This is a genomic window from Tenacibaculum xiamenense, assembly GCF_964513065.1.
GTDB lineage: Bacteria > Bacteroidota > Bacteroidia > Flavobacteriales > Flavobacteriaceae > Polaribacter > Polaribacter xiamenense.
The window spans coordinates 5,442-120,784 of record NZ_CAZEQU010000018.1 but is presented as its reverse complement, the minus strand read 5'-3'; the positions used below and the strand labels follow the sequence as shown (position 1 = coordinate 120,784).

At 33.0% G+C, this 115,343-nt stretch carries 47 protein-coding genes and 1 tRNA gene (2 of these 48 cut by a window edge); 17 read left to right on the top strand and 31 right to left on the bottom strand.

Going from position 1 to position 115,343, the window contains the following annotated elements:
- The 3 genes in view from ACKTTV_RS09100 to ACKTTV_RS09090 are tightly spaced (at most 2 nt apart) and all read right to left on the bottom strand, a layout consistent with a single transcriptional unit that may run on beyond the window.
- A protein-coding gene (locus ACKTTV_RS09100) for a CHAT domain-containing protein (RefSeq protein ID WP_408030526.1) crosses the window boundary here: on the bottom strand, positions 1 to 2,228 show its 5' portion. Its footprint begins 760 nt before the window's first position; only the first 2,228 of its 2,988 coding nucleotides appear in the window; its start codon is at positions 2,226 to 2,228; the stop codon falls past the left edge of the window.
- Between the two features lie 2 nt (positions 2,229 to 2,230).
- A complete protein-coding gene (locus ACKTTV_RS09095; protein ID WP_408030525.1) occupies positions 2,231 to 2,944 on the bottom strand; it encodes a hypothetical protein in 714 nt (237 codons plus the stop codon).
- Between the two features lies 1 nt (position 2,945).
- Positions 2,946 to 3,506 (bottom strand): RNA polymerase sigma factor, encoded by a 561-nt coding sequence (locus ACKTTV_RS09090; protein WP_408030524.1) that lies wholly within the window; start codon positions 3,504 to 3,506, stop codon positions 2,946 to 2,948.
- A 133-nt stretch (positions 3,507 to 3,639) separates the two neighbouring features.
- Between ACKTTV_RS09090 and ACKTTV_RS09085 the strand changes: the two genes are divergently transcribed.
- A complete protein-coding gene (locus tag ACKTTV_RS09085) occupies positions 3,640 to 5,262 on the top strand; it encodes a vitamin K epoxide reductase family protein (RefSeq protein ID WP_408030523.1) in 1,623 nt (540 codons plus the stop codon).
- A 541-nt stretch (positions 5,263 to 5,803) separates the two neighbouring features.
- Positions 5,804 to 6,019 (top strand): hypothetical protein, encoded by a 216-nt coding sequence (locus ACKTTV_RS09080; RefSeq protein WP_408030522.1) that lies wholly within the window; start codon positions 5,804 to 5,806, stop codon positions 6,017 to 6,019.
- A 1,057-nt stretch (positions 6,020 to 7,076) separates the two neighbouring features.
- On the opposite strand, the gene ACKTTV_RS09075 is transcribed toward ACKTTV_RS09080, so the two are convergent.
- From ACKTTV_RS09075 to aroC, 7 genes are all read right to left on the bottom strand, one after another.
- On the bottom strand, positions 7,077 to 9,686 hold the full coding sequence (locus ACKTTV_RS09075; protein WP_408030521.1) for a glycosyl hydrolase family 18 protein: 2,610 nt from the start codon (positions 9,684 to 9,686) through the stop codon (positions 7,077 to 7,079).
- 377 nt (positions 9,687 to 10,063) lie between these two features.
- Positions 10,064 to 12,820, bottom strand: coding sequence for a glycoside hydrolase family 19 protein (locus ACKTTV_RS09070; RefSeq protein WP_408030520.1), 2,757 nt, complete (start codon positions 12,818 to 12,820; stop codon positions 10,064 to 10,066).
- 299 nt (positions 12,821 to 13,119) lie between these two features.
- Positions 13,120 to 17,298, bottom strand: coding sequence for a fibronectin type III domain-containing protein (locus ACKTTV_RS09065; protein ID WP_408030519.1), 4,179 nt, complete (start codon positions 17,296 to 17,298; stop codon positions 13,120 to 13,122).
- 938 nt (positions 17,299 to 18,236) lie between these two features.
- A complete protein-coding gene (locus ACKTTV_RS09060; protein ID WP_408030518.1) occupies positions 18,237 to 22,415 on the bottom strand; it encodes a fibronectin type III domain-containing protein in 4,179 nt (1,392 codons plus the stop codon).
- A gap of 62 nt (positions 22,416 to 22,477) precedes the next feature.
- Positions 22,478 to 26,686, bottom strand: coding sequence for a fibronectin type III domain-containing protein (locus ACKTTV_RS09055; protein ID WP_408030517.1), 4,209 nt, complete (start codon positions 26,684 to 26,686; stop codon positions 22,478 to 22,480).
- A 776-nt stretch (positions 26,687 to 27,462) separates the two neighbouring features.
- Positions 27,463 to 28,527 (bottom strand): PA0069 family radical SAM protein, encoded by a 1,065-nt coding sequence (locus ACKTTV_RS09050; protein ID WP_408030516.1) that lies wholly within the window; start codon positions 28,525 to 28,527, stop codon positions 27,463 to 27,465.
- Between the two features lie 184 nt (positions 28,528 to 28,711).
- On the bottom strand, positions 28,712 to 29,773 hold the full coding sequence (aroC, locus tag ACKTTV_RS09045; RefSeq protein WP_408030515.1) for a chorismate synthase: 1,062 nt from the start codon (positions 29,771 to 29,773) through the stop codon (positions 28,712 to 28,714).
- Positions 29,774 to 30,111: 338 nt separating this feature from the next.
- Between aroC and ACKTTV_RS09040 the strand changes: the two genes are divergently transcribed.
- Positions 30,112 to 30,196, top strand: a tRNA-Ser gene (locus ACKTTV_RS09040).
- Positions 30,197 to 30,981: 785 nt separating this feature from the next.
- On the opposite strand, the gene ettA is transcribed toward ACKTTV_RS09040, so the two are convergent.
- The 13 genes from ettA to ACKTTV_RS08975 form a co-directional block, all read right to left on the bottom strand.
- Positions 30,982 to 32,673, bottom strand: coding sequence for an energy-dependent translational throttle protein EttA (gene ettA / locus ACKTTV_RS09035; RefSeq protein ID WP_408030514.1), 1,692 nt, complete (start codon positions 32,671 to 32,673; stop codon positions 30,982 to 30,984).
- Positions 32,674 to 32,710: 37 nt separating this feature from the next.
- Entirely contained in the window at positions 32,711 to 32,887 is a 177-nt protein-coding gene (locus ACKTTV_RS09030) for a CAL67264 family membrane protein (protein WP_408030536.1), read from the bottom strand.
- Positions 32,888 to 33,037: 150 nt separating this feature from the next.
- Positions 33,038 to 35,647 (bottom strand): response regulator, encoded by a 2,610-nt coding sequence (locus tag ACKTTV_RS09025; protein WP_408030513.1) that lies wholly within the window; start codon positions 35,645 to 35,647, stop codon positions 33,038 to 33,040.
- 452 nt (positions 35,648 to 36,099) lie between these two features.
- Positions 36,100 to 38,703 carry a hybrid sensor histidine kinase/response regulator transcription factor gene (locus ACKTTV_RS09020; protein WP_408030512.1) on the bottom strand — a complete coding sequence of 868 codons (2,604 nt, stop codon included), beginning with the start codon at positions 38,701 to 38,703 and terminating at the stop codon, positions 36,100 to 36,102.
- 99 nt (positions 38,704 to 38,802) lie between these two features.
- Entirely contained in the window at positions 38,803 to 41,355 is a 2,553-nt protein-coding gene (locus tag ACKTTV_RS09015; RefSeq protein WP_408030511.1) for a hybrid sensor histidine kinase/response regulator transcription factor, read from the bottom strand.
- 210 nt (positions 41,356 to 41,565) lie between these two features.
- The gene (locus ACKTTV_RS09010; RefSeq protein ID WP_408030510.1) at positions 41,566 to 44,133 is read right to left on the bottom strand and encodes a hybrid sensor histidine kinase/response regulator transcription factor; all 2,568 of its coding nucleotides are present in this window, start codon (positions 44,131 to 44,133) and stop codon (positions 41,566 to 41,568) included.
- Between the two features lie 160 nt (positions 44,134 to 44,293).
- The gene (locus tag ACKTTV_RS09005) at positions 44,294 to 46,903 is read right to left on the bottom strand and encodes a hybrid sensor histidine kinase/response regulator transcription factor (RefSeq protein WP_408030509.1); all 2,610 of its coding nucleotides are present in this window, start codon (positions 46,901 to 46,903) and stop codon (positions 44,294 to 44,296) included.
- Between the two features lie 354 nt (positions 46,904 to 47,257).
- Positions 47,258 to 49,285: an oxidoreductase gene (locus ACKTTV_RS09000; RefSeq protein ID WP_408030508.1), complete on the bottom strand. Its 2,028-nt coding sequence runs from the start codon at positions 49,283 to 49,285 to the stop codon at positions 47,258 to 47,260.
- Positions 49,286 to 49,414: 129 nt separating this feature from the next.
- Complete coding sequence (locus tag ACKTTV_RS08995) at positions 49,415 to 49,987, bottom strand: phosphatase PAP2 family protein (protein ID WP_408030507.1); 573 nt, start codon at positions 49,985 to 49,987, stop codon at positions 49,415 to 49,417.
- A 1-nt stretch (position 49,988) separates the two neighbouring features.
- Complete coding sequence (locus ACKTTV_RS08990; RefSeq protein ID WP_408030506.1) at positions 49,989 to 51,029, bottom strand: peptidylprolyl isomerase; 1,041 nt, start codon at positions 51,027 to 51,029, stop codon at positions 49,989 to 49,991.
- A gap of 65 nt (positions 51,030 to 51,094) precedes the next feature.
- Positions 51,095 to 51,820 (bottom strand): FKBP-type peptidyl-prolyl cis-trans isomerase, encoded by a 726-nt coding sequence (locus ACKTTV_RS08985; RefSeq protein WP_408030505.1) that lies wholly within the window; start codon positions 51,818 to 51,820, stop codon positions 51,095 to 51,097.
- The gene (gene gldI, locus ACKTTV_RS08980) at positions 51,813 to 52,358 is read right to left on the bottom strand and encodes a gliding motility-associated peptidyl-prolyl isomerase GldI (RefSeq protein WP_408030504.1); all 546 of its coding nucleotides are present in this window, start codon (positions 52,356 to 52,358) and stop codon (positions 51,813 to 51,815) included. The genes ACKTTV_RS08985 and gldI overlap by 8 nt, the downstream gene beginning before the upstream one ends.
- On the bottom strand, positions 52,348 to 53,376 hold the full coding sequence (locus ACKTTV_RS08975) for a DHH family phosphoesterase (protein WP_408030503.1): 1,029 nt from the start codon (positions 53,374 to 53,376) through the stop codon (positions 52,348 to 52,350). Before ACKTTV_RS08975 ends, gldI begins: the two co-directional genes overlap by 11 nt.
- Positions 53,377 to 53,455: 79 nt before the next feature.
- On the opposite strand from ACKTTV_RS08975, the gene ACKTTV_RS08970 reads away from it, so the two are divergent.
- Together ACKTTV_RS08970 and ACKTTV_RS08965 are read left to right on the top strand one after the other, a co-directional pair.
- Positions 53,456 to 54,466: an alkaline phosphatase D family protein gene (locus ACKTTV_RS08970; RefSeq protein ID WP_408030502.1), complete on the top strand. Its 1,011-nt coding sequence runs from the start codon at positions 53,456 to 53,458 to the stop codon at positions 54,464 to 54,466.
- 65 nt (positions 54,467 to 54,531) lie between these two features.
- Positions 54,532 to 54,951, top strand: a complete 420-nt coding sequence (locus ACKTTV_RS08965) for a nucleoside-diphosphate kinase (RefSeq protein WP_408030501.1) — start codon at positions 54,532 to 54,534, stop codon at positions 54,949 to 54,951.
- 71 nt (positions 54,952 to 55,022) lie between these two features.
- Here the strand turns inward: ACKTTV_RS08965 and ACKTTV_RS08960 are convergent, their stop codons facing one another.
- Together ACKTTV_RS08960 and recF are read right to left on the bottom strand one after the other, a co-directional pair.
- Entirely contained in the window at positions 55,023 to 55,319 is a 297-nt protein-coding gene (locus ACKTTV_RS08960) for a DUF721 domain-containing protein (protein WP_408030500.1), read from the bottom strand.
- An 8-nt stretch (positions 55,320 to 55,327) separates the two neighbouring features.
- On the bottom strand, positions 55,328 to 56,407 hold the full coding sequence (gene recF / locus ACKTTV_RS08955) for a DNA replication/repair protein RecF (protein WP_408030499.1): 1,080 nt from the start codon (positions 56,405 to 56,407) through the stop codon (positions 55,328 to 55,330).
- A gap of 112 nt (positions 56,408 to 56,519) precedes the next feature.
- Here recF and ACKTTV_RS08950 point away from each other — a divergent pair, with 112 nt between their 5' ends.
- The 12 genes from ACKTTV_RS08950 (at position 56,520) to ACKTTV_RS08895 (ending at position 66,822) form a co-directional block, all read left to right on the top strand.
- Entirely contained in the window at positions 56,520 to 57,302 is a 783-nt protein-coding gene (locus ACKTTV_RS08950; RefSeq protein WP_408030498.1) for a tetratricopeptide repeat protein, read from the top strand.
- 25 nt (positions 57,303 to 57,327) lie between these two features.
- On the top strand, positions 57,328 to 57,834 hold the full coding sequence (gene ribH, locus ACKTTV_RS08945; RefSeq protein WP_408030497.1) for a 6,7-dimethyl-8-ribityllumazine synthase: 507 nt from the start codon (positions 57,328 to 57,330) through the stop codon (positions 57,832 to 57,834).
- Positions 57,835 to 58,021: 187 nt separating this feature from the next.
- Positions 58,022 to 58,306, top strand: a complete 285-nt coding sequence (locus ACKTTV_RS08940) for a riboflavin synthase subunit beta (RefSeq protein ID WP_408030496.1) — start codon at positions 58,022 to 58,024, stop codon at positions 58,304 to 58,306.
- Positions 58,307 to 58,309: 3 nt separating this feature from the next.
- The gene (gene mutL, locus ACKTTV_RS08935) at positions 58,310 to 60,265 is read left to right on the top strand and encodes a DNA mismatch repair endonuclease MutL (RefSeq protein WP_408030495.1); all 1,956 of its coding nucleotides are present in this window, start codon (positions 58,310 to 58,312) and stop codon (positions 60,263 to 60,265) included.
- A 69-nt stretch (positions 60,266 to 60,334) separates the two neighbouring features.
- Positions 60,335 to 61,057: a rhomboid family intramembrane serine protease gene (locus tag ACKTTV_RS08930; RefSeq protein ID WP_408030494.1), complete on the top strand. Its 723-nt coding sequence runs from the start codon at positions 60,335 to 60,337 to the stop codon at positions 61,055 to 61,057.
- Positions 61,058 to 61,072: 15 nt separating this feature from the next.
- Positions 61,073 to 61,942, top strand: a complete 870-nt coding sequence (locus ACKTTV_RS08925; protein ID WP_408030493.1) for a rhomboid family intramembrane serine protease — start codon at positions 61,073 to 61,075, stop codon at positions 61,940 to 61,942.
- Positions 61,943 to 62,005: 63 nt separating this feature from the next.
- A complete protein-coding gene (locus ACKTTV_RS08920; RefSeq protein ID WP_408030492.1) occupies positions 62,006 to 63,019 on the top strand; it encodes an endonuclease/exonuclease/phosphatase family protein in 1,014 nt (337 codons plus the stop codon).
- A gap of 108 nt (positions 63,020 to 63,127) precedes the next feature.
- On the top strand, positions 63,128 to 64,267 hold the full coding sequence (locus ACKTTV_RS08915; protein ID WP_408030491.1) for a geranylgeranyl reductase family protein: 1,140 nt from the start codon (positions 63,128 to 63,130) through the stop codon (positions 64,265 to 64,267).
- A gap of 101 nt (positions 64,268 to 64,368) precedes the next feature.
- The gene (locus ACKTTV_RS08910) at positions 64,369 to 65,208 is read left to right on the top strand and encodes an alpha/beta hydrolase (protein ID WP_408030490.1); all 840 of its coding nucleotides are present in this window, start codon (positions 64,369 to 64,371) and stop codon (positions 65,206 to 65,208) included.
- 8 nt (positions 65,209 to 65,216) lie between these two features.
- On the top strand, positions 65,217 to 65,705 hold the full coding sequence (locus ACKTTV_RS08905) for a YdeI/OmpD-associated family protein (protein WP_408030489.1): 489 nt from the start codon (positions 65,217 to 65,219) through the stop codon (positions 65,703 to 65,705).
- 183 nt (positions 65,706 to 65,888) lie between these two features.
- Positions 65,889 to 66,581, top strand: coding sequence for a nitroreductase family protein (locus tag ACKTTV_RS08900; protein ID WP_408030488.1), 693 nt, complete (start codon positions 65,889 to 65,891; stop codon positions 66,579 to 66,581).
- Positions 66,582 to 66,675: 94 nt separating this feature from the next.
- Positions 66,676 to 66,822 (top strand): hypothetical protein, encoded by a 147-nt coding sequence (locus ACKTTV_RS08895; RefSeq protein WP_408030487.1) that lies wholly within the window; start codon positions 66,676 to 66,678, stop codon positions 66,820 to 66,822.
- A gap of 36 nt (positions 66,823 to 66,858) precedes the next feature.
- Here ACKTTV_RS08895 and ACKTTV_RS08890 read toward each other — a convergent pair whose 3' ends face one another.
- From ACKTTV_RS08890 to ACKTTV_RS08865, 6 genes are all read right to left on the bottom strand, one after another.
- Positions 66,859 to 67,791 (bottom strand): cupin-like domain-containing protein, encoded by a 933-nt coding sequence (locus tag ACKTTV_RS08890; RefSeq protein ID WP_408030486.1) that lies wholly within the window; start codon positions 67,789 to 67,791, stop codon positions 66,859 to 66,861.
- A gap of 72 nt (positions 67,792 to 67,863) precedes the next feature.
- The gene (locus tag ACKTTV_RS08885) at positions 67,864 to 84,660 is read right to left on the bottom strand and encodes an amino acid adenylation domain-containing protein (RefSeq protein ID WP_408030485.1); all 16,797 of its coding nucleotides are present in this window, start codon (positions 84,658 to 84,660) and stop codon (positions 67,864 to 67,866) included.
- Between the two features lie 10 nt (positions 84,661 to 84,670).
- A complete protein-coding gene (locus tag ACKTTV_RS08880; RefSeq protein ID WP_408030484.1) occupies positions 84,671 to 100,930 on the bottom strand; it encodes a non-ribosomal peptide synthase/polyketide synthase in 16,260 nt (5,419 codons plus the stop codon).
- A 38-nt stretch (positions 100,931 to 100,968) separates the two neighbouring features.
- On the bottom strand, positions 100,969 to 114,030 hold the full coding sequence (locus tag ACKTTV_RS08875) for an amino acid adenylation domain-containing protein (protein ID WP_408030483.1): 13,062 nt from the start codon (positions 114,028 to 114,030) through the stop codon (positions 100,969 to 100,971).
- 16 nt (positions 114,031 to 114,046) lie between these two features.
- A complete protein-coding gene (locus tag ACKTTV_RS08870) occupies positions 114,047 to 115,324 on the bottom strand; it encodes an AMP-binding protein (protein ID WP_408030482.1) in 1,278 nt (425 codons plus the stop codon).
- 14 nt (positions 115,325 to 115,338) lie between these two features.
- Positions 115,339 to 115,343: the end of an amino acid adenylation domain-containing protein gene (locus ACKTTV_RS08865; RefSeq protein WP_456243522.1), read on the bottom strand. Its footprint extends 5,431 nt past the window's final position; the window shows 5 of its 5,436 coding nt (coding positions 5,432-5,436); the start codon falls outside the window, past its right edge; it ends in the stop codon at positions 115,339 to 115,341.

Here is a 115,343-nt window from a genome sequence, read left to right as displayed (position 1 = left end):
TTATTAAAAGTTAGACTAATTGCGTTTGAGTAACTTACTGCATACTTAAATAATAAATAAGGTAGTTTCTCCTTTTCAACAACTTTTTCCGTTAACAATAAATCAAAAGGCACATTCCACAATAATTCATCAGGTACTATTATCAATTTATCACCAATAAAACGATGTTCAACTGGCTTAATAAGCTCCGTATAAAGCTCGTAGCTCTTCTCCCTAAAAACACCTCTATTTTTGTTTTTGATTGCAATATCTAAATCCTTTAAGAGATTCTCATTTAATAATCCCAATTTTTTTAAATGTAATTCTGATTTTGTCAGTATAAAGGCATATAATGATTTTTTTGATGAGAAAAAGTTTAGAATGGTAAGGTCATTATCCATATTTTCTTGTATCTGAGAAATTTTGATTTCCTTTAGTTTTTCTAACTCTGGAATACTTTCTTCAATTTGCTTTTCTAAAGCTTCCTTTTTTCTGACTAAACTTAGTATCTCTCCTTCTAATTTATATATTCCTAACGTGTCTTTACCTGTACTATTGGCCTCTTTTACAATAGTAGAAGAAAGTTTTGTTATCTCCCTATCTATTGATTTCTCTAAGTCAACTATTTTTGAGTTTGACTTGGAAGACGTCCTAACCCTACTCTCTAAAACAAACTCTTTTAAGATATTTGCTTTGCTTTTTTCCGATAAATAAAAAGCCTTTTCCAAAAAAACATTCTCTTTCTTTATCTCGTACAACAACAAATTAGTTTCAATACCACCTTCATAAATTCCTTTAACTGTTTCTGAAAAAGCAATTTTATCTTCAAAATTTCTTCTTTTAGAATAATCGATTAGTAAAGATGCTCTTTGATACAAGCTCGCACTTTCTTGGAGATAACTCTGATCTTCTGTTTCTTCATAAATTTTTAGACTTATGTCTCCCTTAATTTTTAAAGATTCTAAGATGAGATCGTCACTTATTTGTTTAGAACTATTGTAATTAATTGCATCTGTAATATTGGATAAAGCTTTGTTATAATTTCCTAACTGAATATACACTTTCGATATTATATTCAGTGCTCCTATACTATGTCTATTATAATAACCGAACTCCTTTACTCTATACTCTAATGTTTTTTCCGAATGATTTAAAGCTTGATGGTAATCTTTAATATTAAAATACGCATCAGCAAGATATTCGTGCTGATAAGATATCCTTACAGAATTTTTATATGGACTATTTTCATAAATATTTAGTGCTTTTTGTAAATATTGTATCCCTTTTTCTTTTCCATAAATTTGACCTAATTGACTGTATGGGAAAGCCAAATTTTCATGATTCTCTCCTAAAAACTTTATACCTATGTTGAGGGTTTTATGAGTATGGTATAATGCCTTTTCTTTAACACCTTGTTTTCTATATATAGTACCTATATTGTAATGGATCATTGCTTGATTAATGTTAGAATCTTCATCATGATACTTTACATTTACAACTAAAGCCTTCTTGTAGTAATTTAAACTCTTATTTAATTCTTCCTTCATAGAAAAAAGAACACCTAACATATTGTATGCAGAAGAAAAGTACAAATTATCTCCTTCAAAAACTTCACTTGCTATACTAATAACCTTTTCAACATATTCTATAGCTTCAGAAAATTTTCCTTGATCATAATAAACGGTACTTATAGCCGAATGAATATCTGCTACTAAAACATTATACTCAGGAGTTTTTTCTACCTGTATTTCTAGCCCTTTATTTAAGTAATCTAAGGCTTTCTCATAATCCGTTTTTTCTACTAAAACATTACCGATGTTATACAGTGAAATTGCTTGACCTAATTTATCTTTAGGTTCAATTCTTTCTCTTATAATTAATGCTGTTTCGTGTAATTTCAGAGCTCTTTCAAAATCTCTTTTTATAAAATGTACTAAAGCTATATTATCATAGGCCTTCGCCTTCTCATGCTCTTCACACTTTGAATTTAACGCTTTATTTGCGAAGCTTTCTGCCTTATCTAACTGATAAGTTAAACGATACGCTTTGGATAACTCATTATAAATAGCAGCTTCACAAATGGAGTTATTCTCTTGAGAGTTTTCCAAGGCTTTTTCTAAATTAACAATAGCATCTTTTATGTTTCCATAAAAAAGCTCATGTTTCCCCAATTCAAAATCACTTTTTTGCGAATAAATTGCGCAACAGGTTAAAAAAAAGACAAGACGGAGTATAGTAATAATACGCATAGTTATTCTTTTATTTCGATATTAGAAGTTGAAATGTGCAAAAATCTTTCAGCAGATTTAATATCAGATTTTTCAAGGTATATCAAACCTTTGTACCATTTAGCAATATGAACCGACGTTAATTGAAGGGTATCAAGAGTCTTTAATGCAATATCTTCCTTATGAAGCCTATAAAATGTTAATGCCTTCAATAATAAAATATCATTATATTTTTTTGATGTTGATTCATAAGGTGTTAATAAATTCAACGCCCTATTGAAGTCTTTTTTCTTATACAAATCTAACGCTCGATTTAAATCTAATTCAGTTTGGTCAGCCCCTGTTCCTCTTAAAATAAAATCTAGCCCCACATTTTTGCTCCATGCTTGTTGCACCAAACTATCATAATCTGGTTGACTTAAAAAAAGATAATTATTCAATCCTATCAAAACCAACAATGAAGCGGCTATCCCAAAAAACCAATAAAGTTTCCTTACAGATTTGTTTTTCTCTACATCATTTAAAATCTCTTTCCATTGCATTTTTCTATTATTTTCTTCTGAATTCAAATTTATGCTATCAACTAGCTTTAGACTTTTAGCGTAGGAATCAACTTTATTGGCAAAAGATAAATCTTCTTTCAATCTTTCTTCAAAAACACTATTTTCTTTTTCTGTAAATTCTAAGTTGAAGTAAGCCTCAATGTATTCAAAATCATTATCTCCATTCGTATTCATATTATTGTTTTAAATTTGATAAAGCCCTATAAACTTCTTTGATAAGTCTTTTTTTACAATTATACTTGGCTTGAATAAGTGCCTGATAAGTTTCAAACCCCAATGATTCAAAGCAATTTACTAGCTTCGTTGAGTTATCTACACTCAACATCATTAACTCCTTACATTTACTAGATATCGTATCAAGCCCCTTTTTTAAGGCTTCTTTTTTTATCTCATTACCCTCTTCATCACGCTGGTGATCTCCTTTTATTTCAGTATCTGAAAAAGATTCTTTTAAAACAACGGTATTCCAATGTTGTCGTTTTCTCATTAACCAAAGGTTTTTGCACATTCTAAAAATGTATCCTTCAGGATTTTCTGGCAATTTATTATCGTTAACCACAAAGCGTTCCCAAAACTTTTGCATTGCCTCAATAAAAATAGTTTCAGCTTCAGTTTTCGAATTGACAAAAGTAAATAGCTGCTTCTTAAGCTTGCTAAATGTTTCTTTAAAAAAACTATTGAACCCCCTTTCATCACCACTTTTAGACTTTTCTATTATATGTTCTAATTCATGCATTAAATGATGTATTGAACTAGCTAAAATAAAAAAATCAAAAAAAACTTGTTATGTTTTTTTCATACTTGGATCATTCATTATGAATAATGATTAGAACACTGAAACATAACAAACTAATAATCAAATATGTCATATGAAAGATTCATTAGGTTTTTTAACGCGAAAATTATTAGAGTTAAATGAGATATCCATTGACTTTAAAGAACTTGAGTTTCAAATACAAAGTCACCCTTCTTACCCAAGTTTATATTCTATAACTGGCGTGTTAGACCACTTTAATATTAAAAATTTAGCACTTGAAGTTCCATCTAATCAAGATGTTTTAAATCAACTTCCAAATGCATTTATAGCACATGTAAAAAAAGAGGATCACAAATTGTTTGTACTTGTAAAAAAATTAAAGCATTCTATAAAAATCATATATGACTCTAACAATAATGAAAATATTTCTAACGAACGATTCCTTGATTTGTTTACTGGAATTATAATAACAATTGAAAGTCAAGAAGCAGGTAAAATAGTCAAATTATCGTCTAAAAAATATAAGACCAACTTATTAGCTATTATAGCTATAATAGTATTAGGATCTGCTTTGATTGTTACTACAAAAGAAAGCACTAATAACATATTATTTGTTGTACTTTCTGCAATAGGAGTTTATCTATCATATAACATTGTTTTGCAAGAACAAGGGACCCCCGCCTTACTTGGTAATACTTTATGTAATAATGATGATAAGTATAAAAACTGTAATGCCGTTTTAGCTTCAAAAGGTTCTAGGATAACAAAGAATTTAAAGCTAAGTGACCTTAGTGTTATATTTTATCTTGGAATGTTAGTTACATCATTTTTGCTTTTGATTTTCGGCTACTCCTTAAGCATTCCGAAGTTAATTAGTTTCATGGCATTAACAGTTACTATATACTCTATTTATTACCAAAAATTCATCGTAAAACAATGGTGTACCTTATGCTTAATTATTGTTTCTTTAATTTGGGTGCAAGCCTGTACAGCACTTATTAATTTTACTTTTTCTATATCTCTAAAACCAATCTTAATAACCGCTTTAACATTTATAGTAGCCCAAACCCTTTGGATTTCTTTTTCTCAATTTATGAAAGAAAACAATACACTGAAGTCAGTCAAATTGGAATATTATAAGTTTAAACGAAATTTTGATTTATTCAATAATCAACTTCAAAACTCCTCACCTTTAGACACAGTAATCAACTCAACACAAGAAATCTATTTTGGGAATCCTAATTCTCAACTCAATATAACTATAATTACAAATCCATTATGTGGACATTGCAAAGGAAGTCATAATCTTATGAATATTTTGTTAAAACATCACGAAAAGGATCTCTGCATAACGTTAAGATTTAATGTAAATCTGGATTACCCTGAAAGTTATGATGTTAAAATTTCAGCGAAGTTATTAGAACTTTATAACACTAATAATAAGGAAGAATGCTTACATGCTCTGAATGCCATTTACGGAACAACCGATCCGAAAGAATGGTTAAACAAATGGGGTACTATTACTAACAAAGAATCATCTACTGAAATACTAAAAACACAACGCAACTGGTGTAAAACCAATGGCATAAACTTTACCCCCGCTATTTTAATCAATGGAAGATCATATCCTAAAAACTATAAAAGAGAAGAGCTTACGCATTTCATAGATGACCTAATTGAATACGCAAAACAAAACACTTATGCCCCATTAACTGTTGCTAAGAAAGGCTATTAATGTATTCTCTCGCGAAGAATAGACAGAAATTTTGGCTGTCTTTAAATATCCAAATGACGTTAATTTTTAAAAGTTTTATTATGATAACATTTATCAAATCTAGATTATCAAAACAACAATGAGGTTAAAACACCTCATACGTTGCTAGAGCTTAACATTATAAAATATAAGGAAGTATGCATAAGCATTATAAATGCAATTTATGGTAAAACTAAACCAAAAGGATGGTTCAAAATTTGGGAAATATTGCTAATAAAGAATTATCTCTAGAAATACTTAGGGAAAAGCTTAACTATTGTGAAAACAACAGTACCAATTTTACACCTGTTATTTTAATTAATAACAACTTATCTTATAAATGCTATCAAAAAGAACTCCCTAAGTATTCTATTGATGACCTAATTAAACCAATAAAACACGGCGTATTTACACACTTAATACTGCCTCACATTACTATTACAAAATTCTTTCGCGAAGAATAGACAGAAACTTTGGCTGTCTTTAAACAACCCAAAACATAAATTAATTTTAAAATTTTATTATGAAAAATTTATTAAAACTAGGAACTGCTTTAAACAAAACAAGACAAAAAGAAATTCACGGTGGTGTGCATCTTATACATGTTGGTGACGATGGCGCAGGTTGTTATATGGAACATATGGACAGATGTCCTGACGGCTCTACTTGTGACCCGTTTAGTTCAGATTGGACCACTTGCAATGGCTCTGGATGCGGCCATTGGTTTAAAGTTTGTTAATTAGAATTACTGAATTTTAATTAAGTCCGATAAGGCTATCTTTAAGATAGTCTTATCTTTTACTTTCTTATTGACTACTCCAAAATCAATAAGTTTATCTTCAAAAATTCTTCATTAGAATTCTAAAATTCACTTATCTATAAAAACAACTTATCCTAAAACTCTATTCGGATCATCAGATCAAAAAGGTAGAGTCAAGTCCCCTTATAATGCACTATCTATTTGAGTAATTCCGAACAAGGGAAACTATTCTTAAAACGAACTATCAAATACTTCTCGATACTAAATTATACTTCATTTTATTTCGTATAATTTCACTCGAAGTAACACTCAAATGTCATTTCGAAGGAATGATAATAACTAAGAAATCCAGATGATACAAGGACTTCATTTAATATTTCTTTCATTTTGTCTTGATACAAAACGAAACAAAAAATCAAGTCCAACCTAGGAAATTACTCCGTATCGTTCTCTCTCGATACTATACCAGTTAGGATATGAGATTACGTTAAAAGAAAATGATTATTTTTTTCTTTATACAAATTATAAAAATTAAGCATAGCCTCAGCTATGGTTCATTTTTCTAATGAAGAAGAAAGGGAAAAAGAGCGTTTTATTACGATAATTTCATGTTCTAAATGGTATTAAATACTTGATGCTTCGCATCGCAATTCCGCTTCTTCGTTCTCTATTTCTTGGTTTGGACGTTCTTGATCATTATGGTCATTTCGAAGGAATGGTAATGACTGAGAAATCTGAATTACACCCGAAATTGCTAAAGATTTCTCCCTTAGGATCGAAATGACTTCATAATTTTAAAATCACTTTTCAATATTAAATTTCATTGGAAGTGACAAACATGGTATAACTTAACTTGATTCAAAAACATAAAAAGGCGGTAACTCTATGTTTACCGCCTTTATCGTTTTAATAAGGTATTTGTATTATAGCTTCAAGTACTTTTTATAGTAACCGTGTTAAGAGAAATTCTACCATCTCTTTTTTAACTATTCTTATATTCAAGAAATAGTATTATTGTACTCGAAGCGTTTATCTATTATTTAGAAATCACCATTTTTTGAGTGATTACTTCATTGTTTAAGAAGATTTTATATACATAAATTCCGTTTCTTAAATCTGAAATGTTTTGTCTAATAACTTCTTTACCATTTAAAGCTCTTGGGTTCATAATTGTTTTAACCAATTGCCCTGATAAATTATATAATTCAATTTTTCCAGTAACTTCTTCTTCAGTATTGATTTGAATGTTTACAAAGTCTTTTACTAAAGTTTGTGGCTTCACTTCATTTACCGCAGATCTTCCTGGAGTTTGTGGGCAATCTGAATCGAAACTCCAATCTCCCGAACTACTTGGAGTACTTCCTTGTGTCCACCAGTTAGCTGCATAAATTTTCTCCATATAATACGCTTTATCTCCGCTATTATAAACTCTATCAGATCTCCACTCTTCTACTCCACAGAAGGTAACAACACCTCCACATGGTCTGATGTATTGCCAAACACCACTTTTACCTGGCTCTTCTCCAGCAGATGCATACCACTTGTTTTTATACACATCTCCATTATGAGATACTTCTGTTCCAGCTTGCGCGTACGTTTTAGCTTCCCATGCAGGAATGTTATCACATCCTCCACCTGTAGATTTTTCTTTTAATGTAAATGTAACTGTTTTAGTTGACGAAGCTCCTTCATCATCAGTTGCTACTATTGTAAATGAATAGTTTCCAAATGCTGAAGGTGTCCAAGTAGCTGCATATACTCCAGCTGGATTGGTAAACGCAGGTATTGTAATACCTTGAATAGTAAATGTAACACCTTGTACTGCCGAATTATCAGTAACCGCCGCCTCTAACTGAACTTCAGTTAATGTAGTTTGTTCAATAATACTTCCATCTAGTGGTTTAACATTAGAAATTACTGGAGCTGGATTTGTTGTATTTTTCTGCTTTACAGTAATTCTAATTGTTTTTGTAGTGGTAGCATTTTTATCGTCTGTTGCTTCAGCTGTTAACGCATACTCCCCAAAACTTGCAGGTGTAAAACTCGCTGTATAATCGTTTCCATTTTTGGCAGCTGTAATTACATTTGCTCCTTCTTTAAAGCTGAATGCATTTACGGTTCCGTCACTATCAGTAGCTGTTGCTTTTAAGGCAACTGCTCCTAAAACATCTTGTTCAATTACAAGATTATCTGTTGGAGTTTTCCAAGTAACTACAGGTGCTTTGTTTATTGGTGTATTATTTCCTGCCGCTTCATTAATTGCTTTTAAAATACTTGAAGAAGAGTTGTAATCAACATCTTGGGTAAGCTCCCAAATAATAACCCCTTGGTGTCCGTAGTTTTTAGTATATTTTATTTTCTCACCCGCTTGTTTTGGTGTATCGAAATAAATATTTTTATTATTCAAAGCTACATGCCCGTTCAATTTTTTAGGATCTTTTTGATCGTAACTAGTTGCTGCATTTGGAAATTCAGCAATAATGTCTCTATAAGGAACAAACTTAGCTCCATTTCCACCTCCTGGTTTCTTTTGAGAGAAGTCATATCCATACATTGGAACCCCAATAGCTAATTTAGCTTTCTTTACTCCAAATCCTCCATCATGATTCCAAGTTGCTGGAGCAATTCCTAACCAATACTCTAATGCATCTTGAGCAGAATATATTGGGTTATCAGCGTTTTGTTTTGGATATGTATTTAACGGTAACTTGTGTAAAGAAGAATGCGGCCCAATTGGTGATTTATCCCATGAACCAGTAAAATCGTAAGTCATTAATCCAATCCAATCCATATACTGCGCTACGTCTGCATCATAGTTATTTCCATACCAAGATGTTCCGAAAACCGCCGCCGTAATTAATTTATTCGGCATTTTTTGTCTAAGCTTTTTACTTAGGTTTGTCATACCAATTGCTGCTGGGTGAGGTCCTTGATCTCTATCTCCCCACTTACTTCCTCTAATTCTTCCTCCTTGATCAGAAGTTCCTGCAATTGCTTTGTCAGCCCACCAGCACTCTAAATCTAAATCAATACCATCTAACTGACGAGCGTTGATATAGTTTACTAATAAATTAGCTATTTCTTCTAATTTTTGATCGTTGTTATAGTACTTAGTCATTAACCATAAAAACGCATAATCTGTTGCACCTCCAAGTGCTACTGATACTTTTACATTCTTAGCTTTTGCTTTTTCAAGAACTTTACAATCCGTTAATACTGAATCTACTTTTCTTAACTGAAAATCGTCGAAAGCAATAGACCCGAAATCAGCACTATTATAGTCACTATTGTTTCGCTTAAACATTAAAAACGAAACATTGATATTCGTTACTACCTCAGGATTAAAATTGTTTTTGATATCATAATCAGGAATCCATGTTGGTAAATACCCAATAATACGTTGTGGTCCTGGATAATCTGGTCCTAAACCACCATCTCCACAAGCTCCATCATTTTGCCAAGAAGCATCGCCTGGAGCTGCTGTAGTATACCACTTTGCAGTGTAGTTAATTCCGTTTAGAGAAGCTTTCTCTCCCTGACGGTAGGTCTTTCCTGGTTCGTGTGCTGGGTAGCAAGTAGGAAATTGGTATTGAGCATACATAAATGAGCTCAAAAATAAAACTAGTAAGAATACTATTTTTTTCATAATTAAAAATTTAGAAGGGTTGTATTATTTTTTTTACTCGCATCACTTTTTAGAAGTTATGACCTTAAGAAATCTCTTAAAACGAGGTGCTCTTTCCCAATTTGATAGTACCATAGCTGCTATGGATACCACCAAAGAAGCACCAGCTTGAGCTGATTACTTAAAAAATTATGTCGCAGTTCTAATGTGCAATGCAATGAATACCAATTAAACCTTAAAACGATGCTTATAAATTGTCTCCTTTTAGATTGATTACTGTTGAAATTGATTCGACAACCAACACTATCTTTCTATTTTACAGTAAAATCAACACTAAACATACTTTAGTTTATTTCAAAGGATTTCAAGATTTAATTGGCAACATAAAACAACTTTGTTTAGTTTTTGATAATCTTTTTAGTTTGAACGTTTCCATTAATTTGGACACTATAGATGTAAATACCCTTTCGTAAATTTGAAAGATTACGGGTATACACCTGAGTTCCTTTTTTAACATTCGAGTTTAACAGTGTTTGTAGTAAATTACCTGAAGTATCTCGTAACTCTACTTTCACTTTTGTATCCGATGGTGATTCGATAGTTAAATGGATGTCGTCAGAAACTACTGTTGGATAAATGTTTGCTCTGGCAGAAGCCGTTGATTCTAAACATTCTGAAACGTATTTCCATTCGTTACTATTGTTTGGAGTGCTTCCTTTTGTCCACCATTTAGCACTGTATATTTTTTTGCTATAATACACTTTATCACCTGTATTATAAACCTTTGTAGCTATCCATTCAGGGTAACCACAATGTAACGTTGTACCACCACAAGGCTCAATATATTCCCAAACATTGCTAGATCCTGGAACATCACTACTTGAGGCATACCATTTATTTTTATAGATAACTCCGTTGTATTTCACTTTGGTACCTGAAGCCGCATAAATTTTAGCTTCCCATGCTGGAATACCATCACACAACCCTCCAGATACTTTTTCTTTTACAGTAAATGAAACTGTTTTAGTTGAAGAAGCTCCTTCATCGTCCGTTGCTACTATTTTAAACGAATAGTTTCCAAATACTGAAGGTGTCCAGGTAGCTGTATACAATCCGGTAGCACTACCAGAAGCTGTTACTGCAGCGTTGTCAATTGAGAACGCAACACTTTGGACTGCCGAATTATCAGTAATCAACGCTTTTAGCTCAATAGCTGTCAACGCAGTTTGCTCTATAATTGCTCCATTATTTGGAGTTATTTGAGAAATTGTAGGAGGAACATTTGTTGCTATTTCCTTTACAGTAAAGCTTACCTCTTTTCGAGTTACTTTTCCATCATTATCTTGTGCTACTGCCTCTAAGGTATACGCTCCAAAAGTAGGTGGTGTAAATTCAGCCGTGTATACATTCCCTGATTTTGTTGCTGCTATGCTTGTGCCATTGTAAGCGTAAGAAAAAGAGGTTACCGTACCATCGCTGTCTGTTGCATTGGCAGTTAAAGTAATTGGAGATAATACTTGGGTTTCAAAAACCTGTCCTTGTGTTGGTGCTTGCCAGTTTACCACTGGAGGTGTTCCTGTAACAACACCACAATCTTTGATTTTTTCCCAAACACCTGCTACTCCAGGAGTTGCTCCAACTCCAGCATACCATCTATTTCTATAAACAGCATTGTTATAGGTTACATAGTTATTCGGTTTATCGTAAATTCTTGTTGACCTCCACGCTGGAATTTCAGAACAATCTAAATTTACTCCATCCCAAATAACAACTTTAATTGTATTGGAAGCTGTAAGTCCATTTTCAAAGGTAGCATTGGCCACTAAATTTACTGCTCCATAGGTTTCTGGAGTCCATGAAAAAGCTGTTCCTGAAAACGTTTTAGTACCGATAGTAGTAGTTAGTGTTTTTAGTACCGAATTCTTTTGATCGACACTTATACTAACTCCTACAGGAGAAAATGTAGCTTGCTCTATTAATTGATCGTTAATAGGAGCTACAAAAGTGATTGCTGGCTTCTGTGCACAAGGTTCAGCAGTTAAATCTGAAGAATCTCCTCCATACTTAGCCATGTCTTTACAACCACAATCAGACAAATCGTTTACACCATCCATATCGGTACCAATATTATAAATACCTGTATATCTTTGGTAATATCCAATTCTACTTAATACTTGAGGTTTTTCCGTTCCTTGTCCACACTCAACTCCACCGTTGATAATGTTAACTGTCATCCCTAATCCAGGAACTCTATTTTTAGTTTGATCTAACTCATTCGGAGTCCAATTTCTAACCATTACATTATGAGCAGAAGGCTTCGGGTATTGAGGTGTCATCCAAAACCAAATAGCTGTTTGAAATGCTAAAGCAGCATCTTGAATTACTAAATCAGGATTGTCTAACAAAACTTGTTTATCTCCAAAGATAAATTCACTCGCTGGTCCGTAGTTGTAATTATAAGATAGCTGTATTGGTCCTCTACCCTTATAAGATTTACCAGGAGTTGGAGGGTAATTTGTATCAGGGTAAGCATAAGAAGCATTGGTAGGTTCTTCTCTGAAGTGAAGTCCCCAAGAATATTTTCCTCCAGGAGCGGTAGCCCAACCACCTGTAGTTTCATGAGAAATATTGGCAAAAAAAGCAACAAGTTCTCTTGTTCTTGTTTCTACATCACCTTCATTTAAAAAAGATCCATAATCAACTTCTTCTGTAATAATTTCTTTGTCCGCATTTCTTGGAGCGTCAAAATCTATATCAGTTCGAATAACGCTAGTTGCGCCCGTTACTTTATCTACTCTTGTAATTTTGTATGCGTTTGTCCCACATCTTCTATCGAAGATAACTTTAATTTTATCCATTCTATTAATGGCTTCAAGAAATGATTCATAGGTATAAAAATCATCTTTAGGATCCAAAACCCAAACACCTCCACCAGTATCTTTAGCACCAAATCTGTATGGAAATAGTGTATTCCATTGTTGTTTGGAAACTAAAGGATGTGTTTGAGTGGTTTGTTCGTAGTTTTTTAATTCAATTATGTCACTTTTAGAGTTGACATTCGATTTCTTAGTCACGAAATCGATGGAGTTTGCGTTCATGGTAAAAACTGAGAAAAGAAATACCATTATGAACCGCACATGAATTGTTCGTTTCATTTTTGAAATTTTAGAGGGTTTTTAGTTGTTTGTCAGATAGTTAACTTTAATTTACCACACTATAATTTAGAGAAAACTAGCTTAACAAGTTTCAAATTCTAATTACTTTGAAGGTTTGACAAACTTTTTAGATCAATGGCACAAAAAACGCCCTAAAATGCACCTTAGTTGAAGTAAGAAACTTAATTCCTTGGACTTGACCTAAATATACATTGAACTCGTTTAAGCTTTTTGAACCCTTATAAAAAAACAAAGGGTGCCTAATTAGGCACCCTTTTATTATTGACAACAATTATAACTTATTGAATTACTACTTTTTTAGTAAATGGCTTTAAGTCGTTTGCTATTTTAAGAATGTAAATTCCTTTTTTCAAAGAAGTTACATCAACTGAACCTTCACTTACAACTCCTCGCTTGATTGATACACCGCTCAAATTAAAGAGATTATAAGATGCATTTTCATAAGCGCTTGGTACTACAACTAGTTGTTGAGATTCAACTCCATTTAAAACAACATCAATTGTACCTCTAGGAGTATCTAATGTAGTTAACTCCCAAGAAGAATACATTCTTCCTAATTCATTTTCTGAAATTACTCTCCAGAATAAAAATGGGGTTGGTATGTTTTCAAACTTGTAGTTATTGCTTAATAATGGTCCAAACTCTTTAATGGTAACACCATCATAGCTTGATACATAATAATGATCGGTATTTCTTGTACCTCTCCATGCTACCTCAAATGAATCAGCAGTTATATTTGTAGCTTTTAAACCACTAGGTCTCTCTGGAAATTGTTTATGTAATGTCCAAACTATAATTGGTTGACTTAATTCAGAAGTGTTTCCTTCAAAGTCGGTAGCACTTACTTGATAGATATGCTGTGTAAATGGCTCTAATCCATCAATAACAATATTTGTACGACTCGTTTGCCCAACACTTACATTTCTTTCACCTACCTTTTCGAAAACTTCATAGTAAGAAACTCCTGTATTATCAGTTGAAGCATCCCAAACTAAATCTAAACCTGAAGATGTAATAAACTCTGCTCTTACATTAACAGGCACAGTTGGAGCCACAGTATCAGGGTCTCCTTTCACCGATAATGACGCAGATTCACTTGGTAAAGACATAACACCTTCAGTACCTACTGCAACTACAGTTACCCAATAATTTCTATATGGATCTAAACTTGTTATAGTAATTTCAGTTGTTTCTGAAGTTCCTACTTTTCTATTATTCCCCCAAAAATCTTCGAAATAATACCATGAATCTTGCACATAAACATCATAATGAGAAATGGCTACATTTCCTCTTGGTGCATCCCATCGAAGTACAACATTTGAGTAAATATCATCTACAACTACAATATTAGCTGGAGAATCTGGTTGCTTATCATTTACTCCTTCTAAAATAAATCCAACGTCATTACTTTGATCTGACTTACTATCATCAATACCAACAGCTTTAACATGCACATAGAACCAAGTTCCTGATGGTAAATTATTAACTACAAATTGTGTTTCTGTAGTTGTTCCAATTAAACCTAAATGATTATCATATATTTCATAAGCTTTTACTTCTTCTGGTCCTGTTGGTGCATTCCAGTTTAAAGTAATAGTTGTTCCTGTGTTGTTTGACGACACTAAGTTTTGAGGTGCATTTGGCATAAACGCACTTTGCGTGCTAAAGTTAGCTATAACAGATGGCTCCGATTTATTTCCTGCAAAATCAACAGCCACTACATAAAGATTGTACTCAGTAGACGCGGTTAACACTTCAATATTATAATAACTCTCAGGTCCAGGAGTTCTATCTAATAACACATCTTCTCTTCCAGTTTGGTTATAAATTTCGTAATGAGAAATTCCAGAGTTATCTGTTGAATCTCCCCAGCTTAAGTAAGCAGAAGTTTTCTTAACGTCATATGCATAAAAGTACGTTGGTGCTGTTGGCGCCTCTATATCCGCCCAAGTAAACTTAAGTACAGTACTAAACTCTGAAGATGTATTATTACAAGTACTTCTTACTTTTGCTTCGTATTCAACTCCAGCTTGAATTTCAGTAATATTAAATAGTGTTGAGCTTACTCCACTATTTTTGGTTTTCCACTCTCTATCACCTACTTTTCTATAAGCAACTTCATAGTCTTCTAATCTCTTCTCACCAGTCCAAGTAAGATAAATTCCTTTATCCGTAATTTCCGCGTTTAACGTCGTAGGAACATTAAGTGCACAAGAAGTTCTGTTTCCATCAGGAATTGGTGACTTCCAGATACCTCTACCATAAGTTCCTGCTACAATAGTATTGTCTTCAACACTTATTTCAAGGTCATAAACTGGTACATTTGGTAAACTATTGTTATACGTTGACCAAACATTACTTGCATCTTTATAGAAAACTCCATATTGAGTTCCTACATAAAGGTTATCTGAATAAGGTTGGTGCTTTAAAACACGAATGTTTGCTGGTAATTCAGAAGTCGTACTAATTAATACTGGTTGCTCTGTACTAATGCCTCCTAAAGTGCTTCTTGAGTACAATCCATTCCAAGAAATAAACCAAATTTTATTACTGTTATCTTCACTTAATTCGATGAAACTAACATACCCTCCGTTAGCATTATCATAAAATAATTGAAAACTTTTTCCTGCATCGATACTCTTATAAATATTACCTCCTTGTAATACGAAAATAATATCATCGTTATTATCATCTATAATTACCTGCCCAATAGAGCCTCCAAAATCATGCAACTTTTCGAATGATCTTGTTTCAATGTCAAACTTGTATAGTGCATTGTAACCTACATACATCTCATCTTTTGAGTTGATATCAGCAGCTACAACCCATCTACCACTTTCAGGTCCTTTAACCCAATTGGTATAATTATCAATATCTCGCTTATAGCACAAGTAATTTCCATATTGAATTAAACCATACTTTAATCCAGTATTAACAGAACCAAAAGCACATTCCATACCATCGGCACCATGCCATCTTTCCCATGCTCCATTGACAAAAAATTGCCCTCCATTATCTTGAGTACCTCCAATAATATCCGCTACATTGGTACCTTTGAAATCACCAATATTAATTTTATAATATTGTCCGATGTTTAATTGTTTTGAATGATCTTTAAAAGTATCATTCACATCATATGTGATGAATCCACCGTCGTTTCCACAAAAAAGAACACCGTCTGTATATCTTAAAAAGTGTACATCAGCATGACCATATCTAATGTGTTGGAAAGTTAACCCTCCATCAATTGATGAAAATCCCCACACTTCACCAATCGCTAATTTCTCCGGATCAACATCAGACACTCCTAATGCTAAATTATACCATGTTTGCTTTACAGACATGAAATTTCTGTTTACCTCTCTAAAGCTCTCTCCAGCATCATTTGAACGGTAAAAAATACCTCCTTTAAAACCGTTTGGACTTTGGTCTAAGTTTTTTGATACTAATACATATACATTTTCTGGAGCCGCAGGTGTTACATCAATAACCGTTCTTGGTACATATCCACTTAACCCTAAAGATTTTTTTGTAAAGTTTGATCCACCATCTACTGATTTATAAAAGCTATATCCATCATTATCGTTAGCAATAATGTAAAGAACATTAGGATCGTTCGGTTTTAATCTAAAATCTTCAATATTATTTGCAAATAACCTATTCCAAGACTTTCCTGCATCGGTTGATTTGTACAAACCTGAACTTGTTGCTACCCATAATACATCTGAGTTTCTTGGGTGAATAAAAATCTCATGTGCATCAGTATAATCTCCAATTGAAGGTGTAAATGTTGCTGAAGTATCCCAAGTTCTTCCTCCATCGGTAGATTTGAATACTCCAAGACCATTAGAAGCTGAGTGATCATCATCACCTGTTGCAATATAAATGATATTTGAATTGTTTGGATCTATAGCAATACCCGAAACTCCAATTGAAGGTAAATGATCTGTTAAAGGCTCCCAAGAGATTCCTTTATCAGTCGATTTCCATAAACCTCCAGAAGGTGCTCCTACATAGTAAGTATTTGGATTGTTAGGATCAACCATCGCAACATTAACACGACCTTGCCCTGTTTCCTCTGTCATTGGTCCTGTAGTGGTCCAGTTACTTATATTAGCTGTGTTTCCAAATTTTCTTTGCTCGCTAATTGAGTTATCCCATAATTGCTTTGCACTTGGTATTGTTCCATCTGGCAATACGATGGATTGCATATAATTTTCCCATCTTTTAAAAGGTTTGTATCCAGAACCTTTTACCGTATGATCTTTGTCCTTCCAATAATCATTGAAAGCCGCAGATATTTGATCAAGAGTTAACTTACCGCTGGCAGATCTTTGCAGTGATCTACCTCCAGATTCTTGATTGTTTAAATCTTTCATCCATGGTGCATTAGGATTGTACTGCCCCATGACATAACTACTAATTGATAGTAGTGCTACTAGTAATAGTTTTTTCATTTTGATTAATTTAAATAAATAGATACCCCTACCCCATTTCAAAATTCACTTGTATAATGGTTATGAATTTTAAAAAGGCTCAACTTTTTCCAAATAAAAAACACTTAAGAACTCTTTGTATGCTCTTAATTAGTTTCTGTTTCGATTGATCAATTACTTCTCTGCTCGATTCTTCTCAAGCTGATAGTGATTAACGGAATCTTCAATCCAGTAAAATTTAGCTATTCGTTATGATTATTTGATTTTTAATGCTCACCCCTTGTGGCATTTCATCGTGTAGTTCATATGTATAAGTAGTAAGTTGTTTGGTTATGGTTGTTTGTAATAGGTATTTCTATAAGGTGTACTTAAGTTTGTTTAAATTTATAAGTATGGTTTTTTAGAATCACATTTATATTTCCCTTAAACATAAATGCTATAGTTTTACTAAGTTTTTTGGTTACTTTTCACTTCATTTTTTTCTATTCAAATAGAATAATTTTTCTGCTAATTTTAATTTTATTTTATAGTATTTTAATGTACGTATACCTGACGTAAACTTATAATTCAAAGGTAAACATTTGGGCTAAAATTTATATTAAAATTACCTACAGAATTTGTAGGGTATTGCATTTTTATACTTTTGAAATGCACTCTTCAAAAACACTCAAGATTGTCTAATAAAATAACAGAGAAAACAAAAACTATTAATTAATTTAAGTATTCTTTTAAGGAATCGAATTCTTCTATTTTGATTCAATTTAAATAAAGTGTTAGTTTTTTGTAATTTTTATCTAAATGAAGCATAATTTTCTTCCTGTTCCTATGAAAAACTACATCCTACAAAGGAAAAACAAACCTATTTTTACTCCTTATTAAAGTCTCCATCTTTCCAAATGAAAAACAAAAAAAGGAGAGCTTTTTAAAACTCCCCTTTAAAATATTCTTCAAAAAAGAGCTTATTCAATAATCACCTTTTTTGTAAAAGGTTTCAAATCATTTGCAATTTTAAGGATATAAACTCCTTTTTTGAGAGAAGTAACATTGACAATTCCGTCTTTTACTGCACCTCTTTTCACTATAATACCATTTAAGGTAAATAAATTGTATGTAGCATTTTCATAAGCACTCGATACAATTACTGCTTGTTGAGATTCTTCACCATTTAAAACAACATTAATCATACTTTCTGGTCTATCTAACGAAGTTAGTTCCCAAGCAGAATGCATTCTTCCTAAATCATTTTCTGATATTACTTGCCAAAATAGGTATGGCGTTGTAATGTTTTCAAATCTAAATGTATTCTCTCTCAACGGACCAAATTCTCTAACGGTTACACCGTCGTAGCTTGAAACATAATAACGATCGGTATTTCTAGTTTTTCTCCATCCTACTTCAAATGAGTTTCGAGTAATATTTGATGCTACCAATCCTTGTGGTCTTTCTGGAAACTGTTTATGTTTTGTCCAAACTGTAAACGGTCTACTCAATTCGGAAGTATTCCCTTCAAAATCCGTTGCACTCACCTGATAGGTATATTGCGTAAATGGTTCTAATCGTTCAACCTTTATAGTAGCTTCTCCTACCTGTCCAATACTCCTAATTCTTCCATTTACTTTTTGGAAAACCTCGTAATAAGACACTCCAACATTATCTATTGAACGATCCCATGTTAGCTCTAAACTCGATGATTCAACATTCAATGCTTTCAAGTTCTCTGGAACACTTGGTGGTGTCTTATCTCTCTCTACTCGAACAGCTATTTCAAAGTTTTGACTAGGCACTGACATTGTTCCATCTTCACTTACAGCAATAATGCTTCCCCAGTAAACTCTTCCAGGAACTAAGTCTGTTATTGTGATTTCCGTAGTTCTTGATGTATATTCTTTTTTATTTCCACCACCAAAATCCTCAAGATAATAGCCTCCTGATAGACTTATTTTGTAATTAGAAATAGTAACATTTCCTCTTGGCTCCTTCCACTGAAGAACAACATTTGGATGTACATCATTTGCTACAACTATATCGAATGGTGGGCTTGGTTGACGATCGTTAACTCCCTCCAAAACAAAACCAATTTCATTACTTGGATCAGACTTGGTATCGTCTATTCCAATGGCTACTACATATGCATAGAAATAAAAATTACTTGGTAATTTATCTAATAAGATTTGTGTGTCAGTAGTCGTTCCAATTAGCCCGTATTGATAATCATATACTTCGTATATTTTTACTTCTTCTGTTCCTCTAGGAGCATCCCATTTTAAAGTAACTTGAGTTCCAGTATTATTTATTGCTACTAAATTTTCAGGAGCATCTGGCATAAACTTACTAAGAGTTGTAAAGTTATTAGTCTCTGAGGGTTCTGACTTATTTCCAGATGAGTCAACTGCAACTACATAAATAGTATACTCAGTAGATGGTTGTAATACTTCTGTTGTATAAAAACTTTCTATTCCTCTAGTCCTATCTAAAAGTACTGCATCATTTCCAACTTGGTTGTAAATTTCATAGTGAGAAATTCCAGAGTTATCTCTTGAATCTCCCCAACTTAAAGTAGCTGATCTTTTTTTAATATTGAAAGCTGATAGGAAGTAAGGAGCTGTTGGTGGTTCTGAATCTAACCATGTAAACTTCACTATTTCACTATACTCTGAGAAAGAAGGGCTGCAAGCACTTCTTACTTTTGCTTCGTACTCAACTCCTGCTTGAAGATTTTTATTAGAAAGGAGAGCTTTATTAACCCCTATTGGTTTTGTTATCCATTCTCTATCATTTACCTTTCTATAAGCAACTTCATAATCTTCCAATTTCTGCTCTCCTTCCCAGTTCAACAATGCTCCTTCACTTACCATTGTGGCATTTAACCTATTAGGAACACTCAATGCACATGAAACTCTGTTACCATCTGGTATTGGGGATTTCCAAACTCCTCTTCCGTACGTTCCTGCAACAATAGTTTTATCCTCAACACTAATCTCTATATCTCTTATAGGTACATTTGGCAAACCATTATCATATCGTTCCCAACGGTTATTTCCGTTTTTATAGAACAAACCATAAACAGTACCTGCATAGAAAATATTAGAATAAGGCTGGTGTTTAATCACGTTTATTTGATTTGGAAGGTCATTAGAAACTAAAGTTAACGTATTATCGGCTGTTTGCTCAGTAGAACTCGCTGCATATAATTCTACCTGTCCGCTATAGTTTCCTGTTACAAACCATATTTTATTGCTATTGTCTTGACTCAATTCTATTTTCAAAACTGATCCCTCTCTTTTAGTATAATAAGGAGAGAAAGTTTTTCCGGCATCTACACTCTTATAAATTTTCCCTTCATTGCTTAACACAAAAATTACATTATCATCGTTATCACTTACAATAACTCTCTTAATATTAACTCCAAAGCTATGTAGTTTTATAAAAGCATTGTTCTCTACATCTGCTTTATAGAGTGATTTATAAGCGACATACATTTCATCTTTCGAATTGATATCTGAAGCAACAACCCATTCAGTATTAGTTTCTTCATTCGGCTTTTCAATTACCGAATATGATTGCCCAAAATCATTGCTTATAAATAGTGTTTCACCATGTTGTTTTAGACCATACAACACTCCTTCATTTAGAGATCCGATAGCGCAATCCATTCCGTCAGAATGATGCCAATGCTTCCAAGCATTGTTTTGGAAAAACTGCCCTCCATTGTCTTGAGTTCCTCCGATTACCCTATTCGTATCTGAACTACTAAAATCAGCTATATTAATCTTATAATATTGCCCAATATTTAAGCCTTTTGAATGGTCTTTAAAAGTATCTCTTTCATCAATAGTTATAAATCCTCCATCGTTCCCACAAAACAACACTCCCTTGTTGTAACGCAAAAAGTGAACATCTGCGTGACCGTAGCTAACACTCATAAAAGTACGTCCTCCATCTTTTGAAATTTTTCCCCAAATAGCCCCAATTGCTATATTCTGAGGATTTGTATCTGAAACAGCAAGAGACCAATCATACCAATCCTGTTTAACACTCAATTCTCCTCTACTTAATTCTATAAATGAATCTCCTGAATTTTCAGATTTATACAGAACTCCACCTTTTCTATTTATACTATTCGTTTCAGTTGCTACAAGTATATATAAATTCTCAGGAGCCACTGGGGTAACATCTATCACAGATCTATTTAAATTTACACCTATAGATGATGTTTTATCAATGAAGGTTCTTCCTCCATCTGTAGATTTATGAAGCTTATTATTTGAGCTATAACCTTCAATTACATATAATACATCTGGATTATTTGGTTTCAATTTCAAATCTCTAATCCAACCTTCTAAAATAAGACTCCAGCTTTTTCCAGCATCAGTGGTTTTATACAAACCTCGAGATGTAGCATTCCATAAAATATTTGAATTATTCGGATGCATATATAATTCACCTCCTCGTCCATAGTCTCCAATATCTGGAGTATATGTTGCATTGGTAATCCAAGTTCTACCTCCATCAGTAGTTTTGAACACTCCTAATCCATACGAATCTGCATTATCATCATCTCCTGTTGAGATATAAATAATATTTGAATCATTAGGATCAATAGCAATACCCGAAACTCCTATTGCTGGTAATTTATCGGTAAGAGGCTGCCATGTTGTTCCTTTATCAACTGATTTCCACAACCCTCCAGCTGGAGCCCCCACGTAATAAACATTGGGATTGTTAGGATCTACTATAGCAACATTAATTCGACCTTGTCCAGTTCTTTCCGTCATTGGTCCTGTACTAGACCAATCACTTATGTTACCTGTTGTAGTGAACTTTTCGTGCTCCTGTACATTGGTATCAAACAAGTATTTTGCTGAAGGAATAGTTCCGTCAGGTAACAGCATGGATTTAACATTATATTCCCATCTCTTAAATGGCTTATATCCTGAGCCTTTTACCGTATGATCTTTATCTTTCCAATAATCATTAAAAGCAGCCGATATTTCCGATAAAGTAATTTTATTTGCTGATCTCTGTAAAGATCTACCTTCCTGATTATTTAAATTTTTCATCCATGGCGCATCAGGGTTGTGCTGTGCCAGAATATAATTACTAATAAATAGTAATGAAATATATAATAGTTTTTTCATTGTGACATGGTGTAAAAAGGGTGCTGTAAAACACCCTTTTACATTTATTTATAGATATAATTTTATTGAATTACCACCTTCTGAGTATGTGGCTTTAAGTCATTATCTATTTTTAAAATATAGATTCCCTTCTTTAATGAACTTACATCAACTTCGCTTTCTTTAACCACTCCCTGTTTTACAGGAATACCGTTTATGGTAAATAGATTGTACATGGAATTTTCGTAAGCACTTGATACCACTACTGCTTGCTGAGATTGATTTCCATTTAAAACAACTCTAATATTACTTTCTGGTCTATCTAATGAAGTTAACTCCCAAGAAGAATACATTCTACCTAAATCATTTTCAGCAATTACTCTCCAGAATAAATAAGGAGTTGGTATATTATTAAATGAATAATTGGTACCTATAAATGGTCCGAATTCTTTAATAGTAACACCGTCATAACTTGAAACATAATAACGGTTTGTATTTCTTGTACTTCTCCAGGTAGCTACAAATGAGTTAGCACCAATACTTCTCGCTACTAAACCGTATGGTCTTTCTGGGTACTCCTTGTGTAAAGTTACCACTGTAATAGGCTCACTTAACTCTGATTTATTTCCTTCATAATCTGTTGCGCTCACTTGATACGTATGTAATGAAAACGGCGCTAATCCTTCAATTAAAACATTAGCAATACCATTTTCTCCTACTTTAACGATATTACCTCCTATTTGTTCAAAAACTTCATAATAGGCTACACCTACATTGTCAGTCGAGTCATCCCAAACCAACTCTAAACTTGATGACGTAATGTTTTTAGCTTGCACATTGTTTGGCCTTGATGGAGGCGTCAAATCTGGATCTCCTTTTAAAAAGATCTGAAAACTTTCACTAGGTTTTGATTTGACTCCAGCTTTACTTACTGCAACTATGCTTCCCCAGTATAATTTATCTGGTTTTAAACTTGTTACCGTAATTTCAGTAGTTTCAGATGAACCTATCTTTCTATTTTCTCCGCCAAATCTTTCAAAATCAAAGCCATTTTGAACAAATACATCATAATGAGATATTTGTACATTCTCTTTTGCAATTGGTGCATTCCATTTGAAAACAACACTTGTGTAAACATCGCCTATAATTGTTGGGTTTGTAGGTGAATTTGGCTCGTATTGGTTTACTCCTTCAAATCTAAAACTAACTGCATTACTTCTTTCTGATTTAGAGTCATCGCTTCCTATTGCTTTCACATAACAATAAAACCAGAAATTCGACGGAAGTTTATCTAATACTATTTGGGTATTGGTGGTTGTTCCCAATAATTCATAATTAGAATCATAGACTTCATACCCCTTTACTACTTCTGAACCTGTTGGAGGTTCCCATTTTAAAGTAGCTCGAATTCCTGTATTCTCCGACACAACTAAGTTTTGTGGTGGATTTGGCATAAAAACGCTTTTGGTTGCAAAGCTCAGCACCTCCGATGACTCAGATCTATTTCCAGCAGTATCTAGAGCTACAATTGTAAGGTTATAATCAGTAGAACCTGTTAAGCTTTCTAATGGTAAATAACTTTCAGCACCAACAGTTTTTGTTAATAAAACCGTTTCATTACCAACTTGATTGTAAACTTCGTAATGTGAAACACCTGTATTATCAAATGAAGGCTCCCAGCTTAAAATGGCCGTAGTTTTCTTGATCTCAAACACATATAAATTAACAGGAACTGAAGGAGCTTCTGTATCTGTCCAAGTAAACTTTATAGGCACACTAAATTCTGAGAACGAATTATTGCATGTGCTTCTAACTTTTAACTCATAGGCTACTCCAGATTGAAGTGTAGTATTCTTAAAATAAAAAGTGTTTATTCCGCTGGTTTGGGTTGTCCACTCAGTTTCATTCACTGTTTTGTAAAGAATTTCGTAATCTTCTAAACTCTTCTTTCCCTCCCAAGAAATAGTAACTCCTTTTTCTTGAACTAATGCATTTACTTGACTTGGAATATGTAACGTACACGGTACTCCATTTGCATCAGGTATTGGTGATTTCCAAACACCTCTTCCGTAAGTTCCTGCAACGATAATCTTATCTTCTGCACTTATTTCTAAATCTCTAATTGGAACATTCGGTAAATTATTATTGTATAACTCCCAAGGTTTTTCACCATTTTTATAGAACAAACCATAACGTGTACCTAAAAATAAGTTATTTGTATATGGTTGATGTTTAATTACATTAATATTCTTTGGTAAATCATTTGAAACCAAAGTAACTTCACTTGCTGTTTGTCCTGCGGTATTGGCTTTATAAAGTTTCTCTTCTCCATTCCTTGTTTTGGTTGTAAACCAAATTGTATTACTTCCATCTTGACTTAACTCCATGTCTTCAATTGAATCAACATCATCATGAAAAACACTAAATGTTTTCCCTCCGTCGATACTCTTAAATAACATAGATTCATAAGATGTAACATTAGAATCAGTAGTAACTAAGGCATAAATTATATTGTCATTGTTGTCATCTATAATAAAACTTAAAATAATACCTCCAAAATCATGTAACTTCTCAAATTTACCAGATGCTATATTTGCTTTATACAAAGCATTGTACCCAACATACATCTCATCTTTACCATTTATATCGGAAGCAACAACCCATAATGTGCTTTTCTCATCGGCTGGTTTCGCTATTGACCCTCCGTAGTATTCTCCTAAATCTCTCCCATAAAATAATTTTTCACCATGCTGCATTAATCCATAAATCAGCCCCTCATTTCCAGATCCAATTGCACAATCCATTCCATCGGCACCATGCCAATTTTTCCATATTCTATTTTTGAAAATTTGTCCTCCGTTATCTTGCGTTCCTCCGATAATAACATCGGTATCAACATTATAAAGATCTGCGAAATTAACTTTATAATACTGTCCAATATTTAAACCTTTAGAATGATCTCTAAAAGTACCGTTTACATCGTGCGTAATGAACCCTCCATCGTTTCCACAGAAAAGTTCTCCTTTATTATATCCTAAAAAGTGTACGTCAGCATGGCCGTAGCGTGCACTTCTAAAAGTACGCCCTCCATCTTTTGAAATTTTCCCCCAAATAGCTCCAATTGCGATGTGCTCTGGGTTTACATCAGATACTGCCATTGCCCAATCATACCAACTCTGTCTTGTTAGCAATAAATTTCTATTTAACTCTACAAATGATTCTGCAGCATTTTCGGACTTATATAATATACCTCCTGTTTCCGAGGTTAAGACATTTGCTGAAAAAACATATAAATTCTCAGGAGCTGCTGGAGTTACATCGATCACAGTTCTCTCTAATTCGACTGGGATACCTGCTGTTTTATCTGTAAAAGTTAAGCCACCGTCAGTAGATTTTGATAATTTCACTCCATGACCAATGATCCAATTTATTACATACAACACATCTGGATTATTAGGCTTCAACCTTAAATCCTTAATATTTCCATCCAAAACTCTGGTCCAATTATTACCAGCATCCAATGTTTTATATAAACCATTAGATGTAGCACTCCATAAAATATTTGAATTATTCGGGTGCATGAATAACTCGCCTCCTATTGAGTATGGATCTATTTCTGGTGTATACTTAGCATTTGTTTTCCAAGTTTTACCTCCATCAATACTTTTAAATACACCTAATCCATATGTATCTCTGGCATCATCATCTCCTGTTGAAATGTAAATAATATTGGAGTCGTTTGGATCGACAACAATACCAGATACTCCAATTGCAGGTAAATGATCCGTTAATGGCTCCCAAGAAATTCCTTTATCTACTGATTTCCATAATCCTCCTGCAGGTGCTCCAACATAATATATATTTGGATTGTTAGGGTCAACTATAGCTACGTTTACACGTCCTTGCCCCGTAGGAGAAGTCATTGGCCCAGTTGATGTCCAATTACTAGTATTTCCAGAAGCCGCAAATTTCTGGTGTTCCGTTATATTTGTTTCGTATAAGTATTGCGCAGAAGGAATGGTACCATCAGGTAATAACATTGATTGTACGTTATATTCCCATCTTTTAAAGGGCTTATATCCTGAGCCCTTTGTAGTATGATCTTTATCTTTCCAATACTCGTTGAAAGCTCTTGAGATTTTAGCTAAAGATTGGCTATTATTTGCCCTCTGAAGAGATCTTGCTCCAGACTCTTGGCTGTTTAAATTTTTCATCCACGGCGCATCAGGATTATATTGCGCTATGATATAATTACTAAGTAGTAGTAATGATATGTATAATAGTTTTTTCATTTTGATTAAATTAAATAATAGGTGCCCTGTACCCGTTTCCAAATTCATTATCCTTTTTATGAATTTCAAACGGGCTAACTTTTTCCTAGTAAAAACCACCTAAGAACTTTTTAAGCTCTTAATAAGTTTCTGTTTTGATTGTTTAATTACCGAAATATTCAAAGTACATACCCTTCGCTTTAGAATATTCAGTTATTAAAGGAATCTTCAATCCAGTAAAATTTTGCTTTTTTTATATATGTGATTTCAATGCCATCCTTAATGACATTTCATCGTGTAGTTCATTGATTTAAGTGGTTAGTAGTTTGGTTATGGTTGTTTTCGTAATTAAGTTTTACAGGTATACTTTGGTTGTTTACTTTTATTCTAAGTATAAGTTTTGTTTGAACAACATTTATATTTCCCCTAAATACAAATGTTTTTATTTGAGTGTTTCTTATTTACTTTATTTCATTTTTTAATACTCGCATCGAATATTCTTAGTAGATTTTTTTGTGGCTAATATTTGTTTTCTTTTGTTCAAACTACGTATACCTAGCATAAAAATACTATATCAAAGATAAACATTTAGCGTAAAACTAAAGTAAAAAAACCCCACTGAAACTATAGGAAAACTCACTTTTATTCTTTTATTCTTTTTTAACAAAATAAACTTAAATATCTCTAATTAAATAACACCTAAAAAGGGAAAACTAAATAAATTTAAGTTTTAATTTAGTTTTGATTTTCCGTAGATTTCTTTTTGTAAATATGTAATGTTAAGCTATCTATAAATTTTAAAATAATTTCATCTGAGCCGAAGGATTTCTCTCAAACAAACTGAAATCAAACTCTACTTTCTTTTCATGTTTGAAGTAAAGCTTCTTTGCCAATAAAAACTGTTGTTTTATTTGCTCAGCAATTTTTCCTTCACCTCTCATTCTAACACCGTATCTTGATTCATTTAAAGTTCCTCCATGAATATCCTTAATTTGGTTAAGAACCTTATTGGATCTATCTGGGTAGGTTTTATGCAACCAATCTGTAAAGATATCTCCAATTGCTCCATTTAGCCTAACCGAAGTATATCCAATTGAATTTGCTCCGTATTCCGATGATTTCTTTGCTAGAGGCAGCAACTCGTGGCTGTTAATAGAAGGAATTATAGGGGCAATCATTACATTTACAGGAATTTCATGATGGGATAGCTTTTTTACCACTTCAAAACGCCTTTTTATTGTTGCTGTTCTGGGTTCTAAAATACTTCTAGTTTTCTCCGAAAGCGATGTTATTGAAATACTAACCTTTACTAAATTTAAAGCAGCCAGTTCCTTAAGTAAATCCAAATCCCTTAATATCAAAGCATTTTTTGTAATAATACTTACTGGGTGCTTATGCTCGAGTAAAACTTTTAACATTGCCCTGGTTATTTCCAATTTTCTCTCAATGGGCTGATAACAATCCGTATTTCCTGATAACATAATATTCTCAGGTTTCCATGTTCTACTTTGTAGTTTCTTTTTTAATAATTGAGCTGCATTTGCTTTATATAGAATTTTCTTTTCAAAATCTAATCCTGCTGAATATCCCCAATATTCATGACTGTTTCTTGCATAACAATAGATACAACCATGTTCACATCCTTGATATGGATTCATTGAATACACAAAACCGATATCGGGACTCGTAACTTTATTTAAAATTGTTTTTGGGAAAACCTCAAGATAAGATGTTGAACTTTGTTCTACTTTATCATTTTCAAGTTGACAATAGTTCAAGAATTCATCTAAGAGACTGTGTTCGTCTTTTAAAAACTTATTTTGCGTATTGGTCTGCGCTCCCCTTCCTTTAATATACTCCATATTAAAACCATTAAAAATTAGAAAATACTATGATTTTATCGAGAAAAAGTTAGATCGAACTTCTCAATACATGAATGTGTATTACCAGTATTATAATACACTTTAAAGGTACATTAAAAACTGATTAGAAAATCTTTGAATTCAAAAATTTATTCACAAAAAAAGGAGCTAATCGCTCCTTTTCTTAAATTGTTCTTGTTTTATTTAGTAGATAGAAATCTGCCAATACCAATGCTGTAAGTGCTTCTACAATAGGAACAGCTCTTGGTACCACACAAGGATCATGTCTTCCCTTTCCTTGAATTTCGGTAACATCTCCTTCAGAATTTATCGTAGGTTGATTTTGCATTATGGTTGCCACAGGTTTAAAGGCAACTCTAAAATAAACATCCATTCCGTTCGAAATACCTCCTTGTACTCCACCAGATAAGTTTGTTTTTGTAGATCCATCTGCATTAAAAATGTCATTATGCTCAGAACCTTTCATTTCCGCACCTGCAAAACCGCTACCAAATTCAAATCCTTTCACTGCGTTTATTGACAACATGGCTTTACCTAATTCAGCATGCAGTTTATGAAAAATAGGCTCTCCTAAACCAACAGGTATGTTTTGAGCAACACAAGTAATGGTTCCTCCAATGGTATTTCCTTCTTTTCGTATTTCTTTGATTCTTTCAATCATTTTCTCGGCAACCTTTTCATCAGGACATCTGACATCATTTGTTTCCGTTTTCGAAAAGTCTAATTCCGAATATGGTGTCTCAGTATAAATAGTTCCTACAGATGATGTAAAAGCATTAATACTTATATGACTAATCAATTGCTTTGCCAAGGCTCCTGCAACCACCCAGTTTGCAGTTTCTCTAGCAGAAGTTCTTCCTCCTCCTCTATGATCACGAGTACCATATTTTTTATCATAAGTATAATCGGCATGAGAAGGGCGGTACACATTAGTATTATGATTATAATCTTTACTTTTCTGATTTGTGTTTTTTATTACAAATCCTATAGATGCCCCCGTAGTAACTCCTTCAAAGATTCCCGACAAAAACTCAACTTGATCTGGTTCTTTTCGTTGTGTTACTATTTTTGATTGTCCCGGCCTCCGCCTGTCTAATTCGTTTTGTATGGCCTCTAAATTTACTTTTACTCCAGCTGGAAATCCATCAATAATACCTCCTATTGCGACTCCATGAGATTCTCCAAAAGTTGTTAGTTTAAGAATGTTTCCGAATGAATTAAACATATGATAATAATTTTCAAGCGAATGTAGAATTATTTATTAGAACTACACAATTAAATCAATACAATTATGGGGTATTTTTAAGGTATCACGCTTGTTAAATCGACTAAAACGATTGAGAAATATGCATTGCTATGTTGATTTTCGATACTTATTGATTCAATTCATATAAACAGTAAAAAAAAATAAAACTTTTTTTTCAACGGAAACTACTGAAATTAAAAAAGTTAACAATCCAATTAAAAAAGTAGCCGAAAAAACTTTCAAAAAACTTTTTTAGAATTAAAAAAAGGTTCTATATTTGCACCCGCAATCAGGGCACACAACCTGATGACACTCGAGGAGAAATGGCAGAGTGGTCGAATGCGGCGGTCTTGAAAACCGTTGACTGTAACAGGTCCGGGGGTTCGAATCCCTCTTTCTCCGCTAATCCGAAGCAATCGCTTCGGATTTTTTTTAGGGGATTAAAGAGAGAAAGCTTGTTGGAATACGACAAGCTTTTTCCATTTATATGAATCACAACTAGTTAACACTCCCTTTCTACCCAAATTCATCTCTATTCTATTTTCTCACATTATAATTTGCCTGGCTAATGGGTAATAAATCAATCATATACATACTATACAAAGAACGTTCAAACAACATGCATTAAGTTAATCATGAGTAGACCGAAAATCAACAAGAGTAGGCAAAACTTTAAAGTTAAACTATAATGAAAAAATCTTTTTTTATCAAAAGGACTAGAAAAATTCGCAGATCTTCAAGTTGACAACTTAAATAACATAAAAGGAGGTGCTGAAGATATTCCAGTAGATGTTTATTATCCAACTCCAGGAGATTGACGTCGTTGCCTGCAAGAACAAGTATGGTCGGATAGACTGGGAAAATGCGTTAATTATATTGAAGCACATGAAATAGCACATAGATTAGGGTAAACATTAGTTATAATGAAAGAAGTTATTCTTTTAGCTAAAAGAATAACTTCTTACTTAAACCATTTCACTTATGCTATTTGATGCTTTAATAATAAAGGTTGCTAGTAGATGTAATCTTAACTGTTCGTATTGTTTTATGCATAATTTGGGTGATTCGAGTTATAAACTTCAACCTAATTTTATGAGTTCAGATACTGTAGATGCAATTCTTATAAAAACTCAAAATTTATTGAGTGCGCAAAAAAAAAGAGAGGAGCGAACTCCTCTCTTTTAAATTTATCTAATTAATTTTTTATACTTGATTCGTTTTGGCATCACATCACCACCCAAACGTTTCTTTTTATTTTCTTCATACTCCGAGAAAGAACCTTCAAAGAAATACACCTGACTATCTCCTTCAAAAGCTAAGATATGAGTACATATTCTATCTAAAAACCATCTATCATGGGAAATAACCACGGCACATCCTGCAAAGTTTTCTAATCCTTCTTCAAGAGCTCTTAGTGTATTTACATCTAAATCATTCGTAGGCTCATCTAACAACAGAACGTTACCTTCTTCTTTAAGTGTCATTGCCAAATGCAATCGGTTTCTTTCTCCTCCAGATAAGGTTTCTACTTTTTTATTTTGTTCATTTCCTGAGAAATTGAAACGGCTTAAATAAGCACGAGAGTTCACCTGCTTTCCTCCCATCATTACCAAGTCTTGCCCATCTGAGAAGTTTTCCCAAATCGTTTTCTTAGGATCAATATTGGCGTGACTTTGGTCGACATAAGCGATTTTTGCAGTTTCTCCAACAGAGAAAGTACCAGCGTCAGCAGTTTCCTCGCCCATTATCATTCTAAAAATGGTTGTTTTACCAGCACCGTTAGGTCCAATGATACCAACAATTCCTGCTTGAGGCAAATTGAATTCTAAATTTTCATACAATAACTTCTCACCATATGCTTTAGACACTCCACTCGCATCAATTACATTGGTTCCTAAACGAGGTCCATTGGGTATAAAGATTTCTAATTTCTCTTCTACTTGTTTTTGGTCTTGGTTCAGAAGTTTATCGTAATTCTTTAAACGAGCTTTCGATTTTGCTTGACGTCCTTTTGCTCCCTGACGTACCCATTCCAACTCTCGTTCAAGAGTTTTTTGACGTTTTGATGCTGCTTTACTTTCTTGAGCCAATCTCTTTGATTTTTGATCTAACCAAGAAGAATAATTTCCTTTCCAAGGAATTCCTTCTCCTCTATCAAGCTCTAAGATCCAGCCTGCAACATTATCTAAGAAATAACGGTCGTGCGTTACAGCAATTACGGTTCCTTTGTATTGAGCTAAATGATGCTCTAACCAATGAACAGATTCTGCATCCAAGTGGTTGGTAGGCTCATCTAACAATAAAATCTCTGGCTCTTGTAATAATAATCGGCATAATGCCACTCTACGACGCTCTCCTCCAGACAAAACACCTATTTTTTTATCTGGTTCAGGAGTACGTAAAGCATCCATTGCTATCTCTAACTTTGTATCTAATTCCCAAGCATTTGAAGCATCAATTTGATCTTGAAGTTCAGCTTGTTTAGCCATTAACTTTTCCATTTTGTCAGGATCAGAATATACTTCCTCTAACCCGAACATATCGTTTATTTTATTGTATTCATCTAAAACAGCAACCACATCTGCAACTCCTTCTTTCACGATTTCAATAACCGTTTTATCTTCATCTAATTGTGGTTCTTGTTCAAGGTATCCTACCTTATATCCAGGAGAGAATACAACATCACCTTGGTAATTTTTTTCTACTCCAGCAATAATCTTTAATAAAGTAGATTTACCAGATCCGTTAAGACCAAGAATACCGATTTTTGCTCCATAAAAAAAGCTTAAATAAATATCCTTTAAAACTTGTTTTCCAGTGCTCTGATAGGTTTTAGAAACCTTATTCATTGAAAAGATAATCTTCTTATCGTCGCTCATTATTTTGTAATCTTTTAAAAATTAATTTCGGAATGTACTATACTCTACCTTTAAGTGCATTAAAAACCCAAGCATTTGCAAAAAAACCTAAACCGACAGCACCAAATCCATAACCAGCAATTTCGTCATACTTAAATACCGCCAAAGCGACTAGTAGAATTCCCATTAAAATCATAATTAATGTTGCCCATCCAAGAACAGTGTTTTTATTCATTGCCATAATTGATATTTTATATAAAGGATAAAGAAGGAATTATTACCTTCTTTACACAAAAGTAAAAGGCAAATATCGTAATTATTTATTCAAGAAAGCAATAAAGATTTTCAGAGTTTTGGTATTCTTTTTAGATCATAAGAAGAGATACTAACCTGCTTTAAGCAATTCACTTGGGCTTATACCGAATCTTTGCTTGAATTTTACCGAAAAATAAGAAGCACTTTTTATCCCCACAGAATATCGAACATTATTAATATCAGCCTCCTCCTTGTTCTTAATTTTCTTATAAGCTTCCTGCAATCTGACCTCAAGAATAAACTTCACTGGGGTTAGGCCTGTAAGTTTTTTAATAATTCTTTCTAGTTGTCTCTGACTAAAATTTACTTCTTCAGCAAGTAATGACACTGAAAAGCTTTCTTTATCAATATTTTCTAATACAATTTCTTGAAGTCTTTTTAGATTCTTTTCTTCAAAAGTTTCAACCTCTTTTTCTGTTTCCTTCACCTGCTTCATCCAGCTTTCCCTTTTTTCCTTATTCTCTAACAAACAGTTAATTCTTGCAATTAACTCATTCTTACTAAAAGGCTTTACAACATAATCATCAACCCCAATGTTAAATGCCTCCACCTTATTTTCTTCATACCCCAAAGCTGTTACCATTATAAATGGGATGTTTTCATTTTCAGGAAACTTTTTCATTTCCTTTCTAAATTCGATACCATTCATTTTAGGCATCATCACATCAGAAACCACAAGATCAAATTGTTTTTCTCCTAATTTTTCTAAACCTTCCTCTCCATTAAAAGCAAACTCACAGCTGTATATTGGGGATAAAATCTTCTCATAATAATCCACCATATAAGGATTATCTTCTACGATAAGAACTTTACTACCTTTATTTGATACTGTATTAGCATAAGTTGTACTTACATTCGATTTATTCTTTAATTGTTTTGAAACTACTTCTGTATCTTCAAGTAATTCCTCATCATTAACAATAGGAAACTGTACCTTAAAAGATGCACCTTCATTTGGCTTGCTTTCAACTGTTATAGTTCCTTTAAGATTATCAACAATATCTTTAACTATTGCCAAACCAATTCCAAAACCTTCTGATTTTCCTTTTTTATCTTCTTGATAAAATTTGCTAAAAATATTCTTCTGATTTTCCTCGCTAATTCCGCTTCCTTGATCAATAACTTGTATGTGGAACAAATCATCTTCTATAAATGCTATAAAAGTAACCTTGGTATTTTTTTGTGAAAATTTTATTGCATTACTTACCAAATTATTAACAAGGCTTTCCAGTTTATTTAAGTTAGTTTGTAAGGTAAAGTTTACCGGCAATTCAACACTGTAGTTCAGCTCTATATTTTTAATTTTGGCAATACTTTCGAAAGAGAAAAATAGTTGCTGTAAAAAAGGTTCTATAATTACATTCTCCAATCGGATATTTTCTTCTTTCTTATCTTCTCTTAGCAATGCTATAATATCAGAAATATTATTTATTACCTTATTGCTTTTTCTTCGTATTTCCCCAAGATATTTTCTCAATTCATCTCCAGAAATACTTTTATCGGCAGACAAATCTATATACCCTAAAATAAGAGATAATGGAGTTCTAATCTCATGAGCTATATTAATAAAAAGAGAAGCTCTAAACTTTTTAAAGTCTTGCTCATTTTCAAGCTCTAATCTTATTTTTTCCTTTTCATACTTCAGCCTTAAAAAATACCTCTGAAAAATAATAACAAGTAAAAGAAAAGTTCCTAATGACCCTATTATTAATAACTTTCTTTTATTTTCCTCTTTAACAACAACACCATCTTTTTCCTTTGTTACAAGGGTTAAATTTGTTTCTGTCATTTTCCTCAAACTGGAAATCAACGAGTCGTTATTTCGTTTGCTATATTCTAGGTATTTTTCTTTATAAGCTTCAACTTTATCTAAATCTTCTTTTTTCAGGTAATAATCAATGAAATTACTATAAACTCTCATTATTTTTTCAACATCATCGATATCTCCAAACCCTTTTTCTGCATACTTTAAGCATTCATACGCCTTATCCAAGCGATTTGTTTGGGTATATGATTTCGCAAGAGTAAGATTTATAACGTCTAAGTTTTGCTTTTTTATGGAGTCTAAAACTCTGATTTTATCAGGAGAGGTTATCGTATCGTATTGTTTTAATTTTTCAAAAAACATATCACCATACTTTACAGCTTCTTCATGTTTTCCTAGGTCATAACTATAAAAAACGGACAACTCATGAATAGGTAACAAATCATACGGATGTACATCTTTTTCCTCAGATATTTCAATAGCTTCTTTTAAAACCTTCTCTATTTCATCATATTTTTCTCTACCACGATATGAAATAGCCCTAACCTTACTAATACTTACATAATCGGACCACCTGTTATAATCACTATAATACTTTTGTAATTTATCTAGAATAACATCTCCTTTTTCAAAGTCAGAGCTCATCAAATAATACCAAACCATGAGCCTATATCTTTTTATTAACTCATGCTCATCAGTAACCAATTTAGCTTCTTTTGATAATCTGAACATTACTTTTGAAGCTCTTTCTGGCTCTAAACTAAAGAATATTATTTCTCTTAAAGAATCGTATTCCTTCTTTGATAAAGGAGCAACTCCTTTAATACCAACAAGATCGCTTTTATTGAACCCACACCCTAAAAGCGTTAATATCATTAACGCGACAACAATTCTATAAAAATATACTTTTTCCATTACTACCTTAAAGTCATCTCAACACTTTTTATAACTCTTTTCAAGTGTAATATTTACAGGTGACTTACCATCACTTCTATTCAAGTGAACAAAGTAACGAAAAAGCTATTAAAAAAAAGACACCAAAAGTCGAATTTGAGCAAGAGTTTTTTTCTGAAACAGAATTATTTGACGCATTTCAGTAAGCATGACTTTAAGTGAAGTACTACATTTGTCACAACAAATTAACAACCGAAATTAACAATCTTAATTGATCCCCCTAAGTCAATTGGCCCCATACCAGTAACCTAAACTAGGCGAAAATGGGGCTTTCTTTTAAATTTACTAGAACTACATCACTAAAACCATCATTAAATCTTTTGATTAGACCGTGCCTACTACATGTTTTAAAAAAACTTAATACTCTAAGTTTTTCTCATTTTTTTTCAAGTAAAATACCTTGTTGAGTGCTATTAACTTTCTTTTAACAGTTCACTTGGACTAATTCCAAAACGTTCTTTAAATTTTACTGAAAAATAAGAAGCACTTTTCATACCAATAGAATAGCGTACATTATTTATATCGACCTCCTCTTTATTTTTAATTTTTTTATAAGCTTCTTGAAGCCTTATTTCCAATACAAATTTAACTGGTGTTAACCCTGTAAGCTTTTTAGTAATTCTTTCTAATTGCCTTTGACTCAAGTTTACTTCTTTCGCCATTAAACTTACTGGAAAATTTTCCTTGTCAATATTATCTAAAACAATATCCTTAAGTCTTTTAAGATTTTTCTCTTCAAAGGTTTCAGTTTTATTTTCTTCTTCAGGCATATGCTTCATCCAACTTTCTCTCTTTTCTTTATTTTCTAGTAAACAACTAATTCTAGCAATTAATTCATTTTTACTAAAGGGCTTTACAATATAATCGTCAACACCAATATTAAAAGCCTCTATTTTATTTTCTTCATACCCCAAAGCTGTTACCAAAATAAATGGTATATCTTTACCTCCAACGAAATTTTTCATCTCTTTTCTAAACTCAATACCATCCATTTTAGGCATCATAACATCAGAAACAACAAGATCAAATTGATTTTCCTTTAATTTTTCCAAGCCTTCTTCTCCATTAAAAGCAAACTCTAAATTATATTGTGTAGATAATATTTTTTTATAATAATCAATCATATATGGATTATCCTCAACTATAAGAACTTTGCTCTGTTTATTCTCAGGATTGTCCGTGTATGTATAGTTTATGTCTGATTTACTTTTTAATCTTTTTGAAACGACCTCTATATCTTCATATAATTCCTTATTATTTATGATTGGAAACTTCACTTTAAATGTAGCGCCTTCATTTAGTTCACTTTCAACAATAACGGTTCCATTCAATTTGTCTGTAATATCTTTAACTATTGCCAAACCGATTCCAAAACCTTCTGATTTCCCTCTTTTATCTTCCTGATAAAATTTATTGAAAATATTTTTCTGATGCTCTCTACTTATACCGCTTCCTTCATCCTTAACATGAATATGGAAGAAATCATTTTCCATATAAGTATTGAAGCTAACTTCAGTATTTTTTGGAGAAAACTTAATTGCATTACTAACCAAATTAGATATTAAACTTTCTAACTTATTTAAGTCCGTCTGCAACTTATAATAACTTGGAATTCTCGCATTATAATTAAGTTCTATGTTTTTGATTTTAGCTACGCTTTCAAAAGAAAAAAACAACTGCTGCAAAAAAGGTTCTATGACAACATTTTCAAGCTTTAATTTCTCTTCCTTTTTATCTTCTTTTAACAGCGATATTATATCGGTAATATTCTTAATTATCTTGTTACTTTTTTTCTTGATTTCAACAAGGTACTTTTTAAACTTCATCTCATTCATAGACTGCTCCTCTAATAAATCGACATACCCCATTATTAAGGCCAAAGGAGTTCTTATTTCATGAGCTATGTTAATAAATAATGACGCCCTAAATTTTTTAAACTCTTGCTCCTTTTCCAAGTCTAAATAAATCTTTTCCTTTTCATACTTAAGACGCAAAAAATAACGTTGAAAAACTATTAAAATTAGCAATAATGCTCCTAGCCCTCCAATAACTAAAACTTTCCTTTTATTACCTTCTTCAAGCAAGGCCAAATCTTTTTCTTTTTCTGATAAATGTATGTTTGATTGCATAATCTCATTAAGATTAAAAACCAAAGTATCATTCTTTCTTTCATTATAGTTCAGGTACTTTTCTCTATAATGTTTGACGCTAACTAAATCATTCTTTTTTAAATAATAATCTACATAATAGCGATAGACTCTTGTTAATTTATCAACATCATCGTGTTTTCTAAATTCGCTTTCAGCCTTTTGTAAGTATTTAAACCCTTCAACTAAATTATTAGTATTAATATATGATTTTGCTAGCTCCAGATTCAATACATCTACATTAAACCTTTTAATAGAATCTAGTAATTTCCTTTCTTCTATAACTGTGTCATATTTTTTTATTTTATCAAAAAATATTTCTCCATATTTTATTGCCTTTGAGTAATTTTTCATGTCATAGCTATAAAATATAGATAGCTCATGAACTGGTAGGAGATCATAGAGGTAAACATTTTTTTCCTCTGCAACCTCAATTGCCTCCTTCAATAAACTTTCCATTTCTTTGTATTTTTTCTTCTTCCTGTAGAATATAGCGGCAATTTTGGAAAAACTCACATAATCAGACCATTTGTTATAATCTTTGTAATATTTGATTACTTTATCGAGTATTGAATCTCCTTTTTTGAAATTAGAAGACTTAATATAATACCATATCATTAATCTATATCTTCTCGCTTTCATATGAGGATCTTTTGTAAGAGCTACCTCTCTCTCCAACTTTAATAATACTTTAAATGCATTATCAGGCCTTTTATTAAATAAAATTTCATGCCTTAATGAGTCATACTCACTTTTTGTTAATGAAGAAACTTCTTCAACTCCTGTAAGATCATTCTTATTAAACCCACACCCCAAAAACGTCAAAATAATTAACGTAACAACAATTCTAAACCAATATACTTTTTCCATTACTTCCTTAAAGCCATCTACCCACTTTTTATAACTCTCTTTCGGAACAATATTTTAAGCTTTTTTCTTTTTTAAGCAAAAGTTCCTCTTGTATTCTATTTAACCATCTTTTAGCAACTCGCTCGGACTTATACCAAAACGTTCTTTAAATTTTACTGAAAAATAAGAAGCGCTTTTCATGCCAATTGAATAGCGGACATTATTTACATCGGCCTCCTCTTTATTTTTGATTTTTTTATAGGCCTCTTGCAACCTTATTTCCAAAACAAATTTAACTGGCGTTAATCCCGTTAGTTTTTTGGTAATTCTTTCTAACTGTCTTTGACTAAAATTCACCCTTTCTGCCAACTCTGCAACAGAAAAATCTTCACGATGAATGTTTTCTAAAATTAACTCTTGCAACTCTCTTAAATTTCTTTCTTCAAAAGTTTCAATTTCTTTTTCTACCTCATCTGAACTCTGCACCCACTCTTCTCTTTTCTGCTTATTTTCAATTAAACAGTTAATTCTTGCTATTAACTCTTTTTTACTAAATGGTTTTACAATGTAATCGTCTATACCTATATTAAACGCTTCTATTTTATTTTCTTCATAGCCTAATGCAGTTACCATTATAAAAGGAGCTCTTTTGTTTATTGATAAATTTTTCATATTCTTTCTGAACTCAATACCGTTCATTTTTGGCATCATAACATCAGATATAATAAGGTCATACTCTTTATTAGACAACTTTTCCAATCCTTCTTCTCCGTTAAAAGCAAAATCACATCGAAAAAATTTCGATAATATTTTCTCATAATAATCGATCATGTAAGGATTGTCTTCTACAATTAACAACTTACTCCCCTTATTAAATACACTTTCTGAAAGAGTTATAACTCCATTTTTTTCGTTTTTTATTTTCTTGGTAATAATTTCCCTCTCTTTATTCTCTTCTTGATTAATAACTGGAAACTCAACCTTAAAAATGGCTCCTTTACCCTCTTCACTTTCAACTGAAATATTTCCTTGCAGCGTATCAACAATATCCTTCACAATTGCTAAACCAATACCAAATCCTTCAGACTTACCTAATTTTTCTTCTTGATAAAACTTGCTAAAAATATGTTTTTGATTTTCTTTGCTTATCCCACTTCCCTCATCCTTTACATGAATATGAAAGAGATCACCTTCAAGAAATGCAGTAAATGTAATCGTAGAATTTTTCGGTGAAAATTTAATTGCATTACTAACTAAATTGGAGATTAAACTCTCAAGTTTGTTAAGGTTTGTTTTCAAAGAATAATTTGTAGGTAGCTCAACATTATAGTTAAGTTCAATACTCTTTATTTTAGCTACACTTTCAAAAGAAAAGAATAACTGTTGTAAGAAAGGTTCTATAATAACGTTTTCAAGTTTTACGTCCTCTTCTTTTTTATCCTCTTTTAACAATGATATAATATCTGAAATATTACTAATTATTTTATTACTTTTTCTCTTTATCTCAATAAGATATTTTTCCAATTCAGATTCATTGATACTCTGATCTTCTGATAAATCGATATACCCTAAAATTAAAGATAATGGCGTTCGAATTTCGTGTGCTATATTGATAAACAAGGAAGCTCTAAATTTCTTAAACTCTTGCTCTTTTTCTAGTGCTAAATGGATTCTTTCTTTTTCGTATTTAAGTTTTAAAAAGTACCTCTGAAAAATAATCACTAGCAACAAAAACGTTCCTAAAGAACCTATTATCAACATTCTTCTTTTATTTTCCTCTTTGACCACAAGCCCCTCACGTTCTTCCTTCATTAAATTGATATTATCTTCTGCAATTTTTTTATTACTAGTAATAAGAAAGTTGTTTAGTTCTGAATTATAATTCAAGTACTTTGTTTTAACATCCTTTACTTTTTCAAGCTCACCAGTTTTTAAATAATATTCTATAAAATTGGCATAAACTCTAATTATTTTTTTAACATCATTTTCCTCTACAAATTCCTTTTCAGCTAATTTCAAGTGTTTGTAAGCGTTTTCCAGGTCATTTACTTGAATATACGATTTTCCCATGGTTAAATTCAATACATCGATGGTATATCGTTTTATTGAATCGTATACTTTTTGGGTTTCTTTTGTCGAATGAAAATCTTCTAATTCATTAAAAAACAGTTTTCCATATTTTATACCTTCTTGATGTTTTCCTAAGTCATAACTATAAAATACTGACAATTCATGAAGAGGTAATAAGTCATATGGTTTTACATTTTCTCTTTCAGAAATTTCTATTGCCTCTTTTAAGACTATTTCCATTTCTGTATACTTTTTCCGACCTCTAAGAGATATACATCTTATTTTACTAAGTGTAACATATTCTGCCCATTTCTTATTCTCCTTATAATAATCTTGTATTTTGTCTAATAAGATATCCGCTTTTTCATAATCATTAACTTTCAAATAATATAGAACTAACAAATTTTGACGTTTGGCTAACTCATTAGGATTAATTACCCCATCCGTTTCTTTCAAAAGCTTATTAACCAACTCGGAGATTTTATTTGATTTCAAATTTACATTCAACATAACATTACGAAGTGAATCGTATTCCTTTTTTGTAAAAGGAATCACTTCAGCCTGATTTACTCTACTCTTCCTAAAACTGCAACTTGAATACATGAAAATTATTAAAAGGACTACTATCCTCAAAAAATACTTGGTCATTGTCATTTGATTATCAGCTTTTCACTTAAAAAACACTTTATTTTACACTAATCAACTTATTATGAGTTAATAAAAACTCAAGTAAGTATCATTTCCGATGTTAAAAAAATGGTTTCACTATAAAACAGCTTGATGTAAAATCTAAAAACCATTTCTATTAAACCGTTATTTTCTCTTCCTCAATAATTCACTAGGACTCATGCCAAAGCGCTCTTTAAATTTTACCGAAAAATAAGATGCACTTTTAAATCCTACAGAATATCTAATATTATTAACATCAATCTCTTCTTTATTCTTTATCTTTTTATAAGCTTCTTGTAATCTCACTTCAAGAATGAACTTCACAGGAGTTAAGCCCGTGAGGTTTTTAATTATTCTTTCCAATTGTCTTTGACTAAAATTTACTAATTGTGCCAAATGAGCAACAGTAAAATCTTCCTTATCTAAATTTGTAAGAATAACATTTTGAATGTTTTTCATCGTCTTCTCATCATAGGTTTCTATTTTTTCATCATTACGTTCTATATCCTTTATCCAAACTTCTCTTTGTTTTCTGTTTTCAATCAAACGATTTATTCTTACTATTAATTCATTTTTATTGAAAGGCTTAGCTATATAATCATCAATACCAAGATTATAGGCTTCCAACTTATTTTCTTCATAATCTAATGCAGTTACCATAATAAATGGTAAGTATTCGTATTCTGAGAGCTTCTTCATTTCTCTTCTCAACTCGATTCCGTCCATTTCAGGCATCATTACATCGGAGATAACCAAATCATACCTTACGTTTTTCAACTTCTCCAAAGCCTCTCTTCCATTAAAAACATAATCGCAATTGTATAGTTTTGACAATAACTTTTTATAATAATCAATCATATATGCATTGTCTTCAACTATCAAAAGCTTATTTTTCTTATTAAATAAATTATCTACAATTCTTTTTTTAGAATCGTTTTTCTGTTTTACTAAAGATTTCTTTGAAACCACAATTAATTCATTAGTTTCAAAACCATCAAGAGGGAATTCAACATTAAATACCGTTCCTTTATCCAACTTACTTTTTACACTAATTTTCCCATTAAGAACCTCCACAATATCCTTAACTATGGCTAAACCTATTCCAAAACCTTCGAATCCGCCATTGCTTTCTTCTTGATAAAATTTACTAAATATATGTTCTAAATCTTCATCTCTTATTCCCTTACCTTGATCTTCTACTTTTATGTGAAGACTATTATTTTTTACAAGTGTTATTAAACTTACTGTTGATCCTTTAGGTGAAAATTTTATTGCGTTTCCTACAAGATTATTTACTAGACTTTCTAGTTTCTTTAAATTTGTTAAAAGAGAGAAATCTTTTGGAAGTTTTGCCTTATAATTAAGCGAAATTTCTTTTATTTCTGCCATTGCTTCAAAAGAAAAAAACAATTGCTGCAAAACAGGTTCTATTAAAATGTTTTCTAACTCTATCTGTTCTTCCTTTTTATCTTCCTTCAGCAAGGAAATGATATCAGAAACATTGCTAATAACCTTATTACTTTTTTTTCTGATTTCTTTTAAATATTTTCTGAGTTCAACTTTGGAAATAGTTTTGTCTGCTGATAAATCGATATACCCTAAAATAAGTGATAATGGAGTTCTAATTTCATGTGCTATATTAATAAACAAGGATGCTCTGAATTTCTTAAACTCTTGTTCTTTAGCTAAGGCCAAATGAATGCTTTCATTTTCGTATTTAAGTTTTAAAAAAAACCTTTGAAAAATCACAATAAGTAATAGTAATGTTCCCAGTATGGCTATTATCAAAATTTTTATTTTATTTTCCTCTCCTTCTAACAACACCTTCTTTTCACTAGCAACTAATTTTAAATTTGTTTCTGAGATTTTCTGTCTAGTAGACAACAAAGAGTCATTATTACTTTGACTAAAGGCTAAATACTTGTTTTTATAATAATTAAGTTTATCTAAATCTTGTTTCTTTAAATAATAATCGATAAAATTACTATAAACCCTTGTCAACACTCCAACATTATGAAGTTCTTCAAAACTTTTCTCAGCATATTCTAAATAGGGATAAGCCTTATCCAATTTATTTAACTCTGTGTAAGACCTTCCTAAGGTTAAACTTAAAATATGAACATTTTCATCTTTAATAGAATCAAAAACTCTCCTTCTACTTTTAATGGTGTCATACATTTTGATTTTGTCAAAAAAAAGCTCTCCATATTTCACTGCTTCCTTGTGTTTACCTACATCATACGTATAAAAAACAGACAGCTCATGAATTGGTAATAAATCATAAGGATAAACCTGACTGTTTTCATTAGCAATGTCAATTGCTTCTTTTAAAACGGCTTCCATCTCTTCATTTCTTCCTCTTCCTCGATAATAAATACAAATCATCTTACTTAACATCATAAAGTCCGACCATTTGTCTTGTTCTTTATAGTACGTTTTTAGCTTTTCTATAATAGCATCTCCCTCTCTATAATCCGAAGAAATTATATAATACCAAAGCATTAATTTATAGCGCTTCAATAATTCATCGCGATCATCTAATTGCTTAGTTTCTTTTTCCAGCATGTAAAAAACCTCAAACCCCTTTTGAGGTTCTAGTCTATTAAAAATAATATTTCGTAAAGAATCATACCTGTTTTTTGTCAATGGTTGTATTTCAACTTTACTCGAGGTATTTTTTTCAAGTTTACACCCAAGAAAAGATATACACATTAACAAAATCACTATTTTATAAAGTGTTTGTATTTTTATTTGGTTAAAGCTAAACAATCACTAATAGTTTTAATTCATTTCTTTGTTGCAAAGTACAGACCTCACTAGCTCTGTATTCTTTCTTATATTATATTTAATCCTTTATTTTCTTTCCTTAATATTATTCCAATTCTTCTTTTAATAATTCGCTTGGATTTACACCAAACCGCTCTTTAAACTTTACAGAAAAATAGGAAGCACTTTTAAATCCAACGGAATACCGGACGTTATTCACGTCTTCTTCATCCTTATTTTTTATCTTTTTATAGGCTTCCTGTAATCTCACTTCTAAAATGAGTTTAACTGGAGTTAACCCAGTAAGCTTTTTAACTGTTCTTTCTAATTGTCTTTGACTTAAATTCACATGATCAGCTAAATCCGTAACAGTGAAATCATCGTAATGTATATTTTCTAAAATGATTCCTTTTATATGTTTAAGTTTCTTCTCTTTATAACTCTCAACCTCGTTCTCTTCTTCGCTTTCCTCATTATTCCATTCTTCTCTTTTCTGTTTGTTTTCTATTAAACAATTTACTCTTGCTAACAATTCATTTTTACTAAATGGTTTAACAACATAATCGTCAACACCAATATTGAAAGCATCTATCTTATTTTCCTCGTAATCTAAGGCCGTAACCATAATGAAAGGCGTATAATCATCTTTTAAAACCTCTCTCATTTCCTTCCTAAACTCTATCCCATTCATTTTTGGCATCATAAGATCAGAAATAACAAGGTTGTATTTATTGCTCTTCAACATATCAATTCCTTCAACACCATTGAATACAAAATCACATTGGTAGTTTTTTGAAAGTATTTTCTCATAATAATCCACCATATAGGGGTTATCCTCAACCACCAGTAATTTATTTTTTGATTTAAAAATATTTTTCAATGCGGGATCCACCTGTTTTATCTCTCTTTTTGATCTCTTAGAAACTCTTTTAACATCTAACATCTCAATATTTTTTTCAACAGGAAATGCTACCTTGAATGTAGCTCCTTCACCAAGCTTACTTTCTACAGATATTGTTCCTTTTAGCGTATCAACAATATCTTTAACAATGGCCAGTCCTATTCCAAATCCTTCAGATTTATCTGCTCTTTCTTCTTGATAGAATTTATTAAATATATTGTGTTGATTTTCTTCACTTATTCCACTTCCTTGATCCTTCACCTCTATATGAAGCAAGTGATCCTTTATTTTACTCCTAAAAAAAACAGTTGAATTTCGAGGCGAAAACTTAATTGCATTCCCTACTAAATTATTTATAAGGCTTTCAAGTTTATTAGGGTTTGTCATTAAACAATAATTTTCAGGTAGCAGTGCACTATAATCAAGTTCGATTTCCTTGATTTTTGCCATACCTTCAAAAGAAAAAAACAATTGCTGCAAACGAGGTTCAATAATCACTTTTTCTAATTTTACATCTTCCTCAACTTTGTCTTCCTTCAATAGAGATATAACTTCCGAAATATTATTAATTACTTTATTGCTCTTTTCTCTAATTTCTTTAAGATATTTTTTAAGCTTCTCTTTGGTTATACTTTTATCAACAGATAAATCTATATACCCAAGAATTAATGATAAAGGGGTTCTTATTTCATGAGCTATGTTAATAAATAAAGAGGCTCTAAACTGCTTAAAATCCTGTTCATTTTCTAAAGCTAATTCCACCCTTTCTTTTTCATATTTAAGCCTTAAGAAATACCTTTCATATAAAAATATTAGTAGTAATGCAGTTCCTAAAAATGCGATTACTAAAACTTTTCTATCACTTTCTACATCTTCTATCAAGTTGTTTTTTTCTTTCCTCATTAACTCTAGATTCGACTCAGAAATTCTTCTGTTAATTGTTATCAACGAATCATTTAGTTTATCGTTATATTTAAAATATTTCTCTTTATACTCCTTTATTTTTGCCGTATCTGACTTTTCAACATAGTAATCTATGTAATTACTATACACTCTCATTATTTTCTCAACATCTCCAATTTCAATGAATTTTTTTTCTAAGAATTTTAAGTTTTTTTCAGCTTTATCAAGCTGTTTTGTTTCTAAATATGACCTTGTTAAATTTAAAAGAAGAATGTTAAGGTTATGGCTTTTAATAGAATCATAAACATGTCTTTGTACTTTTATGGTGTCGTACTCCTGAAGTTTATCCAAGAAAATTTTACCATATTCTATTCCTTTCCATGGCTCTTGCATGTCATAACTATAGTAAACAGAAAGCTCATGAATAGGTAATAAATCGTAAGGAACCACTTTGTTTGCTTTTGATATTTCAATAGCCTCCTTCAAAACTTTTTCCATTTCTGGATACCTTCCCTGCCCCCTATAAGAAATTGCTCTTAGCTTGCTAATACAAACATATTGTTTCCAGTTACCGTATTTTTTATAATACTGACCAACAGTATCAAATCGTTCATTCGCTTTTCTATAATCGGAAAAAATCAAATAATAAATAGCAAGTAAGCGATTTCGTTTAGCCGTTTCATGTGTGTTTTTAGATAATTCAACTTCCTTTGTTAATCTTCGTATGGTTTCTGAAACCTGATCAGGATCTAATTTACTATATGCCAAATTATCACGAATAGAATCGAATTCACTTCTAGTCATTGTTGAAATTTCATATTCACCCGCCTCTTTTTTCGTTAAAGTGCAAGCGGTTAGTTTCAACACAACCAATACTATAATAATTTTTTTGAAATACTCGTTTCTAATCACCCGTTTAAAGTTCTGAATTCATTATCTATAACCACCATCAAAAAGTCTGAGAAGGGAAGAATATAAAAACCTCTTTATTAACGAGTAAAGAAACAAAAAAGCCTTCCAAACACTGTTTGTAAAAGCAGTTTTTATTCTATTAGTTTTTGCAAAAAAAACAATCAACTTATTTCTTGATTGTACTTTATCCGCATAACTAAATTGATTAGCTCTCGCAAATAACCAAGGTTATCAGGCTTTTGGGTAAAAAAATAGCCCACATCATCAACCTAGACTTGGCTGGATGGGGGCTTTAGCCGATATCATTTTTCAATGATAATTTTACCTATACAATATACTAATTTTATTTAACAATTACAAAACAGCAGCCAACCTACTTCCTTGATTTATAGCTTCTTTAGCATCTAACTCAGCTGCTACATGGGCTCCACCTATAACATGAACAGTAACTCCTTTTGACTTCAACGGTTCATACAATTCCTTAAATGGTACCTGTCCTGCACAAATAATTATATTATCAACAGCTAGCACCTTCGCTTCATCATTTTGCGAATAATGCAATCCTTGATCATCTATTTTGGTATATTGAACTTCCTTTATAAACTGTACATTTTTCTTCTTCAAGTTAGCTCTATGAATCCAACCAGTAGTTTTTCCTAAATTCCCTCCGAACTTACCTGTACTTCTTTTAAACATAAAAACCTCTCTTGGAGATGGATGAAACTTCGGACTCATATCTTCAATACCACTTCTCGATTTAAGTGTTTTATCAATACCCCATTCTTGCAACCAAGCATCAATATTAACGCTAGTACTTTCTCCTTCATGGGTTAAATACTCCGACACATCGAAACCAATTCCTCCTGCTCCAATAACGGCTACTCTTTTCCCTACTTTCTTTTTATGTTTAAGAACGTCTATATAGCTAAGAACTTTTTTATGATCTATCCCTTCTATTTTCGGCATTCTTGGAGAAATTCCCGTTGCCAAAATAATTTCATCAAAATCACCATTTGCCAAATCTTCAACCCCAACTTTCGTGTTCAACTTTAATTTCACCCCGTGTAATTCTATTTGCCTGTTAAAATATCGAATCGTTTCATAAAACTCTTCTTTACCAGGAATTTGCTTAGCTATGTTAAATTGACCACCAATTTCTGCTTCAGAATCAAACAATGTTACATCGTGACCTCTTTGGGCTGCAATCGTAGAGGCCGCCAAACCTGCTGGCCCCGCTCCTACAACGGCTATTCTCTTGCTATTCTCTGCTTTATAATAATTCAATTCCGTTTCATGACAAGCTCTGGGGTTGACTAAACAACTTGCAATCTTCTTTTGGAATACATGATCTAGACAAGCTTGGTTACAGGCAATACATGTATTTATTTCATCTTCTCGCTCTTCTTTGGCCTTATTTACCCATTCTGGGTCCGCCAAGAAAGGACGTGCCATGGAAATAATGTCTGCATGCCCTTCCGATAACACTTTTTCAGCTACGTCTGGCATATTAATTCTGTTAGAAGTTACCAATGGTATTGACAACTCTTTTTTCATTCTTTCTGTTACCCAAGTAAAGGCGGCTCTAGGAACAGAGGTTGCAATCGTAGGTATTCGTGATTCATGCCATCCAATACCTGTATTAATAATAGTAGCTCCTGCTTTTTCAATTTCTTTCCCCAAGTGAACTACTTCTTCCCACGAACTCCCATTATTCACCAAATCCAACATTGAAAGTCTATAAATGATGATAAAATCCTCTCCTACCGCTTCTCTTGTTTTTTTAACTAAAGCAATTGGAAGTTTTATTCTGTTTTTATATTCTCCCCCCCAATCATCAATTCTTTGATTTGTTCTTTTTACAATAAATTGATTAATTAAGTACCCTTCTGACCCCATAATCTCAACGCCATCGTAACCAGCTTCTTTTGCTAATTTTGCCGAGTTAACAAAATCTCTTATTGTTCTTTTAATTCCTGATTTTTGTAATTTAAAAGGTTTAAATGGATTTATAGGAGCTTTTATTGCTGATGGGGCAACACTTAAAGGATGGTAAGCATAACGTCCAGCATGAAGTATTTGCATACATATTTTCCCTCCTTCATCATGAACCGCTTTAGTTATCACTTTATGTTCTCTAGCATGCTTTTTAGTGCTCATTCTTGCAGAAAAAGGCCCTGTCCACCCTTGAATATTGGGTGAAATTCCACCAGTAACAATAAGCCCTACTCCTCCTCTTGCTCTTTCAGCATAATAGGCTGCTATTTTCTCAATGCCATTTTTTTCCTCTTCTAATCCTGTATGCATTGATCCCATTAGAATTCTATTTTTAATAGTAGTAAAGCCTAAATCTAATGGTTCGAAAATATGTTTGTATTTGGTCATAATCAGCTAAATTTTAAATTTACTATGCATGCATAGTAAATGCAAGATACTAATATTTTAACTATTAAAATAAAAAAGGAGCAATTTCATTTCGAAATGCTCCTTCATTTATTATTATATATAATAGATTTAAATAGTCGATTTAAAGATAGCCATGAATAGTTTTCGATAAAATTTATAGAAAATAAAGCCTACTATTATTCCCGCTATATAACCACAAGTTACATCCAGAGGATAATGAACCCCTAAATAAATCCTACTTAAACCAAAGACAAGAGGAAATATAAATATCCATTTAATGTACTTTATTCTGTTTTTAAAAAGGAGAAATACAAATACACTGAAAGCTGTTGATAATGACGCATGCCCCGACCAAAAACTAAATCCTCTTGGCTTATAAGTGAACTGTCTTAAATAACCTTGTAAACTTTCCGTATTACAAGGTCTTAATCGTTCAGTTGTATTTTTAATTAAGTTTGTAAACTGATCAGAAAACGCTACTAGCACCACAATAAACAAAAACGTAAATATTCCTTTTTTTAATCCGAATTCTTTAAAAACAAAAAAAAGTACTAAAAGAAATAATGGCGTCCAGGTAAATTGATTGGTAATAGTTAGCCAAAAACTATCAAACGACTCACTTCCCAAGCTATTTAAAAATATGAGAAGTTCTCTATCTAGCTGTAAAATTTTATCAATCAAACTACTTTCCTACTTTTAAAACTTCTACTTCAAATACTAAATCAGATTTTGGAGGTATTGGTCCCATTGCTCTGTCACCATATCCTAAATAATAAGGAATAAAAAATCTTGATTTATCTCCTTCTCTCATTGTTTTTACACCTTCTTTCCAACCAGCTATCAAACTCTGCTTATCTATAGTAAACACAAACGGTTTGTTTTCATCAATACTTGATGCTATTTTTCTACCATCAGTTAAATAAAGTGTATAATGAACGGTTGTCGGCAGTGCCGGATTTACCTTTTTCCCTTTACCTTTTTGAATAGATAAAACTTTCAATCCAGAATCTGTTGCGACGGCATTGTCAATTCCTTTTTCCTTTTGGAATCTTACCTTCGCTTCTTCTAATTTTTTTCTTCTTTCTTCTTCCTTTTGAGTAACATTTGTTAACTCAAACTGAAAAACTTCATCAGCCTTAAATTTTTTAGCCTCTTTACCTATTCGAATAATTTCTACACGATTTATAAAATCATCTTTTTGAATGGTATCAACTATATTTTGACCGATTTTAACTTGTCCAAAAACAGTGTGCTTTCCATCTAACCAAGGTGTTGCTTTGTGAGTAATAAAAAACTGACTTGAATTTGTACTTTTCCCAGAGTTAGCCATTGATAATATACCCGCTTTATCGTGCTTATATATTAATTCTCCTTTTTCATTTAAAGGAAATTCATCAGCAAATCTATACCCTGCATTACCTCTTCCTGTTCCAGTGATATCACCTCCCTGAATCATAAAATCACTAATTACCCTATGAAACTTGGTTCCATCAAAATAAGGCTTCCCCTTTAACGAATCAGTCATTTTTGGATTGTTTCCTTCTGCTAATGACACAAAGTTTGCAACAGTCATTGGCACTTCCTTCTCGTGTAATTTTATTAAAATATCACCTCGATTAGTCTGAATATCGGCATACAAACCGTTATCTAAATTAGGATACTTTGCTGTTTTACATGATGCAAAAACAATTGTTATAACGAATAATACTTTAAACAATTTCATTTTAATAGATTTAAACAAATAAGGTTAGTAAATTTACTAACCTTATTTTCTTGTTCTTTTATTTTTTATTTAAGCTCTTCTAAAAGCTCTACTTCAAAAACTAATGTTGAAAAAGGTTTTATTGGACCTCCTGCTCTTGGTGTAGCACCATAAGCTAATTCACTTGGAATGAAAAATTTGTATTTCGCTCCTGGCTTCATTAACTGAATACCTTCAGTCCACCCTTTGATTACTCTATTTAAGAAAAACTCTGATGGTGTTTTTCTTTCAACAGAACTATCAAATACAGTTCCATCAATTAAAGTTCCATGATAGTGAACTTTAACTTTAGAAGTTGCTTTTGGCTTTTCACCTTGTCCTTCTTTTAAAACAACATATTGTAATCCACTAGCTGTAGTTACAACACCATCTTTTGTTTTATTTTCTTCTAAGAACTTTTCATTTTCCTTTTTGAATTCTCCGAATTCTGCTTCTGCTTTCTTAATTTGCTCTTCTTGCAATTTCTTCATTCTTTCCTCGTTTTTCTTCTGGAAATACTTACGAAGAATAACAGGCACATCTTTTACCTCCAATAACATATTCGTAGAATCAATTCCATTTTTAAATCCTTGAATAAATAAATCTTCATTTACTTCTTCAAAGTTAGCTTTAATTTGATTCGCCATGTTTAATCCTACGGCATAACTAATGGTATCTATTTGATTATCTAAAGATTTTTTAGAGTTATATTGACCATTACTACAAGAAACTACTGAAATCCCTACAAGAGTAGCGATTAAAAATTTAGTCATTTTCATTATTGTTGATTTGTTTTATGTCTATTAACGTTACTGTACTTTTTATTGGTTGATTAATTCCTATTTTATTGCCATCACCTGAAACACCAAATGCTCTATAGGATGGAATGACAAATGTAATTGTTTCTCCCTTTTTCATCAATTTTATTCCATCTTGAAGTGCTGGAATAAAATCTTCCTTGTCTACTTTATAAGTTCTTTTCATTTTATCGTAGACAACAGAACCATTTATTTGCTTTACATCAAACTCTATTTCAACAACATCCTCTAACTTTGGTGAGATTGATTCCGTGCTATCTTTCTTTTCATAATAGTACCAATATCCACTGGCACTTTCCACATAATTATGTAAAGTATCTTTACGTATCCAAGACTCTAATCTACTTTTTTCGAGTCCATTTAATTTCTTATTCTTCTTAATTACTTCTTGATAAAAATTAGTAGTTCCATGTTTCTTAGGTTTTCTTGCTACTGGTTCAGCACAAGAAATTAAGAATAATACTGTAACTAAGAATAGTATTCTAACTTTCATAAGAGGTTAATAATTCATTTTTATAATTTGGTAATAGCGATTTAAACCTCGCAATAGTATCTTTCATGCTCAATTCACTCCTTCCTCCTGCAGCATTATCATGCCCACCTCCATTGAAGTAATTTCTAGCGAACTTATTCACAGAGAATTTTCCTTTCGACCTAAAAGAAATTTTAATAATTCCCTGCTCTTCATCTTCTATAAAGATAATACCGAAAACTATTCCTTTTAAGGATAACGCATAATTAACAACGCCTTCCGTATCGCCTTTTTCATGATTGTACTTATCCTTTTCTTCCTCTGACAAGGTAATAAAGGCTGTTTTGTATTCTGGTAGAATTTCTAAATTACTTAATGCTTGACCAAGTAATAACAATCTACTATATGTATTAGAGTCGTTTACACTACTATGGATCTTATCATTTTCAGCACCTTTATCGATTAGGTCTGCTATAATTCTATGTGTTTTACTAGTCGTAGATCGAAATCTAAAAGATCCAGTATCCGTCATTATTCCAGTATATAAACAGGTAGCTATATTCTTATCGATCATATCAACATCTCCCATCATCTCTATAAAATTATAAACCATTTGGCAAGTTGAAGACATGGTGGTATCTGAATACATATATTCAAAATCGTCAGGCTGCTGGTGATGATCAATCAAAGCAAAATCATGTTCATACTTTTCAAGCGTATTTTGCATATCCTGCCCTACTCTATGCAATGCATTGAAATCCAACAAAAAAGCAATGGTAGATTTTCTTAACGATTTAACACATTGATTATTTTGGCGATCAAATCGATACACTGTTTCAGATCCAGGAATCCAGTGTAAAAAATCTGGATATTCATTAGGCATTAACACCTGCGCTTTATGTCCTTTTTTATCCAAATAATGTTTCAATCCAAGAGTTGATCCTACAGCATCTCCATCAGGATTTTTATGTCCTATAATAACAATTTGTTGTGGCTTAGATAAAAACTCCTTTAATTCGTTAAATTGTTTCAAAATCATAAGTGGCGAAGATACAAATTATACTTCTATTAATCTTTGTATGATTTTGTTTTTGTTATTTAGTATAAAACGAACTACTATGAAGAATCTTAACTATATTATATCCATTGTAATTTGGCTTCTATTTAATCATGCAACACACGGTCAAAACTCAACATTTACCATTGCTTTTGGATCTTGTAATGATCAAAATAAATCGAACCCTTTTTGGACAGATATTATTGAGCAATCGCCAAATTTATGGATTTGGGGAGGTGATAATATTTATGCTGACACTTATAATATGGAAAAAATGAGTAGGATGTACCAGCAGCAAAAATCTCATTCACAATACTCTAAACTAATTAAAGAGATTCCTGCTTTAGGAATTTGGGACGATCATGATTATGGACTTAACGATGGAGGAAAAGAATATGCAAAAAAACGAGAGAGTCAACAACTTTTTCTTGATTTCTTGGATGTTCCAAAAGACTCTCCACGTAGAGAACATGAAGGTATTTATCATTCAGAAATTTTCAAAACTTCTGAAGGTAGTATTAAAATAATACTTCTAGACACAAGATACTTCAGAACAGCTTTAACAAAAGCAAAAGAAAGAAACAGACGCTACAAACCAAATAAGAACGAAGGAACTATCTTAGGGTCTGAGCAATGGAAATGGTTAGAAAATGTGCTTAATAGCTCTATAACTGATTTTACTTTAATTGTTAGCAGTATTCAAATACTTTCATCAGAACATGGTTTTGAGAAATGGGCTAACTTTCCAAATGAAGTAGAAAAACTTTTTAAGCTAATACAAAAATCAAAAAGTAAGAACATCCTATTTTTATCTGGTGATAGGCATATCTCCGAATTTTCTACTTTACAATTAGATTCATTAAACTACCCTCTTATTGATTTTACTTCGAGTGGACTAACGCATTCGTATAATTCTTATACATATGAACCTAATAAATACAGGAAAGGAAATGTAGTAAGTACTTTAAGTTATGGTCTTATAGAATTCGATATTAAGAAACGTAAAGTTACCTTTAAAATGATGGGAAAAGACAAGACCGTATTACAGGAGTTTACACAATTTTATCCTTAACTTGTGAATAACATTAAAAAACGTATTTTTGCGGCGACTAAAAAATTTTAGAAGACATTTTAAAGATGGCAACAAATAGAACATTTACAATGATTAAACCAGATGCAGTTGAAAACGGACATACTGGTGCTATTTTAGAAAAAATTAACGCTGCAGGTTTTAGAATTGTAGCAATGAAGAAAACTCAAATGACTAAGCGTGATGCTGAAACTTTTTACGCTATTCATAGTGAGCGTCCATTTTTTGGTGAATTAGTTGAGTTCATGACTCGTGGACCAATTATCGCTGCGATTTTAGAAAAAGATAACGCTGTTGAAGATTTCAGAACTTTAATTGGAGCTACTAATCCAGCTGAAGCTGCTGAAGGAACTATTCGTAAGCTATATGCTACTTCAATTGGTGAAAATGCAGTTCATGGATCTGATTCTGATGAAAATGCTGCTATCGAAGGAGCTTTCCACTTTGCAGGAAGAGAGATGTTTTAATTTCTAGGCAATAGCCTTTTAAAACATTCATTGAATACATAAAAAACTCGTTATTTTCATAACGAGTTTTTTTATACTAACATTAATCTTTTGACAATTTCTTCACCCATTTCTTCATTGAGCATTTTTACTATTTTTTCTTTTCCATAGTTGAGCTCTTCTCTCAAAACCGAAGATTTCAACCTTACAAATAGAGTTCCATTTTGCAATTTCACTTCATCAGTATAAGAGGCCACACCTGCTCCCATCAATTTATTCCAGGCTTCTTCAATATGAATTTTCTGAAACCCATTTTTTAAATTACTTTTTTCTATAAATAGATTCATCAATTCTTTCATAGAAAAACTATCATTCTCTCTTTTCGACATTTTGTTTTTTATAATGTAAAAATTTGATACTCTTGATTGCTCTTTTCAATAACCATTTTAGTTCTATCGGCATGAGTATCGGTTATAAATATTTGCCCAAACTCCTCTTGATTTACTAAATCAATAATTTGTGCTACCCTATTTTCATCTAATTTATCAAAAATATCGTCCAATAATAATATTGGCGTAATATTTACTTGTTGCTTTATAAATTCAAACTGAGCAAGCTTTAAAGCTATCAAAAACGATTTCTGTTGTCCTTGTGAACCAAATTTCTTAATTGGATATTCTCCTATTTCAAAACTTAAGTCGTCTTTATGCACCCCAACCGTAGTATACTGTATTATTTTATCTTTTTCAAGACTTTTTGCCAATAAAGTTTCAAAGTCGTTTTCAAACAATTGACTTTTATACTTTAAATTTACTTTCTCTTCATTTCCAGAAATAACCTCATGTTTTTTGTTAAAGATAGGTACAAATTGTTCTAAAAACGCCTTTCTTTTTTCATGTATTACTGTTCCGTACTGAATTAACTGTTCGTCATAGACCTTTAAATTTAGCGCATCGAACGTTCTATTAGCCGCAAAAAATTTTAATAGAGCATTTCGCTGTTGAACTACCTTTCCATAAGCCAGCAAGCTTTGAAGGTATTTTTTATCTTGCTGAGAAATTACTCCATCAATAAATTTCCTTCTGGTATCACTTCCCTCAACAATTAAATCTCTATCTGCGGGAGATATAATAACTAAAGGTAATTGACCAATATGGTCTGAAAATTTTTCATAGGTTTTATCGTTCCTCTTTAAAACTTTTTTCTGCCCTTTTTTCAAAGAACAAACAATTTTCTCATTTCTCTCATTCAAAAGGTAATTACCTTCGATCATAAAAAAATCCTCACCATGCTTTATATTCTGAACGGCTACTGAATTGAAATAACTCTTTGCAAATGACAAATAATAAATGGCATCCAGTACATTAGTTTTTCCTACTCCATTATTTCCTACAAAGCAATTAATTTTCTTTTGAAAGTCGAAAGTCTGAGAAGCGATATTTTTATAATTTACCAATGAAATCTTTTGCAAATACATCTAAAAAATGAATTTCTTTTAAGGTAGCGCAAAATATTGAAAATTTACGGAAAATCGGTTTTTAAAATCCAATTAAAAAAACTATTTTTGTCCGCACTAATTTTAAAGCGATATGGCTACATATAAGAAAAGAGGGTATAAACCGAAGAAAGAAAAGGTTGTTAAAGAAGTTGAAGAAACATTTGATGAAACACAAAGTACAACAGCTGAAGTGTTTAATAATTTGGACGAAGCTGCTAACAAATCTGAACAATGGATTGAGAAGAACAACAAACCATTATTTTATGGTTTAGTTGCAATTGCTGTTGTTATTCTTGGATACCTTGCTTATACAAAGTATGTAGCAGAACCTACTGAAAGACAAGCTTCAAATGAATTAGCTTACCCTAGAAACTTTTTTGATCAGGCTGGAACTTCTGCTGGAGTAGTTGCTGACTCATTATACAATTTAGGATTAGAAGGTGGAGATGGAAAATATGGATTTGTTGATATCGCTGATTCTTTTAGTGGTACCAAAGCTGGAAACTTAGCAAACTATTATGCTGGTATTTCTTACTTAAAAATGAAAAAGTATTCTGAAGCGATTGAGTATTTAAGTAACTTTGAGTCTGACGATGAAATTTTAGGTCCTACTGCTTTAGGTGCTATTGGTGATGCTTTTGCTGATATTAATCAACCAAAAGAAGCTTTAGAGTACTATGAAAAAGCAGCTAATAAAAAAGATAACCAATTTACTACTCCTTTATTCTTATTCAAAGCTGGACAAGTAGCTATGGAATTAAAAGAATACAGTAAAGCTGAGAGTTTCTTTAGTAAAATTAAAGAAAAGTACTCAACTACTGATCAAGGAAGAGATATTGAAAAATATATCAACGGTGCAAAATATGCACAATAATCGATGATTTGATTACAATATAAACATGGCAACAACAAATTTATCTTATTACGATAAAGCAACAATCCCAAATGCGAAACCTTTTCGATTTGGGATTGTTGTTTCAGAATGGAATCCTGAAATTACAAAAAACCTTCATCAAGGAGCAATTGACACCTTATTGGATTGTGGTGTTACAAACGATAACATAATATCGTGGGATGTTCCTGGAAGTTTTGAATTGGTATATGGATGTAAAAAAATGATTCAAACACAAAAAGTAGATGCAATCATTGCTATTGGAAATGTTATTCAAGGTGAAACTAAACATTTCGATTTTGTTTGTGATGGTGTTACTCAAGGAATTGTGGATTTGAACATAAAATATGATGTTCCTGTTATTTTCTGTGTGTTAACAGATAACACAAAACAACAATCAATTGACAGGTCTGGCGGAAAACTAGGCAACAAAGGTATTGAATGTGCTGTAGCCGCTATAAAAATGGCTGCTTTAAAAAACAAAGAGGTTAAATCGAATAGTTTAGGATTTTAAAATCTCTTATATTGAATTTTAAAAAGAGTCTATAGAAAATCTGTAGGCTCTTTTTTATGTAGGTCTTTCATTTTCATACAACTAATTTTTCAATAATATTTGAAGACCTATTTTTATTTCTGTAACTTTGATTTTTACTCATTATGGTGCAATTTTTGTTGTAATTGACCTAAAAAACAACAATTTTATGGGATTTATTAAAAGAGAAAATAAGAAGTTTGATTACCAACCTCGCTATTATAAAGGAGAAGGAAACCCTTATGAGTTTAAACATAAGTTTGATGAATACAGAACTACCGTTGGAAAACGAAAAAGTTTAAAAGGAAAATTTAATGCTGCTATTGACGAATTTAAATCTTCGGAACATGGAGGTTTTAACAAAACTATTGTCATTATCATAGCTATATTAGTCCTTATTTTCCTATATATTATAGATTTCGATCTTTCTATTTTTATACCCAAGAATAATTAATTAATGTCTGATATTATACAGTTATTACCCGACCATGTGGCAAATCAAATAGCCGCAGGAGAAGTTGTGCAGCGTCCTGCATCTGTGGTAAAAGAATTACTTGAAAATGCAATTGATGCTGGAGCAACCTCTATAAAATTACTGTTAAAAGATGCTGGTAAAACATTAATACAGGTTATTGATGATGGAAAAGGAATGAGTACTACCGATGCTCGTCTTTGTTTTGAACGTCATGCCACATCGAAAATAAGAAAAGCTGAAGATTTATTTAATATTCATACGAAAGGGTTCCGTGGAGAAGCCTTAGCATCTATTGCTGCGATTGCTCATGTTGAATTGAAAACTAAGCAAGAAGATGAAGAACTTGGTACACAAATAAAAATTGAAGGAAGTAAGGTTTCTTCTCAAGAAGTAGTCTCTACTTCTAAAGGAACCAGTATTGCCGTAAAAAATTTATTTTTTAACATTCCAGCAAGGAGAAACTTCCTGAAGTCAGATTCAATAGAAACACGACATGTTGTGGATGAATTTCAACGTGTTGCCCTAACGCATCCTGATATTTCGTTTTTATTGCATCATAATAATAATGAAGTATATAATTTAAGAAAAAGCAATTTACGCCAACGTATTGTTTCTATTTTTGGAAGTAAAATGAACGAGCGATTGGTTCCAATTAATGAACAAACAGACATTATAACTGTTGCTGGATTTGTGGTTAAACCAGAGTTCGCTAAGAAAAAACGAGGTGAACAGTTCTTTTTTGTAAATAATCGTTTCATAAAAAGTTCTTATCTCAATCATGCTGTAGTGAATGCCTTTGAAGGATTATTAGATCACTCATCACATCCTTCGTACTTCTTGTATTTAGAAGTACCTCCAAATACAATCGATATTAATATTCACCCTACTAAAACTGAAATTAAATTCGATAATGAAAAAGCTCTATATGCAATTTTAAGAGCTACGGTAAAACATAGCTTAGGGCAATATAATGTTGCACCTGTATTGGACTTTGAAAGAGATGCAAATTTAGACACTCCTTATAATTATAGCAAAAAGGATACTCCTTCGGTTCCTCCTATTACTGTGGATCCTAATTTTAATCCTTTTAAATCAGAAAATAACTTTCAATCAACACCAAATACAACTACTAGTTCATCTTCTGGTAGTTCCAACTCTTCGAACTATTCGTCGGGTAACAACTATCAAACAAATTATAAAAAAGATGCTGGTAGCTGGGAAGCCTTATACACCGACTCTAGTTTTGAATCTGATTCAAATACTGACTCCGATTCAGATTTAGACATTAATTCAGATATTTCTCCAGTTTCGAATTTTACCTCTTTTGAATCTACTCATCAAGAACAATTATTTGAATCTGCTCAAGAAACTGAAACGGGTAAAACCTTTCAAATTCAAAAGAAATATTTACTAAGCTCTATTAAATCAGGTGTTGTATTAATACATCAATCATTAGCTCACCAAAGAGTTTTATACGAAGAATTTTTGGAAAACATAACCGTAAAAGAAGCAAGTAGTCAACAACTATTGTTCCCTGTTACAATTTCATTTTCTTCAAGTGATATAGAAATGATTTATAGTATTAAATCGGATTTAGAAAGTGCTGGTTTTATGTTTGATGAGTTTACAAAAGAAAGTGTTGTTATTGGAGGTATACCAACTTCCATAACCGAAAGTCAAATTACCTTAATCCTTGAACAACTGTTAGATGATATTAAATTAGAAGTTCCAGATGCAAGCTTTAGTCATTTTGATGTGATGGCAAAATCTTTTGCGAAATCACTAGCCATTAAAACAGGAACAATATTGTCATTAAAAGAACAAGAAAACCTAGTTAATAACCTTTTTTCATGTAAGGAGCCATCAACCTCTCCTTTTGGAAAGCCAACTTTTAAAACACTTTCATTACAAGAAATTGATAGTATTTTTAACAAATAAATAATTTTAATGATCAAAAAGATTAAGTAATTTTAACTCAATCATTTGATCAACTCAAAAAAATAAAGAATGGGTAGACTTACAGGAGCCATAAAACATTTAATTATTATTAACGCAATCATGTTTTTTGCTCCGTTATTACTTAAAATGGACCTAACAAACTTGTTCGCTCTTCATTTACCTGAAAATGATCATTTTGGAGTTTGGCAGTATCTTACGCATATGTTTATGCACGGTAGCTTCGGGCATATTTTATTTAATATGTACGGGCTTTGGGCGTTTGGTAGTCCGCTAGAACAAATGTGGGGTAAAAACAAGTTTCTATTCTTTTATTTTTCAGCTGGAATAGGTGCTGGTTTAATATATACCTTAGTAAATTATTATCAGTTTAATGACATCTACGAACAACTCCTAAATTTAGGGGTTAGTACTACAGAAATTCAAAATATTTTAGATTATGGACGTTATGATGATGAAGCTATAGCCATATCTAACAAAACCATGAGAGAGTTCTGGTCTCTTTATCACACTCCAGCTGTTGGTGCTTCTGGAGCTATTTATGGTGTTTTAGTTGCCTTCGGACTTGCCTTCCCAAATGCTAAGCTTGCCTTGATATTTTTCCCCGTACCGATTGCGGCAAAATATTTCATTCCTGGGATTATTTTAATAGATTTATTCTTTGGGTTTACAAGTTATTCTATTGGTAACATTGCTCACTTTGCACATATTGGAGGTGCTTTAATTGGTTTTATTATCGCTTGGTACTGGAAAAAAAATCAGTTTAAATTCTAAATCCACCCCCTTCTAATGGATATTCTCGAAAATATAAAACATAGATTTAAGTATGCAGGTATTGTTGAAAAACTAATTTATATCAACCTAGCGTTGTTTTTAATGGTTTTTATTGTAAACACCTTTGGTTTTTTATTGCAAACTAAAAGTAATTTCTTAATTGACTGGCTTTCATTGCCCGCCAGTTTCGACGACTTTTTATACAAACCATGGACATTAGTTACTTATGGTTTTTTACATGCTGGTTTTTTGCATATTTTATTCAACCTTGTTGCCTTGTTCTTTATTGGTAATTTGTTTAAACAGTATTTTACTTCAAAACAACTACTCGATTTCTATATCTATGGAACAATATTCGGCGGTATTATTTTTATGATCAGCTATAATTTTTTTCCAGCTCTTCAAAATGATACGGATAGAAGTATTTTACTCGGTGCTTCAGCAGGTATATCAGCTATATTTATTGGAATCGCCACTTATATGCCCAATTATCATATTAAAATTCCACTTATTGGCTTTGTAAAATTATGGATTCTTGCTGCCATTTGGATTGCTATTGATAGCATACAAATTCCTGTGAGTAATGCGGGAGGCAGGCTTGCGCACCTAGGTGGTGCTTTGTTTGGTTTTATGTATGTAAGCTATGCCAGCAATAAAGAAATCACTATCTTTAATTCCTTAACAGAAATGTTTAAAAAGAAAGAAAAAAAAGCACCTTTAAAAACAGTTTATAATTCTGGCAAAAAAAATACTTACACTAAAAAATCAAATAAATCTACCACGCAACAAGAAGTGGATGCTATACTTGATAAAATAAGTAAATCAGGATATGAGACTTTGTCAAAAGAGGAGAAAGATTTCTTGTTTAAACAAGGAAAAAATTAGCTAAAATTTCATTTTATTTGATAAAAAGGAGTTTTTAAGATTCAATTAAAACAAATTATTAGTGTGAAAAAACGATCAATTTTTAATACGCTCTTATTTTTTATAAATTCAATACTTGCTACTGGATTATTATTGTCTTTTTTTCTCCCTTATATTTCTCCTAATAGCTTACCTTCTTTAACTGTTTTCAGCCTTTTTGTTCCTTTTCTTGTATTGATCAATCTTGGTTTTCTTATTTATTGGATAGTTAAATTACACAAAAACGTATTACTCTCAACCTTCGTTCTAGTATTAGGATGGTTCTTGGCTCCTCCTTTGATCAAATTTTCCAACAAAGAAGTAGTTCTTACTAATGACCTAAAAGTAATGAGCTACAATGTTCGAATGTTCAATTATTACAAATGGAATGATGATGTTACTACGGAGCAAAAAATATATGATTTTGTAAATAACGAATCTCCTGATGTTATTGCTTTTCAAGAGTTTTATCAATCTGATATGATTGATATTAAGCTTCCTTATAAGTTCATTAAAACAAAATCAGCAAAAGATAAGTTTGGGCTTGCTATTTACTCTAAATACCCAATTGTTAATTCTGGATCTTTAAATTTTGAAAATAGTGCTAATAACACCATTTTTGTGGATATTGTTAGAAACCATGATACCATTAGAGTTTATAATGTACATCTTGAATCCTTGAAAATAAACCCAAATAAAGAAAATTTTGGAGAAAAAGATTCCGAAAGATTATTTAAACGATTAGCAAACGGTTTTAAAAAACAAGCGGATCAAACTGAACGTATTATTCAACATGAATACAGTTGGAAGGGCAAAAAAATAATTTGTGGCGACTTCAATAATTCGGCGTATTCTTGGGTCTATAAAAAGCTAGCCGATAACAAAAAAGATGCTTTTATTGAACGAGGAATAGGTTTAGGGAAAACTTTTAGATATGTTTATCCAATGCGTATTGATTTTATTCTGACCAACGAAGATGCTAATATCAATCAATTTAAAACATACAACAAGGTAAAACTATCTGACCACTTCCCTATAATGAGCCGACTAAATTGGTAATTTCACGGGTTCTATTTTAGATATTAAATTCTTCTTACAAGCCCATCTCAATATTCCCTTTTGTTATAAATAAAAACTGTATTTTTACCGAAGACCAAATTTTTATTTATGAATCATTTTGATGTTGCTGTAATTGGTAGCGGTCCTTCGGGAGCTTCTACAGCATTTCACTTAGCCCAAAAAGGGATTTCAACAGTAATTATAGAAAAGGAAACACTACCACGATATAAAACATGTGGAGGAGGCTTTGTGTTTAGAGGACGTAAAGATTTACCTTTTGATATTACCGATGTAGTTGAAAAAGAGTTTAGAACAGTAGACATCTATTTAGGAGAAAAACTTCATTTTAAAACGGAAAGAGAAGATCCTACGATATCAATGATCATGCGCGATTCTTTTGATAATTTAATTACGGAAAAAGCCAAAGAATTTGGAGCCACTTTACTAGAAAATCATAAACTTACTGGTTTAACTTTTGAAAACGATACGATCACCTTGGAAACATCACAAGGTACATTTACTGCCAATTATGTGATAGCTGCTGATGGCGCTTTAAGTCAGACTGCTAAATTAGCTGGTTGGAAAGAAGATACACGAAAACTAATTCCTGCTTTAGAATATGAAATAGAAGTATCGGATGAAGATTTTGAGCGTTTATCTAAGGAAGTACGTTTTGATATTGATGCTATTCCTTATGGTTATGCTTGGAGTTTTCCTAAGAAAAAACATTTATCAATTGGTGTTGCCTCGGCTAGAAGAACAAAAATAAATTTAAAAAAGTTCTATAAAGATTACTTGACTACCCTAGGTATTACCAACATAGTAAGTGAATCTCAGCATGGTTTTCAAATCCCTGTTGCACCAAGAACTGATGGCTTTGTAAAAAACAATGTGTTTTTAATTGGAGATGCTGCAGGTTTTGCAGATCCAATTACGGCTGAAGGAATTTCAAATGCAATTTATAGTGGTAAACTAGCCGCTGAAGCAATCATTGAAAGTAATGGTGAAAAACATCTTGCTGAAAAATTATACATTGAGAAATTAGAAAGTAAACTTCTCCCAGAAATACAAACAGGATTATGGCTTTCTAAGTGGTTTTACGAGCAAAAAACGATTCGTAACCTTCTGTTAAAAAAATATGGGCAACGCTTTAGTGAAGCCATGGCAGATGTTTTCCACGGAAAAAGAAGCTATCCAACAGATATCAAAAAAACAATTAAACATAAAATTAAGGAGCTTGTATTTTAAGCGCAATTAACTACTTATGTAAAAAAATACGAAAACCATAATTGAATATGTTTATCTACATAGACAATTATGGTTTTAACCTTATCTCTAATTTCTTTACTATGCTACTATCCAGACATTTCTTCATTCTTTTTACTATTTTCTTATCAATATCAAGCTTTGCTCAGAAAAAAGATTCATTTACTAAAAAAGGAGACTTTTCCATTGGAGAAATCATTGAATTGCCTTCCAACATATTGAATGAAAAGAGAACATTGAATATTTACCTTCCGCATAACTATGATAAAAATAAATCCAAGACATATCCTGTTATATATTTACTAGATGGTTCTGCTGATGAAGATTTTATTCACGTAGCTGGAGCTGTTCAATTTTTATCCTTTTCATGGATAAACATTCTTCCAGAAACCATTGTTGTTGGAATAGGAAATGTTGATAGAAAAAGAGATTTCACTTATCCTTCTGGAAATGAAATAGATCAAAGAGAATTACCTACTCAAGGGCACTCTGGAAAGTTTATACAATTTATTGAAAAGGAGTTACAGCCATTTATCAATCAACGATATAGAACTGCTAGTGTAAAAACTCTTATTGGACAATCTTTAGGAGGGCTTTTAGCTACTGAAATTCTTTTTAAACACTCTCACTTATTCGATAATTACCTTATTGTAAGTCCAAGCTTATGGTGGGATGATGAAAAGCTTCAAAAATCGACACCTATATCTCACAAAAGCCATAAAAATGTTTATATAGCAGTGGGTACTGAAGGAAAGGTTATGGAGAGAGTAGCAAAAGATTTATATAAACACTTAAAATCTGATGCTAGAGATAATGTAACATTACATTTCGAATTTCTAAAGAATAAAACACATGGTGACACCCTGCATCAAGCAGTATACAATGCCTTAGAGTTAATTTTTGGTTCTGAAAAGAAGAAGTAATATTAATTATGAATAAAGAGCATTTAGTTGATTCAGAATATCTTTTGCAAAAATTTCCAGGCAAAGGAGGTTGGACATATGCTGAAATTCCAGAAATTCCACAAGATAAAAGCAATCCTTTTGGTTGGGTAAAAGTTAAAGGAAGTATCGATAGCTTTGCTCTTAAACAATACAAATTAATGCCTATGGGGAATGGGAAGTTATTCCTTCCAGTAAAAGCTACCATTCGCAAAACAATAAAAAAAGAAGCTGGTGATTACGTGCATATAATTTTAGATATTGACACCTCTTCTCTTATTATTCCTGAGGAAATACTTGCCTGCTTTGGTAACGAACCTAAGCAAACACTAACTAATTTTTTAGCTTTTTCAGAAGGACAACAAAAAGCATATCTGGACTGGATCTATGAGGCAAAAACGGACGAAACGAAGGCTAAACGAATACTCGAAATGATGAATAAGCTCTTTCACAATCTTAAAAAAGAAGACCTCTTATAAATTCCTCACAGCTCCCTTAATTAAAGGAATTAACTTCTTTATTCAGTTATCTAGCTTTTACACAAGACTAAACAAACAACTGTAAATCAGTACCATAATTTTAATTTCTGTTTTTTTTTCACTACATTGAAATACCAAAAGCGAAAACTACCCTAATTCAAACTTTAAAATTAACCCCCAATTATGGACACACCAGAAACAAAAATGGTTAAAGGTTACGAACATGTAAATTACGAACCTTTACGTTATGAAGAAAATGAAATGCTGGAGAGAAGCCGCGATTATTTTAATTGGCTTAATAAAAGAAGATCAGTAAGGGAATTTTCTGACACCCCCGTTCCTAAAGAAATTATTGAAAACATTATTTTATCGGCCTCAACAGCTCCGTCTGGAGCTCACAAACAGCCTTGGACGTTTTGTGCTATTTCCAATGCTAATCTGAAATCAAAATTAAGAAAAGCAGCCGAAGTTGAGGAAAAACTTGGATACGAGGTTAGAATGAGTGATCGTTGGAAAGAGGATTTAGCTCATTTAGGAACTGATATGCACAAGCCATTTATTGAAAATGCGCCTTGGCTTATCATAGCTTTTAAGAGAGTTTACGAAATTGATGACGATGGAAGTAGACATAATAACTATTATGTAAACGAATCTGTTGGTATTGCTTGTGGAATGATGATTTCTGCAATTCATAATGCTGGTTTGGTTACACTTACCCACACTCCGAGTCCTATGAACTTTTTGGCGAAACTTTTAGAAAGACCTGCCAATGAAAGAGCTTTTATATTGTTTCCTGTTGGATATGCAAAAGACAATGTTTATGTACCAAAATTAGATAGGAAATCAATCGATGAAATTTGTCATTTCTATGAATAAAAAAAATGAAGTCATATGTATTTTCATATGACTTCATTCAGTAGTATAGTTTTTATATTTTAGACGAAAAGGCTTTGTACAAGACGTCTATGTAATGAGATTAATATCAATAGAGCCCTCATCACTTACCTCAAATTTCTTAAAAACAATGGCTGAATTTGAAACAAAAGGCATAAGTGAGTTGAATTCAGGAATTAGTACAGCTATATGGAGTATGAAGGTATTTATAGTGTACTTTTAATTTCGATTTACTATACAACTCTATTTGGATGTTTCTTTAAACAGTGGCTTTTTGCCTTTTCGCTGCTTTAAACTTCTTTTTTAAGAAAAGGATCAAATCTCTGGCTTTTGTATTTTCTTTAACCTCATCTTTCAAGAAAAACTTAGCTATTTCCAATTGGTCGTCATTAGGATTTTTGGCTACATGCTTACAAAACACATTTAATTGTGTTTCGTGTACAAAGTTCCATGTTATAGATATACTATCCGTTTCACAGGTAACATCGTGAAACCACCCTGAGGGGAAAAAAATAATTTCACCAGGTGATAAAGTATCTTCATAATCGTGTGTAATATTTGCATAGTCTGGAAACTTATCATGATCAGGATTCACAACATCTACAAATTCTTTACCTGTCATTACGCTTGCTTCTTTCTTCGGGTCAAATAAATAGATTTTCTTTTCTCCATAAAACTGACATAATACTGCATTGCTTGCAAAAGGATCTTTATGGAGCCTTGTTCTTGAACCTTTCCCTGAAATAAAAAGCCCTTTGTATGGATAATGGAATTCATTAATAACACGCTCTTCTGCATTAACGTTACTTGGTATTACTAAAGATGTATTCGGAATAAAATAAGGATGACTCCAAGCATCTTTTAAAGCTTCAAAAACTTTATCGGACCAATAATACTCCACTTCTTTAAGCTGAGTATACCATCTCATATACTGATCAGACAAACCGTCTTCTTCTTTTCTATCAAAGTTATTATCAATATATTGTTTTAGGGTTTGTATGTTTTGCAAATTAAATAGATCATCATATACCTGCACTTTTTCTTCTCCAAAGGCCTCTTTAAAATGCTCTGGAGTAAATTTGCTCATATCCCAGTTTTTCATTCCATCTGTTACTATCACTGGTTTATTGGCTACAATATGCTCTTCTATAAACTGTTCTACTGTTATATTACTAACTCTAGGTACTTTCATTTGGTTGTTTTTTAATATTAATGTAAGGTTTGATTAAGAACTTCGTTTAAACTTTTTGTGTTTAAATGAGTTCTAAGAAATAGTTTCTTCGATATTTTTAATACTTTCAGAAATTTTCTCAATATGTTCAAGGTCTAAAAGTTCGGTGTGTATTGACGGAATTAGGTGAATAACAACCTCCTTTTCGGTGTAATTATTCCAATCGTAATCATATTGCTCGTATTCTGTATTTGGTACAATTTCTCCCTCTTCTCCTTCAACTTCAGATTCCATATACATGGCTTTGAATAAGATAATCTTTGTATCTAATTTCACTTCATTTTTAATTTGATATGGATATATCTCATTTTCAAATGAAACTTCAAAGAAACCTCTTATTCCCTCTTCTGGAATTGGAACATCAAACTTTTTTGCTAGTTCACAAACTATGTCCAATTGTTCATCTTTGGTTTTTCCTTTAAGTTTTAGTTTTGAGTAATCAAAATCTTCTCCAACGAACTCTTCGATTTCATCCATAACAAACTCTTCAAACAACTCATCCTTGTTTTCAACTTTATTTGTATGGGTATCTAAAAGTGTACTATCGAACATTAACAATTCCTCTACTTCAAATCCTTTTGCCTTTAACTGTAATGCCATTTCATAGGCAACTACTCCACCAAAAGAGTACCCTCCTATTCGATATGGTCCGTAAGGATCTGCTTTTTGAAGTTCTACAATAAAGCTCGAAGCCATTTCTTCAATAGATTCTGACACTGGTAGTTTTCCATTGATACCAGGGCATTGGAAGGCATAAACAGGCTGATCTTCTCCTAAAGCTCTTGCTAAATCGACATAACAATTGTAAAGCCCTCCTCCAGGTGGCGCTAAGAATATCGGTTTTTGACTTCCTTTATCTTGTAATGCTACCATTAAGTTTGTATCGAAAACTTGATCTTTTGACTCCATGTTTCGAACGAATTCAGAAATTGTTGGATACTCAAATACATTAACAATATTTGTCTCAGTTTCAAATTGCTCATTAATTTGAGCAACTAATTTTATTACCATTAAACTATGACCTCCTAATTCAAAGAAATCATCATTAACGCCAATTTTTTCGATGCCCAATAAATCTTGCCAAATAGTCACAAGTTTCTCCTCTTTTTCATTTCGAGGAGCAACATATTCTACCGTTGAGAAATCATCACTATCAGGATTTACCAATGCCTTTCTATCTAATTTCCCATTAGCGGTTAATGGCATCTCCTCTAACTCTACCCAAATTGAAGGAACCATATAATCTGGTAAGCTGACTCTTATTTTTTGCTGTATTTCTTGTTTGTTGAACTTTCCATCAATAACAACATATCCAACTAAGCGCTTATTCCCTAAAGCATCTTCCTTTGCCAATACACAACTCTGACTTACCTCTGGAAGTGCAGATAATGCCGTTTCAATTTCCCCTAGTTCGATTCGATACCCTCTAATTTTGACTTGGTTATCCTTTCGCCCCAGGTATTCTAAAGTACCATCAGATAACCACCTTGCCAAATCACCTGTTTTATACAATCGATCGCCATCTTTAAACGGATTCGCTACAAATTTCTCTTCTGTTAACTCTTCTCTATTCAAATATCCTCTTGCTACACCTTTTCCTCCAATACATAACTCCCCAACAACTCCTAATGGAGCTAAATTCATATCAGCATCAACAATATAAGCTTGAGTATTGGCAATTGGTTTCCCAATGGTTTGAATTCCGTTTAACGCACGTTTTGTAAACGTACTGTAAGTAGTTGCCTCGGAAGGTCCGTATAAATCATATATTTTCCTTACCGAACTTTCTTCATAAATACGGTTTACTAAACTTGGTAATAATGGTTCACCAGCTAAATTAATTGTTCTAACAGTAGTTGGAATTTTCCCAGCATCTAATAATCCTTGTAATACACTTGGTACCGTGTTAATTAACGATACCGATATTCCTGTTTCTTCTAATACTGATAATAAACTATCAACTAAGTGAATTTTAGAACCAGCCGAAAGTGTAACGAAAATTTCGAAAATTGACAGGTCAAAATTTATCGAAGTACTAGCTAACATCCCCAGACTTAAGGAATCTTCGAAATTTCTGATTCCCCAATTTACTAAGTTGAGCATATTCTGGTGCTCGATCATTACTCCTTTTGGTTTCCCTGTACTTCCTGAAGTATAAATTATATATGCTAAACTATCAGGAGTAATATTTATTTTTAATTTTTTATTTGAGAAACCAGCTATTTTATCCCAATTGCTATTTAAACACACTGTTGTTATATCAGTTCTATCACCAATTACTTCTTTGCTTGAAGAACTACTCAATAATAAAGTAGTACCAGTATCTTCAATCATATAATCGATGCGATCTTTTGGATATGTTGGATCAATTGGCACATAAGCACCTCCTGATTTTAATATTCCAAACATGGCTACAATCATTTCCAAACTACGCTCCATGCATATGCCTACCAAGCTATCCTTTTGCACTCCTTGACTTTGTAAATATCGAGCAACTTGATTGGACTTTCTATCCAATTCTCTGTAGGTAAGTTTTTCTCCTTTATAAATAACAGCTATAGCTTTTGGGCTTTCTTTTACTTGCTTAGAGAAAAGCTCTAACACAGTCGTATACTTCAAATAATCAACTTTCGTTGCCGTATATACATTCAACAATTTATGCTCTTCGTGCTCAGTTAATATTGATATATCGTGAATAGGTTGAGTTATATCATTAACAATACCTCTCAATAATTTCTCAAAATGAACTAACAACCTTTCAATTGTTCCTTTATCAAATAAATCCGTACAATAAAGCATCTCTAAAGAAATACCTTCACTGTTTTCCGACACATTTAGAGATAAATCAAACATAGCAACAATAGCATCAAAGTCATAATCTGAAACACTAAGGTCTCCTAATCCAACCTCTGCTTCATCTAACTCTTCCTCCGTGTCTTTGCTCCCTGTATTTTGTAAAACAAGCATTGTTTGGAAAAGTGGAGATGTACTCATGTCTCTATTAGTAACTACGCGATCTACAACTTTTTCAAATGGAGCTAATTGATTATCATAACCTTCTAATGTGGTTTCTTTTAATTGGTTTAAGAATTCCTTGAAGCTAGGGTTACCGGCTAAATCACTTCGTAAAGCCAGCGTGTTTACAAAGAAACCAATCATATCCTCAAGTTCTGCTTGCGTTCTATTAGCTATTGGTGTTCCTACACAAATATCTTCTTGTCCACTGTAACGAGATAACAATACTTTATATGTGGCCAATAATACCATAAATAGGGTTACGCCTTCTTCTTCACAAAGTGCGTTAAGTGATTCGCTTAATTCTTTACCTAATGCTAAAGACACATAATCTCCAGCTGAACTTTGCACCGCTGGTCGAGCATAATCTGTAGGCAGGGATAATGTACTTACTCCTTTTAGTTTGTTTTCCCAGTATGATAATTGATTTTCTAGAACTTCTCCATCAAAATACTTACGCTGCCATATTGCATAATCAGCATATTGTAAACTTAAAGCTGGAAGTGGAACTTTACTATTATTTTCTAAAGCATTATAGGTTATGATTAGTTCATTCATTAATATATCTTCTGACCATCCATCACTAGCAATATGATGCGTAACCGATGCCAATACATATTTATTATTTCCTAAATCAAATAATTGGGCTCTTAATTTATAATCACTTGATAAATCAAAAGGAATTAATAAATAAGCCTCTAAATTTTCCTCTAACGAATCTTCGGATATTGTTTGTTCCGTTAAAGTCCAATTATCCGAACTTACCACTTCTTGATACCCTTCACCGTCTTCTGACAAGATATTGGTTCTTAAAACTTCATGACGGTCAATAATCGATTTAAACGTTCGTTGTAACAACTCAAGATTTACATTTCCGTCTAAACGCACTATTGTAGGCATATGATACCCCAAAGTTCCTTGTAATTCATCCAAGAACCACAAACGCTCCTGGCTAAAAGATAATGGTATACGCTGAGGACGTTTTTCCGCTGATATAGCTGGTAATAAAATTCCTTTTGATTGCTCAGAAACATAAACTCCTAAAGAATCTATTGTGGTATGTTCAAACACATCTCTAATGGCTATTTCTCTTTCTAGCTCTTTACGAATTAAAGAAACCAAGCGGGTTGCTAATAAACTATGTCCTCCTAATTCAAAGAAATCATCATAAACACCAATTCTTTCTACACCTAACAGTTCTTGCCAAATTGCCACTAATTGGAACTCTATTTCATTTCTTGGAGCAACATATTCTTGAGTTGATAACTCGGAACTATCTGGTTCTGGCAATGATTTTTTATCAATTTTTCCGTTTGCAGTTAATGGCATCTCTTCTAAGACAATCCATAACATAGGTACCATATATTCCGGTAAACTATCTTTTAAATCATCTTGGATTTTTCTCTTGTTAAATTCTCCATCTACAACAACATACCCAACTAATCGATTGACCTCGTTCTGATCTTTCATTGCTAAAACGCAACAATTCTGGATACTTGAAACTTGTGATAATGCGTTCTCAATTTCACCTAATTCAATTCGGTGCCCTCGAATTTTCACCTGATCATCTGAACGACCAGCAAATTCCAACGTTCCATCTGGTAACCATCTTCCTAAATCGCCAGTTTTATATAAGCGTCCTCCATTTTCTGCAAATGGATTTTCGATAAACTTCTCCTTCGTAAGTTCTGCTCTATTCAAATACCCTCGGCCAACACCAATTCCAGCTGTCCATAATTCACCAATAACACCCATTGGACATAAGTTTCCAAAGCGATCAACAACATAAACATCCATGTTCGCTACTGGTTTTCCAATTGGAACAACTACTCCGCTTGGCGATTCGTTCATGATGTGTAAAGTGATGTCATCTGCCGCTTCCGCAGGTCCGTAAGCATTTACAACTGGAACATTTGGATATATTGCAAACCACTTATCTAATAATGATTTCGTAGCTGCCTCTCCTGTTACTAAGAAGTAGCTTAAATTTGATAGCCCCTCTACTGAAACTCCACCTTCCAGTAAACTAGCAACATAAGAAGGTACCAATTGAAGATGACTTATTTTATCTTCTTTTATAGAGGATTCGAATCCTTCAATATCTAAAATACTCTCTTCACTATAAATTGCAACTGAACCTCCACTTAGCAATGCACTTAGCATTTGCCAAACCGAAATATCAAATGTAAATGGCGCCGTAAATGCTACTACGCTTTCATTTGTCATTTTCAATTCATCAACCATCAAAAGCAAGTGATTTAGTAAACCTGCATGCTCTATCATTGCTCCTTTTGGTAATCCTGTACTTCCTGAAGTATAGATAATATAAGCTAAATCATTCGAATTATAAGTTCGTTCTACTGAGCTTGTAGCGTAATCAGATACATTTTCCAGTACAATTAATTGAACGTTCTCAGAGAATGATTTTACTATTTCCTGACTTTCTAAATTGCTAACTAATAAAGAACACTCTGTATCTTCAAGTAAATATTCAATTCGGTCTTTAGGAAAATCAGGTTTAATTGGAACATAAGCTCCTCCTGATTTTAAAATCCCTAATACTCCAACAATCATATCTACACCTCTTTCTAAACAAAGACCAATCAACTCATCGGGTTTTACTCCTTGTGAAACTAAACAATGAGCTAACTGATTTGAACGTTTATCCAGTTCTTGATAGCTTAATTCTGTCCCTTCAAAAGACAACGCAATAGCATTAGGAGATTTTTGAACTTGATCAGTAAACAATTCAACAACCGTTTTATCTAATGGATAATCAACCACTGTGCTATTGAATGTGTTTAATAATTGATTTTCTTGTTTTTTAGTAAGAATTGGTAGATCACCAATGGGTTGTTCAATATTCTCTATAATATTGGTTAATAACTCTTGATATTGTTCCAATATGCGTACTATGGTTTCCTCTTTAAACAATGCTGTACAATAGCTCAATGTTAACTCAAAAATTGAGTTTTCTTCAGATACATCTAAACTTAAATCAAATTGTGCTGCAACGGAAGCATCAGATTCATATGGAGAAATAACAAAGTTCCCCAGCCCTGTTTCTGTTTCTTCTTGCTCTTCTGAAGAATTTGAGGTGTTTTCAGATGAAAACATTACTTGGAATATTGGAGTTGAACTCATATCACGAGTAGTTACTACTCGATCTACAATCTTTTCAAACGGAGCTAATTGATTATCATAGCTTTCTAATGTTGTTTGCTTTACTCTACTTAATAATTCTTTAAAACTTGGATTATTACTCATATCGCTTCTCAACACCAATGTATTCACAAAGAAACCTATCATTCCTTCCAGTTCTGTTTGAGTACGATTCGCAATTGTAGTTCCTATACAAATATCATCCTGACCACTGTATCGAGATAATAACACCTTGAATGCTGATAACAAAAACATAAATGATGTTACTCCTTCTGATTCACACAGCTTGTGGATAGCAATACCTAATTCTTGGCTTAATGACATCTCTACAATCGCCCCTTCCGTGCTTTGTACAGTTGGACGCATGTAATCCGTTGGCATTGATAGCGTGGTAACTCCTTTCAGTTTGTTTTCCCAGTATGATAATTGGTTTTCTAAAACCTCACCATCAAAATGAGTTCTTTGCCAAATTGAATAATCTGCGTATTGTAATGTTAATTTTGGAAGTGGAATCTCAATACCAGATTCTAATGCATTGTATATTGTTGTGAATTCATGAATTAAAATTTCTTCTGACCAACCATCATTTGCAATATGATGAAGAACTGCAGTTAAAACATAACTTTTGTTTCCTAAATCGTACAAACATGCTTTTAATTTGTAATCACTCGATAAATTAAAAGGTGTTTCGATATAGGCTTCAACATTCTCTCTTAGCTCCTCTTCCGAAATTGCTTGTTGTTCTAAACTCCAATCCTCATGACTTACAACCTCTTGATATCCATAACCTTCTTCTGATAAAATATTGGTGCGTAATACCTCATGGCGAGCTACAATTGTTTTAAAAGTTTCTTCCAAAATAGAAGCATCCACATCACCATCTAAACGTATTATAGTTGGCATATGATATGCCAAAGTACCTTGTAATTGATCCAAGAACCAAAGACGTTCTTGGCTAAAAGATAAAGGAATATACTCAGGGCGTTCTTCGGCAACTATAGCTGGTAATAATACTCCTTTTGATTGTTCTGAAACACGAATTGCCAAAGAAGCAATAGTAGTATATTCAAATACATCTCTAATGGCTATTTCCCTTTCCAACTCTTTACGAATTAAAGAAACTAAACGTGTTGCTAGTAAACTATGACCTCCTAACTCAAAGAAATCGTCATTAACACCAATTTTTTCAACACCTAACAACTCTTGCCAAATAGCCACCAATTGCTCTTCAATTTCATCTCTTGGAGCTACATACTCTCTGGTTGATAATTGAGAAGTATCTGGCTCTGGTAATGATTTTTTATCGATTTTCCCGTTTGCTGTTAATGGCATTTCCTCTAAGGCGATCCATAACATAGGTACCATATACTCTGGTAAACTATCTTTTAAAGCATCTTGAACCTTTTCTTTATTGAACTCCCCCTCTACAACTACATATCCTACCAGACGATTGATTTCATTCTGATCTTTCATAGCCACAACACAACAATTTTGAACACCAGCAACTTGTGACAATGCATTCTCAATTTCGCCTAACTCAATTCGATAACCTCGAATTTTCACCTGATCATCAGAACGACCGACAAATTCTAGAGTTCCATCTGGCAACCATCTTCCTAAATCACCTGTTTTATATAAACGCCCTCCATTTTGGGTAAATGGATTATCTATGAATTTCTCTTTCGTAAGTTCTGGTCTATTCAAATATCCTCGACCGACACCAATCCCAGCAGTCCATAATTCTCCAACAACACCTATCGGACATAAGTTTCCTAATTTATCAACTACGTAAACATCCATATTCGCCACTGGTTTTCCAATGGGAACAACTACTCCACTTGGTGATTCATTCATGATATGCAAAGTGATATCATCAGCAGCTTCCGCTGGTCCATAAGCATTTACCACGGGAACATTTGGATACAAAGAGAACCAGTTATCCAATAATGATTTCGTTGCCGCTTCTCCTGTAACTAAGAAGTGACTTAAGTTTGATAAGCCCTCAACCGAAACCCCACTCTCTAATAAACTAGAAACATAAGATGGTACCAATTGAAGATGGCTTACACTTTCTTTTGATAAAGACGATTCAAATCCTTTAATATCTAAGATACTCTCTTCACTATAAACAGTTATCGAGCCTCCACATAACAATGCACTTAACATTTGCCATACTGAAATGTCAAAAGTAAATGGAGCTGTGAACGCTACCACACTTTCGTTAGTCATTTTCAGTTCATCAATCATTAACAACAAGTGATTTAACAAACCAGCGTGTTCAATCATAGCTCCTTTTGGTAACCCAGTACTACCAGAAGTATAAATAATATAAGCTAAATCATTTGAATTATAGGTTAACTCTACTTGAGTTGTTGCATAGTCGGATACATTTTCTAATACAATTAACTGAACGTTGTTAGAAAATGACTCTAATGTTTCTTGACTTTCCAAATTGGTAACCACTAAGGAACATTGTGTATCTTCAAGTAAATATTCAATACGATCTTTAGGAAAGTCTGGTTTTATTGGAACGTAGGCAGCACCAGCTTTTAAAATACCCAATACTCCAACAATCATATTCAAACCTCGTTCTACACAAAGTCCTATTAACTCATCTGATTTTACATCTTGCGTTACTAAACAGTGAGCCAGTTGATTTGAGCGCTCATCCAATTCTTCATAGCTCAATACTCCTTCTTCAAAAGTTGCTGCAATGGCAGCTGGAGTTTTTTTAACTTGATCAACAAATAAATCGATAACAGTTTTATCTAATGGATAATTAACCTCTGTACTATTGAATACATTTAATAATTGAGTTTCTTCTTTCTTGGTTAAGATAGTTGTTTCACTTATAGATTTATCGATATCATTTACGATACTTGTCAATAATTCTTTATAGTGATCTAACATGCGTACGATTGTTTCCTGCTTAAACAAAGCAGTACAATAATTCAAGCTCAATACAATTTCGGAACCTTCTTCTGAAACATCTAGTGTTAAATCGAATTGAGCTGTTCTATCTAAGCTATCGTATCTCGACTCGGTATTTTTCTCTATATTTTCTCCTTCTTCTTTATTGTCTGCATCCTCATTATGGTAATCGAACATTACTTGGAACAATGGTGTCATACTCATATCACGAGTCGTAACCACTCTGTCAACTACTTTTTCAAAAGGAGTTAATTGATGGTCGTATCCGTCGAGAGTAGTTTCTTTTATTCTAGATAATACCTCTTTAAAACTTGGATCTCCGCTTAAATCACTTCGTAATGCAAGTGTATTTACAAAGAAACCAATCATTCCTTCCAATTCATATTGAATACGATTTGCTATTGGAGTTCCTACGCAAATATCATCTTGACCACTATAACGAGATAACAATACTTTAAATACCGAAAGTGTAAACATAAATGGAGTAACTCCATGTTGTGTGCATAATGCCTTTACAGAAGTTGTAAGCTCTTCACCAACTCCTAAAATAATGCTACTTCCTTCATTGTTTTGTATTGAAGGACGCACATAATCCGTTGGTAATTTTAAAGTACTCGCTCCTTTTAATTTATTTTCCCAATACCCTAATTGACTTTCTAAAACATCTCCAGCGAAATACGAACGCTGCCAAATGGCGTAGTCTGAATACTGTAAATTTAGTTCAGGAAGTGCAACTTCCTTCTTGGTTAATAATGCGCTATAGATTTCTGAAAATTCATTCATTAAAATTATTCCAGAAATACCATCGCTAGAAATATGGTGTAACACGCATGCTAAAACATATTCATCTCCACCTAAATCATACAAACAAGCACGTACCATATAATCTTTTGATAGATCAAAAGGCTGAGCTATAAAATTAGCAACCTCTTCCTCTAGGTCCATTTCTTCAGAAGGAATAACTTTGTGTAATAGCCAATCTTCAGATGAAATCACTTTTTGATAACCAACACCCTCATCTTCGTAAATTACCGTACGTAGTATCTCATGTCTATCCACGATTATACGTAAGGCTTTTTCCACCGCTTCTATGTTAATATTTCCTTGCAGAGGTTCTATTACTGGAATATGATACTCCTCGCTTCCTTCTTGTAATTGATCAAGAAACCATAAACGTTCTTGATTGAAAGATAATGGTATATTTCCTTCTTTTTCTTGAGCAACAACTTCGGGTAAGATTGTAGCTCTTGAACATGTTAATACATGTAAGGCTTGACCTGCAATTGTTGCATGCTCAAAAATATCACGGATGGCTACTTCAACTCCTAAATCTTTACGGATTAAAGAAACCAAACGTGTTACTAATAACGAATGACCTCCTAACTCGAAGAAATTATCATAAACTCCAATTTTTTCAATATTCAACAGTTCTTGCCAAATTATTACTAATTGTTCTTCCGTTTCATTTCTTGGAGCTACATATTCTTGAGTAGATAACATTGAACCATCAGGTTCTGGTAATGCCTTTCTATCTAATTTACCATTACTTGTTACAGGTATTTCTTCTAGTTCAACCCAAATCATAGGTACCATGTACTCTGGTAATGTTTTGAGAAGTTCGTCTTGTAAAACCTCTTTATCAAAATCTCCTTCTACAACTACATAGGCAACTAATTGCTTGTTTCCGCTGGCATCACTCTTTGCCAACACACAACACTGATTTACCTCTGTTAAAGTTGATAATACATTTTCTACTTCTCCAAGTTCGATACGATATCCACGTATTTTAACCTGACTGTCCTTTCTTCCTATAAATTCAATAGTACCATCAGGTAACCACTTGGCTAAATCGCCTGTTTTATAAATTCTTCCTTCTTCTTTGAATGGATTTTGAATAAACTTCTCATTGGTAAGTTCCTCTCTGTTAAGATAACCTCGAGCAACACCTCTACCTCCAACACAAAGCTCTCCAACAACTCCAGAAGGTAATAACTCATTTGAGTCGTTCAGAATATACACTTCCGTATTATGAATAGGTTTTCCAATTGGAACAAGGTCTCCTATTTTTCCATTGAATGTTGTTGCACAAATACTGGTTTCTGTTGGTCCATAAGCATTTACATAATTATAATTCTCAGAAAAAGCTTTTGCTAATTTTAACGGAATTGCTTCTCCTGCAGTAACCAATGTTTTTATGGTTGGGATGTCTTCAACTTCTAATAGTTGTAAAAATGCAGGTGGCAAGGTTGCAAACGTAACTATTTGTTCTTCTATGAACTTTTTAAATAATGAAACATCCGATTTACCTTCTTCACTTACAATACATAAACTAGCACCACTTAATAAGGCTATTCCTATTTCCCAAATAGAAGCATCAAATGAAGGACTTGCAAATTGCAAACAACTATCATTGGTATCAATTGAGAAATCGGCAATTTGCGACAGTATAGTATTTATAATACTGTAATGCTCAATCATTACTCCTTTAGGTTTCCCTGTACTTCCCGAAGTATAAATTACATAGGCCAAATCATTCGCCTTAACAACTACATCAGGTGTAGCGTTATCGTATTTATCTATATCCTTTTTGAAAGATGTTAAAAACGCTTTATCAATAGCAAAGCTGCTATTACTATCTGTTTTAATATATTCTTTTCTTTCCTCTGGGTATGACGGGTCAATTGGAACATAAGTCCCTCCCGATTTTAAGACTGCCAAGAATGAAACGATTAACCAATTACTTCTTTCTAGTGTTACTGCTATTAAGGTTTCATTGCTAATGTTATGATTTGCTAAAATGTAGTTCGATAACTGATTCGAAAGCTCATCAAGTTCTTTATAACTCAACTTTTCTTCTTTATCAACTAAAGCAATCGCTTCTGGATTTTTTCCCACCTGAGTGGAGAATAAATCTATAATTGTTTTTTCCGTAGGATACTCTACTATAGTTTCATTAAATTCATTTAATAGCTGAGTTTCTTCCTCCTTAGTTAAGATAGATAAATCACCTACATTCGTATCATCGTTTAATCCATCTAATAATTGCTTAACGACAACTTCCATATAAGAAAGAATGCGTTCTGGTTGAATATTCGTATCCATTTGAGCCGTGATTCCGAAATCATCTCCAAAATCGTCCACTGCTAATGAAAAAGGATAATTTGTTCTTTCTTGATCTCCCAGCAATTCTATATCTAAATTAAACTCAGCAATATCTTCAACCAGCCCCTCTGGAATCATATCTTCCTCAATTTCATCCGATGAAGAGTGTCGGTAATTAAAAATTGCGCTGAATAAAGGTACTTCGTTTGAAATACCAGACCAATTATGAACCTCTGATAATGGAGTTTGCTCATAAGGTAAAAGTTCAGCTAGCCTTTCTTTTACTTGTTGCAAATATTCTGCAACTGTACCTTCAACATTGAAATATAACGGTAAAGTATTTATGAATAATCCTAGAGAATCCGCTGCTCCAACGGCACCTTGTAAACGTCCTGAAAATAATGAACCGAATAAGGCTTGCTTTTTATTACTACACATTCCTACCACTATTCCGAAAGCAGCATGGAATAAAATAGCTGGAGTTATTCCCATTTGAGTACAGACTGTGCGAATTTCTTTGCTTAACTCTTCAGGCAAACCAATACTGGCTTCGGCGATATCAGTACCATTTCCTCGAACGTTTGATAAATTAAAAGGATATGTTGGTTCATCAATATTTCCTAAAACCTCTTTAAAGTAGACTTCACTATTATTGGTTGCTTGTTGGTGCAAGGTATGCCCAATAAAATCACGATACAGTACTGGAGGAGGAAGTATATCTCCATGCCCCAGTAAATGTAAATTTACTTCCTCGATAATTTTTTCTAAACCAACATGATCTATAATTAAATGATGGTTATTTACTAATAAATAATACTCTCCTTTTTCGTTATCATCAACATATTTTAAATCTAATAAAGGAGCTTTTGAAACATCCATCCAATGATTTCCTGCTTCAACTAACGACTCCATTTGAGATCTGATATCTTCAGAAGAGTTTAACTTAAGCTCTTTATTTGAAAGAACAGCTTCCTTTAATACCACTTGAACTGCATTCGGCAAGTTTTCACTTAAAAAGCATGTACGTAAAACATCATGGCGGTTCACCACAAACTGTAATGCCTCGATAAATTTGATTCGTTGTCCTTTATCTTTAAACAATAATAAGTTTGGTGATACATAAAGATCTCCTTCATTTTCATTACTCATTAAATAATGAAAGTACATTCCTTCTTGAAGCGGTGATAAAGGATACATATCCTGCACGTTTTCAACTCCACCTGTAACACGATTCACAACTGTATCAATTTCTTCTTGAGAGAAATTTACCAAAGGAACCATTTCAGGAACTATACGATCAATACCTTCTATAATTCCATTAGGAGGAACTTGATAAGAAGTATACCCTGATGAAAGTTTGCCGTCAATCGCGGCAATTGTTGGGTTTCCAAAAACATCAGCTATTTCAATATGATATCCTTCCTTTTGAATTCTATCGATTAACTGAACTATTAAAAGGCTATGACCTCCTAATTCAAAAAAGTTATCATTTACCCCTATTCTCTCAACACCGAGCAAATCTTGCCAAATAGCTACCAACAAAGCTTCAGTTTCATTACGAGGAGCAACATATTCGGTTGAAGATAAATTTAAACCATCTGGTTCTGGTAAGGACTTTCTATCTATTTTCCCATTGGTTGTAAGTGGCATTTCATCCAACGCAATCCAAACCGTAGGAACCATATATTCTGGTAAAATTTCTCTTAATCCTTCTTGAATAATTTCTTTATCGAATTCTTCTTCACTTACTACATACCCAATTAAACGTTTATTTCCTTGAGCATCTTCTTTGGCTAATACGCAACTCTGATTCACTGAATCTAGTGAAGCTAAAGCATTTTCTACTTCACCTAATTCGATACGATATCCTCGTATTTTTACCTGAGAATCTTTTCTACCAATGAATTCTATATCTCCATTCGGTAACCATTTTGCTAAATCGCCAGTTTTGTATATTCTTTCTCCCTGCCTAAAAGGATTATCAATAAACTTTTCCGCAGTTAATTCTTCTCTATTTAAGTACCCTCGTGCAACTCCAATACCACCTATACACAACTCACCTACTGCACCAATTGGCAATAACTCATTGATATCATTTAAGATGTAGATTTGTGTGTTATCAATAGGTTTACCAATAGGAACTATTTCTGTTATATCTCCATTGAACGTAGTGGCGCAAATACTGGTTTCTGTTGGACCGTAAGCATTTACATAATTATAATTCTTTGAAAAAGCTTTCGCCAATCCTAATGGAATTGCCTCTCCAGCGGTAACTAAAGTCTTTAATCCTTTTAAATCCTCAACCTCTAATAATTGTAAAAATGCTGGAGGTAAGGTTGCAAAAGTAATCTTGTTCTCTTTTATAAACTCTTTAAAGAAAGCCGTTTCTGATTTTCTATCCTCCTTTATAATATATAAGCTTGCTCCTCCTAATAGAGAAATACCTAATTCCCAAATAGAAGCGTCAAAGGATTGACTTGCAAACTGTAAACAATGATCTTCAGGTGTGATTGAGAACGCCGTTATTTGAGATAACAGTGTATTGATAATATTACGATGCTCAATCATTACTCCTTTGGGCTTACCTGTACTTCCTGAAGTATAAATGATATAAGCCAGGTCTTTAGAATCAACTACCACAGCAGGAGCTGTTTTCGCTAATGATTCACTATTCTCCTTGAAAGAATCAATCAGAGTATCATTCAGTATAAAAATACTTCCACTATCTTTTTCAATGTATTCTTTTCGTTCTGTTGGATAAGAAGGATCAATAGGAACATAACATCCTCCCGTTTTTAAAATAGCTAGGAAAGAAACTAACAACCAATCGCTACGTTCTAAAATAACGCCTATTGGATCTTCTTTATTGATCGTGTAGTTTGTTAACAAGAAATTTGCTAATTGGTTAGAACGTTCATCGAGTTCTTTATACGTTAACGACGTTTCCTCGAAAACGACAGCTACATCCTCTGGAGCTTTTTCTACTCTCTCCAAAAACAAATCGATTACCGTGGTGTCTCCTGGATACGTTACGGAAGTATCGTTAAAATTTGTTATCAGTTCACTTTCTTCTGAGGCTGTTAACATTGGAAGTTTACCAATTGGTTGTGATGCATCATTCACAATACTTCTTAACAACTCTTGATAGTGATTCATCATTCGTTCAATAGTAGCTCCTTTGAACAAATCTGTACAATAAACCATTTCGAAAGAAATCCCTTTACTACCTTCCGATATATCCAAAGATAAATCGAACATCGCATTGATAGCATCAAATCCGTATTCTGAAATTGTAAGATCTCCGGATACTATTTCCGTTTCATTAGACTCTTCTTCATCACTTGCGGCAGTATTTTGTAAAACGAACATCACCTGAAACAATGGACTTTTACTCATATCTCGTTCCTTAACAACGCGATCTACAATTCTTTCAAAAGGCGCTAACTGATAATCGTATCCCTCTAAAGTTGTGTTTTTGATTCGTTTTAATAAATCAGAAAACTTAGGGTTTCCACTTAAATCACTTCGAAGCGCTAAGGTATTTACAAAGAAACCGATCATTCCTTCCAGCTCAGTTTGTGTTCTGTTCGCAACTGGAGTTCCTATACAGATATCTTCTTGACCGCTATAACGAGAAAGTAACACTTTGAAACCAGCAAGTAACAACATAAAAATTGTTACTCCTTCCTTTTCACATAAGTCATTAAGATCATCACTTAGTTTTTTGTCTAATGTAAAAGTTACATGATCACCTGCAGTACTTTGTACCGCAGGTCGTGGATAATCTGTTGGTAAAGAAAGTGGAGTTGCATTTTTCAACTTTTCTTCCCAATAAGAAAGTTGAAAATCTAAAACACTACCTTCTAAATATTTACGTTGCCAAACAGCATAATCTGCATATTGCAGTGTTAATTCTGGTAGATTAACTTCGATACCAGCTTGTAAAGAACTATGTATTATGGTAAATTCATTGACAAGGATATCTTCTGACCAACCATCACTTGCGATATGATGGAAAACGCAGGCTAGGACATATTTTTTGTTTCCTGTATCATACAAACATGCTCTTAATTTATAATCATTAGCCAAATCAAATGGAGCTATTAGAAACTCTTCCAAATGTTCTTCCAAGTTATCCTCGGATAAACTTTCTTGAATTAAGGTCCAATTTTCTGAGCTTACCACTTTTTGATACCCAACTCCGTCTTCAGACAAAATATTCGTACGTAACACTTCATGTCGATTGACAATGTATCTGAATGATTGTTCTATTAGAGATGCATCCATTTCTCCTTCAAAACGCAACACGAAAGGCATATGATATGCTTGACTACCTTGTAATCCATCAACAAACCATAAACGTTCTTGTCCAAATGACAACGGAACTTTTGTAATAGTTTCACGATCGTAAGGAGTAATTTTTTTAAGTGAACTCGTCTTGTTTTTTGATCTAAGGTTTTGAATATATTCTATTATATGAGGTTTGTTCTCTTTTATTTTTTGAAGTAATTCAGAACTAATAGGAGCCACTGTCTTTACTGTTAAAGAATCACCTTTAACACCAATCTTCACACCTTCCTGCTTTGCTTCCTTTAGGATACTTAAAATTTCTGTATTCATTACTTAAAGCTTATATTTCAATAGTTTCTAAATAGTTTTCTTCATCAGTTTCATTGTCATCTTCTTCCTCTAAATAAGATTTAAAGATTTCAATAAGTGACGCTTGTTCTTCTATGGTTGTTTCTTCGAAAATTTCACGAATAGAGACTTCCGTTTCAAATATGGTTCTAATCATGGATACTAGTCGAGTAGCTAATAAAGAATGCCCCCCTAAATCAAAGAAATCATCATAAACACTGATTTTTTCAATCCCTAACAATTCTTGCCAAATAGCAACTAATTGTTCTTCTGTTTCGTTTCTTGGTGCTAGATATTCTTTATCCGACAATTCTGAAAGATCTGGTTCAGGAAGTGCTTTCTTGTCTATTTTTCCATTGGCAGTTAAAGGCATTTCTTCCAAAACAAACCATAGTTGAGGAATCATATAGTTTGGTAAACTTTCAGATATTGCTTCTTGTAATTCCTCTTGATTTGCATCATCTTCAACCACTAAATAAGCGACTAATCGATTTACTCCAGTTGGATCTTTTTTAGCAAGCACGCAACATTGACTAATTGATTTTAAAGAGACTATTGTATTTTCTATTTCTCCTAATTCAATACGATAACCACGAATTTTAACCTGATCATCTGTACGACCTACAAATTCTAATGTACCATCTGGCAACCATTTTCCTAAATCACCCGTTTTATATAAGCGACCTCCGTCTTCTGTAAATGGATTGGTGATAAATTTCTCTTTTGTTAATTCATCTCTATTCAAATATCCTCTACCCACACCAATACCACTCGTCCACAACTCTCCAATAACACCTATTGGACATAAATGATCAAACTGATCTACAACATACATCTCCATATTTGCTACTGGTTTTCCAATTGGTACCGAAGTTCCTTCTGGAGCTTTGGTCATGATATGAAGTGTTACATCATCAGCTGCTTCTGCAGGTCCATAAGCATTTACTACGGGAACGTTTGGATATAAAGAGAACCATTTTTCAAGCAATGGCTTTGTAGCGGCTTCACCTGTAACCAAGAAGTACTCTAAATTAGTTAAGCCTTCTACTGCAACACCTTCATCTAGTAAACTTGAAACATATGAAGGAACTAACTGCAAATGACTTACGTTATTGCTAGATAGTGATCGTTGGAAATTGTAAAAATCTAAGATACTTTCTTCACTATAGATTACAATTTTACCTCCAGATATTAAACCACTCAACATTTGCCATACTGAAATATCAAATGTAAATGGAGCAGTAAAAGCTACCGCGCTATTCTCATTCATCTTAAGGTCATCAACCATCAATAATAAATGGTTTAACAGACCTGCATGCTCTATCATTGCTCCTTTAGGCAATCCTGTACTTCCTGAAGTATAAATTATGTAAGCTAAATTATTGGCATTGTATGACATTTCAATTCCTGAATCTGGATATTCAGAACCTAATACCTCATCATTATCCAGAGAGATTAACTTAACTGAATCATCAAACAAAGATTCTAACACCAATTCGTTAAGTTCATCTGTAACGATCAAAGAACATCCTGTATCTTCGACCATATATGAAATACGTTCCATTGGGAAATCCGGCTTGATAGGAACATAAGCGCCTCCAGATTTTAATATTGCCAAGACTCCAACAAGCATGTCTAAATTTCGCTCTAAACAAATCCCTACTAAATCATCTGGTTGTACTCCTTGCCCCATTAAATAATGAGCAATCCTGTTCGAGCGTTGATCTAATTCCTTATAGGTTAATTCCTCTCCTTCGAATACTGCCGCAATGGCTTCTGGAGATTTCAACACTTGAGTTGCAAATAAATCAACTACCGTTTTATCTAATGGATAAGTAACATCTGTATTGTTAAATGTTTCTATTAGTTGAACATCATCTTTAGGAAGAATAGTTAAACTATCCATAGCTATATTTCCCTCCTCTTTTAATGCAGTTACTAACTGATATAAAGCTTCTTCGATATATCCTAAAAACTGCTCTGGATTAATGTCGCCATCAATTTGAGCTGTAAGTTCAAACTCTTTTCCGAAATCATCAATATCTAATGATATTGGATAGTTGGTTCGTTCATTAACCATTGTTACTGCAAGACCTAAATCAATGGTTTCGTCATCCTGCAATAATCCCTCTGACATCTCTTCCTCTTCTTCTTCTGAAATTGAGTGACGATAATTCATTAATGCACTAAAGATTGGAAGTTCATTGGAAATACCACTCCAACTATGAACATCTGATAAAGGTGTTTGTTCGTAAGCTAATATTTCAGTCAACGCTTTCTTAACCTCAGCAACATATTCAGATACTGTTCCTTTTAATTCTGTAAGAAATGGTAATGTATTGATGAATAATCCTAACGAATCTGCCGCTCCAAGAGAACCTTGTAAACGCCCTAAAAGTAATGATCCAAAAACAGCATAATCCGTATTACTACATCTTCCAACAACCAAACCAAAAGCTGCATGGAATAATACCGCTGGACTCATACCTAACGAAATACTAATATTTCGTAGATCTTCACCTAAATTTTCTGGTATCATTGACTGCGCTTCTTTTATATCACTAAAGTTATCTCGTGTATCCGTTAACCCAAATGGATAAGTTGGTTCTTGAATATCTCCTAGCAATTCTTTAAAGTAAGACTCACTGTCATTTGTAGCTTGTTGATGTAACGTATGTCCTATAAAGTCTCTATATAAAACTGGAGTTGGAAGCTCTGATTCTTTTCCTGTTAAGTACAACACAATTTCAGAAACAACCTTTTCTAATCCTATATGGTCTAATGCCAAATGATGTTGATAAACTACCACATAACATATTTCATTCTCTGGATCATCTATAAATTTTAACTTTAATAGCGGAGCTTTAGATACATCCATCCAGTGACGTCCAGGAGCTGCTAACTCTTGTAGTTCTGTTGCAAAATCTTTATCACTATCAATCACATACTCTTCTACAGATAATTTTGCTTCTCTTAATACAACTTGAACTGTATTAGGTAACCCTTCACTTAAAAAAGCAGTACGTAATACATCATGACGGTTTACAACAAATTGTAATGCTTCGACAAACGATGCACGTTTTTCTTCATTTGCAAAAGAAAGCAAGGTTGGTAAAATATATGGATCTCCTTCGTTTTCATCACTCATTAAATAATGGAAATAGATTCCTTCTTGTAAAGGTGATAAAGGATATATATCTTCTATATTAGAAACACCTCCTTCAATTTGGGCAACTACTGCATCAATTCCTTGTTGATCAAAATTTAATAATGGCACCATTTCTGGTGTAATAACCTTGGTATCTCTTGTTATTCCATTAGGTGGAGTTACATACATAGAACTTGACAGTACCATTTTTTCTATGATTCCTACAATACAAGGGTTCAAGAAAATATCTCTAACTGCTATATGGTAACCAATTTTTTGTAAACGGGCTATCAACTGAACAATTAATAAACTGTGTCCTCCTAATTCGAAGAAATCATCATAAACTCCAACTTTTTCAACTCCTAACAATTCTTGCCAAATAACCACTAATTGCTCTTCTATTTCATTTCTTGGAGCAATGTATTCTCTTGTTGATAATTGTGAGCTATCTGGTTCTGGCAACGATTTCTTATCGATTTTTCCATTGGCTGTTAATGGCATTTCTTCTAAGGCAATCCATAACATAGGTACCATGTATTCTGGAAGACTATCTTTTAAGGTCTCCTGAACTTTTTCCTTATTGAATTTTCCTTCTACAACTACATACCCTACCAAGCGCTGAATCTCGTTCTGATCTTTCATTGCTAATACGCAACAATTCTGAACACTTGATACTTGCGATAATGCATTCTCTATTTCACCTAATTCAATTCGATAACCTCGAATTTTCACCTGGTCATCAGAACGACCTACGAATTCTAAAGTTCCATCTGGTAACCATCTTCCTAAATCGCCTGTTTTATATAAACGTCCTCCATTTTCAGTGAATGGATTTTCTATAAATTTTTCTGTTGTAAGCTCAGCTCTATTCAAATACCCTCGACCAACACCAATTCCTGCTGTCCATAATTCACCAACAACACCTATTGGACATAAGTTTTCAAATCGATCAACAACATACATATCCATGTTTGCCACCGGTTTTCCAATTGGCACTGTAGCTCCTTCAGGAGTTTCGTTCATAATATGCAAGGTAACATCATCCGCTGCTTCTGCTGGTCCATAAGCATTTACTACGGGAACATTTGGATAAATAGAGAACCATTTATCTAATAATGATTTCGTAGCTGCTTCTCCTGTTACTAAGAAATAGCTTAGGTTTGACATACCTTCAGTTGAGTTTCCACTTTCTAACAAACTGGCTACATAAGATGGTACTAATTGAAGATGACTTACATTATTCTCTTCTATAGAAAATTGGAAATCATCAATATCCAAAATACTTCCTTCACTATAAATAGCCACTGAACCTCCACATAACAAAGCACTTAACATCTGCCATACGGAAATATCAAATGTAAATGGTGCTGTAAATGCTACGACACTTTCATTAGTCATTTTCAATTCATCGACCATTAATAACAAGTGATTTAATAAACCAGCATGTTCTATCATAGCTCCTTTAGGTAACCCCGTACTTCCAGAAGTATAAATGACATAGGCCAAATCATATGATCGATATTCAGTTTTTACAGGAATCGTAGCATAATCTGAAACATTTTCTATTGCTATTAGTTGTATATTATCAGAACATGACGTTAAAGTTTCCTGAGTTTCTAGATTGGTAACAACAAGAGCACATCCTGTATCTTCAAGCAAGTATTCAATGCGATCTTTAGGGAAGTCAGGCTTTATAGGTACGTAAGCACCTCCTGCTTTTAGGATCCCTAATACTCCAACTATCATGTCCAAACCTCTCTCCAAGCATATTCCAATTAAATCATCAGATTTTACGCCTTGAGACACCAAGCAATGTGCTAATTGATTAGAACGCTTATTTAATTCTTGATAACTTAATTCTTCACCTTCAAAAGTTGCTGCTATAGCATTTGGTGATTTTTGAACTTGATTAGTAAATAAATCTACAACAGTTAGATCCAATGGATAATCTACTTCAATTCCATTGAAAACATTCAATAATTGAGTTTCTTCCTTATCAGTTAACATTGTAACCTCTCCTATTGACAGCTCAATATTACTAACAATACTCGCTAATAATTCTTTATAATGCTCTAGCATTCGAATTATGGTTTCCTCTTTAAACAAGGTAGTACTGTATGTCAAACTCAATTCAAAAGTTGACTCTACTTCGGTTACGTCTAAAGTTATATCAAACTGAGAGCTTACTGTTTCTGATTCATATGGTGAAATAGCTAAGCGATCAAAATTCTCTTCAACCTCTTGTAAATCTACTTCTTGCAATTCAACCGTACCACCAACAGTATTTTCTAGTGAGAACATTACCTGGAATAAAGGTGTTGTACTCATATCACGATTTGTTACAACTCTATCTACAACTTTCTCAAACGGAGCTAACTGATTGTCATATCCTTGTAGAGTTGTTGTTTTTACCTGACTTAATAACTCTTTAAAACTAATATCATCACTTAAATCACTTCGCAGTACCAAGGTATTTACAAAGAACCCTATCATTCCTTCCAACTCGGATTGTGTACGGTTAGCTATTGGAGTACCTATACAAATATCATCTTGACCGCTATAACGTGCTAATAATACTTTGAATGCAGAAAGTAAAAACATAAAGGTTGTTACATTTTCTTGCTTCGACAAGGCTTTGATCGAAGTTCCTAATTCTTCATTTAAGTTTATAGTGATATTGGCTCCTTCAGTTTCTTGAATTGCAGGACGCATAAAATCAGTAGGTAACTCTAATACACTTGCATTGTCTAATTTTTGTTCCCAATACGAAAGTTGGTTTTCTAATACTTCGCCATCAAAATACTTACGTTGCCAAACTGCATAATCTGCATATTGTAAAGTCAATTCTGGTAAATTAGCTTCTCTACCTAGTTGTACTGAAGCATAAAGCTCATCAAACTCTTGTATTAAAATATCTTCTGACCAACCATCGCTTGCAATGTGGTGGAAAACACATGCTAAAGCAAACTTGTTACTTCCTAGATCATATAAACGAGCTCTTAACTTATAATCATTTGCTAAATCAAAAGGAATGGTTAAAAACTTTCCTAAACTAGCTTCAAACTCAGTTTCCGATATTGTTTCTTGACTTAAACTCCAATCTTCATGACTTCTTACTTCTTGATAACCGTATCCCTCAGCAGATAAGATATTCGTACGTAATACTTCATGACGAGCAACAATTGTTTTAATTGTTGTTTCTAGGTGAGCTTTATTCAAGTTTCCTTCCAAATACATAACTACTGGCATATGATAGGCCAATGTTCCTTGTAACTGATCGATAAACCAAATACGTTCCTGACTAAAAGATAACGGAATGCGCTCAGGACGTTCTTCTGCTGTAATTGAAGGTAACATTACTCCCACAGACAATTCAGATACATGAGCTGCTAAATCTGCCAATACAGTATATTCAAAAACTCCAGCAATTTCTATTTCCTTTTTTAACTCTTTACGAATCATAGAAACCAATCGAGTGGCCAATAAACTATGTCCTCCTAGTTCAAAGAAATCATCATGAATACCAACTCTTTCAATTCCCAATAATTCCTGCCAAATAGCTGCCATTTGTTCTTCACTTTCGTTGGTAGGCGCCACATATTCTCTTGCAGATAATTCTGAGCTATCAGGTTCTGGTAATGACTTTTTATCAATTTTACCATTGGCTGTTAAAGGCATTTCGTCTAATACTATCCATAGCATAGGAACCATATATTCTGGCAAACTTCTTTTAAGCTCTTCCTGTACCTTTTCTTTATCAAACTCGTCCTCAACTACTACATATCCTATTAATCGGTTTGTACCAATGTTATCTTCTTTGGCTAATACACAACTATTTTGAATACCTGAAACTTGCGATAATGCATTTTCTATTTCTCCTAATTCAATACGATAACCCCTGATTTTTACCTGATCATCAGAACGACCAACAAACTCTAAAGTACCATTTGACAACCATCTTCCTAAATCGCCTGTTTTATATAACCTTCCTCCTTCTGTGATAAATGGATTCGCAATGAACTTTTCTTTAGTAAGTTCATCTCTATTTAAATATCCTCGTCCTACTCCAATACCAGAAGTCCATAATTCTCCAACTACACCTATTGGACACAGGTTTTCGAATTGATCAACAACATATACATCCATATTTGCCACTGGTTTCCCGATTGGGACTACCACTCCACTTGGCGATTCTTTCATAATATGTAAAGTAACATCATCGGCTGCTTCAGCTGGTCCGTAAGCATTTACTACTGGAATTTCTGGATATAGCTTGAACCACATATCCAATAATGACTTTGTAGCCGCTTCTCCTGTTACTAAGAAATATGATAATCCAGAGAGACCTTGAGAAACTTCTTCATTTTGCAATAAACTGGCTAAATATGAAGGTACTAACTGAAGGTGACTTACATTATCCTTTTCCAAAGACGATTGTAAGTCGTCAATATCCAAAATAGTATCTTCACTATAAATGGCAATACACCCTCCACAAATCAATGCGCTTAACATTTGCCATACTGAAATATCAAAAGTAAATGGAGCCGTAAAAGCCACAACGCTTTCTTTAGACATTTTTAGTTCATCAATCATTAATAATAAATGATTCAATAAACCGGCATGTTCAATCATAGCTCCTTTCGGTAAACCTGTACTTCCAGAAGTATAAATAATATATGCTAAGTCATTTGCATTATAGGATAATTCTACATTTGTTATTGGATAATCTGAATCTAAAACATCCTCATCATCTATTGCTACTAACGTAATTGCCTCATCGAATAACGATTCTAAAACAAACTCGTTTAATGAATCTGTAACTACTATCGAACAATCTGTATCTTCAATAATGTAAGTAATACGATCCATTGGGAAATCTGGTTTAATTGGAACATATGCTCCTCCAGCTTTCAATATTCCTAGGATACCTACTATCATATCCAGCCCACGCTCTAAACAGATTCCAACTAGATTATCTCTTTGAATCCCTTGATCAATTAGATAATGTGCCAGTTGATTTGATCGTTGGTCTAATTCTTCATAACTCAGTTCATCTCCTTCAAATACAGCCGCAATTGCTTCAGGAGTTTCTTGTGTTTGTTTGTTAAAGATATCAACAACAGTTTTATCAAGCGGATATTCGGTTGCTGTATCATTGAATATATCTAATAATTGAGTTTCTTCTTGTTGAGATAGTATTGGTAAATCACCAATAGGTTGCTCCATATTTACTACAATACTTTTTAGTAATGTTTTGTAGTTCTCCAACATACGAGCAATGGTTTCTTCTTTAAACAAGTCGGTACAATAAACCACATTCAAGAAAATATTTGACTCTTCTTCATTTACATTGAACATTAAATCAAATTGAGCCGTGGTTTCTGAAAAATCATGAGGTAACATTAAAAGATCTTGTGTTCCAATATTTTCTTCTATCTCATCTTTAACAACATCTATTTCGCTATTGTAATCGAACATTACTTGAAACAACGGTGTCATACTCACATCACGTGTTGTTACCACTCGGTCAACTACCTTTTCAAAAGGTGTCAACTGGTTATCGTATCCCTCAAGGGTTGTTGTTTTTACTTGATGTAGTAGCTCTTTGAAACTTATATCGCCGCTTACATCACTTCGTAAGGCTAACGTATTTGTAAAGAAACCAATCATTCCTTCCAATTCATATTGAGTACGATTGGCAATAGGAGTTCCCACACAAATATCTTCTTGTCCGCTATAACGAGCTAATAAAACTTTAAACGACGCCAGCAAGAACATGAACGATGTAACCCCTTCTTTATGGTACAACTCTTTTAATGAAGCACTTAATTCTTCTCCTAAATCCATTGAAAAAGTGGTTCCTGCCGTACTCTGAACAGAAGGTCGAATATAATCTGTAGGTAAAGCTAAAGTGTCTACGCCTGTTAATTTATTCTCCCAATAGGCTAATTGCCTGTCCAAAATTTCACCTTCCAAATACTTACGTTGCCATATAGCATAATCGGCGTATTGAAGTGTTAATTCAGGAAGGTTAACTTCTCTACCCGTTTTTAATGCATCGTACAGTTCAGTAAATTCATTAGTTAAAATTGCTTCTGACCAACCATCACTTGCGATGTGGTGAAATATACAAGCTAGCACAAACTTATTATTCCCTAAATCATATAAACATGATCTTAATTTATAGTCACTCGATAAATTAAATGGTGTGGTTAAATAACTATGTATTTCTCCATCTAATTCACTCTTTTCTGAAACTGATTTCTTTTCTAAACTCCAGTTTTCTGCACTAACAATTTCTTGATATCCTATTCCTTCACTTGAAAATAGATTTGTACGTAATATCTCATGTCGAGAAACGATCGTTTTTAATGCTTTTTCCAACACATCTATATCCAGCTCACCTTCAATGTGCATTATCGTAGGAATATGATAAGCCAATGTTCCTTCGAATTGATCTAAGAACCACAGACGTTCTTGGCTAAAAGATAATGGAATGCGTTCATCACGCTTTTCTGCTACTATTTCAGGTAGAAGTACACCTTTTGATTGTGTGGCTATATACAATGCTAAATCTGCTATGCTGGTATATTCAAATATTTCACGAATAGCTATTTCTTTTTCTAAATCTTTACGAATTAAAGAAACCAAACGAGTTGCCAATAAAGAATGCCCACCTAACTCAAAGAAATCGTCATATACTCCTATCTTTTCTATTCCTAACAATTGCTGCCAAATTTCAACTAGCTTTTCTTCTGTTTCATTTCTCGGAGCCACATATTCTTTAGTTGAAAGTATAGAACCATCAATACCTGGCAAGGCTTTTTTATCTAGCTTTCCATTAACTGTTAATGGCATTTTTTCTAATTCTACCCAAAGTGTAGGAACCATATAACTAGGCAATGTTTTTTTCAATTCAGTTTGAAGTTCCTCTTTATCAAAATTCCCTTCTGAAACCACATACCCTACCAATTGTTTTGTTCCACTGGTATCTTCTTTAGCTAGTACGCAACACTGATTTACAATTGAGAGTGTAGATAACGCATTTTCTACCTCTCCTAATTCTACACGGTATCCTCTAATTTTTACTTGATCGTCTTTTCTTCCAATAAACTCTAAATTACCATCTGGTAACCATCTTCCTAAATCTCCCGTTCTGTATATTTTATCGTCTTTTTTGAATGGATTATCAATAAACTTCTTTTTATTAAGATTTTCTCTATTCAAATAACCTCTTGATAACCCTGCTCCACCAATACATAATTCACCTATAGCTCCTTTCGGAACTAGATTTAAGTTTTTATCTAAAACGTAGATTTGCATATTAGGCATTGGAATACCTATAGGGAAAGTATTTATAAATGAATGTTTGTCTAATGAATTGAATGAATATATTGTAGTTCCTACAGTAGCCTCTGTTGGACCGTATTCATTAATAATTGTTGAAGCAATATTTAACTCTGAAAATGTTGATAAATGATTTGGTTGTAATGCTTCCCCTCCCAAAACATATCTATCTGCCAAATTATTCGTAGTTCTTAGTACTGAATCTAACAATTCTAAATGTGATGGTGTTAATTTTATAAAACTGTAAGGGGCATACTTCTCAAGGTTTTCGTCTTTAAATGTATCCAAACCATTACCGCTACTAATCACAAGTATTTTACCATTTACCAATGGTGTAAAAATCTCAGTGATAGAAGCATCAAAAGATGCAGAAAGATGCATATAACTTCCTGATGCGTTTTCTCCCAAATACTGGTTACTACAAGTAGTAATGTAATTCATTAAACTACTATGATAAATTGGAACTCCTTTTGGCTTACCTGTACTTCCTGAGGTGTAAATTACATAGGCAAAATCATCAGTAGTAACAGTTTTATTTAATCGCTCTATTTTGTGATTTGCAATTTCTTGCCAGTCATTATCTAAAGCTATTACCGTAATAGTATCTTTTTCTTTTAGTACCTCATTACTTGTTCCTTTTGTTAGAACAATATTTATTCCAGCATCACCCAACATATAGTCTATTCTATCGTTAGGATATGCAGGATCAATAGGTATATAAGCTCCTCCAGATTTTAAAACACCCAAAATAGCAACAAGCATTTCTATGCTTCTTTCCATGCAAATACCTACAAAAGTATTTGATTGAACGCCTAAGTTGTCTAAGTAATTAGCCAATTGATTCGAGCGTTCGTCTAACTCTCTATAGGTTAACCCATCATTTTTGTAAATCAAGGCAATTGCTTCAGGTGTTTTCAATACCTGTTCAACAAACGCATCAACAACTGTTTTATCCTTTGGATAACTCATCTCTGTATTATTAACAGTTGCTATCAATTGCGTTTCTTCTTCTTTTGTTAGCATTGGTAAATTCCCTACAAATTGTGTTCTGTCTTTAACAATACTATTTAATAACTCTCGGAAATGTACCAGCATTCTATCTATGGTAGATTTTTCGAATAGTGCTGCGCAATAATTCACATTTAAAAGAATATCTGAATCTCCTTCAGCTATACTCATTGTAATATCAAACTTCGATGTTACATTATCACCTTCAAACTCTGATATTTCAACACCTCCAAAATCTAATGTAGTCGAACTATCATCTGTTAAACCAACAGCTGTATTCTCTGTCATAAACATTACCTGAAATAAAGGAGTTGTGCTCATATCACGAGTTACAACCACTTTATCTACTACCTTTTCAAAAGGTGTTTGCTGATGATCATAGGCTTCTAAAGTTGTTTCCTTAACCTGTTTCAAGAAATCTTTAAAACTTGGGTTATCGCTTAAATCACTGCGAAGTGCTAATGTATTGACGAAAAACCCAATCATTCCCTCTAAATCAGATTGCGTACGATTGGCAATAGGTGTACCCACACAAATATCATCTTGACCACTGTAACGGTGCAACAATACTTTAAATACAGATAAGAGGAACATAAACGTGGTTACCCCCTCATTTTGACATAATTCTTTAACCGAATTTGTTAAATCTTCATTTAAGGCTAAGAAAGTAGTTCCTCCATCTATACGTTGAGTTGTTGGGCGATCAAAATCTAAAGGAAGTTTTAGACTATTAACTCCTTTTAATTTCTTTTCCCAATATGCCAGTTGGTTTTCAAGAACTTCTCCGTCTAAATATTTTCGTTGCCAAATAGCATAATCAGAATATTGCAGATTTAGCTCTGGAAGATTTATAGAGTTACCATTTTGTAATGAGCTATATAATTCTAAAAATTCATTAATTAAAATATCTTCAGACCAACCGTCACTTGCTATATGATGCAAAACTACAGCCAATACATAATTTTCTTCTTCTAAATTGTATAAACAAGCTCTTAATTTAAAGTCTGTTGCCAAATCAAAAGGAGCCGCCTGATATTCCGCGATGCTTCTTTCAATAGTTTCTGCTGAACTATTTTCTTTTAATAAAGACCAAGAATCAGCCTTTACTATTTCCTGAAATCCAAAACCTTCTTCAGAAATAATATTGGTGCGTAATACTTCATGACGAGCAACAATTGTTTTTAGAGATTGTTCCAATGCATTTATATCTAACGCTCCTTTTAAACGAATTGCAATTGGCATATGATATTCAACCGTACCTTGTAACTCATCTAAAAACCATAAACGCTCTTGGCTAAATGATAATGGAATTCGTTCAGGACGTTCTTCAACAGTAACGGAAGGAAGTGATACTCCTTCTGAAAGTGTTGAGATATGTAATGCTAACTCTGATATTGTTGTGTATTCAAATACATTACGTATCAAAATTTCTATCGACATTTTAGTACGTATCATAGAAACCAAGCGAGTTGCCAATAGACTATGCCCTCCCAACTCGAAGAAATCGTCATATACCCCAATCTTATCTACTCCTAAAAGTTCTTGCCAAACAAGAACTAACTGTTCTTCTGTCTCATTTCTTGGAGCCACATATTCTCTACTTGATAGTTCTGAGCTATCTGGTTCAGGTAATGATTTTTTATCTATTTTTCCGTTAGCCGTTAAAGGCATTTCATCCAGTATAATCCAAATAGTTGGAACCATGTAATCTGGTAATATGGTTCTTAATCTTTCCTGAATACTTTCTTTTGTTGTTTTTCCTTCAGGTACTACATACCCCACCAATCTATTCGTTCCAATACTATCTTTCTTAGCTAAAACGCAGCCATTCTGAACGCCAGCTATTTTCGACAATGCACTTTCTATTTCACCTAATTCAATACGATACCCACGTATCTTTACTTGATCATCTGCTCGTCCTATAAATTCTAAGGTACCATCTGGTAACCATCTCCCTAAATCACCTGTTTTATATAAACGTTCTCCATTTTCACTAAATGAATCAAAGGCAAATTTTTCTTTGGTAAGCTCTTCTCTATTTAGATATCCTCTACCTACACCAATTCCACTAGTCCATAATTCTCCAACAACTCCCACGGGACATAAATTGTCGAATTGATCTACCACATACACATTCATGTTAGCTACAGGTTTTCCAATAGGAACTAGATCTCCCTCAGGAGCTTCATTCATAACGTGAAGTGTGATGTCATCAGCAGCTTCAGCGGGTCCATAAGCGTTTACTACAGGGATGGATGGATATAATGAAAACCATTTATTTAATAACGATTTTGCTACCGCTTCTCCTGTTATCAAAAAGTAACTTAACCTAGATAAACCTTCAACAGCAACTTTAGTTTCTAATAAACTTGCTAAGTAAGAAGGCACTAGTTGTAGATGGCTTATTTTATTCTGTACTAATGACGCTTGAAAACCATTGATATCTAATATTTCTTCTTCACTATATATAGCTACAGAGCCTCCACTTAATAAGGCACTTAACATTTGCCATACTGAAATATCAAATGTAAATGGTGCTGTAAATGCAACAACACTTTCACTACCCATCTTCAATTCATCAACCATGATTAATAGATGATTTAATAGACCAGCGTGTTCTATCATTGCTCCCTTAGGTAATCCAGTACTTCCAGAAGTATATATTATATAGGCTAAGGAATTAGGTTTATAATTTAATTCTGGGGACGTTAATGGATAACCTGATTCTACAAATGAAGCGTCATCTAATATTAACTGAGTAACAGTAGTAAAAGATGTTAACACTTCTTTACTTGAAGAGCTTGTCACTATCAAAGTACAAGCCGTGTCTTCTAAAATATGAGCAACACGATCAACTGGAAAATCTGGCTTGATAGGAACATAAGCGCCTCCTGATTTTAAAACTCCTAATACAGCAACCAACATATCTAATCCTCTCTCCAAACAAACACCAACCAAATCATCAGATTGTATCCCTTGTCCTATTATATTATGTGCTAGCTGATTAGAACGTTTATCTAATTCTTCATATGTCAACTCTTCTCCTTGAAAAACTGCAGCAATTGCATTTGGAGATTTTTTAACCTGCTCTTTGAATACATCAATGACTGTTCGGTCCAAATTGTATTTTGCAGAGGTTTCGTTAAAAACTTCCAATAATTGATTTGTTTCTGGTTGAGTAAGCATGGATAAACTTCCAATAGCCTGCTCAATGTTATTTGCTACAGTACCTAATAAAACCTTATAATGCTCCAACATTCTCTCAATGCTGGTTTTCTCAAATAAATCAGTACAATAATTTAGATTTAATGCAATGGTTTCACCTTCTTCTGAAACATTTAAGGTTAAATCGAATTGAGCTGAGGTATTTGTATACTCGTATGGTGATATACTAAGGTTTCCTAACCCTAAATCTACACCCGTATTTGTGTCAAGCTCTCCATTTTCTGCTTCCGAAACACCTCCTTCATTATGGTAATCGAACATAACCTGAAATAGTGGTGTAGTGCTCATATCACGAGTTGTAACCACTTTGTCCACAATTTTTTCAAAAGGTGTTTGCTGATTTTTATATCCTTCGAGTGTAGTCGTTTTCACTCTTCCTAAAAACTCTTTGAAACTTGGGTTCCCACTTAAGTCTGTGCGCAAAGCAAGTGTATTAACAAAGAAACCAATCATTCCTTCTAATTCAGATTGAGTTCGATTTGCTATAGACGTTCCTACACAAATATCATTTTGACCACTATAGCGCGATAATAACAACTTGAAAACTGACAACAACAGCATTGGCATAGTAACACCTTCCTGTTGGCATAAAGCTTTTAATGATTTGCTTAATATTCCATCTAGCGAAGTTGAAACATCTGCACCTGCATTACTTTGCATTTGAGGACGCGCAAAATCTAATGGTAACGCTAAAGTATTTACACCTGATAGTTTCTTTTCCCAATATGCCAGCTGAGCATCTAAAATTTCTCCTTCAAAATATTTACGTTGCCAAATAGCATAATCAATATATTGTAAGCTTAACTCTGGAAGCATTATTTCTCTTTCAGAATTTAAAGCACTATATAATTCTACAAATTCATTGGTTAATATGTTTTCCGACCAACCATCACTTGCTATGTGATGAAAAACACAAGCCAACACATATTTGTTATCCCCTAAATCGTACAAACATGCTCTTAATTTATAATCACTTGATAAATCAAAAGGAACAGAAAGATATTTCTGTAATGTAATTGATAGCTCTTCTTCTCCCGAAACCTCATATTTTTCCAGGTGCCAGTTATCTGAGCTAACAACTTCTTGGTATCCTATTCCTTCATTGGATAGAACATTTGTTCTTAAAACTTCATGACGATCAACAATTGTTTTTAAAGCCTGTTCAAGAATCGAAGTATTTAATTGTCCTTCCAAACGGATAACTGTAGGAATATGATACTCTTCACTACTTCCTTGTAATTGATCTATAAACCATAATCTCTCTTGGTTAAAAGACAAAGGTATTTCTTGGATTTCAGTTCTATCAAAAGCAACAATATTGCCGTCGGCTCCAATATGGCTGGTTCCTTTTTCATGTTTTTTAAGATAGCTTATTAAGACTTCCTTTTGGTTTTTAATTTTCTCAAGTAAATCTGAATCAATTGTAGTTTTCTTCGATTTAATACTTAATTTATCCCCTTCCAATACTAATTTGATACCTTCTTTTTCAGATATCTTTAGTATTTCTAATATTTCTAAGTTCATTGATTGAGTTGGTTGATTCTTGTTTGTTTGATTCTTTTTTATATACTAATTGTTGTCACATATTCATCTTCGTCTTCGATCTTGTTAAGAGAAATTACCCCTATGTAATTTGCTAATTGCTCTATACAATCGAATTCAAAAATGTCTACGATCTCAATCTTTATATCTAGTTCTTTATTAACAATTGAAATTAAACGAGTCGCCAATAAACTATGGCCTCCTAATTCGAAGAAGTTATCATAAACCCCTACTTTTTCGACACCTAACAATTCTTGCCAAATGGCAACTAATTGTTCTTCGATATCGTTACGTGGGGCTACATATTCTCTTGTTGAGAACATGCTACCATCAGGATCTGGTAATGATTTTCTATCTAATTTACCATTAGATGTTAATGGCATAGCATCTAGTGCTATCCATATAGTAGGAATCATGTAGTCTGGTAAGCTTTCTTTTAATTTTTCTTGTAAAAATTCTTTATCCAATGCTCCATTTACAACAATATAGCCGATTAGTTGATTTGTACCTGTAGCATCTTCCTTCGCTAATATACAGCATTGATTTATAGAATCAATGGCTAATAAGGCACTTTCTATCTCTCCTAACTCAATTCTGTATCCTCTGATTTTAACTTGATGATCTTTTCTTCCGATATACTCAATAGAACCATCTGGTAACCAACGTCCTAAATCACCAGACTTATAAAGTTGTGAATTATTGTCGTTACTAAATGGATTTGCAACAAATCGTTCATTTGTAAGCTTTTCTCTATTCAAATACCCTCTTGCAACACCAGCTCCACCTATACAGAGCTCTCCAATAACTCCTTTTGGAACCAAATTCAAGTGGTTATCGACTACGTAACAACTTAATGTAGGAATTGCAACACCGATTGTACTTGCTGGCGTTAAAATTTCAGCTGAGGTAATTTCTTTGTAGGTAACATGAACCGTAGTTTCTGTGATACCATACATGTTAATCAATTTACATTCTGGATAAGTTTCTTTCCACAGTTTTAGATAGGTAGGATTTAATGCCTCCCCTCCAAAAATCACATAACGAATGGTATTTGAACTTATATCTGCCGATAAAAATTCCTCTTGTAGCGTATAAAACGAGCTTGGTGTTTGATTTAAAACTGTGACACCTTCATTGGCCAACAATTGCGTATAAGAAGCCATATCTCTGGTAACTGCTTTCGGTACAATTACCAAACGTCCTCCAAATAATAATGCTCCATACATTTCCCAAACAGAGAAGTCAAAGCAGAATGAATGGAATAAAGTCCACACATCATTCGGAGAAAAATCATACAAACATTCGTCATTAACAAATAAGCGAACTACATTTATATGTTCTATCAATACTCCCTTAGGTTTCCCTGTACTTCCTGAAGTGTAAATTACATAGGCAAGATCATTAGGTGTCATTCCTTTGTAACTTAACTTTCTTGTAGAAAACTCTGAAATAGCACTCCAATCTTCATCAAGAGACACTACTTTTAATTCTTCTCTATTTTTTAAAGATGATTTACTCGCTTTACTACTCAACACCAAACGAATACCAGCATCCGTTAAGGTATAATCGATACGATCTTCAGGATAATCTGGATCAACAGGAACATATGCTCCTCCAGACTTTAAGATTCCCAGAATACCGATAATCATTTCCAAACTGCGTTCTAAACAAATCCCTACTAAGTCATTTGATTGTACTCCTTGTTCTCTTAAATAACGGGCTAATTGATTTGATTTTTTATCCAGCTCTTTGTAAGTTAATTCTACTCCTTCATAAACTACGGCAACAGCATTTGGAGTATCCTTTACCTGCTCTATAAATAAGTCTACTAATGTTTTATCTCTTGGATAATTTACCTCGGCAGTATTAAACTCTTCTCTAAGTTGAAGTTCTTCCTCTTCAGGTAATATACCTACTCTGTTTATTGCTACTGTTTCTTCTGATTTTAATCCACTTAGCAGTCCAGTTAGAGCTTCTTGCATATAAGTAAGAATACTTTCAGGATCAATACTTTCATCAACCTGTACCGTTATTCCGAAACCTATTCCATAATCATCAACATATACTCCAAAAGGATAATTCGTTCTTTCATGACCACTTATCAAATCCATTTCTAAGTCCATCATATCACCATCGGCTTCTACTTCTTCTGTTGAAATTTCAGAATGACGGAAATTAAATAATGCACTGAACAATGGTACATCATTTGAAATACCAGACCAGCCATGAATTTTTGGTAATGGTGTTTGTTCATGAGGTAGCAAATCACCTAATGTTTGTTTTACTGTTTGAACATACTCGGTTACATTTCCTTTTAACTCAACTAAGAAAGGTAGCGTATTGATAAATAACCCAAGTGAGTTAGCTGCACCAACTGATCCTTGAAGACGTCCTGAAAATAATGATCCGAATACTGCATATTCTTTACCACTACATCTTCCAACAAGAATTCCATACGCGGCATGGAATAAAACCGCTGGACTTATTCCTAATTCAACACTAACTTTTCGAATTTCCTCTGTTAATTCTTCCGATAATACAACATTTGCATCTTTAATTGTGCTTTCATTACCTCGAACGGTTGCTAGCTCAAAAGGATAGGTAGGTTCATCAATATCTTCGAATAATTCTTTGAAATAAACTTCTGAATTATTTTCTGATTGTAAGTGTAATACATGACCGATAAATTCTCTATACAATGCTGGTTCTGGAAGCATTGACGCTTTTCCAGATAAATACATTTCGATTTCAGAAATAATTATCTCTAAACCAACATGATCAAAAATCAAGTGATGTTGATTTATTAATAAGTAATATTTACCCGATGCAGTATCATCTGCCGATTTTAACTGTAATATTGGTGCCTCGGTAAGATCTATCCAGTTTTTACCAGGCTCTAGCATTTTCTTTAATTCTGATTCTATTTCTATGTTCGAATCAAAAGTTAACTCTTCTACTTGAAGCGATGCTTCTTTGAGTACAACTTGCACCGCCTGAGGTAAACCTTCACTTATTACACTAGTGCGTAAAACATCATTACGATTTACAACAAATTGCAGTGCTTCTATAAATACTGATCGCTTTTCACTACTTGAAAATGACAATAAATTTGGAAGAACATAAGGATCTCCCTGCTCTTCATTACTCATTAAATAATGGAAATAAATTCCTTCTTGTAATGGAGATAAAGGATAAATATCTTGAATGTTAGCAACTCCTCCTTTAGTTTGCGCTACGATTGTTTCAATATTTTCTTGATCAAAACCTTGTAATAACGGAAGCATTTCAGGTATAATTTGATCTATATTTTCTGTTATCTTATTTGCAGGTACCACGTACATTGCATCAACAGACAATACTTTTTCAGCAATTCCAGCGATGGTAGGCTCTGAAAAGATATCATTTACTGTGGTATGATAACCAATTCCCTGTAATCGAGATATTAGTTGAACTATTAATAAACTATGACCTCCTAATTCAAAGAAATTATCATAAACTCCAATTTTTTCAATATTCAACAATTCTTGCCAAATCGTTACTATTTGTTCTTCTGTTTCATTTCTTGGAGCTACATATTCTTGAGTAGATAACATTGAACCATCAGGTTCTGGTAATGCCTTTCTATCTAATTTACCATTACTTGTTACAGGAATCTCTTCTAGTTCAACCCAAATCATAGGTACCATGTACTCTGGTAATGTTTTGAGAAGTTCGTCTTGTAAAATCTCTTTATCAAAATCTCCTTCTACAATCACATAGGCAACTAATTGCTTATTTCCACTGGCATCGTTCTTTGCTAGGACACAACATTGATTTACCTCTGTTAAAGTCGCCAATGCATTCTCTACTTCTCCAAGTTCAATACGATATCCACGAATTTTAACCTGATTATCTTTTCTTCCTATAAATTCGATAGAACCGTCTGGCAACCATTTGGCTAAATCACCTGTTTTATAAATTCGCCCTTCTTCTTTGAATGGATTTTGAATAAACTTCTCATTGGTAAGTTCTTCTCTGTTAAGATAGCCTCGAGCAACACCTCTTCCTCCAACACAAAGCTCTCCAACAACTCCAGAAGGTAATAACTCATTTGAGTCATTTAAAATATACACTTCCGTATTATGAATAGGTTTTCCAATTGGAACAAGGTCTCCTATTTTTCCATTGAATGTTGTTGCACAAATACTGGTTTCTGTTGGTCCATAAGCATTTACATAATTATAATTCTCAGAAAAAGCCTTTGCGAGTTTTAATGGAATTGCTTCCCCAGCGGTAACCAGTGTTTTTATGGTAGGTACGTCTTCAACTTCCAATAATTGTAAAAATGCAGGTGGTAAGGTTGCAAACGTAATTGTTTGTTCTTGTATGAAGTTTTTAAATAAGGATACATCCGATTTACCTTCCTCACTTACAATACACAAACTAGCACCACTTAATAAGGCTATTCCTATTTCCCAAATAGAAGCATCAAATGAAGGACTTGCAAATTGCAAACAATTATCATTGGTATCAATAGAGAAATCGGCAATCTGCGACAGTATCGTATTTATAATACTGTAATGCTCAATCATTACTCCTTTAGGTTTCCCTGTACTTCCTGAAGTATAAATAACATAAGCCAAATCATTTGCTTTAACGACCACATTCGGAGCACTACCATCGTACTTTTCTATATCCTTTTTGAAAGATGTTAAAAACGCTTCATCAATAACAAAACTGCTATTACTATCTGTTTTAATATATTCTTTTCTTTCCTCTGGATATGATGGATCTATTGGAACATAAGTCCCTCCTGATTTTAAGACTGCCAAAAATGAAACGATTAACCAATTACTTCTTTCTAGTGTTACTGCTACTAAAGTTTCATTATTAATTGTGTGATTGGCCAAAATGTAGTTCGATAACTGATTCGAAAGCTCGTCAAGTTCTTTATAGCTTAACTTTTCTTCTTGATCAACTAAAGCAATCGCTTCTGGATTTTGTTCAACTCGAGTTGAGAATAAATCAATAATTGTTTTTTCTTCAGGATACTCAGTAAGAGTTTCATTAAACTCTTTTAATAATTGTACTTCCTCCTCCTCAGTTAATATGGATAAGTCAGTTACATTTATATTCTTATTCAATCCATCCAACAATTGAAGTAACGCTTCTTGCATGTAAGAAGTAACACGATCTGCAGGAATACTTTCTTCTATTTGAGCAATTAAACCAAAATCATCGCCATAGTCATCAACACTTAAACTAAATGGATAATTTGTTCTTTCTTCACTACTAATCATATAAACCCCTAAATCAACAGGTTCCGTCTCTCCGTCATTTGTTGTTGAAAGGTTTCCGTGACGGAAGTTTAATAATGCATTGAAAAAAGGTACATCATTTGGAATATCAGTCCATGATTGAATGCTTGATAATGGTGTTTGTTCGTATGGTAATAATCCATTTAAGTGTTCCTTAACTAAATTTATGTACTCAGCAACATTTCCATTTAATCGAGCTAAAAATGGTAAGGTATTAATAAACATACCTAAAGAGTCTTCTACTCCTAAAGAGCCTTGTAAGCGACCCGAAAATAAAGACCCGAAAATAGCATGGTTTTTATTACTACATTTTCCAATAACCAATCCGAATGCAGCATGGAATAACACCGCAGGACTCATTCCATATTTAGTGCTTACTTCTCGAATACTCTTAGAAAGTTGCTCTGGTAAAATTATACTAGATTCTTGAATACTCGTTCCTGTTCCTTTGACATCAACCAATTCAAATGGATAGGTAGGCTCTTCAATATTTGTATAGATATTTTTGAAATAAGCTTCGCTATCATTTGTTTTTTGTAGATGTAATGTATGACCTATAAAGTTTCTATATAAAACTGGTTCTGGAAGATTCGAATGTTCTCCTAATAAACACATTGTAACCTCGTCAACAACCTTTTCAACTCCAATATGATCGAACATTAAATGATGCTCCAATAACACTAAGTAATAGCCGTTATTTTTAGGATCATCTATTGCTTTCAGTTTCATCAATGGAGCTTCTGAAACATCAACCCATAATTTACCTGCTGCGTTTTCTCTTTTCAATTCAGCGATTACATCTTCAACATCATCAGCTATAATCGATTTTTCAACTGATAGTTGTGCTTCTCTATGCACAACTTGAACTGCTTTTGGTAAACCTTCGCTAATTACACTTGTACGTAATACATCATGACGATTTACTACATATTGTAATGCATCAATAAATGAATTTCGTTTTTCTTCATCTGAAAATGCCATTAAATGTGGTAGTACATAAGGATCTCCTTCTTCCTTCGTACTCATTAAATGATGGAAATAGATTCCTTCTTGTAATGGTGATAATGGATATATATCTTCAATATTAGAAACACCACCTTGAACATTGTCTGCAATTTTATCGATATCCTTTTGTTCAAAATCTAATAAAGGAACCATTTCTGGAGTAATCTGCGTTACGTCTGCTGTTATTCCATTTGGTGGAACATGATAGATTGACTCACCAGACAGCAGATTTTCACTGATACCTGCAATAGTAGGATTCGAGAAGATTTCTTTAACTCCTATGTTAAATCCAACATTTTGTAGTTTAGAGATTAATTTAATAACCAATAAACTGTTACCTCCTAATTCGAAGAAATTATCATTGATTCCTATTCTATCAATAGCAAACAATTTTCTCCAAACAGCAGCAACTTTTTCTTCTTTTTCATTTCTGGGAGCAACATATGCTCTAGTTGACAAAGTAGCTCCATCTAATTCTGGAAGTGCTTTTTTATCTAGCTTTCCGTTTGGTGTTAATGGCATTTCATCCAGTTCTATCCAAATCATTGGAACCATATACTCTGGCAAACTCAATTTCAGTTCTTCCTGTATGGCTTCCTTATTCAATGAGTCTTCAACAACCACATAACCTACCAAATGATTGATTTCGTTTATGTCTTTTTTAGCTAATACGCAGCTTTGTTGAATTCCTGTAACAACAGATAATGCATTTTCTATTTCTCCTAACTCGATACGATAACCTCGAACCTTCACTTGATCATCTGAACGTCCAACAAACTCTAAAGTACCATCTGGTAACCATCTTCCTAAATCTCCTGTTTTGTATAAACGTCCTCCTTCTGATTTAAATGGGTTTTCAACAAACTTCTCTTTGGTTAATTCTTCCCTCTTTAAATATCCTCGACCTACACCAATTCCGCTAGTCCATAATTCTCCAACTATTCCTACTGGACATAAATTATCGAAAGAATCAACAACATACACATCCATGTTCGCTACCGGTTTTCCGATAGGAATTACGGCTCCTTTTGGAGATTCATGCATAATATGTAAAGTGATATCATCAGAAGCCTCAGCAGGTCCATAGGCATTTACTACAGGAACTGTTGGATATAAAGCAAACCATTTATCCAATAGTGATTTTGTAGCTGCCTCTCCTGTTACCAAGAAATATGCTAAATTATCTAAGCCCTTTGTATTGGTATCGCTTTCTAATAAACTAGAAACATACGATGGAACCAATTGAAGATGACTTACTTTGTTTTCAGACAGTGAATTTTGAAATTCATCAATATGTAAAATCATTTCTTCACTGTAAATTGCAATGCATCCTCCACATAACAATCCGCTTAGCATTTGCCACACAGAAATATCGAAAGTAAATGGAGCTGTAAATGCCACAACACTCTCATTAGTCATTTCAAGTTCATCGACCATTATTAATGAATGGTTTAACAATCCTGTGTGCTCGATCATTGCTCCTTTAGGAACTCCTGTACTCCCTGAAGTATAAATCACATAAGCTAAAGAGTTTGAATCTATAGCAATATTTGCTGATGAACTTGGATACTTCGATTCAATGAATGAGTTATCATCTAACACAATCAATTCAATATCTTCAAATGAAGCTAATACTGATTGACTAGCTACATCAGTAATTAATAAATTGCACGCAGTATCTTCCAAAATACTAGTAATTCGATCTTCTGGGAAATCTGGTTTCATAGGAACATAAGCTCCTCCTGCTTTTAAAATTCCCAAAACACCAATTAACATTTCCAATCCACGATTTAAACAGATTCCTATTAAATCTTCTGGCTTCGCTCCTTTGTCTAATAAATAATGTGCTAGCTGATTTGAACGTTCATCCAATTGCTTGTATGTTAACTTTTCTCCTTCAAAAGTTACCGCAACAGCATTTGGTGTTTTTTCCACTTGTTGTGTAAACAAATCAACAACGGTTTCTTCGAAAGGATAAGCTACTTCATTTCCATTGGATCCTTCCAAAATATCTATTCTCTCTTCTTCAGATAGAATTGTTATTTGCGCCACATTCTTTTTCTCTTGAACTCCAGTTACTAATCCTGATATTGCTTCTACAATATATGAAAGCACCGCATTTGCACTTAAACTTTCATGTACTTGTACCTTTAATGCAAAATCGGCTCCGTAATCATCAACATCCAAAGAGAAAGGATAGTTTGTACGTTCATGTGCTTCAACAAGACTCACTCCTAGATCCACTGAATCTTCTGTAATTTCTTCTTCAGAAATTACTGGGGAATGACGGAAGTTTAATAAGGCACTGAATAATGGTACTTCATTGGAGATTCCACTCCAACCTTGAACAGACGATAGTGGTGTTTGCTCGTAGGTTAGCAATAATCCTAAGGCATTTTTAACTTTTAAGATATATTCCTTAGCGCTTCCCTCTAATTCTATAAAAAATGGTAATGTATTAATAAACAGACCTAACGAATCTGCCGCTCCAGCGCTTCCTTGTAAACGTCCTGATAGTAATGAACCAAAAAGAGCATACTCTTTATTACTACATTTTCCAACAACAATTCCGAAAGCTGCATGGAATAGTACTCCAGGACTTACTCCTAAGGTTGAACAGACATTACGAACTTTCAAACTTAATTCTTCTGGTAAGTTTACAATAGCTTCTTCAACATTACCTCCAGTTCCCTGAACATCTGATAAATCGAATGGATAGGTCGGTTCATCAATTTCTCCTAGCAAGTCTTTGAAATAAGATTCGCTATCGTTAGTTGCTTGTAAATGTAAGGTATGACCTATAAATTCTCTGTATAATACAGGCTCAGGTAAGCTTTCTGCTTTACCTTCCGTATAAATTGCTATTTCTTCAATTATTTTGTCCAATCCAACATGATCAAACAATAAATGATGGTGATTTACCCACAAGAAATAATGACCTTTTTCTTCATCATTGGCTAATTTCAACTTCAATAAAGGTGCTTTCGAGGCATCCATCCATTGATTTCCTGGAGCGGATAGTATTTGTAATTCCTCTAAAACATCTTTTGATTCGTCAATAATCAAATTCTCTATAGACAATTCAACTTCTCTTAATACTACTTGAACTGGATTTGGTAAACCATCACTTAAAACACAAGTACGCAATACATCGTGTCTGTTCATTACAAACTGTAATGCCTCAATAAAAGAGTTTCGTTTTTCTAAATCGGTAAATACTAATAAGTCAGATAAAACGTATGGATCTCCTTCCTCTTTATCACTCATTAAATAATGGAAATAGATTCCTTCTTGTAGTGGAGATAAAGGATAAATATCTTGAATATTAGCAACACCGTTAGGTATTTTTGATACTACTTTATCGATATCTTCTTGACTAAAATCTAATAAAGGAACCATTTCAGGAACAATTAGATCTGTGTCTTTAGTAATTCCATTAGCTGGAACTTCATAAAAATCTCCTTCTGAAGAAACTTTTTTACTCAGAGATGCAATCGTTGGGTTTGAGAAAAGATCTTTAACCTGAATGTAGTAATCTATTTTTTGTAATCTTGCTATCAGCTGAACAACTAATAAACTATGACCTCCTAATTCAAAGAAGTTATCGTAAACACCAATCTTTTCAACACCTAGCAAATCTTGCCAAATAACTGTCAGCTGTTCTTCTACTTCATTTCTCGGAGCAACATATTCTTTGGTAGATAACATCGTTCCATCAGGCTCTGGTAATGCTTTTTTATCTAATTTTCCATTAGATGTTAAAGGCATTTCATCTAACTCTATCAAGATAGACGGAACCATATACTCTGGTAAAACTTCCTTTAGTTCTTGCTGAACTTCTTCTTTATTTAGTTCTTCCGTTGGAACAATATATGCAACTAAACGTTTTACTCCGTTTGCATCCTGTTTAGCCAAAACACACGATTGACTAATTACATCTAAATTTGATAAAGCATTTTCTATTTCTCCTAGTTCAATACGATACCCTCGAATTTTTACCTGTGTATCTTTTCTTCCAACAAACTCGATATTTCCATCAGGCAACCAGCGTACCAAATCGCCCGTTTTATATATTCTTTCTTCTTTTTTAAACGGATTACTGACAAAGTTCTCTTTTGTAAGTTCCTCTCTGTTTAAATAACCTCTAGCGACTCCTGAACCTCCGATACACAATTCTCCAACAACTCCAATAGGAGATAAATTCATTGCTGAATCAACAATATAAACTTGTGCATTGCTAATTGGCTTTCCAATCGGAGGTTTTTCATTACTACTATCTGTTGGAGAAACTTTGCAATACGTGGCAACTACTGTTGCCTCTGTTGGTCCGTAGTTATTGTAAATGGTAAGAGATGTTTCTTTGTTTATAGACAAGGCATCTCCTCCAGTTAAGATTGTTGTGTTTGGTAAAGAGATATCTGCATCTATAAAACTCTCACATAACATTGTTGGTATGTAGGCATGTGTTATTTCATTTTCATTTAAAAATGTTGAAAACAACTCTAAGTCGTAACGATTTTCTCCTGTAATAGGATATAAGCTTGCCCCTGATAATAAATATGGAAATATTTCCCAAACACTTGCATCAAAACCAACTCCCGCGAACAAGCTTCCTTTACTTGAAGCCGTTACTGAAAATGCTGATTGATGCCAGAAGCATAAGTGAACTAAATTTCTATGTTCAACCATAACCCCTTTCGGCTTTCCTGTACTTCCAGAAGTATAAATCACATAAGCCAAGCTATCAGTTGTTATCTCTCTATCAACAGTTACTTCTGGATATGTACTTATTGTATTCCAATCACTATCAAGACGTATGATTGATAATTCCTCACTTTCAGTCAACACCTCGCTACTCATTGTATCACTTAATACAAGAGTAATGTTAGCATCTGAAAGCATATAATTAATACGATCTTCTGGATATGTTGGATCTATTGGTATGTAAGCTGCTCCCGATTTTAGAGTTGCTAAAATAGCAACCACCAATTCTAAACCACGATCCATGCAAATACCTACAAAATCATCATTTTGAACTCCTTGTTCTATTAAATAATGGGCTAGTTGATTAGAATATTTGTCTAACTCTCTGTAGGTAATTGTTTTTCCTTCGAATGAAACTGCAAGAGCATCTGGAGCTTTTGCCACATTTTCTTTGAAAAAATCAATAATTGTTAAACCTTTTGGATATTCAAATGATGTATCATTATAAACATGTAACAACTGATTTTCTTCTTCGGAAGTTAATACAGATAAATCATCAATAGGTTGAGCAATGTTATCAACGATAGCGGTTAACAGGTTTTCATAATGAGTTAGCATTCTCATTATTGTGGTTTCATCGAACAAAGCTGTACGATATGCCATATCTAAAACAATACCTGAATCACTTTCAGAAATATCTAATGTAAGGTCGAATTTAGCTGTTCTTCCTTCAAATTCATATCCAGAAATTTCAACGCCTCCTAAATCTAATGCTTCTCCTCCTTCTGATATTGCAGGAGCTGTATTTTGTAATACAAACATTACTTGGAATAAAGGAGTTGTACTAATATCTCTGTCAGTAAGCACACTGTCAACTACTTTTTCAAAAGGTGCCAACTGATTATCATAACCATCTAATGTGGTTGTCTTTACTTTTTTCAGTAATTCTTTAAAACTTGGATTTCCTTCTAAATCAGTACGCAATGCCAATGTATTTACAAAGAAACCAATCATTCCTTCCAAGTCAGCCTGTGTACGATTTGCCACTGGAGTTCCAACACATATATCATTTTGGCCACTATAGCGAGATAATAATACTTTGAAAGCGGATAACAATAACATAAATAATGTTACTCCTTCTTGATTACATAAGGCTTGTAAATCATCCCTTAGTTTTTTATTTAACTGTAAAACTAAGTTTGCTCCTTCTTTGTTCGAAATTGTAGCTCGTTTGTGATCTTTTGGTAATGTTAACGTGTCAACATCTTCTAGTTTTCTCTTCCAGTATGCTATTTGACTGTCTAAAATTTCACCTTCTAAATGCTCTCGCTGCCAAATTGCGTAATCCGAATATTGCAATGTTAACTCAGGTAATTCAACTGACTTTCCTGCTTGTAAAGCACTATACAATGTCATGAATTCATTTATCAAAATTCCTTCTGCCCATCCATCACTTACAATATGATGAAAAACACAAGCTAAGACATATTTGTCGTTTTCTAAGTGATATAAACATGCACGAAATTTATAATCCGAAGCTAAATTGAAAGGAACACTGATATAATTAATTAAGGTTTCGGTTAATCCATTTTCGTCAATATTATTAACCTGATCTAAAGACCAATTATCTGAACTAACAACTTCCTGATAACCTTTACCTTCATCGGCTAAGATATTTGTGCGTAATACCTCATGACGTGACACAATAGTTTTGAAAGCCTGTTCCAATACTGCAATGTTTAGTGTTCCTTCTAAACGGATAACCGTTGGCATATGGTATTCAACACTTCCATCTAGTTGATCTAAAAACCACAATCGTTCTTGATTAAACGATAAAGGAATACGATCTATACTTTCTTTATTATAGGCAATTATTTTTGGTAATTGTAATTCATTTGTTGCCCCTTCTTCTTCATATGCAGTTAAATGATCAATTATTTGTTGTTTATTGGATTTTAATTCTTGTATTATTTCTGGATTAATTTCAGCATTCGCCTTAATATTTAAAGCCCCATTCTTTAAAACCAGCTTTATACCTTCCTTATCAAGTCTATGTAAAAAACTTATAATGTCCATGTTTGTTTAGTTAATTTTATATCTCAATGTTTATACTGTATTCCTCTTCGTCTTCCTTAAGACTTTGTGCTTTGTAATCTAAATATGATGCTATTTCCTCTATGGTAGTAAACCTGAAAATGTTTCGAATTGACAATTCTACTTCTAGTTCTTTTCTAATGATTGATACTAATCGAGTGGCTAATAAGCTATGACCTCCTAATTCGAAGAAGTTATCACGAACTCCTACTTTTTCTACTCCCAATAAATTTTGCCAAATTTCAACCAGTTGCTCCTCCGTTTGTGTACGTGGAGCAACATACTCCTGTGTTGACAGCATTGAAGTATCAGGTTCTGGTAAAACTTTTTTATCAATCTTTCCATTCGGAGTTAGTGGCATTTCATCCAATTCTACCCATAAGGCAGGAACCATGTATTCTGGTAAGCTGTTTAATAAATCATCTAGGATTGTTTCTTTATCAAATTCGGTATCCATTACTACATAACCAACCAAACGATTTATTCCATTCGGTCCTTTCTTAGCAAGTACACAGCTGCTTTGAACTCCAGAAATAACAGATAAGGCATTTTCAATTTCTCCTAATTCAATACGATACCCTCTTATTTTCACCTGATCATCAGAACGACCAACGAACTCGATAGTTCCATTTGGTAACCAACGCCCTAAATCTCCTGTCTTGTATAACCTTCCTCCTTCTGGCTTGAATGGATTTTCTATGAATTTTTCTTTGGTAAGCTCTTCTCTGTTCAAGTATCCACGACCAACTCCAATTCCTGCTGTCCATAATTCTCCGACAACTCCAATTGGACATAAATTATCAAAGCTATCTACCACATATACATCCATATTGGCCACTGGCTTTCCGATTGGAACCACAGCTCCCGTTGGAGATTCATTCATGATATGTAGTGTAATATCATCTGAAGCTTCTGCTGGTCCATATGCATTTACAACAGGAACATTCGGATATAATGAGAACCATTTATCTAATAATGATTTCGTAGCAGCTTCTCCAGTTACTAGGAAGTATGCTAAATCAGATAAACCTGGAACGACTTCGCTATTTTCTAATAAACTAGAAACGTATGATGGAACTAACTGAAGATGACTTACTGTGTTATTTATTAATGAATTTTGGAATTCATCTATGGCTAAAAGATCTTCCTCTGAGTATATTGCAATTCGTCCTCCACATAAAAGACCGCTTAACATTTGCCATACCGAAATATCGAAGGTAAAAGGTGCTGTAAAAGCTACTGTACTATTAGTATCCATCTTTAACTCATCAATCATAATGAATAAATGATTTAAC

What these genes read in the sequence shown, in the direction of transcription:
- ACKTTV_RS08950 (WP_408030498.1), top strand. Translation starts at nt 56,520, where the DNA reads ATGGCTACATATAAGAAAAGAGGGTATAAACCGAAGAAAGAAAAGGTT.
- ACKTTV_RS08985 (WP_408030505.1), bottom strand. Translation starts at nt 51,820, where the DNA reads ATGACTAAATTTTTAATCGCTACTCTTGTAGGGATTTCAGTAGTTTCT.
- ACKTTV_RS09015 (WP_408030511.1), bottom strand. Translation starts at nt 41,355, where the DNA reads ATGTATTCAAGTTGCAGTTTTAGGAAGAGTAGAGTAAATCAGGCTGAA.
- ACKTTV_RS08910 (WP_408030490.1), top strand. Translation starts at nt 64,369, where the DNA reads ATGCTACTATCCAGACATTTCTTCATTCTTTTTACTATTTTCTTATCA.
- ACKTTV_RS08990 (WP_408030506.1), bottom strand. Translation starts at nt 51,029, where the DNA reads ATGAAATTGTTTAAAGTATTATTCGTTATAACAATTGTTTTTGCATCA.
- aroC (WP_408030515.1), bottom strand. Translation starts at nt 29,773, where the DNA reads ATGTTTAATTCATTCGGAAACATTCTTAAACTAACAACTTTTGGAGAA.
- ACKTTV_RS08930 (WP_408030494.1), top strand. Translation starts at nt 60,335, where the DNA reads ATGGGTAGACTTACAGGAGCCATAAAACATTTAATTATTATTAACGCA.
- ACKTTV_RS09050 (WP_408030516.1), bottom strand. Translation starts at nt 28,527, where the DNA reads ATGGAGTATATTAAAGGAAGGGGAGCGCAGACCAATACGCAAAATAAG.
- ACKTTV_RS09010 (WP_408030510.1), bottom strand. Translation starts at nt 44,133, where the DNA reads ATGTGTATATCTTTTCTTGGGTGTAAACTTGAAAAAAATACCTCGAGT.
- ACKTTV_RS09020 (WP_408030512.1), bottom strand. Translation starts at nt 38,703, where the DNA reads ATGGAAAAAGTATATTGGTTTAGAATTGTTGTTACGTTAATTATTTTG.
- ACKTTV_RS08890 (WP_408030486.1), bottom strand. Translation starts at nt 67,791, where the DNA reads ATGAAAGTACCTAGAGTTAGTAATATAACAGTAGAACAGTTTATAGAA.
- gldI (WP_408030504.1), bottom strand. Translation starts at nt 52,358, where the DNA reads ATGAAAGTTAGAATACTATTCTTAGTTACAGTATTATTCTTAATTTCT.
- ACKTTV_RS09095 (WP_408030525.1), bottom strand. Translation starts at nt 2,944, where the DNA reads ATGAATACGAATGGAGATAATGATTTTGAATACATTGAGGCTTACTTC.
- ACKTTV_RS09080 (WP_408030522.1), top strand. Translation starts at nt 5,804, where the DNA reads ATGAAAAATTTATTAAAACTAGGAACTGCTTTAAACAAAACAAGACAA.
- ACKTTV_RS09075 (WP_408030521.1), bottom strand. Translation starts at nt 9,686, where the DNA reads ATGAAAAAAATAGTATTCTTACTAGTTTTATTTTTGAGCTCATTTATG.
- ACKTTV_RS08905 (WP_408030489.1), top strand. Translation starts at nt 65,217, where the DNA reads ATGAATAAAGAGCATTTAGTTGATTCAGAATATCTTTTGCAAAAATTT.
- ACKTTV_RS08900 (WP_408030488.1), top strand. Translation starts at nt 65,889, where the DNA reads ATGGACACACCAGAAACAAAAATGGTTAAAGGTTACGAACATGTAAAT.
- ACKTTV_RS08915 (WP_408030491.1), top strand. Translation starts at nt 63,128, where the DNA reads ATGAATCATTTTGATGTTGCTGTAATTGGTAGCGGTCCTTCGGGAGCT.
- ACKTTV_RS09025 (WP_408030513.1), bottom strand. Translation starts at nt 35,647, where the DNA reads ATGGAAAAAGTATATTTTTATAGAATTGTTGTCGCGTTAATGATATTA.
- ribH (WP_408030497.1), top strand. Translation starts at nt 57,328, where the DNA reads ATGGCAACAACAAATTTATCTTATTACGATAAAGCAACAATCCCAAAT.
- mutL (WP_408030495.1), top strand. Translation starts at nt 58,310, where the DNA reads ATGTCTGATATTATACAGTTATTACCCGACCATGTGGCAAATCAAATA.
- ACKTTV_RS08940 (WP_408030496.1), top strand. Translation starts at nt 58,022, where the DNA reads ATGGGATTTATTAAAAGAGAAAATAAGAAGTTTGATTACCAACCTCGC.
- ACKTTV_RS09060 (WP_408030518.1), bottom strand. Translation starts at nt 22,415, where the DNA reads ATGAAAAAACTATTATATATTTCATTACTATTTATTAGTAATTATATT.
- ACKTTV_RS09055 (WP_408030517.1), bottom strand. Translation starts at nt 26,686, where the DNA reads ATGAAAAAACTATTATACATATCATTACTACTACTTAGTAATTATATC.
- ACKTTV_RS09090 (WP_408030524.1), bottom strand. Translation starts at nt 3,506, where the DNA reads ATGCATGAATTAGAACATATAATAGAAAAGTCTAAAAGTGGTGATGAA.
- ACKTTV_RS08960 (WP_408030500.1), bottom strand. Translation starts at nt 55,319, where the DNA reads ATGTCGAAAAGAGAGAATGATAGTTTTTCTATGAAAGAATTGATGAAT.
- ACKTTV_RS08895 (WP_408030487.1), top strand. Translation starts at nt 66,676, where the DNA reads ATGAGATTAATATCAATAGAGCCCTCATCACTTACCTCAAATTTCTTA.
- ACKTTV_RS08970 (WP_408030502.1), top strand. Translation starts at nt 53,456, where the DNA reads ATGAAGAATCTTAACTATATTATATCCATTGTAATTTGGCTTCTATTT.
- ACKTTV_RS09030 (WP_408030536.1), bottom strand. Translation starts at nt 32,887, where the DNA reads ATGAATAAAAACACTGTTCTTGGATGGGCAACATTAATTATGATTTTA.
- ACKTTV_RS08875 (WP_408030483.1), bottom strand. Translation starts at nt 114,030, where the DNA reads ATGGACATTATAAGTTTTTTACATAGACTTGATAAGGAAGGTATAAAG.
- ACKTTV_RS08880 (WP_408030484.1), bottom strand. Translation starts at nt 100,930, where the DNA reads ATGAACTTAGAAATATTAGAAATACTAAAGATATCTGAAAAAGAAGGT.
- ACKTTV_RS09065 (WP_408030519.1), bottom strand. Translation starts at nt 17,298, where the DNA reads ATGAAAAAACTATTACTAGTAGCACTACTATCAATTAGTAGTTATGTC.
- ACKTTV_RS08885 (WP_408030485.1), bottom strand. Translation starts at nt 84,660, where the DNA reads ATGAATACAGAAATTTTAAGTATCCTAAAGGAAGCAAAGCAGGAAGGT.
- ACKTTV_RS09070 (WP_408030520.1), bottom strand. Translation starts at nt 12,820, where the DNA reads ATGAAACGAACAATTCATGTGCGGTTCATAATGGTATTTCTTTTCTCA.
- recF (WP_408030499.1), bottom strand. Translation starts at nt 56,407, where the DNA reads ATGTATTTGCAAAAGATTTCATTGGTAAATTATAAAAATATCGCTTCT.
- ettA (WP_408030514.1), bottom strand. Translation starts at nt 32,673, where the DNA reads ATGAGCGACGATAAGAAGATTATCTTTTCAATGAATAAGGTTTCTAAA.
- ACKTTV_RS09085 (WP_408030523.1), top strand. Translation starts at nt 3,640, where the DNA reads ATGAAAGATTCATTAGGTTTTTTAACGCGAAAATTATTAGAGTTAAAT.
- ACKTTV_RS08975 (WP_408030503.1), bottom strand. Translation starts at nt 53,376, where the DNA reads ATGATTTTGAAACAATTTAACGAATTAAAGGAGTTTTTATCTAAGCCA.
- ACKTTV_RS09000 (WP_408030508.1), bottom strand. Translation starts at nt 49,285, where the DNA reads ATGACCAAATACAAACATATTTTCGAACCATTAGATTTAGGCTTTACT.
- ACKTTV_RS08965 (WP_408030501.1), top strand. Translation starts at nt 54,532, where the DNA reads ATGGCAACAAATAGAACATTTACAATGATTAAACCAGATGCAGTTGAA.
- ACKTTV_RS08870 (WP_408030482.1), bottom strand. Translation starts at nt 115,324, where the DNA reads ATGATTGATGAGTTAAAGATGGATACTAATAGTACAGTAGCTTTTACA.
- ACKTTV_RS08925 (WP_408030493.1), top strand. Translation starts at nt 61,073, where the DNA reads ATGGATATTCTCGAAAATATAAAACATAGATTTAAGTATGCAGGTATT.